General features: G+C 59.7%; 110 protein-coding genes (2 of these 110 running past the window's edge). 58 read left to right on the top strand and 52 right to left on the bottom strand.

What is annotated here, in order from left to right; translation table 11 throughout:
* A protein-coding gene (gene gltS, locus ABD827_RS14440; protein ID WP_344965391.1) for a sodium/glutamate symporter crosses the window boundary here: on the top strand, positions 1 to 801 show its 3' portion. It extends 408 nt beyond the left edge of the window; 801 of the gene's 1209 nt are visible here — the last part of the coding sequence; its start codon lies off the left edge, out of view; it ends in the stop codon at positions 799 to 801.
* A 60-nt stretch (positions 802 to 861) separates the two neighbouring features.
* Here gltS and ftsZ read toward each other — a convergent pair whose 3' ends face one another.
* Both ftsZ and ABD827_RS14430 read right to left on the bottom strand, forming a co-directional pair.
* The gene (gene ftsZ / locus ABD827_RS14435; protein WP_344965389.1) at positions 862 to 1941 is read right to left on the bottom strand and encodes a cell division protein FtsZ; all 1080 of its coding nucleotides are present in this window, start codon (positions 1939 to 1941) and stop codon (positions 862 to 864) included.
* A 68-nt stretch (positions 1942 to 2009) separates the two neighbouring features.
* Positions 2010 to 2969, bottom strand: coding sequence for a helix-turn-helix transcriptional regulator (locus tag ABD827_RS14430; RefSeq protein ID WP_298717136.1), 960 nt, complete (start codon positions 2967 to 2969; stop codon positions 2010 to 2012).
* Positions 2970 to 3168: 199 nt separating this feature from the next.
* Here ABD827_RS14430 and ABD827_RS14425 point away from each other — a divergent pair, with 199 nt between their 5' ends.
* Positions 3169 to 3342: a hypothetical protein gene (locus tag ABD827_RS14425; RefSeq protein ID WP_344965388.1), complete on the top strand. Its 174-nt coding sequence runs from the start codon at positions 3169 to 3171 to the stop codon at positions 3340 to 3342.
* 65 nt (positions 3343 to 3407) lie between these two features.
* On the top strand, positions 3408 to 3587 hold the full coding sequence (locus ABD827_RS14420) for a hypothetical protein (protein ID WP_344965387.1): 180 nt from the start codon (positions 3408 to 3410) through the stop codon (positions 3585 to 3587).
* 445 nt (positions 3588 to 4032) lie between these two features.
* Here ABD827_RS14420 and ABD827_RS14415 read toward each other — a convergent pair whose 3' ends face one another.
* Entirely contained in the window at positions 4033 to 4422 is a 390-nt protein-coding gene (locus ABD827_RS14415; protein WP_298717130.1) for a SirB2 family protein, read from the bottom strand.
* Between the two features lie 146 nt (positions 4423 to 4568).
* Between ABD827_RS14415 and ABD827_RS14410 the strand changes: the two genes are divergently transcribed.
* A complete protein-coding gene (locus tag ABD827_RS14410) occupies positions 4569 to 4994 on the top strand; it encodes a DUF411 domain-containing protein (RefSeq protein ID WP_344965386.1) in 426 nt (141 codons plus the stop codon).
* Here ABD827_RS14410 and ABD827_RS14405 read toward each other — a convergent pair.
* A complete protein-coding gene (locus tag ABD827_RS14405; protein ID WP_298717124.1) occupies positions 4975 to 5331 on the bottom strand; it encodes a DUF2500 domain-containing protein in 357 nt (118 codons plus the stop codon). The genes ABD827_RS14410 and ABD827_RS14405 overlap by 20 nt on opposite strands.
* A gap of 88 nt (positions 5332 to 5419) precedes the next feature.
* Between ABD827_RS14405 and ABD827_RS14400 the strand changes: the two genes are divergently transcribed.
* The 4 genes from ABD827_RS14400 to ABD827_RS14385 all read left to right on the top strand — a co-directional run bounded on the left by ABD827_RS14400 (position 5420) and on the right by ABD827_RS14385 (position 10072).
* Positions 5420 to 7213: an intermembrane phospholipid transport protein YdbH family protein gene (locus ABD827_RS14400; protein ID WP_344965385.1), complete on the top strand. Its 1794-nt coding sequence runs from the start codon at positions 5420 to 5422 to the stop codon at positions 7211 to 7213.
* Positions 7214 to 7420, top strand: coding sequence for a YnbE family lipoprotein (locus tag ABD827_RS14395; RefSeq protein ID WP_298717119.1), 207 nt, complete (start codon positions 7214 to 7216; stop codon positions 7418 to 7420). It abuts the gene before it with no gap.
* A 10-nt stretch (positions 7421 to 7430) separates the two neighbouring features.
* Entirely contained in the window at positions 7431 to 7745 is a 315-nt protein-coding gene (locus ABD827_RS14390) for a YdbL family probable chaperone protein (RefSeq protein WP_344965384.1), read from the top strand.
* Positions 7746 to 7927: 182 nt separating this feature from the next.
* Entirely contained in the window at positions 7928 to 10072 is a 2145-nt protein-coding gene (locus ABD827_RS14385; RefSeq protein ID WP_344965428.1) for a S9 family peptidase, read from the top strand.
* Between the two features lie 479 nt (positions 10073 to 10551).
* On the opposite strand, the gene ABD827_RS14380 is transcribed toward ABD827_RS14385, so the two are convergent.
* Entirely contained in the window at positions 10552 to 11901 is a 1350-nt protein-coding gene (locus ABD827_RS14380; RefSeq protein WP_344965383.1) for a sodium-dependent transporter, read from the bottom strand.
* Positions 11902 to 12099: 198 nt separating this feature from the next.
* Positions 12100 to 13218 (bottom strand): acyl-CoA desaturase, encoded by a 1119-nt coding sequence (locus ABD827_RS14375; RefSeq protein WP_344965382.1) that lies wholly within the window; start codon positions 13216 to 13218, stop codon positions 12100 to 12102.
* A 144-nt stretch (positions 13219 to 13362) separates the two neighbouring features.
* Here ABD827_RS14375 and fabR point away from each other — a divergent pair, with 144 nt between their 5' ends.
* On the top strand, positions 13363 to 13974 hold the full coding sequence (gene fabR, locus ABD827_RS14370) for an HTH-type transcriptional repressor FabR (protein WP_344965381.1): 612 nt from the start codon (positions 13363 to 13365) through the stop codon (positions 13972 to 13974).
* A 23-nt stretch (positions 13975 to 13997) separates the two neighbouring features.
* Positions 13998 to 14360, top strand: a complete 363-nt coding sequence (locus tag ABD827_RS14365; protein ID WP_298717105.1) for a YijD family membrane protein — start codon at positions 13998 to 14000, stop codon at positions 14358 to 14360.
* A 62-nt stretch (positions 14361 to 14422) separates the two neighbouring features.
* Here ABD827_RS14365 and sseA read toward each other — a convergent pair whose 3' ends face one another.
* Positions 14423 to 15280, bottom strand: coding sequence for a 3-mercaptopyruvate sulfurtransferase (gene sseA / locus ABD827_RS14360; protein ID WP_344965380.1), 858 nt, complete (start codon positions 15278 to 15280; stop codon positions 14423 to 14425).
* A gap of 577 nt (positions 15281 to 15857) precedes the next feature.
* Between sseA and ABD827_RS14355 the strand changes: the two genes are divergently transcribed.
* Positions 15858 to 16175 carry a putative signal transducing protein gene (locus ABD827_RS14355; RefSeq protein WP_344965379.1) on the top strand — a complete coding sequence of 106 codons (318 nt, stop codon included), beginning with the start codon at positions 15858 to 15860 and terminating at the stop codon, positions 16173 to 16175.
* A gap of 395 nt (positions 16176 to 16570) precedes the next feature.
* On the opposite strand, the gene ABD827_RS14350 is transcribed toward ABD827_RS14355, so the two are convergent.
* Both ABD827_RS14350 and rsmD read right to left on the bottom strand, forming a co-directional pair.
* Positions 16571 to 16852 (bottom strand): DUF1145 domain-containing protein, encoded by a 282-nt coding sequence (locus ABD827_RS14350; protein WP_344965378.1) that lies wholly within the window; start codon positions 16850 to 16852, stop codon positions 16571 to 16573.
* A complete protein-coding gene (gene rsmD / locus ABD827_RS14345) occupies positions 16849 to 17445 on the bottom strand; it encodes a 16S rRNA (guanine(966)-N(2))-methyltransferase RsmD (protein WP_344965376.1) in 597 nt (198 codons plus the stop codon). The genes ABD827_RS14350 and rsmD overlap by 4 nt, the downstream gene beginning before the upstream one ends.
* Positions 17446 to 17575: 130 nt before the next feature.
* Here rsmD and ftsY point away from each other — a divergent pair, with 130 nt between their 5' ends.
* The 7 genes from ftsY to ABD827_RS14310 all read left to right on the top strand — a co-directional run bounded on the left by ftsY (position 17576) and on the right by ABD827_RS14310 (position 25032).
* Positions 17576 to 19087: a signal recognition particle-docking protein FtsY gene (gene ftsY, locus ABD827_RS14340; protein WP_344965375.1), complete on the top strand. Its 1512-nt coding sequence runs from the start codon at positions 17576 to 17578 to the stop codon at positions 19085 to 19087.
* Positions 19088 to 19753, top strand: coding sequence for a cell division ATP-binding protein FtsE (gene ftsE, locus ABD827_RS14335; RefSeq protein ID WP_344965374.1), 666 nt, complete (start codon positions 19088 to 19090; stop codon positions 19751 to 19753).
* The gene (gene ftsX / locus ABD827_RS14330; protein WP_344965373.1) at positions 19750 to 20697 is read left to right on the top strand and encodes a permease-like cell division protein FtsX; all 948 of its coding nucleotides are present in this window, start codon (positions 19750 to 19752) and stop codon (positions 20695 to 20697) included. Before ftsE ends, ftsX begins: the two co-directional genes overlap by 4 nt.
* A 190-nt stretch (positions 20698 to 20887) precedes the next feature.
* Positions 20888 to 21745 carry an RNA polymerase sigma factor RpoH gene (gene rpoH / locus ABD827_RS14325; RefSeq protein ID WP_298717084.1) on the top strand — a complete coding sequence of 286 codons (858 nt, stop codon included), beginning with the start codon at positions 20888 to 20890 and terminating at the stop codon, positions 21743 to 21745.
* Between the two features lie 88 nt (positions 21746 to 21833).
* A complete protein-coding gene (gene can / locus ABD827_RS14320; RefSeq protein ID WP_298717081.1) occupies positions 21834 to 22484 on the top strand; it encodes a carbonate dehydratase in 651 nt (216 codons plus the stop codon).
* Between the two features lie 28 nt (positions 22485 to 22512).
* Positions 22513 to 23520 carry a class II fructose-bisphosphatase gene (glpX, locus tag ABD827_RS14315; protein WP_344965372.1) on the top strand — a complete coding sequence of 336 codons (1008 nt, stop codon included), beginning with the start codon at positions 22513 to 22515 and terminating at the stop codon, positions 23518 to 23520.
* A gap of 162 nt (positions 23521 to 23682) precedes the next feature.
* Entirely contained in the window at positions 23683 to 25032 is a 1350-nt protein-coding gene (locus tag ABD827_RS14310; protein ID WP_344965371.1) for a DASH family cryptochrome, read from the top strand.
* 4 nt (positions 25033 to 25036) lie between these two features.
* On the opposite strand, the gene ABD827_RS14305 is transcribed toward ABD827_RS14310, so the two are convergent.
* Both ABD827_RS14305 and ABD827_RS14300 read right to left on the bottom strand, forming a co-directional pair.
* Positions 25037 to 26413, bottom strand: a complete 1377-nt coding sequence (locus tag ABD827_RS14305; RefSeq protein ID WP_344965370.1) for a class II fumarate hydratase — start codon at positions 26411 to 26413, stop codon at positions 25037 to 25039.
* Positions 26414 to 26437: 24 nt separating this feature from the next.
* The gene (locus ABD827_RS14300) at positions 26438 to 26815 is read right to left on the bottom strand and encodes an acetyl-CoA sensor PanZ family protein (RefSeq protein WP_344965369.1); all 378 of its coding nucleotides are present in this window, start codon (positions 26813 to 26815) and stop codon (positions 26438 to 26440) included.
* Positions 26816 to 26934: 119 nt separating this feature from the next.
* On the opposite strand from ABD827_RS14300, the gene ABD827_RS14295 reads away from it, so the two are divergent.
* Positions 26935 to 27186 (top strand): YkgJ family cysteine cluster protein, encoded by a 252-nt coding sequence (locus tag ABD827_RS14295; protein WP_344965368.1) that lies wholly within the window; start codon positions 26935 to 26937, stop codon positions 27184 to 27186.
* Positions 27187 to 27204: 18 nt separating this feature from the next.
* Here ABD827_RS14295 and envC read toward each other — a convergent pair whose 3' ends face one another.
* A complete protein-coding gene (envC, locus tag ABD827_RS14290) occupies positions 27205 to 28431 on the bottom strand; it encodes a murein hydrolase activator EnvC (RefSeq protein WP_344965367.1) in 1227 nt (408 codons plus the stop codon).
* A 10-nt stretch (positions 28432 to 28441) separates the two neighbouring features.
* The gene (gene gpmM / locus ABD827_RS14285; RefSeq protein ID WP_344965366.1) at positions 28442 to 29974 is read right to left on the bottom strand and encodes a 2,3-bisphosphoglycerate-independent phosphoglycerate mutase; all 1533 of its coding nucleotides are present in this window, start codon (positions 29972 to 29974) and stop codon (positions 28442 to 28444) included.
* Positions 29975 to 30192: 218 nt separating this feature from the next.
* Between gpmM and ABD827_RS14280 the strand changes: the two genes are divergently transcribed.
* From ABD827_RS14280 to gpsA, 3 genes are read left to right on the top strand one after another with little or no spacing between them, the layout of a single operon-like run.
* Positions 30193 to 30621 (top strand): rhodanese-like domain-containing protein, encoded by a 429-nt coding sequence (locus ABD827_RS14280; protein ID WP_344965365.1) that lies wholly within the window; start codon positions 30193 to 30195, stop codon positions 30619 to 30621.
* 31 nt (positions 30622 to 30652) lie between these two features.
* On the top strand, positions 30653 to 31135 hold the full coding sequence (secB, locus tag ABD827_RS14275; protein ID WP_298717054.1) for a protein-export chaperone SecB: 483 nt from the start codon (positions 30653 to 30655) through the stop codon (positions 31133 to 31135).
* Positions 31135 to 32139, top strand: a complete 1005-nt coding sequence (gene gpsA, locus ABD827_RS14270) for an NAD(P)H-dependent glycerol-3-phosphate dehydrogenase (protein ID WP_344965362.1) — start codon at positions 31135 to 31137, stop codon at positions 32137 to 32139. Before secB ends, gpsA begins: the two co-directional genes overlap by 1 nt.
* 532 nt (positions 32140 to 32671) lie before the next feature.
* Here the strand turns inward: gpsA and nfuA are convergent.
* Both nfuA and ABD827_RS14260 read right to left on the bottom strand, forming a co-directional pair.
* Positions 32672 to 33250 (bottom strand): Fe-S biogenesis protein NfuA, encoded by a 579-nt coding sequence (nfuA, locus tag ABD827_RS14265; protein WP_298717048.1) that lies wholly within the window; start codon positions 33248 to 33250, stop codon positions 32672 to 32674.
* 72 nt (positions 33251 to 33322) lie between these two features.
* Entirely contained in the window at positions 33323 to 34018 is a 696-nt protein-coding gene (locus ABD827_RS14260; RefSeq protein WP_344965361.1) for a ComF family protein, read from the bottom strand.
* Positions 34019 to 34046: 28 nt separating this feature from the next.
* On the opposite strand from ABD827_RS14260, the gene bioH reads away from it, so the two are divergent.
* From bioH to ABD827_RS14240, 4 genes are all read left to right on the top strand, one after another.
* Positions 34047 to 34859: a pimeloyl-ACP methyl ester esterase BioH gene (bioH, locus tag ABD827_RS14255; protein ID WP_344965360.1), complete on the top strand. Its 813-nt coding sequence runs from the start codon at positions 34047 to 34049 to the stop codon at positions 34857 to 34859.
* Positions 34860 to 34939: 80 nt separating this feature from the next.
* Positions 34940 to 35260: a hypothetical protein gene (locus ABD827_RS14250; RefSeq protein ID WP_298717039.1), complete on the top strand. Its 321-nt coding sequence runs from the start codon at positions 34940 to 34942 to the stop codon at positions 35258 to 35260.
* A 24-nt stretch (positions 35261 to 35284) separates the two neighbouring features.
* On the top strand, positions 35285 to 36007 hold the full coding sequence (locus tag ABD827_RS14245) for a ferredoxin--NADP reductase (protein WP_344965359.1): 723 nt from the start codon (positions 35285 to 35287) through the stop codon (positions 36005 to 36007).
* A 103-nt stretch (positions 36008 to 36110) separates the two neighbouring features.
* Positions 36111 to 36827 carry a YebC/PmpR family DNA-binding transcriptional regulator gene (locus ABD827_RS14240; RefSeq protein ID WP_344965358.1) on the top strand — a complete coding sequence of 239 codons (717 nt, stop codon included), beginning with the start codon at positions 36111 to 36113 and terminating at the stop codon, positions 36825 to 36827.
* A 103-nt stretch (positions 36828 to 36930) separates the two neighbouring features.
* Here the strand turns inward: ABD827_RS14240 and ABD827_RS14235 are convergent, their stop codons facing one another.
* From ABD827_RS14235 to ABD827_RS14225, 3 genes are read right to left on the bottom strand one after another with little or no spacing between them, the layout of a single operon-like run.
* The gene (locus ABD827_RS14235) at positions 36931 to 39150 is read right to left on the bottom strand and encodes a PepSY domain-containing protein (RefSeq protein ID WP_344965357.1); all 2220 of its coding nucleotides are present in this window, start codon (positions 39148 to 39150) and stop codon (positions 36931 to 36933) included.
* Positions 39151 to 39172: 22 nt separating this feature from the next.
* On the bottom strand, positions 39173 to 39643 hold the full coding sequence (locus ABD827_RS14230) for a DUF2271 domain-containing protein (RefSeq protein ID WP_344965356.1): 471 nt from the start codon (positions 39641 to 39643) through the stop codon (positions 39173 to 39175).
* A 28-nt stretch (positions 39644 to 39671) separates the two neighbouring features.
* Positions 39672 to 40013 carry a PepSY domain-containing protein gene (locus ABD827_RS14225; protein WP_344965355.1) on the bottom strand — a complete coding sequence of 114 codons (342 nt, stop codon included), beginning with the start codon at positions 40011 to 40013 and terminating at the stop codon, positions 39672 to 39674.
* A 207-nt stretch (positions 40014 to 40220) separates the two neighbouring features.
* On the opposite strand from ABD827_RS14225, the gene ABD827_RS14220 reads away from it, so the two are divergent.
* The 6 genes from ABD827_RS14220 (at position 40221) to ABD827_RS14195 (ending at position 46513) form a co-directional block, all read left to right on the top strand.
* Positions 40221 to 40880, top strand: a complete 660-nt coding sequence (locus tag ABD827_RS14220; RefSeq protein ID WP_344965354.1) for a response regulator — start codon at positions 40221 to 40223, stop codon at positions 40878 to 40880.
* Positions 40877 to 42235, top strand: a complete 1359-nt coding sequence (locus ABD827_RS14215) for a sensor histidine kinase (RefSeq protein ID WP_344965353.1) — start codon at positions 40877 to 40879, stop codon at positions 42233 to 42235. The genes ABD827_RS14220 and ABD827_RS14215 overlap by 4 nt, the downstream gene beginning before the upstream one ends.
* A 360-nt stretch (positions 42236 to 42595) precedes the next feature.
* Positions 42596 to 43330: an aspartate/glutamate racemase family protein gene (locus tag ABD827_RS14210; protein WP_344965352.1), complete on the top strand. Its 735-nt coding sequence runs from the start codon at positions 42596 to 42598 to the stop codon at positions 43328 to 43330.
* A 129-nt stretch (positions 43331 to 43459) separates the two neighbouring features.
* Positions 43460 to 44851, top strand: a complete 1392-nt coding sequence (locus tag ABD827_RS14205) for an NCS1 family transporter (RefSeq protein WP_344965351.1) — start codon at positions 43460 to 43462, stop codon at positions 44849 to 44851.
* A 100-nt stretch (positions 44852 to 44951) separates the two neighbouring features.
* Positions 44952 to 45617: an aspartate/glutamate racemase family protein gene (locus ABD827_RS14200; RefSeq protein WP_344965427.1), complete on the top strand. Its 666-nt coding sequence runs from the start codon at positions 44952 to 44954 to the stop codon at positions 45615 to 45617.
* Positions 45618 to 45811: 194 nt separating this feature from the next.
* Entirely contained in the window at positions 45812 to 46513 is a 702-nt protein-coding gene (locus ABD827_RS14195) for a GntR family transcriptional regulator (RefSeq protein ID WP_344965350.1), read from the top strand.
* Positions 46514 to 46598: 85 nt separating this feature from the next.
* Here ABD827_RS14195 and ABD827_RS14190 read toward each other — a convergent pair whose 3' ends face one another.
* A complete protein-coding gene (locus ABD827_RS14190; protein ID WP_344965349.1) occupies positions 46599 to 47468 on the bottom strand; it encodes a LysR substrate-binding domain-containing protein in 870 nt (289 codons plus the stop codon).
* A gap of 165 nt (positions 47469 to 47633) precedes the next feature.
* Between ABD827_RS14190 and ABD827_RS14185 the strand changes: the two genes are divergently transcribed.
* Positions 47634 to 48485 carry a bifunctional allantoicase/(S)-ureidoglycine aminohydrolase gene (locus ABD827_RS14185; RefSeq protein ID WP_344965347.1) on the top strand — a complete coding sequence of 284 codons (852 nt, stop codon included), beginning with the start codon at positions 47634 to 47636 and terminating at the stop codon, positions 48483 to 48485.
* 456 nt (positions 48486 to 48941) lie between these two features.
* Here the strand turns inward: ABD827_RS14185 and yjjG are convergent, their stop codons facing one another.
* A complete protein-coding gene (gene yjjG / locus ABD827_RS14180) occupies positions 48942 to 49616 on the bottom strand; it encodes a pyrimidine 5'-nucleotidase (RefSeq protein ID WP_344965346.1) in 675 nt (224 codons plus the stop codon).
* A 181-nt stretch (positions 49617 to 49797) separates the two neighbouring features.
* Between yjjG and ABD827_RS14175 the strand changes: the two genes are divergently transcribed.
* From ABD827_RS14175 to cyoE, 7 genes are all read left to right on the top strand, one after another.
* Positions 49798 to 50406, top strand: a complete 609-nt coding sequence (locus ABD827_RS14175; protein WP_344965345.1) for a LysE family translocator — start codon at positions 49798 to 49800, stop codon at positions 50404 to 50406.
* Between the two features lie 128 nt (positions 50407 to 50534).
* Positions 50535 to 50936 carry a hypothetical protein gene (locus ABD827_RS14170; protein WP_344965344.1) on the top strand — a complete coding sequence of 134 codons (402 nt, stop codon included), beginning with the start codon at positions 50535 to 50537 and terminating at the stop codon, positions 50934 to 50936.
* Between the two features lie 218 nt (positions 50937 to 51154).
* On the top strand, positions 51155 to 52045 hold the full coding sequence (cyoA, locus tag ABD827_RS14165; RefSeq protein ID WP_344965341.1) for a ubiquinol oxidase subunit II: 891 nt from the start codon (positions 51155 to 51157) through the stop codon (positions 52043 to 52045).
* Between the two features lies 1 nt (position 52046).
* Positions 52047 to 54032 carry a cytochrome o ubiquinol oxidase subunit I gene (cyoB, locus tag ABD827_RS14160; RefSeq protein ID WP_344965340.1) on the top strand — a complete coding sequence of 662 codons (1986 nt, stop codon included), beginning with the start codon at positions 52047 to 52049 and terminating at the stop codon, positions 54030 to 54032.
* Positions 54032 to 54673, top strand: coding sequence for a cytochrome o ubiquinol oxidase subunit III (cyoC, locus tag ABD827_RS14155; protein ID WP_344965338.1), 642 nt, complete (start codon positions 54032 to 54034; stop codon positions 54671 to 54673). Before cyoB ends, cyoC begins: the two co-directional genes overlap by 1 nt.
* Positions 54670 to 54993 carry a cytochrome o ubiquinol oxidase subunit IV gene (cyoD, locus tag ABD827_RS14150; RefSeq protein WP_344965336.1) on the top strand — a complete coding sequence of 108 codons (324 nt, stop codon included), beginning with the start codon at positions 54670 to 54672 and terminating at the stop codon, positions 54991 to 54993. Before cyoC ends, cyoD begins: the two co-directional genes overlap by 4 nt.
* A 198-nt stretch (positions 54994 to 55191) precedes the next feature.
* Positions 55192 to 56094 carry a heme o synthase gene (cyoE, locus tag ABD827_RS14145; protein ID WP_344965335.1) on the top strand — a complete coding sequence of 301 codons (903 nt, stop codon included), beginning with the start codon at positions 55192 to 55194 and terminating at the stop codon, positions 56092 to 56094.
* A 74-nt stretch (positions 56095 to 56168) separates the two neighbouring features.
* Here the strand turns inward: cyoE and ABD827_RS14140 are convergent, their stop codons facing one another.
* Positions 56169 to 56549 carry a VOC family protein gene (locus tag ABD827_RS14140; RefSeq protein ID WP_298716992.1) on the bottom strand — a complete coding sequence of 127 codons (381 nt, stop codon included), beginning with the start codon at positions 56547 to 56549 and terminating at the stop codon, positions 56169 to 56171.
* A gap of 178 nt (positions 56550 to 56727) precedes the next feature.
* Here ABD827_RS14140 and ABD827_RS14135 point away from each other — a divergent pair, with 178 nt between their 5' ends.
* Positions 56728 to 58083, top strand: a complete 1356-nt coding sequence (locus ABD827_RS14135) for an MBL fold metallo-hydrolase (protein ID WP_344965334.1) — start codon at positions 56728 to 56730, stop codon at positions 58081 to 58083.
* Between the two features lie 337 nt (positions 58084 to 58420).
* On the opposite strand, the gene ABD827_RS14130 is transcribed toward ABD827_RS14135, so the two are convergent.
* From ABD827_RS14130 to ABD827_RS14095, 8 genes are all read right to left on the bottom strand, one after another.
* Entirely contained in the window at positions 58421 to 59587 is a 1167-nt protein-coding gene (locus ABD827_RS14130) for a glutathionylspermidine synthase family protein (RefSeq protein ID WP_344965333.1), read from the bottom strand.
* Entirely contained in the window at positions 59587 to 60201 is a 615-nt protein-coding gene (locus ABD827_RS14125; RefSeq protein WP_298716983.1) for a DUF1190 domain-containing protein, read from the bottom strand. The genes ABD827_RS14130 and ABD827_RS14125 overlap by 1 nt, the downstream gene beginning before the upstream one ends.
* A 9-nt stretch (positions 60202 to 60210) precedes the next feature.
* Positions 60211 to 60627 carry a DUF350 domain-containing protein gene (locus tag ABD827_RS14120; RefSeq protein WP_344965332.1) on the bottom strand — a complete coding sequence of 139 codons (417 nt, stop codon included), beginning with the start codon at positions 60625 to 60627 and terminating at the stop codon, positions 60211 to 60213.
* 171 nt (positions 60628 to 60798) lie between these two features.
* Positions 60799 to 61443: a YjfK family protein gene (locus ABD827_RS14115; protein WP_344965331.1), complete on the bottom strand. Its 645-nt coding sequence runs from the start codon at positions 61441 to 61443 to the stop codon at positions 60799 to 60801.
* A gap of 1 nt (position 61444) precedes the next feature.
* A complete protein-coding gene (locus ABD827_RS14110; protein ID WP_344965330.1) occupies positions 61445 to 62131 on the bottom strand; it encodes a PspA/IM30 family protein in 687 nt (228 codons plus the stop codon).
* Positions 62128 to 62529 carry a DUF2170 family protein gene (locus ABD827_RS14105; protein WP_298716971.1) on the bottom strand — a complete coding sequence of 134 codons (402 nt, stop codon included), beginning with the start codon at positions 62527 to 62529 and terminating at the stop codon, positions 62128 to 62130. The genes ABD827_RS14110 and ABD827_RS14105 overlap by 4 nt, the downstream gene beginning before the upstream one ends.
* 148 nt (positions 62530 to 62677) lie before the next feature.
* Complete coding sequence (locus tag ABD827_RS14100; RefSeq protein WP_344965329.1) at positions 62678 to 63571, bottom strand: ribose-phosphate pyrophosphokinase; 894 nt, start codon at positions 63569 to 63571, stop codon at positions 62678 to 62680.
* Positions 63568 to 65076: a thymidine phosphorylase family protein gene (locus ABD827_RS14095; protein WP_344965328.1), complete on the bottom strand. Its 1509-nt coding sequence runs from the start codon at positions 65074 to 65076 to the stop codon at positions 63568 to 63570. Before ABD827_RS14095 ends, ABD827_RS14100 begins: the two co-directional genes overlap by 4 nt.
* Positions 65077 to 65222: 146 nt before the next feature.
* On the opposite strand from ABD827_RS14095, the gene ABD827_RS14090 reads away from it, so the two are divergent.
* Genes ABD827_RS14090 through ABD827_RS14080 form a run of 3 tightly spaced genes read left to right on the top strand, consistent with a single transcriptional unit; the run spans position 65223 to position 69523 of the window.
* Positions 65223 to 65948: an ABC transporter ATP-binding protein gene (locus ABD827_RS14090; RefSeq protein ID WP_344965327.1), complete on the top strand. Its 726-nt coding sequence runs from the start codon at positions 65223 to 65225 to the stop codon at positions 65946 to 65948.
* Between the two features lie 10 nt (positions 65949 to 65958).
* Positions 65959 to 68313, top strand: coding sequence for an FtsX-like permease family protein (locus ABD827_RS14085; RefSeq protein WP_344965325.1), 2355 nt, complete (start codon positions 65959 to 65961; stop codon positions 68311 to 68313).
* A 4-nt stretch (positions 68314 to 68317) separates the two neighbouring features.
* On the top strand, positions 68318 to 69523 hold the full coding sequence (locus ABD827_RS14080; protein WP_344965323.1) for an efflux RND transporter periplasmic adaptor subunit: 1206 nt from the start codon (positions 68318 to 68320) through the stop codon (positions 69521 to 69523).
* Positions 69524 to 69979: 456 nt separating this feature from the next.
* Here the strand turns inward: ABD827_RS14080 and ABD827_RS14075 are convergent, their stop codons facing one another.
* Positions 69980 to 71557, bottom strand: coding sequence for a BCCT family transporter (locus tag ABD827_RS14075; RefSeq protein WP_344965322.1), 1578 nt, complete (start codon positions 71555 to 71557; stop codon positions 69980 to 69982).
* Positions 71558 to 71734: 177 nt separating this feature from the next.
* On the opposite strand from ABD827_RS14075, the gene ABD827_RS14070 reads away from it, so the two are divergent.
* The gene (locus ABD827_RS14070; protein WP_298716948.1) at positions 71735 to 72469 is read left to right on the top strand and encodes an endonuclease/exonuclease/phosphatase family protein; all 735 of its coding nucleotides are present in this window, start codon (positions 71735 to 71737) and stop codon (positions 72467 to 72469) included.
* Between the two features lie 276 nt (positions 72470 to 72745).
* Positions 72746 to 75076 (top strand): putative bifunctional diguanylate cyclase/phosphodiesterase, encoded by a 2331-nt coding sequence (locus ABD827_RS14065; protein ID WP_344965320.1) that lies wholly within the window; start codon positions 72746 to 72748, stop codon positions 75074 to 75076.
* 39 nt (positions 75077 to 75115) lie between these two features.
* Here the strand turns inward: ABD827_RS14065 and ABD827_RS14060 are convergent, their stop codons facing one another.
* The 3 genes from ABD827_RS14060 to ABD827_RS14050 form a co-directional block, all read right to left on the bottom strand.
* Positions 75116 to 76351, bottom strand: coding sequence for a glycosyltransferase (locus ABD827_RS14060; protein ID WP_344965319.1), 1236 nt, complete (start codon positions 76349 to 76351; stop codon positions 75116 to 75118).
* 368 nt (positions 76352 to 76719) lie between these two features.
* On the bottom strand, positions 76720 to 78213 hold the full coding sequence (locus ABD827_RS14055) for a mannose-1-phosphate guanylyltransferase/mannose-6-phosphate isomerase (protein ID WP_344965317.1): 1494 nt from the start codon (positions 78211 to 78213) through the stop codon (positions 76720 to 76722).
* The gene (locus tag ABD827_RS14050; RefSeq protein ID WP_344965316.1) at positions 78164 to 78907 is read right to left on the bottom strand and encodes a pseudouridine synthase; all 744 of its coding nucleotides are present in this window, start codon (positions 78905 to 78907) and stop codon (positions 78164 to 78166) included. Before ABD827_RS14050 ends, ABD827_RS14055 begins: the two co-directional genes overlap by 50 nt.
* Before the next feature lie 436 nt (positions 78908 to 79343).
* On the opposite strand from ABD827_RS14050, the gene ABD827_RS14045 reads away from it, so the two are divergent.
* Both ABD827_RS14045 and ABD827_RS14040 read left to right on the top strand, forming a co-directional pair.
* Entirely contained in the window at positions 79344 to 79649 is a 306-nt protein-coding gene (locus ABD827_RS14045) for a hypothetical protein (protein ID WP_344965315.1), read from the top strand.
* A gap of 122 nt (positions 79650 to 79771) precedes the next feature.
* On the top strand, positions 79772 to 80722 hold the full coding sequence (locus ABD827_RS14040; RefSeq protein ID WP_344965314.1) for a porin: 951 nt from the start codon (positions 79772 to 79774) through the stop codon (positions 80720 to 80722).
* 75 nt (positions 80723 to 80797) lie between these two features.
* Here the strand turns inward: ABD827_RS14040 and ABD827_RS14035 are convergent, their stop codons facing one another.
* The 6 genes from ABD827_RS14035 to zigA form a co-directional block, all read right to left on the bottom strand.
* Complete coding sequence (locus ABD827_RS14035) at positions 80798 to 81220, bottom strand: GNAT family N-acetyltransferase (protein ID WP_344965313.1); 423 nt, start codon at positions 81218 to 81220, stop codon at positions 80798 to 80800.
* Positions 81221 to 81286: 66 nt separating this feature from the next.
* Positions 81287 to 82372, bottom strand: coding sequence for an ADP-ribosylglycohydrolase family protein (locus ABD827_RS14030; protein ID WP_344965312.1), 1086 nt, complete (start codon positions 82370 to 82372; stop codon positions 81287 to 81289).
* A gap of 292 nt (positions 82373 to 82664) precedes the next feature.
* Positions 82665 to 83723 (bottom strand): ParA family protein, encoded by a 1059-nt coding sequence (locus tag ABD827_RS14025; protein WP_344965311.1) that lies wholly within the window; start codon positions 83721 to 83723, stop codon positions 82665 to 82667.
* Between the two features lie 359 nt (positions 83724 to 84082).
* Entirely contained in the window at positions 84083 to 86431 is a 2349-nt protein-coding gene (locus ABD827_RS14020) for a Tex family protein (protein ID WP_344965310.1), read from the bottom strand.
* 283 nt (positions 86432 to 86714) lie between these two features.
* Positions 86715 to 87194 carry a transcription elongation factor GreB gene (greB, locus tag ABD827_RS14015; protein ID WP_344965309.1) on the bottom strand — a complete coding sequence of 160 codons (480 nt, stop codon included), beginning with the start codon at positions 87192 to 87194 and terminating at the stop codon, positions 86715 to 86717.
* Positions 87195 to 87317: 123 nt separating this feature from the next.
* Positions 87318 to 88526, bottom strand: a complete 1209-nt coding sequence (zigA, locus tag ABD827_RS14010; RefSeq protein WP_344965308.1) for a zinc metallochaperone GTPase ZigA — start codon at positions 88524 to 88526, stop codon at positions 87318 to 87320.
* 97 nt (positions 88527 to 88623) lie between these two features.
* Between zigA and ABD827_RS14005 the strand changes: the two genes are divergently transcribed.
* On the top strand, positions 88624 to 89250 hold the full coding sequence (locus ABD827_RS14005) for a DUF1826 domain-containing protein (RefSeq protein WP_344965307.1): 627 nt from the start codon (positions 88624 to 88626) through the stop codon (positions 89248 to 89250).
* Positions 89251 to 89475: 225 nt separating this feature from the next.
* On the opposite strand, the gene ABD827_RS14000 is transcribed toward ABD827_RS14005, so the two are convergent.
* Complete coding sequence (locus ABD827_RS14000; RefSeq protein WP_344965306.1) at positions 89476 to 89904, bottom strand: hypothetical protein; 429 nt, start codon at positions 89902 to 89904, stop codon at positions 89476 to 89478.
* 390 nt (positions 89905 to 90294) lie between these two features.
* On the opposite strand from ABD827_RS14000, the gene ABD827_RS13995 reads away from it, so the two are divergent.
* Complete coding sequence (locus ABD827_RS13995) at positions 90295 to 91086, top strand: hypothetical protein (RefSeq protein ID WP_344965305.1); 792 nt, start codon at positions 90295 to 90297, stop codon at positions 91084 to 91086.
* Positions 91087 to 91138: 52 nt separating this feature from the next.
* Here the strand turns inward: ABD827_RS13995 and ABD827_RS13990 are convergent, their stop codons facing one another.
* The gene (locus ABD827_RS13990) at positions 91139 to 91384 is read right to left on the bottom strand and encodes a Rho-binding antiterminator (protein WP_344965304.1); all 246 of its coding nucleotides are present in this window, start codon (positions 91382 to 91384) and stop codon (positions 91139 to 91141) included.
* Positions 91385 to 91844: 460 nt separating this feature from the next.
* On the opposite strand from ABD827_RS13990, the gene ABD827_RS13985 reads away from it, so the two are divergent.
* Positions 91845 to 92771 (top strand): LysR substrate-binding domain-containing protein, encoded by a 927-nt coding sequence (locus ABD827_RS13985; RefSeq protein WP_298716892.1) that lies wholly within the window; start codon positions 91845 to 91847, stop codon positions 92769 to 92771.
* A 65-nt stretch (positions 92772 to 92836) separates the two neighbouring features.
* Here ABD827_RS13985 and ABD827_RS13980 read toward each other — a convergent pair whose 3' ends face one another.
* Positions 92837 to 94558 carry a BCCT family transporter gene (locus ABD827_RS13980; RefSeq protein WP_298716889.1) on the bottom strand — a complete coding sequence of 574 codons (1722 nt, stop codon included), beginning with the start codon at positions 94556 to 94558 and terminating at the stop codon, positions 92837 to 92839.
* A 304-nt stretch (positions 94559 to 94862) separates the two neighbouring features.
* Here ABD827_RS13980 and ABD827_RS13975 point away from each other — a divergent pair, with 304 nt between their 5' ends.
* The 5 genes from ABD827_RS13975 to ABD827_RS13950 all read left to right on the top strand — a co-directional run bounded on the left by ABD827_RS13975 (position 94863) and on the right by ABD827_RS13950 (position 100737).
* Positions 94863 to 96065: an aromatic ring-hydroxylating oxygenase subunit alpha gene (locus tag ABD827_RS13975; protein WP_344965302.1), complete on the top strand. Its 1203-nt coding sequence runs from the start codon at positions 94863 to 94865 to the stop codon at positions 96063 to 96065.
* A gap of 3 nt (positions 96066 to 96068) precedes the next feature.
* Complete coding sequence (locus ABD827_RS13970) at positions 96069 to 97496, top strand: aldehyde dehydrogenase family protein (protein ID WP_344965301.1); 1428 nt, start codon at positions 96069 to 96071, stop codon at positions 97494 to 97496.
* A 193-nt stretch (positions 97497 to 97689) separates the two neighbouring features.
* Entirely contained in the window at positions 97690 to 99063 is a 1374-nt protein-coding gene (locus ABD827_RS13960) for an FAD-dependent oxidoreductase (protein WP_425568005.1), read from the top strand.
* Positions 99064 to 99073: 10 nt separating this feature from the next.
* Complete coding sequence (locus tag ABD827_RS13955) at positions 99074 to 100390, top strand: NAD(P)/FAD-dependent oxidoreductase (RefSeq protein ID WP_344965300.1); 1317 nt, start codon at positions 99074 to 99076, stop codon at positions 100388 to 100390.
* The gene (locus ABD827_RS13950; protein WP_344965299.1) at positions 100387 to 100737 is read left to right on the top strand and encodes a cupin domain-containing protein; all 351 of its coding nucleotides are present in this window, start codon (positions 100387 to 100389) and stop codon (positions 100735 to 100737) included. Before ABD827_RS13955 ends, ABD827_RS13950 begins: the two co-directional genes overlap by 4 nt.
* A gap of 77 nt (positions 100738 to 100814) precedes the next feature.
* On the opposite strand, the gene ABD827_RS13945 is transcribed toward ABD827_RS13950, so the two are convergent.
* From ABD827_RS13945 to ABD827_RS13915, 7 genes are all read right to left on the bottom strand, one after another.
* Positions 100815 to 101171 carry a RidA family protein gene (locus tag ABD827_RS13945; protein WP_344965297.1) on the bottom strand — a complete coding sequence of 119 codons (357 nt, stop codon included), beginning with the start codon at positions 101169 to 101171 and terminating at the stop codon, positions 100815 to 100817.
* A 76-nt stretch (positions 101172 to 101247) separates the two neighbouring features.
* Positions 101248 to 102642: an FAD/NAD(P)-dependent oxidoreductase gene (locus ABD827_RS13940; protein WP_344965296.1), complete on the bottom strand. Its 1395-nt coding sequence runs from the start codon at positions 102640 to 102642 to the stop codon at positions 101248 to 101250.
* The gene (locus ABD827_RS13935; RefSeq protein WP_344965295.1) at positions 102629 to 102961 is read right to left on the bottom strand and encodes a (2Fe-2S)-binding protein; all 333 of its coding nucleotides are present in this window, start codon (positions 102959 to 102961) and stop codon (positions 102629 to 102631) included. Before ABD827_RS13935 ends, ABD827_RS13940 begins: the two co-directional genes overlap by 14 nt.
* On the bottom strand, positions 102939 to 104069 hold the full coding sequence (locus ABD827_RS13930; protein WP_344965294.1) for an NAD(P)/FAD-dependent oxidoreductase: 1131 nt from the start codon (positions 104067 to 104069) through the stop codon (positions 102939 to 102941). Before ABD827_RS13930 ends, ABD827_RS13935 begins: the two co-directional genes overlap by 23 nt.
* A 50-nt stretch (positions 104070 to 104119) precedes the next feature.
* Complete coding sequence (dctP, locus tag ABD827_RS13925; RefSeq protein WP_344965293.1) at positions 104120 to 105121, bottom strand: TRAP transporter substrate-binding protein DctP; 1002 nt, start codon at positions 105119 to 105121, stop codon at positions 104120 to 104122.
* A gap of 17 nt (positions 105122 to 105138) precedes the next feature.
* The gene (locus tag ABD827_RS13920; protein WP_344965292.1) at positions 105139 to 106437 is read right to left on the bottom strand and encodes a TRAP transporter large permease; all 1299 of its coding nucleotides are present in this window, start codon (positions 106435 to 106437) and stop codon (positions 105139 to 105141) included.
* Positions 106430 to 106987: a TRAP transporter small permease gene (locus tag ABD827_RS13915; protein ID WP_344965291.1), complete on the bottom strand. Its 558-nt coding sequence runs from the start codon at positions 106985 to 106987 to the stop codon at positions 106430 to 106432. The genes ABD827_RS13920 and ABD827_RS13915 overlap by 8 nt, the downstream gene beginning before the upstream one ends.
* A 162-nt stretch (positions 106988 to 107149) precedes the next feature.
* On the opposite strand from ABD827_RS13915, the gene ABD827_RS13910 reads away from it, so the two are divergent.
* Entirely contained in the window at positions 107150 to 108091 is a 942-nt protein-coding gene (locus ABD827_RS13910; RefSeq protein ID WP_344965290.1) for a LysR family transcriptional regulator, read from the top strand.
* Between the two features lie 36 nt (positions 108092 to 108127).
* Here ABD827_RS13910 and ABD827_RS13905 read toward each other — a convergent pair whose 3' ends face one another.
* From ABD827_RS13905 to fdhD, 3 genes are all read right to left on the bottom strand, one after another.
* On the bottom strand, positions 108128 to 108613 hold the full coding sequence (locus ABD827_RS13905) for an Lrp/AsnC family transcriptional regulator (protein WP_298716852.1): 486 nt from the start codon (positions 108611 to 108613) through the stop codon (positions 108128 to 108130).
* A 648-nt stretch (positions 108614 to 109261) separates the two neighbouring features.
* Positions 109262 to 111562 carry an FdhF/YdeP family oxidoreductase gene (locus tag ABD827_RS13900; RefSeq protein WP_344965289.1) on the bottom strand — a complete coding sequence of 767 codons (2301 nt, stop codon included), beginning with the start codon at positions 111560 to 111562 and terminating at the stop codon, positions 109262 to 109264.
* Entirely contained in the window at positions 111555 to 112358 is an 804-nt protein-coding gene (gene fdhD / locus ABD827_RS13895) for a formate dehydrogenase accessory sulfurtransferase FdhD (protein WP_344965424.1), read from the bottom strand. The genes ABD827_RS13900 and fdhD overlap by 8 nt, the downstream gene beginning before the upstream one ends.
* 147 nt (positions 112359 to 112505) lie before the next feature.
* Between fdhD and ABD827_RS13890 the strand changes: the two genes are divergently transcribed.
* Positions 112506 to 113185: the 5' portion of a LysR family transcriptional regulator gene (locus ABD827_RS13890; RefSeq protein WP_344965288.1), read on the top strand. Its footprint extends 211 nt past the window's final position; the window shows 680 of its 891 coding nt (coding positions 1–680); it begins with the start codon at positions 112506 to 112508; the stop codon falls past the right edge of the window.

Genomic DNA, 113185 nt, shown 5'->3' with positions numbered 1-113185 from the left:
GAAGGCGGCTTTGGGGCGGCAGCGGCCTTTGGCCCCGAAGCCGAAGCGCTGGGCGTGACCGGTGCTACCACCGCCGCCCTGGCGGCAGCCACCTTCGGCATGGTCGCCGGTGGTCTGCTGGGGGCTCCGGTGGCCCGCTTGCTGATCAACCGGCACAAAATCGAAATTCATGCGGAACAGGTACATGATCTGAAGGCACTGGAAGCCTCGGAACGCACTGTACCGGCCACCATTACCGGCACCCTGTTGCTGAAGATTCTGGCGGTGGTGCTGTGCACCATGATTGCCGGCTTGTGGCTGAGTGGTCACCTGCGTGCAGACTTCGACATTATTCTGCCTTCTTATGTGGGCGCCATGTTCATTGCCATCGTGCTGCGCAACCTGAATGAGAAGTTTGCTCTGCTGACGCTGCCCGATAACGCCATCAATGTGGTCAGCGATTTTTGCCTGGGCATCTTTCTGACCATGGCGATGATGTCGCTGCAATTGTGGCAGCTGGCGGATCTGGGCTGGTCGCTGCTGATCATCCTGGTGGTGCAGACCCTGGCCATCATACTGCTGGCGGTATTCCTGATGTTCCGGCTGATGGGGGGCAACTATGATGCGGCGGTATTGTGTGCCGGTTTCGTCGGACACGGGCTGGGCGCAACCCCCAATGCCGTGGCCAACATGGGTGCGGTGTGCGATCGCTACAAGGTGTTTTCGCACAAGGCCTTTATTGTGGCGCCGCTGTGTGGTGCCGTGCTTATCGACATAGTGGCAATTCCTGCCATTACCTGGTGCCTGAACGTCTTTGGTTAAGATGAGCCGGTCGTAAAACGGTGAAGTAAAAAGGCCGGTGCATTGCACCGGCCTTTTTCGTTACTGCTGTCGCTGGCGCAGAAAGGCGGGAATATCCAGCCCTTCCGATGTGGGCTCCGAGGGCGCGGTTTGCGGCTGATGTTGCGGTTGGGACGGCGCTATGGTTTCCTGCGGCGGCTGTATGCCGGTGGCGATCATGGTCACCTGTATGCTGTCGACCAGATTGGGGTCCAGGCTGATGCCGGACACCACGGTAGCGTATTCGCCCACGCACTCGGCGACCTGATCACCGATTTTCTGGAAATCATCGAGGCCGATGTCCATCGAGGCGACCACGTTCAGCAGCACACCCCGGGCGCGCTCCAGCTCGACCTTCTCGAGCAGCGGATTATTCAGCGCCTGCAGGGTGGCGTCGGCCACCTTGTTTTCGCCATTGCCGAGGCCGATGCCCATCACCGCCTTGCCCTGCTGGCTCATGATGGTGCGCACATCGGCAAAGTCGATATTGATAAGGCCGGTCTGGCCGATGATGTCGGCCAGACCCTTGACCGCGTTCTGAATGACCTTGCTGCTTTCGGTAAAGGCTTGCAGCAGCGGTGTTTTGGCGCCCAGTACCTTGAGCAGGTAGTCGTTGGGCAGCACCAGCAGGGCATCGGTGTGTTCGGCCAGGGTCTTGAGCCCTTCGTCGGCGGCTTTGGCGCGTTGCTTGCCTTCAAAGCCGAACGGACGGGTGACGATGGCCACCGTCATCACTCCCAGTTCACGCGCCACCCTGGCGACGATGGGGGCGGCGCCGGTACCGGTACCGCCGCCCATGCCGGCGGTAATAAAGCACAAATCCGCGCCATTCAACTGGGCGCGGATCTCGTCCAGGCTTTCTTCGGCAGCCTGTCGGCCAATCTCGGCCTGGGCGCCGGCGCCCAGGCCCCGGGTCAGTATCTTGCCCAGTTGCAGGGTGTTGACCTGGCTCTGCTGCAGCGCCTTGGCGTCGGTATTCATGGCCACGATATGAACGTGCTCGGGCAGGGCGCCGTCGGCCAGCAGGTTGACGGTGTTGCCACCGCAACCGCCGACGCCGATGACGCCGATATTAATGGCATCACAATCCGGTTCGGCCGGTTCAAAATAGAGGTCGCGCATCCGGTACTCCGTGAAAAAACAAAGGGGCCGAATCAGTCAGCCCCCGAGATCGGTAATGTTATGTTAGCTCAGCTTTTTTTCAGCGATTCTGGCGCCAGTATCTCGACTTTACCCGCCATATCGGTCAACCAGCGACGAAATTCGGGCGAATCCTTGACGTCGGTTTCCACCATCATGCTCTGCTTGTCGTAGCGGGTCAACCTGGGGTTATTGCCTGGAATGGCGTCTTCCATAATGGCCCGGTTCGGGTGGGTGATTCGGCCGACAAAATGGATGGTATCGGCTTCTTCATGGTAGCCCTTTTCGCGGATCAGCTTGTTGACGCTGAACTCTCGCGGCTGTGTCACCGGACGGCTGGTCAGCTCTACATCCTTGATGTGCTCGAAGGGAATGCCGTAAATCTTGGGATCCATGTCCGATACGGTACACAGCAGCATGGTGCTTTCTTTACGACTGACGATGCCGAGCGGATTTACCTGTTCGTAGCGCAGCCAGACGGTACGCCCCTTGATGACCCTTTTGATCTCGGCGCTGAATTTGCGGCCGCGCCACAGGGCGTCACGAATGGTGGTGGCGCGACGAATATCCGGGCTGCCGGCGAATGGCTTGGGCAGGCGTACCACGTTTTCCATCCAGCGACCGGCCAGCTCGCTCTGGCTGTCGTTGATGACCTGGGTGGCCTTGTCGATAATCGGGTTCAATTCACTCAGCACGCTGGCCGGCAGCAGGTCGGCGGCCTGGTCATTCCAGGTTTTCAGTGCCATGGCCAGGCTGAGCGGCATGAAGTTGGCGAAGTCATTCAAGCCATTGCGTTCAAAGCACCAGCCATGAGGCTTGCTGCGATCATCGGAGGTGAGATCGAACAGTCCCATGCCGGACATTTCTTCCAGATCCCGCTGCACGGTGCGCAGGCTGACCTGAATGCCTTCTTCTTCCAGTTTTTCTTGCAGCTGGCGTGCGGTCAGCTTGTACGGACGATAGGGAACACAGCGCGCCAGGGTCAATTGTCTTAATAGCTTCTTACTCATGGTGATGCCCTCTTGCTTGGTATGATTCTATCCTAGGCTCGGGGTGTGACAAGTTTTGTCGCAACCTTTTCGGGGCAGACTGTCGCCATTTTTCTACAAATGCTTATTGATGGTCTGATTCTGACGCTGGTCATCGTTGTATTTTTTTTGTGCTTGTGTGTATAAGTAATTGAAATAAAACCATCTTGCTGGAGTCGACATGAGGGTTTCAGTGGTTTTTCTGTTGCTGTGCAGCAGCCTGGCCTGGGGGAAATCGATACCGCCAACCCCCTTCGAGCTTGAAAATAAGCAGTCGCTACCCGACAGCCGGACCGTTGACACCTATCTGACGACACTGGATACCCTGTCGACCCGGGCGACCGGCTGGAGATAACCGGAATACGGCCCCAGTCCACAGAACGACCGGGGGTGAGGGAAAAGCTGCAGACAGAGGTTGCAGTGACGCGAGCCACGGTGACCTTGCAGCGGGGAGATGTGCTGGTGCCGATGGATCAGCCGTTGGCGCCATTGGCCGCCCTGATGCTGGATTCGCGTTCGGCCAATGCCCTGTATCAGGAAGAGGAGTGGAACTGGCTGCAGCCGGGGGCGTTTCCGGTCTTTCCGGTGGTGGAGCCATGAGCTTTGTTAAACGCCTGGATATCGGACAAAGGGCCCGCTCCGCCGACTCGCTATAGATACATCCTTGTACGCTCTCTGTTTCATCCCTGAAACAGAAGGTCGGCGGAGCAGATCCCTTTGTCCTCCTTGATGCATCGGAGTTAGCTTCTGGTACCGCCGACAGCCAACTCGGGCGTTGAGAGGAGGTAACAGGGATTGTCTCACCCGACCATCACATGCTAAGGCCGGAAAATGCTCCTGCCGTTCCGACATTCCTGCCATCCCTGGCGGTCAGATGGCATGTGTGAACTTAGATGGGGCAAGCTTGTCTTGCCGAGACGAGTTGTTTCAGCTTGACCGAACATCCAGTGAATGTTCGCAGTAAGCTGAAACAACGAATGTCATTTTCCCGTAGCGAGTCGGGTGAGGCAGCCCTATTGCCTCAGAAACCAAGGCTGGTTGGGGCTTACAACGCCAGCCAGGACAGCGGAGACTTGCTGACGGCGGCGCCGTAGATGTAGGCGAAGATGGCGATGGAAGCCAGGAAGGCAGCCAGACGCTGGCCGCGGGTCTTGCCGCGCTTGATGGCGATGGTGCCAATCACGATATACAGCACCAGGCCGATGACCTTGGCGGTGAGCCAGGGGCTGTTGCCGAAGGGGATTTGCTGGCTACTGATGGCCAGCCACACGCCCAGACCCAGCAACAGGGTATCGTTGACATGGGGCAGTATTTTCAGCAGTTTGCTTTTGATATTGGCAGGCGACGGCACGGCCAGCCAGGCGCGCAGCATGAACAGTATGATGCTGAGCAGGGCAAACATCATGTGGGCGTGTTTCACGGCCAGATAAGACATAATAACTCCAGGTAAGACAACAAGATGGCGCAATGATAGCAGGATACCGTTTTGTCGTTGCACTGAATACCGTGCCGAATCAAGACGGCGCCGATCACGGCTGTTAATCTTGTCCGAATGACAATGATAATGTAGAGGTAACCACGATGAAAAACTGGCTTTATGGCCTGGCGGGGGCGCTGTTATCGGGCTCTGTGCTGGCGGCATCGCTCACCGTATATAAATCGGAGACCTGTGGCTGCTGTGAAGACTGGGTGACGCACATGGAGGAATCCGGCTTCGAGGTGGAGGTAGTGAATGGCGACAATCTGGGTCCGGTGAAGGCGATGGCCGGGGTCAAACCGGCGTTGGCTTCCTGCCATACCGGTGTGATCGATGGCTATGTGATTGAAGGGCACGTACCGGCGGCGGATGTGCGGCGACTGCTGAAAGAAAAGCCGGCGGTACGGGGCCTGACCATTCCCGGCATGCCGCAAAGTGCCCCGGGCATGGATATTCCCGGCTCACCCTATGAGGTGCTGAGTTTCGACAAGCAGGGTAACACGGCGGTGTTCAGTCGTTATCCAGGATAGTTTCGTCCGGTTCAAAGGCGATAAATCGGCGGCCTCGAAACACGAGGGTGCCGGTTTCTTCCTGCTCGAGCTGTTCATACAGATGCTGGGCCACCCGAAATTCCCGTTCGTCTCCTCCTTCCAGCGGCCGGAAGGTCACGTAATACTGCATTCTTGGCGGTGGCAGCTCGGTCGGATCTTTACGGGTCCGACCCATGAACTCCCGAGTGCGCTTGTTCGCCACCATTACCTCCAGACTATGCCGGGGCTGGCCGCTATTATAAAAGTAGGTATAGAGCCGTCGGCCAATCACCATGGCGGCGATGGCGATAATGCCCCAGAACACGATCTTGTCCATTGAATCACCCCCTGTTGTGTTCAGCTTAATGCCTGTATGCCGCGGCGCAAGCCGATTTGATGAAGGTGCCCCTTTGAATCGCTTGAAGATGAAAACACGACGATCACTGCTGCTCTGCATCGGGCTGTTGTGGCCGGCCCTGGCGCAGGCACTGCCCTTGCCGGCGTGGCTGCAGGTGCAGGCGACCCTGGCCCGGGCGCAGGTGCCGGCCTGCCCCAAAGAACAGGCCGAAGGCCTGGCGCTGCAACTGAATGAAGGCCGCATCGAAGGGCGACTGCAGCGTTTGAGTCTGGACTTGAGCTGCTCTCGCAGTGGCGGCGGCACCGCCGAAGGAGAAGGCGACGCCTTGTCGCTGTTGCTGACGCTGCCGGCCATCGATTTTCATATCGACCGCCTGACCCTGCACCTGCCCGAGGCCATCGTTACCGGTGTCGCCGAACTGCGCCACACCCGGCAACATCTCGAGATTATCTGGCATACGGATGCCGGCGAGGCACGGCTGGAATTATTGCCGGAGCAGCAGGGCTGGCGCTGGCAGGGGGAGTTGCCGGGAATGCTGATGACTCCCGTCCTGCAGCAGCCACTGTTTTTCAACGGTGGCTGGCAGCCGGGGCAGCCATTGCGGTTGGCGGCCGAGGGCGAGTTGCCGCCGCCCTTGACCGGCACTTGGCAATTGCAGTTGGCGGCCGAGCAGGGCGAGTCCGGCTGGCAGTTACTGCCGGAGTCGCGGCTGAAGGTGGCGCGGCTGCGTTGGAAACAGCTGGAGCTTAATCGACTGGAGCTGGCGCCGGTGGGGAATATGATGCGAAACGGCCCCTGGCGCGCGCGCCTGAGCTGGCAGCCGGGGCGCTGGCAACAGCAAACGCTGCCCGGTGCGGCGTTGCTGCTGAGCGGTGCGGGTGCGGATCGGCGCCAGGGAGCGGTGACGCTGGAGCTGACGCGCGGTCTGCAGCTGAAAGGCGACTGGCATTATGACCGGGGGCTGGCGCTGACAATGCCGAACCAGTCGTTACCGGTTACCGAGGTGTGGCAGTGGCTGAATGGCTGGTTGGCACTGCCGGTGGGGCTGACGTTTGAGAGGGGCAAGCTGCAGTTGTCGCTGATGGCGGCGAACCTGCTCGATACGGGGCAACCGATAACGCTGGAGGCCACGTTGGCTGAGGGGCAGCTGAGCTACCGGGACATGCATGCCGAGCAGCTGGCTGCCAGCCTCCAACTGCAATGGGACAAAGCAAGGCTGCGCAGTATCGGCCCCCAGGCCCTGTCGGCAGCGCAGTTCGACGTGGGGGTGCCCATGACCGATATTCACGCCGCCCTGAACTGGCGAAAAGGCAAGCCCTGGCTGTCCGGCCTGACGGCCCGGGCCTTTGGCGGCCAGCTGGCGTTTGCTCCCATGGCGCTGAGCGCGACGCCGAATGGCGAGGTGCACCTGAGCGACATCGAGCTGGAACAGGTGCTGAGCTATGCCGGCGTCACTGGGCTGACCGGCAGTGGCAAACTACACGGACGGCTGCCGTTTTCATTTGACCCCAGCTTTAGTATCAACGGAGGAAAAGCCTATAGTGATAATGGCTGGGTCTCTTATCAGGCAGGTGAGCCGTTGCTGGCGACAGGAGAGAGCAACCTGTCGCTCGGGCTGACCCTGGGGCTGCTCAGTGACCTGCGTTACCAGCGTCTGGAGGCAGATATTTCGATGGCGGCCACTGGCGAGGCAGTTATCGATAGTCGATTACGGGGGCAGGCGCCGGTGATGGGTAAAATGCACCCGGTCAACTTCAATTATCGCCACCAGGAAAACCTGCTACAGTTGCTGGCCAGCCTGCGTTTCGCTCAGGAGTTGAGTGAGCGATTACCGGCCAGGCTACAGGGGGAGAGCGAGTAAATGCGTAAAGGTACGGCCATGATTGGCCCCTTGTTACAGAGCTTGTCACTGAGTTTGTTACTGAGCGCCTGTACGCCCCGGGTGGAGGTAGTGGTGCCGGACAAGCCCATTACGGTCAACCTGAACGTCAAGGTGGATCATGAAATTCGGGTCCGGGTCGATCGGGAGCTGGAAAAGTTGTTCGAACAGGAACAGGACTTGTTCTAGGGGAGTCTCTATGCGGTGGTTAGCGGTGATATTGGTGGCCAGCCTGAGCTGGTCGGTCTGGGCGCTGGATTTGCAGCAGGCCAAGCAACAGGGCCTGATCGGCGAACAGCTGAATGGCCTGGTAGGGGTGGTACGTGGTAGTGGCGAGGTCAATGTCATCGCCAATGACATCAATCGCAAACGGCTGGAAAATTATCAGGAGATCGCCAGACGAACCGGTACCAGCCTGACGGTGGTGCAGAGTCGCGCCGGTCAGCTGAATATCGAACGTACCGCCGGTGGGCATTATATCCAGCTGGCCGATGGCAGTTGGCGACGTAAGTAAGTAGTGACTTTCACGCAGGAGCCGGTACTTTCTGGCTCCATTCGAGTTTTTATACTGTGTTTATATGGTTTTTTCAGTAAATAATTTGGTAAACGCCTTCTTGTCTGGTTAAAATTCGTCCACTTTTGGATTGTCGAAGATAAAGGAGTGGCGGTATGCGCAATAGGGCGAAGCTTTGCTTGATGTTAGTATGGGTGGCTTGTGCCAAACCCTACGCTAAAGGTACCGATGTGGACGTAAAGCCCCCTGTCGCCAATAAAATTCCTCACATTCTGAACAATCACGACGATATCCGGGTCGACAATTATCACTGGATGCGCGATGACGAGCGTGACGATCCGCAGGTGCTCGCTTATCTTGAACAGGAAAACCAGTACAGTGAGCAGGTACTTACTCCGCTGAATGTCCTGCAGGAAGATCTGTATCAGGAGATGATTGCCCGTATCCGTCAGGACGACAGCTCGGTTCCCTATCTGAAAAACGGTTATCGCTATCAGACCCGTTACCAGAAAGGACTGGAATACGGCATTATCGAACGCCATCCCGAAGATCAGCCCGAACGAATAGAACTGCTGCTGGACGGCAACGAGCGGGCCAGGGATCAGGCCTATTACGGCCTGGGTCAGGTGGCCGTCAGCCCCGATCAGCAGACCCTGGCCTTCGCCGAAGACTTTGTGTCCCGCCGTCAGTATCAGATTCGATTTAAATCGCTGCAAAACGGTGAGCTGTATGATGAGGTGCTGGAGAATACCTCCGGCAATCTGGAATGGGCCAACGACGGCAAGACCCTGTTCTACGTCAAGCAGGACGAAAATACCCTGCTGCCCTATCAGGTTTATCGTCACACCCTGGGGACGCCCCAGAGCGAAGACGTGCTGGTGCATGAAGAGCAGGATGCCAGCTTTTATACCAGCATCTACAAGAGCCGTTCCGAAGACTATATCGTTATTGGTGCCTGGAACACGGTGTCCAGCGAAATCAGCCTGGTATCGGCCAACGATCCCACAACACCGGCACAGGTGTTTTTGCCCCGCAAACGTGGTCACGAATACGATGTCGAACACTATCAGGGCCGGTTTTACGTCCGCTCCAACAAGGATGGTGCCAACTTTGGCCTCTATCTGGCGGAAAACGGCACCACCGAGCAATGGCAGCCGCTGATCCCGGCCCGGGACGAGGTGCTGCTGGAAGGTTTTTCCCTGTTTCGCGACTGGCTGGTGCTGGAAGAGCGCAGCGAAGGCCTGGTGCACCTGCGCCAGATCCACCGCAAGGATGGTCGCGAACACGATATTCGTTTCGATGATCCCGCCTATGTCACCTGGATGGGGGTGAATGCCGAAGACGATACTCCCTGGTTGCGTTACGGTTATTCCTCCATGACCCGGCCGACGACTATCTATGAAGTGAACATGGACACCCAGGAGCGACGCGAACTCAAGCAGCAATACGTGGGCAAGCAGTTCAATGCCGATGATTACCGCAGCGAACGGCTGTGGGTGACCGCGCGGGACGGCGCCAAGGTGCCGGTGTCGCTGGTATACCGGGCCGACAAGTTCAAGAACGATGGCAGCAACCCGCTGCTGGTGTACGCCTATGGTTCTTACGGTGCCAGCATGGATCCGGACTTCAGCAGCTCGCGGCTGAGCCTGCTTGATCGCGGCTTCGTTTATGCCATCGCCCATGTTCGCGGCGGCGAAGAGCTGGGCCGGGACTGGTATGAGCAGGGTCGACTGCTCAGCAAGGAGAACACCTTTCACGATTTTATCGACGTCACCCGCGAGCTGGTAGAGCAGGGCTATGGCGATAAGGAGCGAGTCTTTGCGTCCGGTGGTAGCGCCGGGGGCCTGCTGGTGGCCTCGGTCATCAACATGGCGCCTGAACTGTACAAGGGCGTGGTGGCGGCGGTGCCTTTCGTGGACGTGGTGACCACCATGCTGGATGACTCGATTCCGCTGACCACCGGCGAATACGACGAGTGGGGCAACCCGGCGGATCCCGAGTATTACCATTACATGAAGTCGTACAGCCCTTACGATCAGGTGCAGCAGCAGGCGTATCCGCACATGCTGGTGACCACAGGCCTGCACGACTCCCAGGTGCAGTACTGGGAACCGGCCAAGTGGGTAGCCAAGTTGCGCGAGATGAAAACCGACGACCACCTGTTGCTGCTGCATTGCGACATGGACACCGGCCACGGTGGCAAGTCCGGCCGTTTCGAGGCGTATCACGAGCTGGCGCGGGAATACGCCTTTTTGCTGGCGCTGGCCGGAGAAGAATCCGGCACCAGGGTGGCGGGCTTCAGCGAACGCGCCGGGCTGGTTAACTGAACCGTTTTTTAATTCATGCATTACCCTTGGCCGACTTCCTGAAGTCGGCCAACGTTTTTCAGCCGTTGACTGCTGGTTTTGCCAACAGCCAACTCGGATACCTTTAATACCTACCCCATTAAACAAGCGATTTGTTTGATTGTTACATCACTCCGGATAAAGGGCCCGCTTCACCGACTCGCTCAAGCACCTCCTTGTGACGCTCAGCACATGACTTCCCTGTCATGTGATGGTCGGTGAAGCAGATCCCTTTATCCTCGCTTATATCAGGGAGTTACCTGTTCGTGCCGTCTACAGTTAACTCGGATGCCAAAGAGAGGCAACAGAGATCGACTACCACGACCATGACATGCCAAGGATGGCATGTCTGAGCTTACATGGATGTACTTGTAGCGTGTCGTGGGAGTCGGCTGTGTTGCCTCTGTAGCCGGAGCACACAGTTTTACCTTAACCCAATGTCTGGGCTTTACTCAGGTGACTCAGTTACCTATCGACTGAACAATCACTACCAGCACCAGTACCGGACACACGAAGCGCACATACCAGGGCCAGATCTTCCAGAACAGTCCCTGCTCCAGTTCGGGGCAGCCCGACTTCAGCTCGGCCAGTACCTTGTTGCGCTGCCAGATCCAGCCAGCATAAAGTGTGATGCACAGGCTGACCAGCGGCTGGGCATACTGGGTGGTGAGGGTGATTACCAGCCCGAACAGGGCGCCGAAATTGAACACGATAATCACGCTTACCAGGGTACAGAGGGCGGTCATCAGCCAGGTGGCCTTGATGCGCGACAGCCCGGTGGACTCCATCGCCAGCGACACCGGTGCCTCCAGCATGGAGATGGCGGAGGTCAGCGCCGCCACTATCATCAGCAGGAAGAAGGCGAAGGCGATCGGATACTGGGCCTGGCCCATGGTGTCGAACAGCGCCGGCAAGACCGAGAACACCAAAGTATCCGAGCTGAGCAGGCTGCCGTCTTCGGCAAAAATGGGCACACCGTTGTGCTGGGCCACATACATGGCGGGCAGGATCAGCAGGCCGGCCAGAAAGGCCACGCCGGTGTCGAGCAGGGTTACCTGGGCGGCCAGGGCCGGAATGCTGGCCTGGCGGCTCAGGTAGGAGCCATACAGCATCATCACCGCCGCCCCCAGCGACAGCGAGAAAAAGCTCTGTCCCAGAGCTCCAATCAGCACCTCACCGTTCAGTACCCGCGAAAAGTCCGGTACCAGATAGGCTTCGAGACCTTCACCGGCACCCGGCTGCGACAGCATGTATCCGGTCAGCAGCACCAACATGACCAGTAACAGCGGCATCAGCCGGCTCGACCACTTTTCGATGCCCTGCTCCAGCCCCCGGCTGACCACATAGAGGCTCAACAGGGCGAACAGCAGGGTGAACACCAGGTTGCGGGAAGTGGAAAAGCCGGTCAGCCAGCCGGCGGCATCATGGGCGCCGGCCATGCTGGCCAATGGCTCCAGGGCATAGGCGACAAACCAGCCGGAGACGATGGCGTAAAAGGTGAAGATCAGGCTGACGGTAATCACCGCCGCCAGTCCCACCAGACCGGCGATGACCTTGCCCAGCGGATTGCGGGTCAGGGTTTGCAGGGCCCGGAATGGCGTGGCCTGACCGTGACGGCCGATGGTGATTTCCGCCACCAGCATGGGGTAGCCGAGCAGAAAGATAAACAGCAGATAAACCAGCAGAAAGGCGCCACCGCCGTTACTCGCCGCCTGAGTGGGAAAGCCCCAGATATTACCCACGCCGATGGCCGAACCGGCGGCGGCCATCACGAACCCCAGCTTGCTACTGAACTGCGCCCTTTTTTCCACGTCTTGCTGCTCCTGCTGACTGTAAAGTTAAACGTACATTTGCTGTCGAATTAAAATGGCGAAGACTATGGTGTTTTGCAGAGTTTTTGTCAAAGGGAAGTGTTCAGGGTAGGGGATAACAGTGACCTTGTTCGTATTATCAGCAAAAAATAAATAAGGCGGGATATCCCGCCTTATTCGGTAATGCCATTTGTGCCATCAGGCAAACTGGGTAGTGAGTTTGAGCCAGTTGCGCCGCTGTGTGGTGAAGGCGGCTTTCAGTTCGTCACAATTCAGCTTGAGACGCAGCTCTTCGTATTTGCAGCGGGCGGCCTTTTTCTTCAGGTCCAGCAGGCTCTTGCGCACCTGATAGTAGCTCTTGAGCTGATGCAGCAAGCGGTCGTACTCGCTGTGCAACAGCGCCAGCCACTGCTCGGTATCGGCATTCTGCTGTTGGCGCAGTATCTTCTGGCGGGCCACTTCCAGCCGGCGTTCCAGCTGGGCCTGTTCGATTCGCTCCTGCGGACAGGTGCGTAGCCTGGATGCCAGGCCCAGCCAGCTCATGGTACGGATTAACCACTTGGTGGGATCGTAATGCCACCAGCGGATACCGTTGCGATAATCGAATTCGAACAGATGATGGAAGTTGTGATAGCCCTCGCCGAAGGTCAGTACCGCCAGCAGATCGTTGTCGCGGGCCGAGTTCTTGCTGGTGTAGGGCTGGCGACCCCAGTAATGGGCCAGGGAGTTGATGAAGAAGGTCACATGGTGGCCGAGGAACAGGCGCAACACACCGGCCATCAGCAGCATGCCCCAGACATCGCCGTGCCAGACGCCCAGCAACAAAGGCAAGGCGATATTCATCATCAGGGTCAGCGCCAGATAGTGCTTGTGCTGAAACTGCAGGATGCGGTTGCGCTTGAGGTCGGGGACATTGCTGTCGTCGGGCGTGTGGTAGTGACGCAGCATCCAGCCCATGTGCGAGAACCAGAGTCCACGGCTGGCGGAATAGGGGTCCTTGTCCAGATCGTCCACATGACGATGGTGACGCCGGTGATCGGCACACCAGTGATAGGCGGAATTCTGCAAAGACAGGGCGCCGCCCAGTGCAAACACCCACTGCAACAGGGGGTGAGCGTCGTAGGCCTTGTGCGCCCACAGGCGATGATAACCGGCGGTTATCGACAGGCAGCTGTAACTGAACAGCACCAGCATGGCGAGCCATTGCCAGCCATCATAGCCTTGAGTCAGGCCGTACCAGGGAACCAGTACCATGGTGGCCAGGCCGGTGGCTGAAAACAGCAAAAGGTTGGTCCAGAGCAGAGGAGGTTTACGCATCTTGTTATCCATTGAGCGAACAGCTGTACACTATTTTCATATTTAATACCGGCCAGCGTCAATTACAAATTGACCTCTTGGAGCTGACCGCGTGATGACAAAGGGGTATGATCCTATTACTAACATGTTAGACCCTGGTGTGCAGTGGGCATTCGCGCAGAACAAAAAGAAAAGACTCGACGTACTCTGATTGATGCGGCTTTTCGCCAGTTGAGCGCCGAACGCAGCTTCTCCAGTCTGAGTCTGCGCGAAGTTGCGCGAGAGGCGGGACTGGCACCCACTTCTTTTTACCGTCACTTCAAGGACATGGAAGAGCTGGGGCTGACACTGGTGGATGAGGGTGGTCTGACCCTGCGTCAATTGATGCGTCAGGCTCGTCAACGCATTGCCGATGGTGGTAGTGTTATCCAGATTTCGGTAAAAACCTTTATGGAGTTTATCGAGCGTAGTCCGGATGTGTTCCGGTTGTTGCTGCGGGAGCGTTCCGGTACCTCGGCCGCCTTCCGTCAGGCGGTAGCCCGCGAAATTCAGCATTTTACCGCCGAGCTCACAGATTATCTGGAAGAGAAGCAACAAACTAGCCGAAGCTACGCCGAGACCCAGGCCCAGGCGATGGTTACCATCGTGTTCAGTGCCGGGGCCGAGGCGCTGGACATGAATGAAAAAGAACGTGCGGCTTTGGCCGAACGTATGACCCTGCAACTGCGTATCATTGCCAAGGGCGCAGATGCATATAATAAAGCGAAGAGGCTCTAGGCCCTACATTAGGAAGGATGACCATGTCAGGAAGTAAACAAATCCGTCGTAAACCTATCTTGCTAGCGCTGTTGGTTGGCCTTTGTGGTAACGCCACACTGGCTACCCTGAGCGTCAGCCAGCTGGCATTTTCCGTGTTCCCCATCATTGCGCTGGCTCTGGCCGCGTACATGTTGTATCAGGAATATCTGAGCGTTCCGATGGAGGGTGACACTCCCCTCTGTACTCTGCTCGCTTTCCTGATCGGGGTGTTCGGTTATTCGGCATTCCTGCGTACCCAGTTTCCGGAAATGGGCACCAACTACCTGTCGGTGATGATCAGCCTGGTATTGGTGATCTGGCTGGCGCTGAAGATGGGTGTGGCGGCACGACCTGCTGCCGAATAAGGCAGCCCGGTAAAATAAGCTAATAAAAATGAAAGTGCCCGCCTTATGGCGGGCATTTTTTTTTAGCTGTCGGTGACCACCGGCAGGTCGGGGTTGCCACCCCACTCGGTCCAGGAGCCGTCGTAAACCGCGACTTGCTTGTGGCCGGTCAGATTCGCCGCCAGGGCCAGAATGGCGGCGGTCACACCCGAGCCGCAGCTGCAGATAAGGCCTTGTTCGGGTGCCAGATGTGACGCCAGTTTTTGGGCCAGTTGCTCCGGTGGCAGGAAGTGGCCCTGTTCCAGCAGCTCGCCAAAGGGCAGGCAGTGGGCGCCGGGCATATGACCGGGACGAACGCCGGGGCGCGGATCGGCGGCCTGACCGCTGAACCGCTCCCGACTCCGGGCGTCCAGCACCCGAGTATCAGATTGGGACAGGGCCGTTTGCACCTGAGTCGCATCGGCTATCCAGTCGGCCTGCCGGTGGGCGACAAAGTGACCTGTCGAGACGACGGCCGGCTCGCCGCTTTCCAGTGCATATCCCTGTTGTATCCAGGCCGGCAGGCCGCCATCCAGTACCGCCACTTTTTCGTGCCCCATGGCCCTGAGCATCCACCAGGCTCGCGGTGCGGCAAAGATGCCGCTGCTGTCGTAAATCACGATGTGATGATGATTACTCAGGCCGAGTTCCGAGACCTGCTGCGAGAACTGGGCTTCAGACGGAAGCATATGTGGCAGCGAGCTGTCGTTATCTTTGATTTTACTGTCGAAGTCGAAGAAACGTGCCCCGGGAATGCGTTGCTGGCGCCATTCCTGCTCTCCGGAACGTTTGGCGGCCGGCATGTGCCAGCTGGCGTCCAGTACCACCAGATCCGGATGATGCAGATGTTCGGCCAGCCAGCTTGAGTCCACCAGTGCCGATGGCAACAGTAAGGTTTTCATTAGAATCACTCCTTTATATCAGACGGTTTTATCCTAAGCGGTGAGACTCTTTCGGGCTAATTTTTTGTGGCGCAGTATCTGATGGGGCTATTGCCCTGCAGGCTTGTAAGAGATCTCTCAAGGAAGAAGCGGAGAAGACGTTTTAAGCTGCAGTATTAACGATGTAAAAGAAAATATATTCATTTAAATCAATGAATTGTATCTTCACTGTGTTCTGGGCTGAACTCTTGGTCTGCTTTTCTGTCTTGAGCCTTTGGCAAAGTTATCTATAGTTAGTAGTGCAAGGAGCAAGGAAGTCGGTCAGGAAGACAGGCTGCCAGGAACGGCAAAAGGAACCCCGCAGGATGCGGTCAAGGACACCTCCAGGATGGAGATAGTCAAGCGACTCAGGATGAATCGCAGTCAGGACGACCAGGACACCCCGATGGATCGGGAAGAGGAACACCTTAAGGATAAGGTAATTTTGTCAGGGAATGCAGGGAGCAACTTGGTTTACGGATTAACCATACGACAACCCAAAAGGGGGTGACATGATGTCACCCCCTTTTTCTATCTGTCATTCCGGCGCCGGAGCATAATGAACGAGTGGATTTCGGTTTATCAGGCGGCCAACAGTCTGGAAGCGCATACCCTGAAGGGATCGCTGGAGGTGTCGGGTATCAGGGTGCAGTTACAGGGCGAAGCCTTGTCCGGCGCCCTGGGCGAGCTGCCCGCCAATGCGGTGGAGGTGACTCTGCTGGTACGGGCGCAAGACCTGAAACAGGCACAGCTTATTCTGGAGCCTTATCGGCGCGGCGCCGGCCCGGCCTGGTATTGCCGACGCTGTGGCGAGCACAATGCCGGCAGCTTTGAAATCTGCTGGCAGTGCGGCCATGAGGCCGACCCCACCGAGTAGTAAGGCCGACTGTCTTTTGGTCACAAATCCAGAGTAGGAAAACAGCTTGGTTTTGTAGCTCAATGTTTGCACATCGGCCAAAGGGCTCGCTCCACCGACTCGCTATGAATACCTCCATGTACGCTCTCCGTTTCATCCCTGAAACGAAAGGTCGGCTGAGCAGATCCCTTTGTCCTCCTTGAAGCTCCGGCGTCGCCTGTTAGCTCTGCCTGCGGACCACTCGGTGTTCCAAAAGAGGCAACAGAGAACGGCTCCCTCGACCGTGAAATGCCAGGGACGGCATTTCCGAGCCCCCAGGGATGGGTTTATGGCGTGTCGAGGGAGGCGGCTGTGTTGCCTCTGGTCTAGGGCCTCAATATGACCAGATCATTACTGGGATTGGTATAAGGCCGAGCTTAGTGCTTCTGTTCCGTGATCTCTTTCAGGCGCGCCCTGTGGTGATGCATGGCAAAAGAGCCGAATACCAGCACTGCCAGATAATCCTTCAAGGTGGGGTGCAGCAGGCTCGCGACCTGCTTGAGCATCAACATCTGCAGCAAATGCATGAACAGTACTACGGCACCGAGGATCAGCGGCATGGAGCCGACTTCCTGAAAATCGGGGCCCACCAGCGCGTAAATAATACCGGCCCAGAACACCAGCATGACTATGCGCATCACGAAATTTAATACCTTCATTCCACTTGTTCCCTTGTATAAAGTTGATAACTGACCTGTCCCGCCTGCTTGTCTTTCAGCAATCGCCAGTTGGGCGGTAGCGGCAATGATGCCGAATTCTGTTCCCGCTCGATGTAGATTTTGGCGTTTTCGCTCAGCCAGCCGCCCTGTTCCAGCAACTGACAGACGTTGGGCAGTAATTCCCGGTGAAACGGCGGATCCAGAAACACCAGCTCGAACGGCGTTGCCGTCGTTTGCAGGAAGGCGAGAGCATCGGTATTGATGACCCGACCCGGCGCCTCGGGCAGGCTGGCCAGATTGCGCTGTAGCTGCTGGGCAACCTGGGTATCCTTTTCTACCAATACCACCTTGGCGGCGCCGCGCGACAGGGCTTCAAACCCCAGGCTGCCGCTGCCGGCAAACAGATCCAGACAGTTCCCACCCCGTACGTCGAACATCAGCCAGTTGAACAGGGTTTCTTTTACTCTGTCGGTGGTGGGTCTGAGTCCTTCGCTATTCAGCACCGGCAATTTACGTCCGCGCCATTGACCACCGATCAGGCGGATTTGACCGCCGCCTGCCGAGGTGTTTTTTGCCGGTTTTGCTTTTGCCATCTCGTTTCGCCGTCTTTCAATAAAGTGCTAGTATAAGGCGGTTTTGCACCCATAAGGGGTGAGTATTCTAATGAAGGGGCCGAGTCACGGCCAGCCCTAATCTCCCCCGACACAAGCGAGTAATAGCAGGATGGCGAAAAAAGGTTTTTTCTCCTGGCTGGGCTTTGGCAAAAACAAAGGTCAGCAGGACGTAGCAGAAGAACAAAAACAGGCCGAGCAGCCGGCGATTGAATCGGAAGTTGAATCCGGTACGGCAGAAGTGGAAGAGGCGCTGCAGGAACAGCAAGCTCAGGCAGCAGAGCAGGCCCGGTTGGTGGCAGAAGCCGAGGCGGCCGAGCAGGCCCGTCTGGCGGCAGAAGCCGAAGCGGCCGAGCAGGCCCGATTGGCGGCAGAAGCCGAAGCGGCCGAGCAGGCCCGCCTGGCGGCAGAAGCCGAAGCGGCCGAGCAGGCCCGTCTGGCGGCAGAAGCCGAAGCGGCGGAACAGGCCCGGCTGGCGGCGGAAGCCGAAGCGGCCGAGCAGGCCCGGTTGGCGGCAGAAGCCGAAGCGGCCGAGCAGGCGCGATTGGCGGCAGAAGCCGAAGCCTTGGCTCGTGCGGAAGAGGAAGCACGGCAGGCGGTAGAAGAAGAAGCGCGTCTCGCCGCCGAAGAAGAGGCGGCGGAGCAGGCCCGGTTGGCGGAGGAAGCCGAAGCGGCTGCCAAAAAGGCCGACAAGACGCCCAAAAAGGGCTTTTTCGCTCGCCTCAAGCAGGGCTTGCTGAAAACCAAACAAAACCTGGGCTCCGGTTTCTTCGGTCTGTTCAGCGGCAAGAAGATTGACGACGAGCTGTTCGAAGAGCTGGAAACCCAGCTGCTGACCGCCGATCTGGGCGTGGAAACCACCCTGTCGATCATCGACAACCTGACCCGTCAGGCCAGTCGCCGCCAGTTGAAAGACGGCGAGGCGCTTTATGAGTTACTCAAAGAAGAGATGGCCGCCATCCTGGACAAGGTCGACCAGCCGCTGGTTGTCGACAGCGAGCACAAGCCTTACGTGATCCTGATGGTCGGCGTCAACGGCGTCGGCAAGACCACCACCATCGGCAAGCTGGCGCGTCAGTTCCAGGCCGAGGGCAAGTCGGTGATGCTGGCGGCCGGCGATACCTTCCGCGCCGCGGCGGTAGAGCAGTTGCAGGTGTGGGGCGAGCGTAACGATATTCCGGTGATTGCCCAGCATACCGGCGCCGATGCCGCGTCGGTGATTTTCGATGCGGTCGAGGCCGCCAAGGCGCGCAAGGTCGACGTCTTGATTGCCGATACCGCCGGTCGTCTGCAGAACAAGGCACACCTGATGGACGAGCTGAAGAAAATCGTGCGGGTAATGCAGAAAATCGACGGCGCCGCGCCGCACGAGATCATGCTGACTCTGGATGCCGGTACCGGCCAGAACGCCCTGAGTCAGGCCAAGGTGTTCAACGAGGCGGTGCCCATTACCGGTATCACCCTGAGCAAGCTGGACGGTACCGCCAAGGGTGGGGTTATTTTTGCGGTGGCAGACAAGTTCGGTATTCCCATTCGTTACATCGGCGTGGGTGAAAAAATCGACGATTTGCGGCCTTTCAATTCCCGGGAATTCATCGACGCTCTTTTCAGTCAGGAAGAATAAATGATCCGCTTCGAGCAGGTTAGCAAGGTATACAGCGGCGGCTTTCAGGCCCTGCAAAAGGTCAGTTTTCACCTGGACAAGGGGGAGATGGCGTACCTTACCGGCCATTCGGGGGCCGGCAAGAGCACCCTGCTCAAGCTGATCAGCGTGATGGAAAGACCCACCGATGGTCAGGTATTGTTCAATGGCCAGGATGTCAGTCGTATCGCTCGTGGTCACATTCCCTATGTGCGGCGCCGTATCGGCATGATTTTTCAGGATCATCACCTGATTAACGCCCGTACCGTGTTCGACAATGTGGCGTTGCCGCTGGTGATCGAAGGGTATAGCCATCAGGATATTCGCCGCCGGGTGTCGGCGGCGCTCGACAAGGTCGGCCTGCTCGGCAAGGATCGTTATTTTCCGCCCATGCTGTCGGGTGGTGAGCAGCAGCGGGTAGGCATCGCCCGGGCCATCGTCAACAAGCCGTCATTGCTGCTGGCCGACGAGCCGACCGGCAACCTGGATCCCGAACTGTCGATGGAAATTCTGCGGCTGTTTGAAGCCTTTAACCGGGTGGGCGTCAGCGTGCTGATTGCCACCCACGATACCGGTCTTATCAACTCCCAGCGTTATCGTACCCTGACCCTGGATAGTGGGCGCATGCAGGCGGAGGAGGGCGTATGAGCAGGCATAAGTTGTCCTGGCCGCAGAGACTGGCCATGTATGGTGTCGATCACCTGCGCCAGTTGTTCGCCAGTCTGGGTGAGCTGTGGCGCACGCCGCTGAGCTCGCTGATGACCATTGCCGTGCTGGGAGTCAGTCTGGCATTGCCGGCGAGTTTCTATGTATTGCTGAAAAATGCCGAGTCGGTCAGTGAATTCTGGCAGAGCAAGGCGCAGATCAGCCTGTATCTGCAACAGAATGCCACCGAGGCTCAGGCCACCGAGCTGCAGCAGCGACTGGCGACCCTGGCCGAGATAGAGAACATCACCTACATCAGTGCCGATCAGGGCCTGGCCGACTTCAAGGGCGCCGCCGGCTTCGCCGACGCGCTGGAGCTGCTGGAAGAAAACCCGTTGCCGGCGGTGTTGATTCTCAACCTGTCCGAAAGCGGTCGGGTGCCGGATGCCGCCGAGTTGCTGCTGGCGGACATGAGCGCCGAGCCTGTCGTGGCGACCGCCCGGCTGGACATGGCCTGGCTGGCCCGGCTGTCGGGCATCGTCGATCTGTTACGCCAGGCGGTGGTCGGCATGGCGACCCTGTTGCTGGCCGGCGTGCTGCTGGTGGTCAGCAATACGCTGCGGCTTAACATCCTCAACAGCCGTTACGAGATCGAGGTGATGAAGCTGGTGGGGGCGACCGACAGCTTTATTCAGCGGCCCTTTTTATATGTGGGGCTCTGGTACGGCATTATCGGCGGCCTGCTGGCCTGGTGGTTGACTCTGGTGATGGTGTTCTGGCTCAGCCACAAGGTGAACGCGCTGGCGGCCTTGTATCAGAGTGATTTTGATCTGCTGGGACTGGGAGCGCAGGAAAGCCTGCTGCTTATCCTGACCGGCACCCTGCTCAGCCTGTTGGCGTCCGGATTTTCGGTGCGGCGTCACATTCGCGCCATCGAGCCGAGTTGAACTTGATGGCCGTATTGTGGTCTCATGGGGTCAGAAACGAGCGATCCGCTTGACATTTATTCCCAGATAAATACATTTTCCGTTGCTGCGCCCTCATCTTGCAATGTGTGCACAACCAGACCACCAACGTCATGGCAGGGTGCAAGCCGCAGCTGTTTTGATACGGAGTCATGTAATGAATGCGAGTTTAATGACGACAGATTTTCAGCGCCACTTTGCCCTGGTTCCTCAGGGTAGCCTGGAGGCCTATATCCAGGCAGTCAATACCATTCCCGTGCTGAGCGCGGAAGAAGAAAAATCACTGGCCGAGCGGCTGCAGAACGATGGTGACCTGGCCTCGGCCCGCCAGATGATCATGTCGCATCTGCGCTTCGTGGTGCACATTGCCAAGAGTTACTCGGGGTACGGCCTGCCCCAGGCCGACCTGATCCAGGAAGGCAACATCGGCCTGATGAAGGCGGTCAAACGCTTCGACCCCACGGTGGGCGTGCGTCTGGTGTCCTTCGCGGTACACTGGATCAAGGCTGAAATTCACGAATACGTGCTGCGTAACTGGCGCGTGGTCAAGGTGGCGACCACCAAGGCACAGCGCAAACTGTTCTTCAATCTGCGCAAGTCCAAGAAGCGCCTGGGCTGGTTCAACCAGCAGGAAGTGGAAATGGTGGCCGAGAACCTGGGCGTGCTGCCTGCCGAAGTGCTGGAGATGGAGTCGCGCATGAGTGCGCAGGACCAGGCCTTCGATCTGGCGTCCGATGACGACGACAAGGACACCAGTTTTTCGCCGGTACATTATCTGCAGGATCATGCCTCGGACGTGGCCCACCAGGTGGAAGAGTCCAACTGGGAGCAAACCGCCAATCGTCGCCTGCGCGCAGCGCTGGCCACCCTGGATGAGCGCAGCCAGCATATCATTCAGGCCCGCTGGCTGGATGAAGACGACAAGACCACACTACAGACGCTGGCCGATGAATACGGCGTGTCTGCCGAGCGTATTCGCCAGCTGGAAAAAAGCGCATTGAAAAAGCTGAAAACGGCCATGGATGCCTGAGTAACATCAATATGATGGTGAAAGGCCCCGCTGGGGCCTTTTTTCCGTCAATAACTTATTTTTGACCAGATAAAAGCAGGACAATCCCATGAAAATACTGAAGCAGCTGTTCAACAACAACCAGGAATGGTCGGAGCGGATCAAGGCGGAAGATCCGACCTTTTTTGAAAAGTTGGCGCTGCAGCAGGCACCCGAGTATCTGTGGATTGGCTGCTCCGACAGCCGGGTTCCCGCCAACCAGCTGACCGGCCTGCTGCCCGGTGACGTATTTGTGCATCGTAACGTGGCCAACCTGGTGATGCACACCGACTTCAACTGTTTGTCGGTGGTACAATACGCGGTTGAAGTGCTGAAGGTAAAACACATTATTATTTGCGGCCACTACGGCTGCGGTGGCGTTAAGGCCGCCATGGGTGATGCAGAGCTGGGGCTTATCGATAACTGGCTGTGCAGCCTTAAAGACCTGTATCACCGCTATCGTAAAGACTTGCTCGGCATTGAACCCGAACAGGCAAGAGAAGACGCCCTGTGCGAGCTTAACGTGGTCGAGCAGGTGGCTAACCTGTGTCGTACCACCATAGTGCAGCACGCCTGGCAGCGTGGACAGGAACTGTCGATTCACGGCTGGGTATACGGTATCAAAGATGGCAAATTGCACGATCTGGATGTCTGTGTATCCGAGAAAGCAGAAACGCCCGATGTTTATCGTATTCTGCAACAGCGCATATTGGATAAGTAATAATAACTTGAACGAGTAGGAAATCTTCATGAGACGTGAATTGGCCATTGAATTTTCCCGAGTGACCGAAGCCGCCGCCCTGGCCGGCTACAAGTGGCTGGGACGAGGCGACAAGAATATCGCCGACGGCGCCGCCGTGGCGGCCATGCGTCATGTGCTGAATGAAATTGAAATCAGTGGTGAGGTGGTGATCGGCGAGGGTGAAATTGACGACGCCCCCATGCTCTATATCGGCGAAAAGGTCGGTATGGGTGGTGAAAATGTCGATATTGCCGTCGATCCTATCGAAGGCACCCGCATGACCGCCATGGGCCAGTCAAACGCCCTGGCGGTGATTGCCGTCGGTGAAAAGGGCGCTTTTTTGCGTGCCCCCGACATGTACATGGAAAAGCTGATCGTCGGCGCCCGCGCCAAAGGCGCCATCGATTTGAGCAAGTCGATAGAGCAAAATATCAAGGCCGTTGCCAAGGCATTGAACAAGCCGCTGTCCCGTTTTACCGTGATCACCCTGGCCAAGCCGCGCCACGACAAGGCAATCAAGACCATACAGGCGCTGGGTGTGCGCGTGTTCGCCGTGCCCGACGGCGATGTTGCCGCCTCCATTCTCGCCTGTATTCCCGAGAGTGAAGTCGACATGCTCTATTGCATCGGCGGCGCCCCCGAAGGGGTGATTTCCGCCGCCGCGGTGCGCTCGCTGGACGGCGATATGCAGGCTCGTCTGATGCCACGCTATGAGGTCAAGGGGCCGAGTGAAGAGAACCTGGCTCTGGGGCAGCAAGAGATAGAACGCTGCCGGCAGATGGGCATTGAAGTCGGCAAGGTACTGAAGCTGGAAGACATGGCGCGTACCGACAACGTGCTGTTTGCAGCAACTGGCATCACCAAGGGTGATCTGCTGGAAGGTATCAGCAGCGATGGTTACTACGCCCACACCGAAACTCTGGTGATCCGTGGCAAGTCGCGGACCGTGCGTCGTATTCGTTCGACTCATATTCTGTCTCGCAAGAACAAGGCGTTGCAGGACATCATCCTGTAACGGCTGCCTTGATGTGAAAAAGGGATGCTTCGGCATCCCTTTTTGTTTTACGGCTCTGTTTGCAGCAAGGTAGGCAGGTTCATTCGATACGTGATTGATGCCCATGAACAATAATCACGGAGCTGCCGGTCCTGGTGGTGGCCACTTTTCTGGAGAGCCTGAATGCAACTACTCTGGTTACGCAATGATTTGCGCCTTGATGATCATCGGGGGTTGCGTCGCCTGGCGGAAAGCCAGGGTGCGGCGGCAGCCGTGTTTATTCTGCCTTCTTGCTGGCTGCAACCCGACTGCGAGGGGCTGCACCGGTTGGGCGTGGCCAAGGCGCGCTACCTGCAACAGGCGCTGGCAGATCTGTCCCGCCGGCTGGCTCCTTGCCCGCTTTATGTGCTGAGTGGCGATCCGGCCGAATTACTGCTGCAGTGGTACCGGCACAGTCCCTTTTCGTTGATCACCCATGAAGCTCAGGCGCCGGAAGAAGCCGCCTGGATTGAGCAACTGCGCCATCACGGGGTGGCGATGACGCTGTTTTCGGCCCAGACGCTGTTTGAGGCGGAACAGCTGCAGCCGGTACTGGCGGCATTTCCTGCCAGCTTCAGCGGTTTTCGCAAGCAGGTAGAGTCACGGCTGGCCCTGTCGGTCACCCCACCGGTCGCCGCTACCGGGCTCGAGCACCTGACGCCGGCACTCTGTCCATTGCCAACCGGCATTGACTGGCCGCAATATTCGGAGAGCGAGCAGCCTCATCCGGCTCAGGTTGGTGGAGAGTCCGCAGCCACGGGCTGGTTGCGGCATTACCTGTTTGAACGGCAAGCCATTGCTCATTACAAGGCCAGTCGCAATCAGCTGCATGGGCATTATTACGCCAGCCGGCTCAGTGCCGCCCTGGCCTGGGGCTGCCTGTCGGCGCGCCGGGTATGGCAGCAAATCGATGCCTACGAGCATCAGCATGGTGCCGACGAGCACAGTTACTGGCTCAAATTCGAGCTGCTCTGGCGCGAGTATTTTCACTGGTCGTTACGGCTGCATGGTCGCCGGGTGTTCGCCGCGCAGGGGCTAACGGGGCGAGCGCCTTCCGGACGGCATCATCCTGGTTACTGGCAGGCCTGGTGTCGCGCGCAGACCGGCTGGCCGATGATTGATGCCGGACTGCGTGAATTGATGACGACCGGCTTTTGTTCCAACCGGTTGCGGCAGAATCTGGCCAGTTGCTTTATTCACGAGCTGGGACTGGACTGGCGACTGGGGGCCCGTTTTTTCGAGCAGTATCTGGTCGACTTCGATGTGGCCAGCAACTGGGGGAACTGGGCATATATCGCCGGTACCGGCCATGATCCGCGCCATGGGCGCCGTTTCAATCCACATCGTCAATGGCGTCAGTATGATCCGCAACTCGAGCATCTGCATTACTGGCTACCGGAGCTGGGGCCGGTCAGCCTGGCGCAGGTAGAATCGCATCAGCAGGGGCGCGAATTGCTGAACTATCCCGCGCCCCTGCTGCCGCTGGAGTCATGAGGGCTTAATGGCTCTGGCTGCCTCGCGTCAATGCCGCCGGATCCAGCAGCTGGCGTAATTCCTGTTCCGACAGCTCGGTTTCTTCCAGTGCCACGTCCAGTATCGGCCTGTTTTCTGCATAGGCCTTTTTGGCGATCTTGGCCGCCTTGTCGTAGCCGATCACCGGATTGAGCGCGGTCACCAGAATCGGATTTTTGGCCAGGCTCTGATCGATATGAGCCTGATTGACGGTAAAGCCGGCGATGGCTTCGGCCAGCAGCGGGGCGCTGTTGGCCAGTAGTCGAGTCATGGTCAGCAGGTTGTTGGCCACCAGCGGCAGCATCACGTTGAGCTGAAAGTTGCCGGACTGACCGGCCACCGTGATGGCCGTGTCCAGGCCAATGACCTGAGCCGCCACCATGGCCACCGCCTCGGGGATCACCGGATTGACCTTGCCGGGCATGATGGACGACCCCGGCTGCAGGGCGGTCAGCTGAATTTCCGCCAGGCCGGTGAGTGGGCCCGAGTTCATCCAGCGCAGATCGTTGGCGATTTTCATCAGCGCCACCGCCAGGGTCTTGAGTTGTCCCGACAGCTCGACCGCGGTGTCCTGACTGCTCAGGCTGTAGAAATGGTCTTCGGCCGGGCAGAAGTCGAGCCCGGTGTGATCATTGAGATAGTCGCAGGCCAGTTGAGCCTGACGCGGGTCGGCATTGATGCCGGTGCCGATGGCGGTACCGCCCAGTGCCAGTTGCTGCAGCCGGCTTTGCAGCCCTTCCAGCCGTTCGTGGCCGTAACGGATTTGGGTGGCCCAGCCACCCAGCTCCTGATCGAAGCGCAACGGCATGGCATCCATCAGGTGGGTGCGACCGGTTTTTACCTGACTCTGCAACTGCTCGGCCTTGGTGAGAATGGCCTGCTCCAGGTGAAGCAAGGCCGGCAGAAGCTCGCGGCTGAGGCTCAGGGCGGTGCTGACATGAATGGCGGAAGGAATGACATCGTTGGAACTCTGGCCCATGTTGACGTCGTCATTGGCGCCCACCGCCTTGCCCAGGCGAGCGGCGGCCAGGTGCGCCAGTACCTCGTTGACGTTCATGTTGGTGCTGGTGCCGGAACCGGTCTGGTAGACATCGATGGGAAAGGCTTCCGGGTGCCGGCCTTCGACTATTTCGCCCGCGGCCTGAATGATGGCATCGGCCTTGTTCTGCTCCAGCCGCTTGAGCTGGCCGTTGGCATGGGCGCAGGCGGCTTTGATGCGGGCGATGGCCTGGATAAAGGCCGAAGGCAGCGGCTGACCGGAGATCGGAAAATTGTTGATGGCTCGCTGGGTCTGGGCACCGTAGAGGGCCTGGTCCGGTACCTGCACCTCGCCCATAGAGTCCCGTTCGGTTCTCGTCTTCATCACCGCCTCCTTTGCTGTTGACCTTTATTTGTCTAGGCAACAGCTTAGCAGTCCCGCCTGGGTGCTGAAGCCCTGGCTGGTTAAAAAGGCGGCCAGTCCGGCTCTTTGTTCTTCCGGCGCCTGGGCCGGGTTGCAGTCGAGTCGGGTCAGGCCGGCGGCCTGGGCTTCCTGTCGGATCTGGCGCAACAGCTCCCGGCCTATGCCCCGGCGGCGGGTAATGTCGCGTACCGCGATAAAGTCGATTCGCTCCTGCTGACGCCAGGCCAGAGCCACAGCCTTGTCGTTAAAGGTGGCGAGATAAAATACCGCCTGCTCGGGCAGGGCTCTGCCCTGCAGTATGATGTCGGCGTGGTGACGATGAATGGCCGGCAGTTGCTCCAGGCAGTGAACGGTCAGGCGCATGGTAAACATCCAGTGTGATGAAAAAACGCCATTTTATACCAATCCGCCGGCCTTGACTCCCCACTACTGTGGGCGGCCGCGAGCCGTTATACTGCTCGGCCAAGTCGAGAGGTCGTGTAATGGAATGTCGAAGTAATTGCGGTGCCTGCTGTATCGCCCCCAGTATCAGCGGCCCGTTGCCGGGTATGCCCGATGGCAAGGCCGCCGGCGAGCCCTGCCTGCATCTGCTGGAGGATATGCGCTGTGCGCTGTTTGGCAAGCCGGAGCGGCCGGCGGTGTGCGGTACCTTCAAGGCCATGGCCGACGTGTGCGGTACCAGTCAGGCCGAGGCGCTGTGGCTGATTGACGAACTGGAAGCGGCGACCGGCTAGTGGCCGGTGGGATTCAGGTCAGCCTCGTGCCAGCCAGGGCTGGGGATCGATGGCCTTGCCCTGATAACGAATTTCAAAGTAGAGGCCGGCCTTGTCCTGGCCGCCGCTTTCGCCACTCAGCGCGATGGGCTGACCGGCCTTGACCTCGTCACCGGGGTTGCGCAGCAGCGATTGGTTATGGCCATAGAGGCTCATGAAGCCTTTGCCGTGATCGATCACCATCACCATGCCGAAACCGCTGAGCCAGTCGGCGTACACCACCTGGCCATTAGCGATGGCGCTGACTTCCTTGCCGACCGGAGCGCCGATCAGCAGGCCTTTCCAGTGCATCTGGCTGGTGCGGGCAGCGCCGAAGCGATGGATAAGCGCCCCCTTGAGCGGCCAGGGCAGGGTGCCCTTGGCCAGACCGGCGAAGTTGCCACTGGTTTTGGCGACCACCGGCGTTCTGCCGGAGCCACCCTGTTGTTGGGCGAGCCGGTTGCGTTCGGCCTGTTCCCGGGCCTCTCGCTCGCGCGCCGCCTGTTCCCGGGCGGCTCTTTCCCGAGCGGCCTTGATCTGGCGTTCCAGATGACCGGCCGCCTGTAGCAGATTGCTCAGGCGTTGATTGCTCCGATCCAGCGCCGCATTGAGTTGTTTGGCAGTCTGGCTGCGTTTGGCCTGCTGCTCGCTCAGTTTTTGTCGTTCGGTCTGCTGCCGGGCCAATAGCTGGTTGAGCTGGTTGCGGCTCTGCTCGGCACGACGGCGGTTGTCGGCCAGTTGCTCGCGGGTACGAGCCAGCTGTTGCAGGGCGTCGGCCCGTGCCTGATTAATGTGGGCATAGTAGTGCAGCAGCCGGTCTATCTCGGTGCTGTCCTGACCATTGAGCAGCAATTTCAGGTAGTCGTGCCGGCCATTCTGATAGGCGGCCCTGAGTTGTTCCGCCAGCAACTGCTGTTGTTGCTCGGCCTGTTTGCCCAGGGCCCGGTGTTCCTGGTCCAGCCGGGCGAGGGCGGCCTCGTTGTCTTTCAGCTGGTGCCGAGTCTGATTCAGCTTCCGGGCCACCGCGGAAATGGCCTTTTCATCCCGGGCGAGCTGCTGCTGCAGCTGGCTCAACTGTTTTTTCTGTTGCTGTACGTCCTGTTTCTGACTGGCAATCTGACCCTGAACGTTCTTGAGATCCTTACTGTCATCCGCCCAAGCAAAAGCACCGGCCATCAGGCCGGTGCTTAGCAGTAATAATGAAACGATCAGTCGTTGTTTGCCCATATGGGCTAGATTATTTCAGAACCATCAGAGGCTTGCCAGTCATTTGCGTCGGTGTTTCCATCCCCATCAGGCTCAGCATGGTCGGTGCCAGATCCGACAGCCGGCCCTTGGCGGCCGGAACCGCATCGCGGCCGACGTAAATCAGCGGCACCGGCAGGTTGGTGTGCGCGGTTTGTACCTGACCGGTGACCGGGTTGACCATCTGCTCGGCATTGCCGTGATCGGCGGTGATCAGCGCCTCGCCGCCCACTTGTTCCAGCGCTTCCACTACCCGGCCGATAGAGCGGTCGACCGCCTCACAGGCCTTGACCGCCGCCTCGAACACCCCGGTGTGGCCGACCATGTCGCCGTTGGGATAGTTGCAGATGATGACGTCATAGGCCTGGCTCTCGATGGCGGCCACCAGTTTGTCGGTGAGCAATTCGGCGTTCATTTCCGGCTGCAGATCGTAGGTGGCCACCTGGGGGCTTGGGATCAGCTCGCGCTGTTCGCCCTCGAAGCAGGCTTCCCGGCCACCGTTGAAGAAGAAGGTGACGTGCGCGTATTTTTCGGTCTCGGAGATACGCAACTGGGTCTTGTTGTGTTTGGCCAGCCATTCACCCAGGGTGTTGGGCAGAGCTTCGGGCGGATAGGCACAGGACGTGTCGATGTCGGCCGCATATTCGGTCAGCATCACGAAGTGGCTCAGGGCCGGTCGCTGGGTGCGCTGAAAGCCGGTGAAATCATCCTGCACGAAGGCGCGGGTCAGCTCCCGGGCCCGATCGGCACGAAAGTTCATGAAGATGACTGCATCGCCGTCCTGCATGGAAACCGGCTCACCGACGGTGGTGGTCTGGACGAATTCGTCATTTTCTTCACGGGCATAGGCGGCCTGCAGCGCCTCGACACCGGTGGCACTGTGATACTCGGCCCGGCCCTGGGTCAGCAGATCATAGGCTTTTTCTACTCGATCCCAGCGGTTGTCTCTGTCCATGGCGAAGTAACGCCCCACCACCGAGGCCAGACGACCCTTGCCCAGCTCGGCAAACAGGGTGTCGACACGTGTGATGGACGCCTCGGCGGAACGGGGGGCGACATCCCGGCCATCGAGAAAGGCATGCAGATAGATGTGCTCGGCACCGCGCTCGGCGGCCATCTTGATCATGGTGGCTATCTGGTCTTCATGGCTGTGTACGCCACCGGTGGATAGCAGGCCCATGATATGCACCGCTTTGCCCTGATCGGCGGCGCCGTCAATGGCGGCGGTCAGCACCGGATTGGAGAAGAAATCCCCGTTTTCGATGGCTTTGTCGATGCGGGTCAGATCCTGATAAACGATGCGGCCGGCACCGATGTTGACGTGGCCAACCTCGGAGTTGCCCATCTGGCCTTCGGGCAGGCCCACGTCGTGACCGGAGGTGGAAATCAGCATCGAGGGGCGGTGTTGCATCAGGTCGTCGAGCACCGGAGTATGCGCGGTGTGAATGGCGTTATGTTCCGTTTTTTCACTATAACCCCATCCATCCATAATGATGAGAACCAGGGGCTTTTTGGTCGAGTTCATAGTGTAAACCTATGTTGTTATTTGTTGTATAAAGACGGGTCGAGGCGGCTTAACCGGCTTTATCTTACTACAGTTGCCGATTTGGTCTCCAGCCGAACACCGGCGGCAATTCCGGCCACGAAGGTGGAAAAGGGTGATTGGACTCGGGCTGCTGTTATTTACCGATGCCCCATGTATACTCGGGCTTTTCCGTATTTTGACTCGAAAGAAGTAACATTATGCAAGAGTACCTCGATTTTGCCGCCAGTCATCCCATGCTGAGCATGGTCTGGTTGGGCCTGGTTGCCGTAATCATCTACATGACCCTGATGTCCAAACTGACCAAGGTGCAGATAGTACCCAGCCAGCAGGCGGTATTGCTGATCAACAAGCAAAACGCCGTGGTGGTGGATGTTCGCGCCGCCGAGGAATTTCGCAAGGGCCACATTGCCGGCGCCATCAACGTGCCTGCCGCTCAGCTCAAGGCCAACAACCTGAACCTGATCGAAAAATACCAAGACAAGCCGGTAGTACTGGTGTGCGAAACCGGCATGACCACCAGCGGTATCGGCCGTCTGTTGACCAAGGCCGGCTTCAACCAGGTTCACGCCCTGCGTGGCGGCATGGCCGACTGGCGTACCCAGAACCTGCCGGTAACCAAACGTTAATCTTTCAACGCATAAAAATAAGGATATCTTCATGGCTGAAACAGAAAACGGCGCCGCCAACACCGAGGCCCAGCAACAGGTTGAATTTCAGATCCAGCGTGTCTATCTGAAGGATGTGTCCTTCGAAGCGCCGTCCACGCCGCTGGTATTCCAGAAAGAATGGAAGCCCGAAGTAAAGCTGGATCTGGATACCAAGAGCGCCCGTCTGGGTGACAACGTATTCGAAGTGGTACTGACCCTGACCGTGACCTGCCACATGGGCGAAGGCGAAACCGTGTACCTGTGCGAAATTCAGCAGGCCGGTATCTTCACCATCGGCAACATGGCCGAGCCGCAACTGGCGCACTGCCTGGGTGCCTTCTGCCCCAACATCCTGTTCCCCTATGCCCGTGAAACCGTGGGCAGCCTGGTGGGTCGCGGTTCCTTCCCGCAACTGAACCTGGCACCGGTGAACTTCGATGCCCTGTTTGCCGCGCACGTACAGCGTGCCCAGCAACAGCAGGCGGATGCCTGATGCATAAGGATGCCGCCATCTCGGTTCTGGGTGCCGGCTCCTATGGTACGGCACTGGCCATTGCCATCGCGCGTAATGGCCACCGAACCCTGCTGTGGAGTCACAGGGCCGAGCAGGTGGCGACCCTGGCCACTGATCGCTGCAACAAGGTTTTTCTGCCCGATGCCACCTTTCCCGACAGCCTGATTCCCGAAGCCGGCCTGAAGCAGGTGGTGCAGGCCAGTCGCGATCTGCTGGTGGTGGTGCCGAGTCATGTGTTTGCCGATGTGCTGAAGCAGATAAAGCCGTTTTTGCGCAAAGACAGCCGCGTTGCCTGGGCCACCAAGGGGCTGGACCCGACTTCCGGCAGCCTGTTGCAGGATGTGGCCCGAGAGATTCTGGGTGACCGGATCCCGCTGGCGGTCTTGTCGGGGCCGACCTTTGCCAAAGAGCTGGCCATGGGGCTACCCACCGCTATTTCTCTTGCGTCTTCCGACGATGATTTTGCCGGCGATTTGGCGGATCTGGTGCACTGTGATCGCTCGTTCCGGGTTTATCTCAACGACGACATGGTGGGCTTGCAACTCGGTGGGGCGGTGAAAAACGTCATCGCCATCGGTGCCGGCCTGGCCGACGGCCTGGGTTTCGGTGCCAACGCCCGTACCGCGCTGATTACCCGTGGCATGGTGGAGCTGCAGCGCCTGGGGGTAGCCCTGGGTGCCAGGCAGGAAACCTTCATGGGCATGGCGGGGCTGGGTGATCTGGTGCTGACCTGCACCGACAATCAGTCGCGCAACCGCCGTTTTGGTCTGGCCCTCGGCCGAGGGCAGGACGTGCAGGCGGCCATGACCGACATCGGTCAGGTGGTGGAAGGCTATCGCAATGCCGCCGAAGTACATCAGCTGGCGGCCCGTTACAGCGTGGAAATGCCCATCTGCGAGCAGGTCTATCAGGTGCTGTATCAGGGCAAGAATGCCAAAGAAGCGGCCATTGCCCTGCTGAGCCGGGATCGCAAGGCGGAATAATACCAAACAGATTAAATAACTGATCTATTTGGCTGCTCGGTAAAGGTCGAACGAAGGGTCTACTCCACCGACACGCTGCAAGCACCTCCATGTGGCGCTCAGCACATGACGTCCTGTCATGTGATGGTCGCTGGAGTAGAACCCTTCATCCGCCCCTCTGCTGCGGAGTCTCCTGTGGGGGCGCTCTGCAGACGACTCGGTGCTTAAGAAGAGGCAACAGAGATCGACTACCACGACCGTGAAATGTCAGGGACGGCATTTCCCGAGCCCTCAGGGGGCGAACTTGTCTCGCCGTGACGAACGGTTGCAGCCTGACCGAACATCCAGTGAATGTTCGCAGCAGGCTGAAACGGTGAGTGTCATTTATCAGTGGTGTGTCGTGGGAGGCGGCTGTGTTGCCTCTGAGCTCAGATTTAAAATGATGCTCAGATCTTCCTTCAAATGGGTATAACTCGCCGAAACTGCGCACAAAAAAAGGAGCCAGAATGGCTCCCTTTTTACTATTCTCCTTTTACTACACCGAGTGGTGAACTCAGTAGTAGGAGTGCTCGCCGCGCTCGTGATCGGTGGCATCGCGCACACCGGTAATTTCGCCGGCAAACAGTTCAAGCAGCTGCTTTTCGATACCATCTTTCAGCGTGACATCAATCATGGAGCAACCGTTACAGCCACCGCCAAACTGCAGAATGGCCAGGCCATCCGGCGTGATTTCGGTCAGTACCACCTTGCCGCCGTGGCTGGCCAGCCCCGGGTTGATCTGGGACTGCAGCACATATTCGACTCGGTCCGCCAGCGGCGCATCATCCGGTACCTTGGCCATTTTGGCATTGGGGGCTTTCAGGGTGAGCTGAGAGCCCATCTGATCGCTGACAAAATCGATTTCGGCGGCGTCCAGGAAAGAGACGCTCTGCTGATCCACGACCGCCTCAAAACCTTCGAACGGCAAATGCATATCGTCATGATCGACGGCATCGGGCGGGCAGTAAGAGACGCCGCATTCGGCGTTGGGGGTGCCCGGGTTAACCACAAACACCCGGATGTTGGTGCCTTCCGGCTGTTGCGACAACAGTTTGCGGAAATGTTCCTGGGCGGTTTCGGAAATCGTAATCATCGCTATCCTCGTAAACCTGACTAAACAACTCAACTTTAAATCATACTCCTGTTGCCGCCGCTTGAATAGTCGTCAGTGATCAAGAGTCCGGCATGCGGCCCACACCTCTACCCGGCTTACCCCCTGACGGTGTAGCAGCCGGGTCAGCTCGGTCATGGTGGTGCCGGTGGTGATCACATCATCCAGCAATGCCACGTGATGATATGCCATGGGGCGAGCAGCAAAGGCGCCGTGCAGGTTTCGCTTGCGCTGGCGGCGATTGAGGTGGGTCTGAGAGGCGGTGGCACGCAGTCGGCGCAAGGCGTGAGTATCCACCGGAATGTTCAGCACATCCTGCAGGCCGCAGGCGATTTCGGTAGCCTGGTTATAGCCCCGGCAGAGCTGTCGCCACCAGTGCAATGGCACCGGCAGTATGGCCTCCGGATAGGGCGGTTGCAGTCGTTGGGCCAGCAGCTGGCCGAGCAGGCGACCGTTCAGCGCCCGTTGATGATATTTGAGGTCGTGGATCAGCCGAGGGTAGGGCGACTCAAAGTCGGCCAGTACCCGCATTCGTTGCCAGGGTGGCGGTTGGCGCTGACATTGGCCGCAGTGAGCGTCTGCCACCGCCAGCGGAAAGGCGCATTGCGGACAGGGGTGTTCCAGCTGTGGCAGTTCGTCCCGGCACTGACGGCAGATCAGCGCCTGTTGTTCGCAGTCGTGCCGGCACAGCAGGCATTGGCCCCACCAGAGCGGGCCGGATTGTAAGCGGGCGGTCAGCCGTCTTATCATGGCGGTATCAAGATAACGGGATTTGCTGATGAGTGTATATGTAGAACGGCGCGGCCGGGGGCCGGATCTGGTGTTGTTGCACGGCTGGGGCATGAACGGTGCCGTCTGGCAGGGGCTGGCCCCACGGCTGGAAGCGGACTTTCGGCTGCATCTGGTCGACTTGCCCGGCTTTGGCCACAGCCCGGCGCTGCCTGCGCATGCCCGCCTGGATGACTGGGCCGCCGCCGTGTTGGGAGCCGTGCCCGATGAGGCGGCCTGGCTGGGCTGGTCGCTGGGCGGGCTGGTCGCCACCCATGCCGCCCTGCAGGCGCCAATGCGAGTACGTAGCCTGATCACCCTGGCCAGCTCACCCCGGTTTGTGGCCGAGGACGACTGGCCCGGCATCAAGCCTGCGGTGCTGGCAGCCTTTGAGCAGCAGTTGGCCGAAGATCACCACCAGGTGGTCAATCGCTTTCTGGCGCTGCAGGCGATGGGCAGCGAGCACGCCCGGGAAGACATTCGCCAGCTGCGTGACAGTCTGGCTCAAAAACCCGGGCCCGATCCGGCCGCGCTGGCCGCCGGCCTGGCGCTGCTGGGGGGCGTGGATTTGCGCACTGGCTTGAGTCGGCTGCAATTACCCATGTTGCGCCTGTATGGCCGGCTCGACGGCCTGGTGCCGAGAAAGGCCGTCGCCCTGGTCGATGCCCTGGCACCGCACAGCCAAAGCCACGTTGAGCCCAGGGCGTCGCACGCTTCCTTTATTTCGCATCCGGAGGCCACCGCCGAGCAAATACGCGCTTTTTTGCTCAATGTGGCCGGCAGGCAAGACCCGGACACCGGGCTGTCAATCTCGGTGAGCTGACCTATAGTAAGGGCTCGGTGATTATGTACCGATCGAAGGCACGGCAGCCATAATCAGGTAATTCATGCAGGGAGGTTGCGATGACAATACCGGTAATCTTGCCCACCATGTTGCCCAATCTGGTTCAGCCCGGCACCGAGTCGGCTCATGCCGATCAGGTGCGTCGCCCGGTAATACCGGTGATTACGGCGGTGCAGCCTTATGTTGCCATTCGGCCGCGCCATCAGGATCGAGAACGGGATCGGCGCCAGGCCGCTTTTGAAGCCTGGCTGGGCTTGCACCGGGGTGCCTTCTGTCTGATTGGTGCCAACACCGCCATGAGCCGTCGGCTCGATATCATCAACCGGCGTTATCACAGCTCGAATGAGGACGCCGGCATCGAGCTGGATATTGAAGTCTGATTCGAGTCAGAGGAGCCATCGGTCATGGCCAGTTATCAACTCACACTCAAGCGCAAGCAACGGGTTGCCGAAGACACCCTGGCGTTGTATTTCGACAAGCCCGATGATTTCGGCTTCAAGGCCGGTCAGTGTGCCCGCCTGTTGCTGGTCGATCCGCCCGAAACCGACGAAGAGGGTAACGGGCGTATTCTCTCTCTGGCGTCCACCCCTGCCGAGTCCGAGCTGATGGTCGCCACTCGTATCAGAGACAGCGCCTTCAAGCGGGTGATCAGTGCTCTGGAGCCGGGGGCCGATGTTACCCTCAAGGGCCCCTATGGCGATTTTACCCTGCCTGTCGATGTGACTCGGGAGCTGGTGTTTATTACCGGCGGCATCGGCATCACGCCGGTCAGAAGCATGCTGCTGCAGGCCGTTGCCGAGCATAAGGGGCGCAAAATGACGCTGTTTTATGCCAACCGGCGGCCGGAAGATGCCGCTTTTCTCGACGAGCTGACACAGGTTTGTGCCGATGATCCTGGCTGCACCCTGGTGGCCACCATGAGTCAGGCCGAGCAGTCGGCACAACACTGGCAAGGCGAGCGCGGCTATGTGGACAGAGCCATGCTGGCGCGTTATCTGACCGACCTGACCCGACCCGTTTATTATCTGGACGGGCCGCCCGGGCTGGTGGTGGCGATGAAAACCATGCTGGTTGATGCCGGGGTCGCCGAAGATCAGTTGCGTACCGAGGAATTTGCCGGTTATTGACGATGACGGGCAGAAAAACAGGGCGGCAGGGAACATGAAAATAGATCTGCTGCTTTTCTGTGTGTAAAATTCGGCCTCTTCCGATGAACAACGAGACCATCCCATGGGCAGAGCCTATCAAAACCGCAAAGAATCCATCGCCAAAACGGCGAATGCCAAGAGCAAGGTCTACAGCAAATACGGCCGTGAAATCTACGTTGTTGCCAAGTCCGGTGGTGCCGACCCGGACGGCAACCTGGCGCTGCGCGGCCTGATCGAGCGCGCCAAGAAAGACCAGGTGCCTGCCCATGTCGTCGAAAAAGCACTGCAAAAAGCCACCAGTGGCGCCGGTGAAGACTTTTCTCCCGCCCGCTACGAAGGTTTTGGCCCCGGCAACTGCATGGTGATCGTGGATTGTCTGACCGACAACCCCAACCGCACCATCGGCGATGTGCGCCAGTGCTTCAACAAGGTCAAGGCCAAGATCGGTACCTCCGGCACCGTCAGCCACATGTTTGATCACTGCGCCATTCTGGTGTTTGCCGGCGACGACGAAGACGCCGTGCTGGAAGCGCTGATGATGGCCGACGTGGATGTGACCGATGTCGAGCAGGAAGACGGCAAGATCACCGTGTTCGCGCCGCACACCGAATACTTCAAGACCAAGCAGGCGTTGACCGAAGCCTTTGGCGATATCGACTTTGACGTCGACAGCATTCAGTTTGTGCCGCAAACCACCGTTGAAGTGACCGGTGACGATGTGGCCCAGCTCGAGCGCTTCCTCGACATGCTGGACGACGTGGACGACGTACAGAACGTGTACCACAACGCCGAATACTAATACCGGCCAGTCTATGCCTTAGAGCAGACAAAAACAGGGGACTGCTTATCGGCTGTCCCCTGTTTTTTTATCACGCTGTCATGTTCGTTATTCGGCGCGGCCCTCAGTAAACATCTTCCCGATAGCGTCCCTGGGCCTTGAGCGTCTGCACATCCATTCCCAACGGGGCCATCACCTGATTCAGGGTGACCATTACGCTGTTGGCCATGTCCCTGCCACCACATACCAGAATTTGAGCGCCTCTTTCAATCAGGGTGCGCAGTTGCGAGCCGTCCGCCATGATCCTGTCCTGCACATAACAGCGTTCGCCGACGCGCGAAAAGGCGGTGTTCAGCTGCGTCAGACGCCGGTCGGCCAGATAATGCTGCAGCTCCGGCTGGTAAAGAAAGTCGGACTTGGGGTCACGTCCGCCCCAGTAAAGATGCACCGGGCGCTTCTGGCGGTTATGACGAATAAACCCGGCCAGTGGCCCTATGCCGGTGCCGGCACCAATCAGCACCACCGGTGCCTGCCCGGCAAGGGGGCGAAATGCCGGATGGGGCTGAATAAAGGCCTCGATGTCGCCACCCGGCTGCAGGGCGTGCAAAAAGCCGGAGCAGACACCGCCTTCGTGTTTGCGTACGCAGATTTCCAGCTGACCATCGGCTGAGGCGCTGGCCAGTGAATAGAGCCTGGGTACGGCGCTGCCCGGCGGATAGATACCGACCAGGTCGCCGGCCTCGAAAGGTGGCAGGCCGCTTTGTCCGATCAGGCGCCGCCAGCCATGGTTGGCACCGGTCGGCACTTTGAAGCGCAATACGCTGGTCGGCGCCTCTGTATCTGCGCCATAGTCCACCCGTTCGGCCAGTTGCAGCCGAGTCGTGGGGGCCCGACGGGGCGTGTGCTCCAATTTCAGTTCACAGCCGAGCGCCTGACCCAGCCGCTGGCCCCAGCGCGAAAAGGTCTGTGTCGACTGCCGATCTATAGTCTCCAGCGGCATGAGTGACGACCAGCCGCCGGCCAGCAGCGCCGTCTCTACCGTGTTTGCAAACCGGCAAAACTGCGGGAACTGCCGGTCGCCAAAGCCGAGCACCGCAAAGCGGGTATCGGGGCGGGGGTTGATGCGGGCTAAACGGGCCAGAAAGCGGTTGCCCGAGGCGGGGGCATCCCCGTCACCGTAGGTGGCGGTCAAAATCAGCAGTTGCCGGGCGCGTCGATAACCGGAGGCCAGCTGGTTCATGGGCGCGGTATGCACGCGGTGGCCCGCCGCGGTCAGCGCATCATGCAGGGTGTTGGCAAAGCCCCAGGTGCTGTTGGCTTCACTGCCGACCAGGATCACCGTATCGGCAACATGGGCCCCGCAGTTGTTGGCCAGTTTTGGCCGGGCCCGGCGGCGTTGCCACCATACCTGTATGCCGGTGACGGTCAGCACCGGCACCACCAACGCACCGAGGCCGAGCAAGAGCCCCAGCCACCAGAGGCCTTCGCCGGTATGCAGCATGGTCAAGAACGCCTGCACGCCCTGTCGGCTGTCATCCCGCTGGTACGACAACAGCTCTCCGCTGTAGGGATTGATATAGCCGGCCCCTGAAGTGGTGTGCAGCGAATACACATCGGTCGGTTCATTCGGATAGGGGTAAACCAGTTCTTTCAGCTCGGTCAGGTCGAGGGTTTGCAGGGCGGCCAGGCTGGCCGCCGGGGCAGGCTGACCGTTGGCGGTAATGGTGGGCCATTCGGGCTCTGCCGGTGTTCCTTCCGCGATCAGGCCGAAGGTGAGCGCCGACATATACAAACCGGTCAGGGCCGATAACAGCAGGCCGGGCAGGGCGGCACGGCTCAGCCGGGCATGCAGTCGTTTGCTGCCGTTGCCGGCCACCGGGCTGAGCAGCCGGCGCCAGCCGCCCTGTTGCCGGGCTAACATCAGGGTGCCGGAGAGCGACAGTATCAGCATGACCAATGCCGTTATACCGGCCAGCGCCCGGCCGGGCGAGTCCAGCAGCAAAGAGCGATGCAGTTGCCGAACCCAGCGAAAAAAGGCAGAAGGCTGATAGGGGGCGATGGCCAGCCCGGTGAGCGGGCTGACCAGATCGGCGCCGCTTTGATCTGACTGGCGGTAGTAGACGACGATGGCGCCCGATGGCCGGCGTTCAATCTGCTCCACGTCGGCATAATGGCGGCCTATTCGCCCGGCCAGCTCGGCCACGCTAAGCTGGCCGGCGGCAGGCACCTGGGCACCGGCCCGTTCCATGGCCGGTTCGATGGACAGCACGGCACCGGTCACCGCCAGGGTCAGAATGAACAGGGCGGCCAGCAATGCCGACAGTGAATGCAGTTTGCGCAGCATGGCGCCTCTCCTCGTTGACCGGTTACAGCTGGTAGGTAAAGGATTTCACGTAGCCGCGGCCGTCTATCGGCTGGCCGGCCCCCGCCGTGGTCAGCGGCGCAATCACATCGGCGCGCTGATCGCGCAGATCTTCCACCGAGGTATCTACCCGCAGCTGGTAACCGGCGTCGAACAGCGAATCGTCCAGCTCCACCGTGGTGGTCAGGGTGTGCCCGCTGGTGAGGCTGGCACCGGTTTTACCGTCATATTCGGCGCGCTTCATGCCGCCGCCGCGAGCCCAGTCTTTCAGGTGCTTGTAGTATTTTGACTTTCTGCCGGCCACCCACAGGGTGTCCTGGTAGCGGCCGTCGGCATCGGTGAGATAGATGGCCATATAGGCGCCGTCACCGTTATAGCCTTTCAGTTCGGTGGTCAGGGTGACTTCCCGCGCCTGGGCCAGGCTCGGCAGGGCGAGTGCCGAGGCCAGAACAAGAATCGCTGCTGTTGTTTTCATGATGATGCTCTCCGTGTTGATGAATCGGTCACTCAACCGTTTCGGATGCGCGGGGCATGGTCGGCAGCGCCGGGTAGTCGGTGGTATCGCCATCGTCGGCAAACTCGACTTCCAGGCTGCGAATGCGCAACGAGGCCGGTGCATACTTGGCTTCGATGCGATTGCCGCTGCGGTCCATGCCCTTGACCTCATAGCAGCCGTCATCGACCTTGATGCGTCGTACCTGCCAGTCTTGCTGTTCCAGCATCTGGCGCAGGGCTTCACGTGGCTGCCAGTCGGCAACCGGATCATGGCAATCGTCGTCGGCATAGGCGGTGCCGGCAGTCAGCGCGAGGGCGAGGGTGGTGGCGGTAAGCAGTATGGGTTTCATGGGCTGTCTCCTGTAAAAGATGTCTCATTGTGCCCCCCTTTCCTGACAACAGCCTGAAGCCCGAAAAAATGCAGGCGGCCCCGGGCCGGCCGACTTCGTATACTGGCGATTGGCGGCCAAAGGGCCGAACAGGCGCGTTTTGTTCAGGCAGCTGTCAGCCAGGGCCGTTACTATCGGTAAAGACAGACCAACACCAAGGAACAGCGCATGCGGATATTACTGATAGAAGATACCGTCGAGCTGGGCACGGCCATACACGAGCAGATTGCCGAGGACGGCCATGCGGTGGACTGGGTGCAGTTGCTGAGCCATGCCGAGTCTAGCGTGCAGAGCACCGCCTACGATCTGATCCTGCTCGACCTGATGCTGCCCGACGGGCGGGGCCTCGATTTTCTGCGTCGGCTGCGAGCGAGCGGCGCCGGTACGCCGGTGATCATCCTCACCGCCCGCGACCAAATCTCCGACCGCATTGCGGGTCTGAACGCCGGTGCCGACGATTACCTGGTGAAGCCGTTCGATCTGTCCGAATTGTCGGCGCGGATGGCCGCCGTGGCGCGGCGTTATCACGGTAACCCCAATCCGTTGCTCAAGGTGGGCGGGCTGGAGGTGGATTTGATCGAACACTCGGTGCGTCGCGATGGCCGGCCGGTGGATCTTACCGCCCGCGAATGGGCGTTGTTCGAGGCATTTGTGCAGCGGCCGGGCACCCTGTTGTCCAAGGCCCAGCTGGAAGACCGGCTGTATGAATTCGGTGCCGAAATAGAAAGCAACACCATCGAAGTCTACGTCAGCCGGTTGCGCAAGCGACTGGGCCGGGAGGTGATTGAAACGGTACGCGGCATGGGCTACCGGCTGGCGCGGTCATGAAGTCGAGCAGCAGCCTGCAGCGCCGGCTTGGCCTAGGGCTGACCCTGGGGGTCACCCTGCTGTGGCTGGTCGCGACTCTGGCTTCGGGGCTGGTGGTGCGCAACGAGCTGGATGAGGCCTTCGACAGCGCGCTGGAAGAAACCGCCCAACGCATACTGCCGTTGGCGGTGACCGAAATCGTGAACCGCGAAGAGCCGTTATTGCCCCAGCAGATTGCGATGCTGCGCCCCCATACCGAACTGCTCAGTTACCTGGTGCGCGATGCCGACGGTAATGTGTTGTTGCAGTCGCACGATGTGGATCCTGCGCTGTTTGATGCGCGGCCCCGTACCGGTTTTCGCACGCTGGATCATCATCGGCTGTACGGTGAGTCGGCGGTGAGTGACACCATCTTCATCGAAGTGGCCGAACCGCTGGCGCATCGGCGGAATGCCACATGGGACGCGGTGATGGCATTGCTGTTGCCGCTGTTGCTGTTGATTCCGGTCAGCCTGTTGGGTATCTGGTTGCTGGTGCGTTTTAGTCTGCAAAGCGTGCTGGCCTACAAGGGTGCCATCGAGGCCCGTGGCGCCGGCGATTTGTCGCCGGTCACGGCGGCCCGTTTGCCGGCGGAAATCGAGCCGGTCGCCCAGGCGGTCAATCAGCTGATGGAGCGGTTGCGGCGCGCCCTGGAATCGGAGCGCAGCTTCACCGCCAACAGCGCCCATGAATTGCGTACCCCGCTGGCCGCAGCACTGGCCCAGGTGCAGCGCCTACGACGTGAAACACCGGGCGGCCCCTTACAGCAACGGGCGGATCAGATTGAAAGCGCATTGCGCAGGCTGGTGCGGCTGTCGGAAAAACTGATGCAACTGGCCAAGGCGGAAGGGGGCGCCCTGGTGTCGGCCGAGCCCCATGATGTGGTTCCGGTCTTGCGGCATGTGGTCGAAGAGTGTCGGCGGGCATTCGACGGCCGGACGCCGGAGTTATCGGTGCCCGGGCAGACGCCGGTATTCACCACCCTCGATGTGGATGCCTTCGCCATTCTGGTGCGTAATCTGCTCGAGAATGCGCTCAAATACGGCGATGAGCAGCAGCCGGTGAGGGTCTGCCTGTCGCAAACCGGCGTGTTGCGGGTAAGCAACGGCGGGCCCGTGGTGCCAGAAGCTGTTTTGGCCGGGCTGACGGCGCGTTTTTCGCGTGCCCCAGGCACTCATTCTGCCACTCATTCAGGTATCAAGGCGGGATCCGGATTGGGGCTGGCGATTGTCGAGGCCATTGCCCGCGGTGCCGGTACCAGCCTGACGCTGCACTCGCCGGCTTCAAACCGACAAGACGGCTTTGAAGCCATGGTGCAGCTGCCGCAACAAGGTTAATCCGCCGCCGGGTTATGCACATTACACCGGGCAAGCCCTCCGTTCAGGAGGGCTTTTTTACGACCCGTTGTTATGACCTGAATCACATTATTGCTAACAAAATGGAAACACGTGAGGTGCTGTAATGGGCCGGAAGAGAATGCGAATGAGGCTCGCCTCCTTCGGTGGTTTTCACTAAATACAATTTAATATCAATCTCTTAAGTTTAAATCATGAGTTGTTATCCATTTCTTGAAGAACGTTTTCGTTACCCGTCACGATGATTAACGATCAGATAAATATGTTTACAGTTTGTTAATCCTTGTTCTATTATCAAATCGTTAACAATAAATTGATTGGTTCGTAAACAAGGAGATCGTCGTGAGAATAAAGATCATCAACCCCAATACTACCCAGTCGTTTACCGATGCATTGCAGCGGCTGGCGGACCAGGTGGCGCGGCCCGACACTCAGGTGCTGGCAGTGAGCCCGGCCAGCGGCCCGGCGTCCATCGAAAGTTTCTACGACGAAGCGCTGTCGGTACCCGGCGTGCTGGAAGAAATTGCCAAAGGCGATCGGGAAGAAAATATCGATGCCTATGTGCTGGCCTGCTTCGGCGACCCCGGGCTCTATGCCGCCCGGGAGCTGACCGACAAGCCGGTGCTGGGCATTGCCGAGGCGGCGTTTCATATGGCGGTGATGAGTGGTGCCTGTTTCAGCGTGGTGACCACGGCGCCCCGGGTACGCTTCATGACCGAGCATCTGGTCAGCCGCTACGGCTTTGGCGAACAGTGCAAAAACATTCGTACCACGCCGATGCGGGTGCTGGATCTGGCGACCTCGCCGGACGCCGCCATCGCCAAGGTGATTGCCGAATGCGAGCGAGCCAAGGCAGAAGATCATGCCGAAGCCATCGTGCTGGGCTGTGCCGGTATGTCCCAGTATCGGGAATATATCGAGCAGGCCATCGGCATTCCGGTGATTGACGGTACAGTAGCGGCAGTCAAATTGTGCGAGGCCATGGTGGACATGAAGCTGGGTACCAGTAAGGTACTGACCTTCAGCTGGCCCCGGCCGGACATGGCTCACCCGGGGCGGCAACTCAATATCGCCTGAGATGATTTACCCACATTGATTGCGACAGACAGGGTAGTTTGACTGTCGCAACGGATGCACGGCTCAGGGCAGCCGGCAGAGGACTGGGGCGGTAACGGCCCCGAGTGACGGAATACCGAGGACTAGACTATGGCTATTCAGAATGTAAACAGCGACGTCGCCATTCCCATGCAAACAGGCAAGGCAGGGCCGGCCAATACCGCCGGCGGCAATGACAAGAAGGCGGGTGAAGAATCACTGGCACCGCAGAAGCACCGAATCATGGGGCGGTTTTCCTACCTGCTGGCCTGGTTCGGTGGCTGCGTCTCCATCGGCACCTTTACCATGGGCTCCAGCATCGTTGGCACCCTCAACCTGTTGCAAACCTGCGTGGCCATTGCCATCGGCTGCTTTGTGATTGGCATTGCGCTGGCATTGAACGGCGCCGCCGGTTACAAATACGGCATCCCCTTCATGGTGCAGGCGCGGGCCGCCTTCGGTTTTTCCGGTACCCGCTTTCCGGGACTGGTGCGAGCGGTACCGGCTATCGTCTGGTACGGTTTTCAGAGCTGGATAGGGGCCGGCGCCATCAATGCGGTGTCCGCCACCCTGTTCGGATACGACAATCTGGTACTGTTCTTCGTGCTGTTCCAGTTTTTGCAGATTGGTCTGTCGATCTTCGGTTTTCAGGGCATCAAGTGGCTGGAAAACGTGGGCAGCGGCTTCATCCTGCTGGCGCTGGTCTACATGTTCTGGAGTGTCATCGACCGTTACGGTGAGGAAATCACCACCAATCTGGTAAACGTTGAAGGCACCTGGGGACTGCCGTTCTGGGGCGCGACCATGCTGTTCCTCGGTATCTACAGCACCATGATGCTGAACGTCAGCGACTATTCCCGCGAGCTGAAAGAAGGCACCAAGCCGGGCCTGCTGACGGTGATTTACGCCATGTCCATTCTGCCCTGTACCCTGTTCATGGGCCTGATTGGCCTGATGGTGTCCGGTGCCACCGGCGTGTCCGATCCGATTCAGGTGTTCTCCAGTGCCGTCGACAATACGCCGCTGCTGGTGATTACCCTGCTGTTCATCGCCTTCGCCCAGGTGACCACCAACGTACTCAATAACGTGGTACCGCCCACCTATATCCTGATGGACGTGTTTAAGCTGAAGTTCCGTACCTCCACCATACTGGTGGGTCTGCTGGCCTTCTGCACCTTCCCCTGGGAACTGGTCAAGGAAGAGTCTTCCGCCGGCCTGCAGATGTTCGTGCAGACCTACTCGGCCTTCCTCGGTCCCATCTTCGCGGTGATGGTGGTGGACTACTTCATTCTGCGTCGTCGCAAGCTGGACCTGGACAAGCTCTATGACGAGCAGGGGCCCTACAAAGGCGTCAACTACGGTGCGGTGATTGCGGCCCTGGCCGGTGCCATGGTGGCCCTGACCTTCTCCTCCGTGTCCTGGTACGCCAGCCTGTTGCCTGCCGGCATCGTCTACTACCTGCTGATGCAGTACTGGCAGCCTTGCCAACGCTTCCGCCATTAATGCAAAAGGCCCTTCGGGGCCTTTTTTAATGACTGTGTATCATCGGCAGTGAACCGGGCAAAATGAAACGGCCAGTAGCCAGCCGCAGCAGGAGAATCCCATCAACACCATAGTACTGATCAATCCCAACTCGAATGCCGAGGCCACTGCCTCGATGACCGAGCTGGCCCAGAGAGAAGCCGGTTCGCAGGCGCGGCTGAAAGGCCTGACCAATACGGCGGCGCCTCCGCTGCTGACCACGGCACAGGCCATGCGGCAAGCGGTGGCGGGCGTGGTGGCGCTGGGAGTGGCAGCGGCGGCCGATGAACGGGTGTCGGCCTTGATCGTATCGGCGTTCAGCGACCCGGGTCTGGAAGAGCTGCGTGCCCGAGTATCGATTCCGGTGTTCGGCATTGGCGAGGCGGTATTTCACGAGGCGGCTCGCGGTGGCCGGCCATTCGGTATCGTGACCGTCACCCCGGACGAGCAGTTGATCGCCTCTTTTGAACGGAAGGCCGCCGAATTGGGCTACGCCGAGCAGCATCGTGGTACTCGGTTGACGCCCGGTAATCCGCTGGAGCTGGTGGCCTCACCCGCGCAGCTCGATGCGGCGCTGGCGACGGCGGTGAGCGCATCCATTGAGCAGGATGCGGCCCAGGCGGTGATCATGGGCGGCGGCCCGCTGTCGGCCGCGGCGCTGAGATTGCAGCCGCAGTTCGAGGTGCCCTTGCTGGTGGCGGTGAACGCGGCGGCGCGGGCCGCCGTAAGAGCCATGACCCAGCCGTAATCGGCTGACCCACTCAGGCACCCCTTGCGATCAGGGTTTTCGGCCCCTTTTTTAACAACATGTTGCGTTATTGTTGACAATAATGCCCTGTGCTACTCTGGGGAAAAAGGTACCGATGCATTGTGCATTCGGTCGCGGGATAGCGGCAGGTCGAACCGAATGTTCACCTTGCCGGACGAAACAGGGCCAAGAGCATGAATAATAAAACCAACGATCTGGATACCGTTTATCAGCGCATCTGGGAAGCGATAGTGGCGCACAAGCTGCTGCCCGGCACCCGCCTGAAAGAAGAGGAATTGAGCGAAACCTTTGGCCTGAGCCGGGGCTTCGTCCGCAAGCTGCTGCTGCAGTTGTCTTATCACAAGCTGGTGAATCTGGTACCCAACAGCGGTGCCTTTGTGGCCGAGCCTTCACCGGAAGAGGCGCGGGAAATTTTTCAGGCCCGGCGCCTGATTGAAGCCGAACTGGTACGTGAGCTGGCCAGTAAATGCACCGCGCGTGAAAAGACCTTGCTGCAGGAACACCTGGAGCGGGAGCACCAGGCGATTGAGCATGGCCAGCAGAGCCTGCGTATTCGTTTGTCCGGCGAGTTTCATCTGTTGATCGGCAAGCTGGCCAACAAGCCGGTGCTGACCTCGTTTCTGCATGAGATCATTCCCCGCTCTTCCCTGATTGTGGCCCTGTATCAGGGCACGGGTGGTCGCAAGGGCAAGGCGCATCATTCGGGGCTGTCGTGCAGCGAGCACAACGAGCTGCTGGATGCCATTGCCGAGCATCAGGTCGAGCGGGCGGTCAGGCTGATGGTGGATCATCTCGACGAGATTGAAACCCAGTTGCAGCTGGAACCGACCGCCGAGGAAGACGTGAACCTGAAGCACATTTTTGCCGAGATCTGAGCCGGGTGAGAGTATGCCCCGGCGAACAGAAGCTTGAACAGACCCTCCTGACGGAGGGTTTTGTCATGGACCGCGGACTGCTCCGTTACTGCCGGCAGATGTCGTTGCAGGCGTCGATCAGCCGATCGGCCAGGATCTTGCTGTGGGCCGAGAGCTTGTCCTGCGCGTGCAGGGTCAGCTCCAGATCCGGTACCGGGGGCAGGCCGTCCCGTTCGTTGAGTATGCGGTGCTGAGCCGTGACCAGCCGGCGGGGCAGCAGTGACACGCCAAAGCCCGCTTCTACCGCACAGCATACGCCAGAGAGGCTGGTGCTGACATAGGCCAGTCGCCAGTTACGGCCCAACCGGTCGAAGGTATGGGCCATTTCGCTGCGGTAGAGGCCACCGATGGGAAAGGTCACCAGCGGCACCGGATGGCTGTCCAGATTGTTGCTGTGCAGGCTGTCTATCCAGCACAGCGGCTCGGGCCAGCACGCCAGGCCGGGCACGCTGCCCTGGCGTTGCTTGACCAGCGCCAGGTCCATATCGCCCCGCTGAAACTCACGCCAGATGTCGCTGCACAGGCCGCTTTTTACCTCCAGCCGAATGCCCGGATACTCGCTGGAAAAGGCCGATAGCGTGGGCATGATGGCGTGGGTGGCAAAGTCTTCCGGTACCCCCAGGCGAATCTTTTGCTGCTCCAGGCTGATGCTGGTCTGGGCCACCGCTTCGTTCATCAGCTGCAGAATGCGGCGGGCATAGCTCAGCACCCGCTCGCCTTCGAGGGTGGCGGTAATGTAGCGGCCCTTGCGGTGCAACAGCTCGCAACCGAGCTGGGCTTCCAGTTTTCGCACCTGCTGGCTAACGGTGGACTGGGTCAGGTGGGTGCTGTCGGCGGCGCGGGTAAAGCTGCCGGTATCCACCACCGCAACAAAGCTGCGCAGCAACACCGGGTCCAGGGTGGCATTAAGATTCATAGTGCTCCATCAGTGGCTAATCCACTAGTAGGCATTGGATTATTTAATTTATAAATCAAACGCCCTTGCTCTACAATGAGGACGTTCATCATTTATATTGTCATGCCGAACGGCGTGGCTTTTGTCGGCGTATCGCCGGCCCTCTCGTATTAAAGGACAGAACTCATGGCCCGTAATACCTATTATGCCCCCAAGGGCGGTCTGCCTCCGCAGACTCAACTGATTCACGATCGCGCGGTATTCACCGAAGCGTACGCCATTATCCCCAAGGGTGTAATGAGCGACATCGTGACCAGCTTTCTGCCGTTCTGGGATGAAACTCGTCTGTGGGTTCTTGCCCGCCCGATGAGCGGTTTCTCCGAAACCTTCTCCCATTACATCATGGAAGTGTCTCCTCAGGGTGGCAGCAACAAGCCCGAGCTGGACTCCGGTGCCGAAGGCGTTATCTTCATCGTTGAAGGTGAAATGACCCTGACTCTGGAAGGCAAAGAGCATCACATGGAGCTGGGTGGCTACGCCTACCTGCCGGCAGGTGCCAACTGGTCCGTCAAGAACAACAGTGGCGAAGCGGTTCGCTTCCACTGGTTGCGCAAGGCTTACGAATTCGTAGAAGGCATCGATGTGCCGGAAGCGTTCGTGACCAACGAAAACGACATCGCGCCGACTCCGATGCCGGACACCAACGATGCCTGGGCAACCACTCGTTTCACCGATCCGACCGATCTGCGCCACGACATGCACGTGAACATCGTGACCTTTCAGTCTGGCGGCGTAATCCCGTTTGACGAAACTCACGTGATGGAACACGGCCTGTACGTTCTGGAAGGCAAGGCGGTTTACCACCTGAACCAGGACTGGGTTGAAGTAGAAGCCGGCGACTATATGTGGTTGCGCGCCTTCTGCCCACAAGCCTGTTACGCCGGTGGCCCGACTCGTTTCCGCTACCTGCTGTACAAAGACGTTAACCGTCACATGGTGCTGAACGCTTCACCTGCCTATCGCGGCAACCGCAAGTAAACAGCAGCACTTAAGCAGTAAGTGATGATAAAAGGGCAGCCCACGGGCTGCCCTTTTTTACGAACGCGATTTGTACCTATATGCCCACAAAGAGCTGTCGCTTGATTATCGGAAGTTGCACATGAACAAAGGGCCCGCTCCGCCGACTCGCCGTAAATCCGTCCATGGAGGCTCAGCCGCGCCATCCGTGGCGCGGATGGTCGGCCGAGCAGATCCCTTTGTCCTCCTTGATGTTGCAGAGTCATCAGTTGGCATTGCCTGCAGGCAACTCGGCGCTCAGGAAGAGGCAACAGAGATGACCTCCCGCGACCGTGAAATGCCATGGACGGCATTTCCGAGCCCTCAAGGATGAGTTTATGGCGTGTCGTGGGAGGTTGCTGTGTTGCCTCTGCGTTCGAGTTTGAAAAAGATAAGATCTTTATTCAAATTGTTTTACTGAGATAGAACAGACACTTTTTAGCGCAGCAGCAGGGTGTGCAGCTGGTCGAGTGAGCTCACTTCATAGCGTGGTGTTATGCCCTGTGGGGCGGCTTTGCCGTCGGTGTTGAGCCAGCAGGTGTGGATGCCGGCGTTGAGGCCGCCGAGAATGTCCGAGTGCGGATTGTCGCCCACCATCAGTATTTGCTCTTTCGGCGGGTGGCCCATCAGCTCTAAGGCGTGCTCGAAAATGCCCGCATCCGGCTTGGCGATGCCGACCTGTTCCGAGATCACCAGAGTGGAAAAAGTGTCCTGCCAGCCGGCCCGTTCCAGCCGGGTATGCTGCATGGCGGTAAAACCGTTGGTGATGATGCCCAGCTTCGCCTTGCCCTGCAGCGCCTGCACCAGCTCGCGCGCGCCCGGCAGCAGGGTGCAGATGTCGGCCATGGCGGCGAGAAAGTCATGGTTCAGCCGCTGTGTGGTGACCGACAGCCGCTCGGCCCAGTGCTGAAAGCGGCGGTGTTGCAGCTGCTCGGCGCTGATGGCGCCGTTCTGATAATCCACCCACAGCGGCTTGCTGAGGGTCTGGTAATGCTGGTAGTCCTGTTCGGTGAAATTGACGCCAAATGCGGCGAACATCCGCGTTAGCCCGGCCAGGGCATCGAAATGAAACAGGGTGTCGTCGGCGTCGAACAGTATCCATTGATATTGCATGCTTTACTTGCTCCAGCGTATATCGCGGTTTTTATGGCAGCAGCCAGCAGAAAAGCGGTCAGTTTAGGGATATTGGGCGAATAAACACAACTGCGCAGTCAAATTATGCTTAAACCTCTGCCGTGTTCTGCCCTAAGATAAGCGCTTTATTTTACTTCACCGTGACAACGAGGCTTCGATAATGGAACTTTCCAGCTGGCTGGCCCTGGCGGCCATTTGCGTGATGGGGGCCATCAGCCCCGGTCCCAGTTTGGCAGTGGTGATGCGCAATACGGTCAAGGGGGGGCGGGGCCACGGTGTGGTAACGGCCCTGGGTCATGGCCTGGGCGTCGGGCTTTATGCCCTGATTACCGCGCTGGGGCTGGCGCTGCTCATTACCCGCAATCCGCTGCTGTTCGACATGATTCGTTACGGTGGCGCCGCCTTTCTGGCCTGGTTGGGTGTCAAGGCGTTGCTGGCCCGGCCGGCGACGGGTGAGGCCACGGTCAGCGATCATCCGGTGCGTGGCCGTCAGGGCGCCTTCGAGGGCTTTATGGTGGCGTTTTTGAACCCTCAGCTGGCCATTTTCTTCGTGGCGCTGTTCAGTCAGTTTGTGCAGGCCGACACCGGCTGGCAGCAGGGCGGCGTGATGATGCTCACCGCCGGTGGCATCGATGCGCTCTGGTATGTGCTGGTGGCGCTGCTGTTGTCGCGCGGACCTGTGCTGGTCTGGCTCAAGGCCAGGTCGGGCATCATCGACAAGCTGAGTGGCCTGGTGTTGCTGGCGCTGGCACTCAAGGTGGTGTTGTAGTCGGTCTCGCCCTAACCCGTAAACGTCGGCGAGGTTGTGCGCTGGATCAAAGTTTGGTAGCCTTCTTCGGCTAAAAAACCGACCCACACCGGGTCCCCATGTGACTGCTGACCAACGGAACCTGGCTGTTGAACCCGATCCTGCACCTTACCCTGGCCGATAGATGGCACGACCTTGCGTCGCTGTCGAAGTCCGGTGTGGGCGGTGTTGGCATGGTGGGTGCCATCATGCTGCTGGAGCTGGTTGGTGACTGGCTGTTGTCCTGGACCGGCCTGTCCGGTGACGTACTGGAATATCAGGCCCAGCTGGCCGATCTGCTGCCGGTTGAAGCGATAAAGTCCATGTTGTTCACCAGCCTGCTGGTATTTGCTCCCTGGTTGCTGCATCTGCTGCATCTGCTGCTGCAAACCCTGAACTGGCCTCGCCTGCGTCAGCGCAAACCCGTTTTTTCCGCTCCCGCACAGCACGACTGTGTACTGCGTGCCGCCAACGGCTGCCGCGCCCCCCCTGTCTCCCTGTTCGGGATCTGAACCCACACATCGCTTTGTTGTTGTCGGTACGCCGTTGCGCGTTGCCGACCAGGGCTGTTCGACGTTCTGATCCCGCTCCCGGGTATCTTAGATACCCGCCATTGAGCCCCGTTTTTCTGTACGCGGGGGTCAATCATGGTCTTGTTGCCCCAGGCGACAAGGTAAGTCCTTAAGGGATAGGGGAAGGGTTCCTTTTGTTTATTCGAAAGCTAATTAACGTGCTTCTGGCCGGAGCGGCGTCAGTCATGCTGGCCGGCTGTGAAGGCGGCGTGCTTGATCCCAAGGGGCAGGTCGGCGCCGATGAAAAATATCTGATCATCGTGGCCACCCTGCTGATGCTGCTGGTGGTGATTCCGGTGATCGTGATGACGCTGTTCTTTGCCTGGAAATACCGGGAAGGACGGGATCACGAAATCTACGCACCCAAGTGGTCGCATTCCACCAAAATCGAGCTGACCGTCTGGCTGGTGCCGATCATCATCATCGTCATTCTGGGGGTCATTACCTGGCGCTCAACGCACGATCTGGATCCGTACAAACCGCTGGTTCACGAGAAAGATCACCTCACCGTTGAAGTGGTATCGCTCAACTGGAAGTGGCTGTTCATCTACCCGGAACAGGGCGTGGCCTCGGTTAACGAGCTGGCGTTCCCGACCGATGTGCCGGTGGAATTCAAGATCACCTCCGACACCACCATGAACTCGTTCTTCATTCCGCAGTTGGGTGGCCAGATCTACTCCATGGCCGGCATGGAAACCCAACTGCACCTGATTGCCAACGAGCCGGGCAGCTACGACGGTTTCTCTGCCAACTACAGCGGTGAAGGCTTTACCGGCATGCAGTTCAAGGCCATTGCCACCGAAGATGAAGCGGGCTTCGACGCCTGGGTCAACAAGCTCAAGCAGCAGCCGCAGACCCTGAATCCGAGCAGCTACCAGGCTCTGGCCGAGCCGAGTGAAAACAACCCGGTGCAATATTTCGGTCGGGTCAAGCCCGGCATGTTCCACCACATCCTGATGCAGTTCATGCACGCCGATGATGCCGGCGAAAAGCACACCGCCGGCACGCATGCCATGAACGCCAAGATGACCATGGAGACTGAGAAATAATATGTCGCTTCTAGGAAAACTCACACTGGACGCCGTGCCGTATCATGAGCCCATTATCATGATTACGCTGGCGGTGGTGGCCATTGCCGCCACGGTTATTGCCATTCTGATTACCCGTTACAACAAGTGGACCGTACTCTGGCGCGACTGGATCACCTCGGTGGACCACAAACGCCTCGGCATCATGTATATCATTCTGGCCTTCGTGATGATGATTCGCGGCTTTGCCGACGCCATCATGATGCGAGCCCAGCTGGCATTGTCGACCAACGGTGCCGACGGCTATCTGCCGCCGGAACACTACGATCAGATCTTCACCGCCCACGGTGTCATCATGATCATCTTCATGGCCATGCCCTTCATGATTGGCCTGATGAACATAGTGCTGCCGCTGCAGATTGGCGCCCGTGATGTGGCCTTTCCCTTCCTCAACAACCTCAGCTTCTGGCTGGCGGTGTCGGGTGCGGTACTGGTCAACATTTCACTGGGTCTGGGCGAATTCGCCAAGACCGGCTGGGTGGCTTATCCGCCGCTGTCAGAGCTGGACTTCAGCCCGGGCGTAGGCGTGGATTACTACATCTGGGCACTGCAGATTTCCGGTATCGGTACCCTGCTTACCGGGGTCAACTTCCTGGTGACCGTGTTCAAGATGCGCACGCCCGGCATGAAGCTGATGCAGATGCCAATCTTCACCTGGACCTGTACCTGGGCCAACATTCTGATTGTGGCCTCGTTCCCCATTCTGACGGCCGTGCTGGCCCTGCTGACCCTGGACCGTTACCTGGACTTCCACTTCTTCACCAATGAAGCCGGTGGTAACGCCATGATGTATATCAACCTGTTCTGGGCCTGGGGTCACCCCGAGGTATATATCCTGATTCTGCCGGCGTTCGGTATTTTCTCCGAAGTTATCTCTACCTTTACCTCCAAGCGGCTGTTCGGCTACAACTCCATGGTGTATGCCAGCGGCGCCATTTCGGTGCTGGGCTTCATCGTCTGGCTGCACCACTTCTTTACCATGGGCTCCAGCGCCAACGTCAACGCCTTCTTCGGGGTGATGACCATGATTATCGCGGTGCCGACGGGGGTGAAGCTGTTCAACTGGCTGTTCACCATCTATCGCGGTCGTCTGCGACTGACGGTGCCGGTGCTGTGGACCCTGGGCTTCATGACCACCTTCACCATCGGCGGCATGACCGGGGTACTGCTGGCCCTGCCGGGCGCCGACTTCGTGCTGCACAACAGCCTGTTCCTGATTGCCCACTTCCACAACACTATCATCGGTGGTGCCGTGTTCGGCTACCTGGCGGGCTTTGCCTTCTGGTTCCCGAAAGCCATGGGTTTCCATCTGGACGAAAAACTGGGCAAGGCCTCGTTCTGGTGCTGGCAGATTGGCTTCTATGTCGCCTTCATGCCGCTGTACGTGCTGGGCTTCCTGGGCATGACCCGTCGCCTCAACAGCACCGACAACCCGGCCTGGAACTTCTGGCTCTATCTGGCGGCCGTGGGTGCCCTGTTCATTCTGGTGGGCATAGCGCTGCAGTTTGTGCAGATCTACAAGGCCTTCCGCGAGCGTGAGCAAAACCGCGATCTGACCGGCGATCCCTGGAATGGTCACACTCTGGAATGGTCCACCTCGTCTCCGCCCCAGTTCTACAACTTTGCCAAGCAGCCGCAGGTCGGCGACATCGATGCCTTCACCGACATGAAGGAGCAGGGCAAGGCGTACAAGGTGCAGGGTGAGTATCAGCCCATTCACATGCCGAAAAACACCGCCTGTGGTGTGCTGATTTCTGCCGCCGTCACGGCTGCGGGTTTTGGTGCCATCTGGCATATCTGGTGGATGGTGATTGCCGGTCTGGTGGCCAGCCTGGTGATTTTCCTGTGCCGTGCCTATGACAACGACACCGACTATTACGTGCAGCCCGACGAAGTCGAGCGCATCGAGCAGGCTCACCTGCGCAACGTGATGATGAAGGAGGCGTAATGGAAGCCGTATCCATAGATCTCGAACTGGCGCAACAGCACCAGATTCATGATGACCCGCTGGCTCATGAAGAGCACCACGACACCGGCGGTAATACCCTGTTCGGTTTCTGGCTGTACCTGATGACCGACTGTCTGTTGTTTGCCTCGGTGTTTGCCACCTACGCGGTGCTCTACATGAACACCGCCGGCGGCCCCGACGGTCGTGAACTGTTCTATCTGAACTTCGTGCTCGGCGAAACCGCGGTGCTGCTGGTCAGCAGCATCACCTACGGCTTTGCCATGCTCGCCGGCCACCAGCACAAACGGGGCCTGACCCTGCTGTGGCTGCTGGTCACCTTCGCGCTGGGCTCGACCTTTATCGCGATGGAAGTGTACGAGTTTCAGCATCTGATCGCCGAAGGCGCCGGCCCGAGCCGCAGTGCCTTTTTGAGCGCCTTCTTCGCCCTGGTGGGCATGCACGGCTTGCACGTGACTGCCGGCCTGGTGTGGATGCTGGTGATGATGGTCGAACTGATGAAGCGGGGCACCGGTCCCCGCACTCTGACCCGTCTGGGTTGCCTGAGCATGTTCTGGCACTTCCTGGATGTGGTATGGATTTGCGTGTTTACCGTGGTGTATCTGATGGGAGTAATGGCATGAGCAATCATCATGACGGCGCCGTACAGGATCACGGCAGCGTAAAATCGTATATCACCGGCTTCGTATTGTCGGTGATCCTCACCGCCATTCCGTTCTGGGCGGTGATGACCGGGCAACTGAGTCCGGGCATGACCCTGGCCACCGTGGTCGGCCTGGCGATCGTGCAGATAGTGGTGCATCTCAAGTACTTCCTGCACCTGAACTTCAGCCCGAGCAGCCGCGAGAACACCGTTGCCTTCATGTTCTCTGCGCTGATCATCGTGATGGTAGTCGGCCTGTCGGTGTGGATCATCCTCAGCGCCAACGAGATGATGATGTAACAGCTGACCAGCTGCTCAGATCCAAAGGAGGGTAAAGGGAACTGCTCCGCCAACCGTGACATGCCAGGGATGGCATGTCCGAGCCCCCAGGGATGGGTTTACGGCGTGTCGGCGGAGTGGGCCCTTTGCCCGACTTCATCTGCACGAACAGTCTACTTTCTGCAAGCATAACGGGATGTTAGATCCCAAGGGGCTTTTATGATTCGGCCTTACCTCAAGGTAGCTTATCTCCAAGTGATTAAGCCGGGCATTATCATGGGCAACCTGATCTCGGTAGCGGGGGGCTTTTTTCTGGCTTCTCGTGGCGACATCGACTGGTCGCTGATGTGGGCCACCGTGCTCGGCCTGTCGCTGGTGGTGGCCTCCGGCTGCGCCATCAACAACTGCATCGACCGTGATATAGACGCGCGCATGCGCCGTACCTGCAACCGGGTAACGGTCACCGGCGAGTTGTCCGGGCGCACGGCGCTGCTCTACGGCCTGTTGCTGGGCCTGCTGGGCTTCGGCCTGCTGGCGGTGCGCACCAATGGTGTGGCGGTGGGCTTTGCCGTCTTCGGTTACCTGGTGTATGTGGGTTTGTACAGCCTCTGGATGAAGCGCAAGTCCGTCTACGGCACCCTGGTCGGCAGCCTGTCCGGTGCCGTGCCGCCGGTGGTGGGTTACTGCGCCGTCTCCGGTCAGTTTGACGCGGGAGCCGCCATTTTGCTGCTGATGTTCAGCCTGTGGCAGATGCCACATTCCTACGCCATCGCCATTTTTCGTTACGACGATTACGCGGCGGCCAATATTCCTGTGCTGCCGGTGGCCGAGGGTATCGCCAAGGCCAAGCGCCAGATAGTGCTTTATATCGCGGTGTTCTGTCTGGTGACCGTGCTGCTGCCACTGGGTGGCTATACCGGGCTGACCTTCATGGCGGTGTCCTGCGCCACCAGCCTGTGGTGGTTGGTGATGGCCTTCAACGGCTATCGCCGTGGCTTGGAGGAGCAAGGTTGGGCTCGGCGAGTGTTTGTGCTGTCCATCATCACCATCACCGCCATCAGCGTGACCATGGCGCTGGACTTTCGGGCGGTGCCCGATGCCTTGCTGGTACTGAATCGCTGAGCCGTCCGTTATCGGATACTACTCTCCCTTTGACCGGAGCAGCAAACACTGCCACTCCGGTCTTTTTTCTGCTTCTACTTCATGGAGTGCAGGCCGATCATGTTGCCTTCGGTATCGACGGCCAGGGCGATAAAGCCGTAGGGGCCGATGGCGAATTTGTCACGTGCCAGCTGGCCGCCGTTGGCAACGACTTTGTGGGCCAGTTCGGCGCAGTCATCGCAGCGAAAATACACCAGGGTACCGCCGCCTCCGGGTGACATGCCGTTCATCTGCACCAGGGCACCGCAGGCGCCATTATTCTTTTCTTCGCCCGGAAACATCCACATTTCCGGCCAGTCTGCCTCCCTTTCTTCTGCCTGTTCCAGCGTTACGCTCAGTACTGCCTCGTAGAATTTACGTGCCCGAGCCATATCCGCTACATAGAGTTCAAACCATATCACGGGATTGCCGTTCATCTTGTTACTCCTTTATCGATGGGGAACTCATCAAGCTTAGTGTGCTTCAACCAGGTATGGCGTTTGGATGGCTGGGCTGTCGGCAAAGGCTGGCAAACTGGTGAATACTGATAGAACAAGGTGGCGACAGGCTGACACTGCCTGCCCGACTCGGCATCAGTAACACGAGGGAACCCGAATGAAGATTACTTTTCTGGGCGCGACCCAAACGGTCACCGGCTCCAAATTTCTGGTTAGCAGCGGCGATACTCAAATCCTGGTGGATTGCGGTCTGTATCAGGGCTACAAATGGCTGCGCGAACGCAACCGGGAGCCGCTGCCGCTGGATATGCGCAAGCTCGATGCCATCGTGCTGACCCACGCCCATCTGGATCATTCCGGCTATATTCCGGTGCTGTACCGGCAAGGTTATCGCGGGCCCGTTTATTGCCATCCTGCTACTCAGGAACTGTGTGGTATTTTGCTGCCGGATAGCGGCCATATTCACGAAGAAGACGCCAAGTTCTACGAGCATCACAAGTTGAGTAAGCATGAACGACCCGAGCCCCTGTATGATCGCAAAACGGCCGAGAAGAGCCTGTCATTGCTCAAACCGCTGGAGTTTGACCACAAGCTGGATATCGGTTCGATACGGGTACATTTGCAGCCTGCCGGTCATATTCTCGGCGCCGGCAGCCTGATCCTAGAAGCCGAAGGCAAGCGGGTCGGCTTTTCCGGTGATGTGGGGCGGCCGAACGATCTGTTCATGCGGCCCCCGCAACCCCTGCCCGAGCTGGATTTACTGTTGCTGGAGTCGACCTACGGTGATCGTCGCCACCATGATGTAAACCCGTTCGACCAGCTGGCCGAACTGGTCAACGACACCGTGGCCGGTGGTGGTGTCATGCTGATCCCCAGCTTCGCCGTAGGCCGGGCGCAGACCATGCAGTATCTGCTGACCCGGTTGATGCTCGAGGAACGGATCCCTAAGATGAAGGTGTTTCTCGACAGCCCCATGGCCATCGATGTCAGCGGTATCTATGCGCGCTTCGCCGACCAGCACAAGCTGAGTCATGGCGATTTTCAGCAGATGAATCAGGCTATTACCTATACCCGCAGCGTCGAGCACTCTCAGGCGCTGGCCGACGAAGCGTCTCCCCACATCATCATCGCCGGCAGCGGCATGGTCACCGGCGGGCGCATTCTTCACCATATGAGGCGGTTGCTGTCCGACCACAGAACCACCCTGTTACTGACCGGTTTTCAGGTAGCGGGAACCCGGGGCGCCAAGCTGTATCAGGGGGCGGAGGCGGTCAAGATACACGGCGACTGGGTGCCCAACCATGTCCGTATCGAGATGCTGCACGGGCTGTCGGGCCACGCCGATTACATGGAGTTGCAGCAATGGCTGGAAGCGTCGGCGCTGGCCGCCGACACACAGATTCAGCTGATTCATGGTGAGCCCGAAGCGCTGGAAGCGATGCGCGATCAGCTGCGGCGCACCACCTCTTATCGAGTCGAAATCGGCGAATATCAGCGTATTTTGACGCTGTAGGCCCCTGTACCCCAGAGGCAACACAGTCGCCTCCCACGACACGCTGCAAGTACATCCATGTAAGCTCGGGCATGCCATCCATGGCATGTCACGGTCGTGGTAGTCGATCTCTGTTGCCTCTTCTGGAGCACCGAGTTGTCTGTAGACGATGCCAACAGGCAACTCCTTGGCATCTTGTAGGATAAAGGGATCTGCTCCGCCGACCCTCCGCGCCAAGGATGGCGCGGCGGAGCCTCCAGGGAAGGATTCACGGCGTGTCGGCGGAGCGGGCCCTTTGTCCGACCTTTACAGAGTAACCGAATAGATCAGTTATTTAAGCTGTTTGGTATGAGCGGTATTAACCGAGAATGATGTGGGGCAGATAGCGGGACAGATCCTGGGTGATCAGGCTGCGGTCTTCGCGCACCGCGATGCCGGCGGGTTGATCATCCACCAGCCAGCTGCCGATCAGGGCATGGTTGTCGCCGAATTTCGGCAGCGGATGCCAGGCCTGCACGATATAGCCTTCCTCGCCGTAGGGGCCGTCCACTTCCGCCACCAGCTCGCCGTGGCGCATCACGCTGATGTTGGCGCCCTCGCGGGAAAACAGCGGCTTTTGCACATATTCCTGCAATGCGCTGCGTTTGGGGTCGTCGCCAAAATAGGCGGGCAACAGGTTGGGATGGTCGGGAAAATGCTGCCACAGCAGGGGCAGCAGTGCCTTGTTGGACAGCACCGACTTCCACAATGGCTCCAGCCAGTTGACCTGGCTGGTCACCAGGTGGTCCGCATACTGTTCCCGGAACATGAACTCCCAGGGATACAGCTTGAACATCCAGTCGATGGTATGGCTGTCGGTATCGGTCAGCCAGCCGCCTTCACCCAGACCGATGTCTTCGATATGCACGAAGGCGGTGTCCAGCCCCGCCTCTTGAGCGCAGTCTTCCAGATACTGCACCGTGCCTCTGTCTTCGATCGATTCCTTGCAGCAGGAAAAATGCAGCCGCTGGCCCGGATAACGGGCTGCCATGCTCGCAAAACGGGCCACCAACCGTTCCTGCAGCAGGTTGAACTGATCCGCGTCCCGGCGCAGCCGGCCGGCATCCACGTTGTCTTCCAGCCACAGCCATTGCCAGAAGGCGGTTTCAAACAGGCTGGTGGGGGTGTCGGCGTTGTTTTCGAGCAGCTTGGCGGGTCCCCGGCCGTTATAGGCCAGATCCAGCCGGGAATAGAGGCTGGGATCGCGCCGCTGCCAGGAGTCATATATTCCCTGCCATTGAGCCTCGGGGATGCAAAAACGCCGTAGCCATTGTTCGTCACGCACCACCTTGTCTACCACTTCCAGGCACATCTGGTGCAGTTCGGCGGTGGGATCTTCGATATCCCGTTCTATTTGCGCCAGGGTGAACTGGTAATAGGCGGTTTCGTCCCAGTAGGGCTCGCCATACATGGTATGAAAACCAAACCCCAGCTGTTCGGCCTGAGTGCGCCAGTGCGGGCGTTCCCGGTGGCTGACTCGCAGCATCAGCCGCCCCAGCCTCGGGAGCGGCTAGTACTTTTGCTACTTTTCCAGCTGCTCTTGGCCTGGGCGGTCGAGCCGAAGCCGCCGCGGGAAATGGTGCGGGTCACCTTGGGCTTGGGCGCCAGCGCCTCTTTGCCGACCGATATTCGCTTGCCGTAGCCGGCCTTGCCCAGTCGGTAGCCGTTGGCGGTGCTCCACTGGCCATAATAGGGCGAGTAGGGGTTGCGGGAGGTATAAACGGGAGTATGAGAGTAGCGGTTGCCGTCCAGCAGGCGGCCGAACATGAAGCCCGCCATCGCCGGCATGAACCAGTTGTTACCCTGATATTGATAGGGGGTGCAACTGCCGCCGCCGAAGTCGGCTTCGCAATCGTTGCGGCTGTCGTACTTGGGCGCGGTTTCTGCCGACTCGGCCAGTGCCTGCTGATAGGCGGCCCGGCATTGTTCGGCCAGTTCGGGGTTGCTGTTGCGGCAATCATCCTGCGACTGATAAACCTGCACTTCGGTTTCGTTCTGGCCGCAGGCGCTGAGCATCACCGAGCCGGCGATGGCGGCACCCACCGGTTTGCCGATGCGATCCGCCATGCGGCTCAGCAGCTGACGTTTGGAGCGTTTCATAAGGCCTCCTCAGTAGGTGATGCAGGCGGCGTTGAGCAGCCCCACGGCGATCGACAGGCCGCCGACCACGGCGCCGGCAGAGACCTGACCGTCGTTGATGCGGGCGGCAATTTTGGGCAAAAACACCAGTCGCACCAGGGCAAAGGCCAGCAGCTGGGCCACCAGGGCGATAAGGCCCCAGACCGCAAAGTCGAGCAAGGATACCGAGTTGGCGGCGGCGCTGGCGACCGCCAGCGAGAAGCCGACAAAGGCACCTACCAGGGCGATGGCGGCGGCCAGGTTCTGGTCTTCCTTGATCAGCTTCCATTCGTCATAGGGGGTGACCAGCACATAGAGCCACTTGAATAGCAGTAGCATCAGAATGGACAGGGAAAAATACAACAAGAAGGGCCCGAGGCCCGAGAGTGAGGTAATTAAGGCTTCCATAGGTTTCCTTACGCTAAGTAACGGTTCTGAGTACACGACCGCCATCAGGCCCGAACACAGACACGCCGTAAACCCATCCCTGGGGGCTCCGCCACATCATCCCTGATGTGGAGGGTCTGTTTATCGGTTCCTGATAGCGGTCTGTCATGTCACGGTATTGGCTTCGGTCAGCTAGCTGATAAATTTGAAATCGGTGGGGCTGAGATCGACCCCGGTGCCGAGTATCAGGCTACGTTCGGCACGGTTATGCAGAATTTTTTCTTCCGCCGCCACCATCAGCACTTCCACGTCATCGGTGTCTGCCAGCGGCCGCTCGTAGATCATCACGAACTGATCGGTCTCGCTGCGGCTGTCATCGTGAAGCCAGGTGGCTTCGGTCATGGCCACCGGCCGGGTATTATCCCAGGCCTTGGTGAAGATCTGACCATCCAGATCCCACTCCGGCTGCACCAGCTCACGGTCGAGCAGCCGGTTCCAGGCCGCATCGCCGTCTACCGGACGAGTCTGGTAGAAATACCAGAGCTTGACCTCGGCCACGCAGTCGTCGGAGGTGCCGCCGTCCAGCAAGACCTGTATAAAGCCGTCGTCGTCGGTGTAGAAGCGCAGCAGTTGATGGCTTTCATCGAGGATGATGCGGCCCACCGCCTGGATGAACTGGGTGCTGGCCGCGCCTTCGAAGGTGACCTGTCCCTCGAGCAGCGACAGCTTGAGTGCATCCAGCTCGAAGCCGCCGCCCAGCCGCAGCCCCAGTATTTCCGGGGCCGGCTCGGCCTGAACGGACGGCGGCTGCATTTTCTTCTTCAGCCAGTCGAACATCTTATTTACCCAGAATGCGGGCCAGTTCATCCTCGGCGCCGGCAGACTGGCTACCGGTAATGCCGGCGGACTTCAACTTCTGCTCCAGGGCATCGCCGCTCTCGCTGGCGGCACGCTCGGCGGCCACGTCCAGCTCGGCCTGGCGCTGGGTTTGCTTCTGCTTGATGCGATCCAGCGATTCCACCGCGGTTTTCATCTTGGTGTTGGCGCCGCTGTGACGGGACGACACCGCCGACTGGGCCTTTTGCACGCTCTCGGTGGCCTGTACCACGTCCAGCTGTTGCTCCAGCTGGCGCAACCGGCTCTTGGCGGTGCTGATGTTGTTTTTCAGGCTCTGCTCGGAAGAAGAAAACTGCTCGACGTAGCTTTGCTCGCCGTCTTGCTCGCCTTTCAGCTCGGCCACCCGCTGGGCACATTCCAGCGCCAGCTCCTTGTTGTCTTTGGTCATCGCGGTGCGGGCGTGGGCTTCGTATTCCTTGATGCTGGTCGCGATGGCATCCACTTTCTGCTGGGCCAGCTTGCGCTTGGCCATGATGCCGGTAAGGGCTTCATCGGAACGGCGCAGCTCCTGTTTGGCTTCACGAATTTCCTGCTCCAGAATGCGCAGCGCCTGGCTGTCGGCCACGGCTTCGGCGGCTTCGGTCGCGCCACCCTTGATGGCGGTCACCAGTTTTTTCCATACGCTCATGCGGTTACTCCTTGCAGGTGATCCTGATACAGGTCGAGAAAGGCTTCGGTGTTGCGGAACAGGGTTTCCACTTCGATCTGCACGCTTTCTTCCTTCGAGCCGGCAGCCAGCGAGCCGAAGGCGATGTAATAGTCGTCACCGTTGATCTTGCTGATGGCGACCGTGGTCAGCGGAAACAGCTGATGGGTACGCAATATGGTGTCGTTCAGTGCGGTGCTGTCGGTCACCTGGGTGGCGGGAAACAGCAGGGTTTCGACGATGATTTGTTCGCCGGCCACTGCCAGATAGGCTTCCAGCCCCTCGGCATTGGTGATCAACAGGGAGTCGTCTTCGAGCTTGCATTGCCAGCCTTCGCGGCCGGAAAGCAGGCCGTGCAGCTGTTCTAAAGTCCAGGACATGCGTGTACTCCAGTTGTATGAGGAAGAGTGTGAATGGGCAATAACTGCAGACAAGATAGAACAGAGTTGGTTGTGAAAGCCACCCTCATTCGCCCATCGAGTGTACAAATGAGTTCTAATTGGCACCACTTGATGAATGAATGAGCGGCTATGAGGCGCTCAGTCGCTCCCGGATGGGCGCCAGCAACAGGGGGCTCAGATCGATGGCGTTGGAAGCATGGGCAATGGCGTTGGTGGTGATCAGCCGGCGCAGCCCGTTTTCGATCAGCTGCTGCTCTATATGATCGGCAAAGAGGCCGTGAATGGCGGCGCAGTCGATCTTGTTCAGCCCCTGGGCGCGCAATGTCTGCAGGCAGCGCAGCACCGTCTGGCCGCTGGAGATCACGTCATCGATGATCACCGCGGTGTGCTGGTGCCAGGCGGACAAGCCAGGCAGCCAGACTGTCACCTCGCGGTCGCCGCTGCGCACCTTGCTGCCCACCACATAATCGTGGCCGCTTCGGGCTGCAATATCGGCCACCCATTGCTCGCTCTCGGCATCCGGCCCCACCAGCAGCAGCGGCTCTTGCCGCCCGGCCAGCCAGTCGGCCAGCAAGGGGGCGGCCTGCACCACGGTACTGGGCACTTCATAGATTTCGTCCAGGCGGTGATAACGATGCAGGTGCGGATCCACCGTGACCAGCCAGTCGACCTGCTGCGACAGCAGCCGGGCGAAGGTGCGCGACGTGATCGCCTCACCGGGATGAAAGCGGCAGTCCTGACGCATGTAACAGAGATAGGGGGCGATCAGGCCAATCTGGCTGGCACCCAGCTCTCTCAGGGTGTCGCACAAAAAGCTCAGGGGCAGGAACTTGTCGTCGGGGTGGGACAGCTCTGCCAGCAGCAACACCGGGCGGTCTTTTACCTCGGCGTGAATGCGCAGGTAGCTTTCGCCATCCGGAAAGCGGCGTCGCTCCAGCCGACCGGGGTCGGCGTGCAGTTCCCGACACAGAGGAGCGCGCAGCGGATGCTGGTCATCCAGAGCAAACAGCAAAGGAGTCATGAGGATTCTCCAATCATGAACATATCGTGATTGTCGGCGTAATAGGCCGCCGCATAGTCCAGCTCGCCCCGGCTGTCGGCATACAGGGTCAGCAAGGGCTGTTCCTGCGCCAGCGCCTGTCCCAGCTTGATATGCAGGCGCAGACCGGCGGCCGGAGATATGGGAGCGCCGGCCAGCTTGGCCAGACGCGACAGGCGCCGGTTATCCATGGCCAGCAGGGTGCCGCTGTGTCGGGCCCCCAGCTCAAGCTGGTGGGCGGCCTGTGGAATTTGCTTCATTCCGCCCTGGGCCTCGCAAATGCGCTTGAACTGTTCCCAGGCCTGACCAGAGGCCAGCAGATCTTGCGCCCGAGCCTGAGCGACCTCCAGGGTGCCGCTGCCCGCCAGATTCAGCAGATTGGCGGCAAGAAACAAGGCTCGCTCGCGCAAATCGGCGGGAGCCTGGGGCTCGTTGTTGAGTACGGCAAGAATGTCTTGCGCTTCCTGGGCTGGCCCTATGCCATAACCGATGGCTTCGGCACCGTCGGTGATCAGGCAACGCATCTTGAGCCCCAGCGCCTGGCCAACGGTGTCGAACAGTCCGGCCAGATGTTTGGCTTCGTGCTGGCTGCGTACCTTGGCGGTGGGCCCCACCGGAATATCGATCAGCGCATGAGTGGAGCCGGCGGCCAGCTTCTTGGACAGCACCGAGGCCACCAGCTGGCCGACACCGTCGATGTCCAGCGCGTGCTCGATGCGGATCAGCATGTCGTCGGCGGGGCTGAGGTTGACGGCACCGCCCCAAGCCAGGCAGGCATTGACCTGGCGCACCGTTTGCTGAATCTGCTCCAGGCTCAGGCGCACCCGGGTCAATACCTCCATGGTATCGGCGGTACCCGAAGGGGAGGTGATGGCCCGGGACGAGGTCTTGGGCATGATCAGCCCGGCGGCGCTGGCAATGGCCACTACTATGGGCGTGGTTCTGTTGCCGGGCACGCCGCCGATGCAGTGTTTGTCGACCAGTTGCAGGGTGTCGGGCCAGCTCAGCCGCTTGCCGCTGGCCACCATGGCCTGGGTCAGGGCGATGATTTCCTGGGTGTTGAGACAGTCGACCCCGGCGGTGATAAAGCTGGCAATCTGCATGTCCGAATAACGGTGGGCGGTAATGTCCGCCACTATGTCGTGAATTTCCCGGGATGACAGGGTATGACCGTAGATTTTCTTGCGTACCGCGCTCATGGAATGGAGCAGGGGCGCATGACTGATCTGCACCCGCTCCCCTCCCTTCAGCGCCATGCGTTGCCAGGCGATGTGAGAGAAGCCGATATGGTCCGGCGGCAGCACCTTTTCGGTGACCACGTTGAGGGTGGCGATGAGGGTGTTGTCTTCAAAGCCGATCTGGATACGGGTATTGGCGTTGAAGCCTTCGGCCCGACACACCTCGCAGTCGGCGCGCATGAACACCACCGGCTCCTGGTGGGTATCGATGCCCATTTCCATGGCAATCAGCGAATGTGAGGCAGACATGGCACAGGTTTCCTGTTGTTGATGGGGCCACCTTTGTCGGGTGGGAACCATTCAAGCTTAGCGCGTTCTGGCGGCACCTTCTGGCGACGTAACGGGATAGCACTTAGGCTTTTGTTACACCGCCGCCGCCACGCACGAGTAGCCCGATGAGCAAACCACTGGATGTTCGACTGCCCGCCTTTCGTACTCGGGATCTCACCCGGGTCTATGGTGAGGGGGCGGCTGTGGTGCATGCACTGCGCGGAGTAAACCTGGAGATTCCGTCCGGTGAGCTGGTGGTGCTGCTGGGGCCGTCCGGCAGCGGCAAGTCGACCCTGCTCAATCTGCTGGGCGGCCTGGATCGGGCCAGCGGCGGCCAGTTGTGGTTTTTCGAGCGAGAGCTGAGCGCCATGAACGAGGCGCAATTGACCCGTTATCGACGCCATCATGTCGGCTTTGTGTTTCAGTCCTACAACCTGATGCCCAGCCTCACCGCCCGCGAGAACGTGGAACTGGTGACCGAGCTGGCCGCCGAGCCGATGGCGGCAGACGAGGCGCTGGCGCTGATGGGGCTGGCCGATCGCGGCCATCATTTTCCCGCCCAGCTGTCCGGCGGCGAGCAGCAGCGAGTGGCCATCGCCCGCGCCATTGCCAAGCGGCCCACCGTGCTGTTCTGCGACGAGCCGACCGGCGCGCTGGACAGCCACACCGGCCGTGGCGTGCTGCGGGCTCTTCAGGACGTCAATCGGCAGTTGGACACCACGGTACTGATCGTCACCCATGCGGCGGCCACCGCCGCCATGGCCCACAGGGTGATCCACTTTGCCGATGGTCGCATTCGCGAGGTGGTGACGCACGACCACCGGCTCGATGCCGAGGCCATCGAATGGTAGGGGGAGCGCCATGACAAGCATGCTGAATCGCAAGCTGGCGCGAGATCTGTGGCGAGTAAAGGGGCAGGCGCTGGCCATAGGTCTGGTCATCGCCCTGGGGGTCATGCTGCTGGTGATGATGGACGGCCTGGTCAATTCGCTGAGTGACACCCGGCACAGTTATTATCAGCGCTACCGGCTGGCGGACATCTTCGTGCCGGTCAAGCGGGCGCCGCGCCGACTGCTGGCCGAGGTGGCGGCCCTGAATGGCGTCGCGGTGGCCGAAGGGCGCATCAATGGCGGCGTCCTGCTCAATCTGCCGGGGGTGGCGGCACCGATACGTGCCCGCATGTTGTCGTTGCCGGTGCGGCTGAATCAGCTGGCGTTATCGGCGGGGCGACTGCCCGATCCAACCCGGGGCGACGAAATTCTGCTGCTGAATGGCTTCGCCCAGGCGCGCGGGCTGGTACCCGGCGATACCATGCCGGCAACCATCAACGGCGGGCGCCAGCGCCTGACCATAGCGGGGCTGGTGCAGGCGCCGGAGTTTCTGTACACCACGGCCCCGGGCGAGCTGGTGCCCGACGATGGCCGCTTCGCGGTGATCTGGATGCAGGAACCGGTGCTGGCGGCGGCCTTCGATCTGGACGGCGCCGTCAACGAGATACTGATCACCCGGAGCCGGGGCGCTCGCGAGGCAGAGCTGATTGCCGCCCTGGATCGGCTGCTGGCGCCCTATGGTGCCCTGGGTGCCTATGGCCTGGCCGATCACCTCTCCAACCGCTTTATCGAGGAGGAAATCGCCGGACTTCGGGTGTCCAGCCGTACCGTACCGCCGGTGTTTCTGGGCGTGGCCGCCTTTCTGCTGTACATGGTGCTGTCGCGCATGGTGCAGGCGGAACGCGAGCAAATAGGCCTGCTCAAGGCCTTCGGGCATACCGGCGCCGAAGTGGCGGCCCACTATCTGAAGTTTGTGCTGGTGATCGCCCTGGGCGGCGCCCTGGTGGGGGTTGGGTTGGGCGTGTTGGCCGGACGCAGCATGAGCGGCCTCTATCAGCTGTATTACAAATTCCCGTATTTGCTGTTTCGGCTCGACCCGGCCGCCCTGATTATCGGGGTGACGATCAGCGTGCTGGCCGCTACCGCCGGTGCCTTGCTGGTGTTACGGCGGGTGCTGGCACTGGCGCCCGCCACCGCCATGCGCCCCCCTGCACCGCCGGACTTCAGCCATGGTCTGCATCTTGGCCCCCGGCTCAACCGCTGGCTGGATCAACCCAGCCGCATGGTGTTGCGTAATCTGGTGCGGCGGCCCGGGCGAGCGTTGCTGACGGTGCTGGGCATCGGTCTGGGCATGGCGCTGCCGGTGGCCATGCTGAGCGTGATGAGCGGTTTCGATCGTGCGCTGGCGCTCAATTTCAACCACATCGACCGCAGCGATGCGACGGTCAGCTTTACCGAGCCCCGGGGAGCCAGGAGTCTGTTCGCCCTGGGGCAGCTGGATGGGGTGCTGGCGCTGGAGCCGTTTCGGTCGGTGCCGGTGATACTGCGCCATGGCCGGTATGACTATCGCGGCGCCATTACCGCCCTGGTGAACGAGCCTCAACTTTACCGGGCGCTGGATCGGCAACGTCAGCCGCTGATCCTGCCGGACGAGGGCATCATTCTGGCGCGGGCACTGGCCGGTAAACTGTCGATCGTGCCGGGCGAGATGCTGCGCGTCGAGGTGCGCGAAGGGCGCCGTCCGGTGCTGGACATTCCGGTGGTGGGGCTGGCGGATACCCTGCTGGGGGCCCCCGCCTTCATGCAATTGGACGCGTTGAACCGCGTGATGGGCGAGCCGGGGCGGGTATCGGGCGTCCATCTGCGTATCGACGCGACCCGTAGCACCGAGCTGTACCAGAAGATGAAACTGATGCCGGTGGTGGCAGGCGTCAGCCTGCGACAGGAGCGCCGTGAAGCCTTTCGCAAGGTGATGGACAGCGGTGCCGGAGCCACCCGTTACCTGATGGCGGCCATTGCCGGGGTCATTACCTTCGGCATCGTCTATAACGGGGCGCGCATCGCCTTTGCCGAGCGGGCGCGGGAACTGGCCGGCCTGCGGATCCTGGGTTTGACCCGAGCCGAGGTGGGCTTTGTGCTGTTGGGCGAGCTGGGGCTGCTTACCCTGCTGGCGCTGCCGCTGGGTTCTTTGCTGGGATACGGGCTGTCACTGGCGGTGGCGGTCGGTTTCAGTACCGACCTGTATCAGGTGCCGGTCGATCTGGTGCCCGCCAGCCATGGTCAGGCAATACTGGCGGTGCTGGCGGCGGCCTTGCTGTCCGGTATCGGGGTGCAGCGCGATATTCAACGGCTGGATCTGGTGGCGGCCCTCAACATTCGAGAATAACGAGATGGCATCGAGACAGTCACGCAAGGGAATCTTGCTCGTCGTTACGCTGTTACTGGCGGGCTTGTTCGGCTATGCCTTCTGGCCCCGGCCTATTCCGGTAGACACAGGCCTGGTGCGGCGGGGCAGCATGATGGTGACCATCGATGAAGAGGCGCGCACCCGGGTGCGTGAGCGCTATATGGTGAGCGCACCGGTGGCCGGGCGCTTGTTGCGGGTGACGCTGGAGGCGGGCGATGCGGTGGCGGCGGGCGAAACCGAGCTGGCCCGACTGGTGCCGGCACCGGTGTCGCTGCTGGATGCCCGCGCCCGGGAAGGGGCGTTGGCGGCGGTAAAGGCGGCGGAGGCGGCGGTGAATGCGGCCCGGGCCGACGTAGGCCGGGCCGAGGCCGCCAGTCAACTGGCCGATGCCGAGTGGCTGCGTAATCAGCAATTGTATCGACGGGGACATGTATCCGCCTCGGTGCGGGATCAGGCTCGGCAGGCGGCCCAAGCGGCCACCGCCACGCTGAAGGCGGCCAACGCCGCCGTGGTGCAGCGCCAGGCCGAGCTGGCCGCCGCCCGGGCGCAGTTGGGGCAGGGAAACCCCGGTAAGATGGCGGCAGGTGTTCCGCTGCTGGCGCCGGTGTCGGGACGGGTGTTGCAGCGGCTGGTGCAGAGCGAAACCGTGGTGGCCGCCGGCACGGCGATCATGGAGATTGGCGATCCCGAACGGGATCTGGAGGTGCTGGTCGAACTGCCTTCTGCCGAGGCGGTGCGGGTGGCGCCCGGCAACCGGGTGTTGATCGACCATTGGGGCGGGCCACAGCCGCTGGCCGGGGTGGTGGCGCGGGTTGAGCCACGCGGTTTCACCAAGTTCTCCGCCCTGGGGGTAGAAGAGCAGCGGGTCAATGTGTTGATCCGCTTCGATGGTGAGCCCGAAGCCCGCCGCGGCCTGGGCCACGGCTATCGGGTGGAAGTGCGGATTATTGTGTGGCAAGACGACAGGGCGCTGATGGCGCCGTCCAGCGCCCTGTTTCGGGAAGGGGAACAATGGGCGGTTCTGGTCGTGCAAGGCAACCGAGCCCGGCTAACTCGGGTGGAGGTGGGGTATGACAACGGCCGGCAGGCGCAGATAGTGGCGGGATTGAGCGAAGGCCAGCAACTGGTGCTGTATCCCGGCCCCGAGCTGGCCGACGGCGCGCGGATAGCACCGAACCCCGTCGACTGATACCAATTAGAACGGAGCTCAGAGGCAACACAGCCGCCTCCCACGACACGCCACTGATAAATGACACTCACCGTTTCAGCCTGCTGCGAACATTCACTGGATGTTCGGTCAGGTTGCAACCGTTCGTCACGGCGAGACAAGCTCGCCCCCTGAGGGCTCGGGAAATGCCGTCTGACCGCCAGGGATGGCGGGAATGCCGGAACGGCAGGAGCATTTTCCGTCCATGGCATTTCACGGTCGTGGCAGTCGATCTCTGTTGCCTCTTCTCGAACACCGAGTTGTCTGTAGACGGCGCAAACAGGCAACTCCCTGGCATCAGGGAGGATAAAGGGATCTGCTCCGCCGACCCTCCGCGCCAGGGATGGCGCGGCGGAGCCCCCAAGGATGGGTTTACGGCGTGTCGGCGGAGCTGGCCCTTTGTCCGACCTTTGCAGAACAGCCAGATAGGTCAGTTATTTAATCTGTTTGGTATGAAGACGCCGGCTTGGTCAGCTCTTCGCTACGCAGTTGGTGGGTAACGATACCCTGCTCGTAGGCCATGGCGTGAGCCATCTTGGGCCCGGTCCATAGCACCGGCAATAGCAGCAGCGACACCGGAGCCGCCGTGATCACGATGAAAGACTGCAGCGCATTGATGCCGCCTTCACCCATTCGCAGCAGCACGGCCGCCACCACACCCATGGTCAGGGCCCAGAAAATGCGATCCCGGGTGCGCGGCGTGTGGTCGCCACTGATGGCCATGGCGATGGAATAGGCCATGGAATCACCGGTAGTGGCCACGAAGATCACCGTCAGTACCAGGAAGGCCGGCACCATCAGCGCCGCCAGGGGCAGTTGCTGGGTGACCGCCAGCAGCGCGGCCGGCAAACCACCGTCCTGCAGCGGGCCGGAAACCACGCCGGACAGGGCCTGCTCATAGAAGATGCCGGCACCGCCGATACTGGCAAACCAGAAGTTGGTGACCAGCGGGGCCATGATGGCGACGGCCATCACCAGCTCGCGCAGGGTGCGGCCGCGGGAGATACGGGCGATAAACAGTGCCATCATGGGGCCGTAACCGATAAACCAGCCCCAGAAGAACACGGTCCACCAACCCAGCCAGGCATCATCCTGCCGGTTCAGCGCCATCGGCATGAAGTCCTGCAGATACACCCCCATGCCGTTGAGGAAGGCGTCGACGACGAAGTTGCCTGGGCCGGCCAGCAGTATGACGGCCAGTAATATCACCGCCAGCACCACGTTGGCGCTGGACAGCCACTGAATGCCTTTTTCAATGCCGGTAGAGGCGGACAGGGTATAAATCGCGACCAGGCCGCCCAGTATGGCTAACTGCAAGGTGTAATTATTTTCCCAGCCCAACAGCGCTTCGAAGCTGAAGCCCAGCTGGGTAGCCAGGAAGCCGATGGGACCTATGGTGCCTGCGGCCACCGCGATAATGGAGACCACGTCGGCCAGGGTGCCCAGCCAGTGGGTTTCGATGCGTTCGCCCATCAGCGGGTAAAGCAGGGTACGCGGCCGCATGGCCAGCCCCTTGTGATAATGGGCATACACCACCACTACCGCCGACAAAGTGCCGAGCGCGGCCCATGCCAGAAAGCCCCAGTGCATGAAGCTCTGGGCCAGCGCCGCCGATACCGCCGATACGCCGGACTCGCTATCCGCGAAGATCGGCGGCGTGGTCACATAGTGATACATGGGTTCGGCTGCCGACCAGAAGACGCCGCCACCGGCCAGCAGGGTACACATGATCACCGCCAGCCAGCGAAAGGTCGAACTGTCGGGGCGTACATTGCCCCCCAGACGAATATCGCCGTAACGGGTGAAGCCCAGCACCAGGGCGATGACCAGGTTGGCCAGCATCCAGACCTGCCACAGAGGACCAAACAGATCGACCACCCAGGCGAAGCTGAGATTGATCCAGTGAGTCATTTGTTGCAGGTCGAAGAGGGCGAGTGCCACGAAGAGGAGCAGAAAGCCGCCGCTGAGGCTGGCGACGAGGCGTCGTTCGGAAGTTCGGGATTCAGGAGGTTTCATCAATTCACTTTGTTCAATGCATGAACGCGCCAATTGTACACAAACAGCACTAAAAAGTGAAGTTGGGCCAAAAATAGGCCAAAAGTGGTGTATTTCCGGCATAAAGCAGAAGGAAGAAGGGCAGCCGCTTCTGCTAAGATGGAATGACATTTTTCCGTCACGGCAGGATGTTCGATTATGCTTCGCCCCCGCGTCACGCCGCATCAACTGGTTCATCAGCATCAGCCGCTGGATGACAAGCTGCTGGGTATCATGTGCTGGAACGCCCAGAAACTGACCCTGAGCCCCGAATTTCAGTTGTGCCTGACCCAGTTGCTGGCGCGGTTTCCGACCCGGTTGCTGCTGTTGCAGGAGGCCAAGCTGGCGCTGAGTCATCGGCTGCAGCTGGATGGCTGGTCTTATGCGGTGTCGCCCAACATTCAGACTCCGCTGCATCTGTTTGGCGTGCTGACCGCCGGTCAGTGCGCCTTCGACGACATCACCACCCTGCTCAGTCACCGCCGTGAGCTGCGCTTTGCCACCCACAAAAGCCAGATCCTCACTCATCATCCCCTGAGTGGCGGCGACAGCCTGCTGGTGGCCAACATTCACGCCATCAACTTCGTGCGCCACGGGCATTTTCATCACGAAATTGCGATGCTCAGGCAGGCTTTGCTGCAGCACCAGGGGCCGCTGATTGTGGCCGGCGACTTCAATGTGTGGAGCCGTTCACGGCGCCTTTATCTGGCCCAGTTTTGCCGGGCCATGGGGTTGAAGCAGGCCATCATGGAAGACGCGCAGCACATCAAGAGTTACCTGCGCCAGCCGCTGGACTTTATTTTCTACCGGGATCTGACCCTGCACTCTGCCACCGCCATCAACACCCCTACGGTGTCGGATCACAACCCCATTTACGCCCGGTTTTCACGCTGACAGGCGTTCGGCCCCGGCACTGATCCGCCAGAATGCCGGTTTTTAGGGGCGAAAGCGGATCTGCGGCAGGCATTACGCGGTGAGTCGGGTCCGGTATTCCCCGGAAGAAAGGGTGATCGCCACCAGATGCTCAAATAAGGATTCAAACGAAATTTTATTTGATTGATCCAGGTCAATGACGGTTTGCTGAAAATGTGCTGTTATGCGCGATCGTGACCTCGTATTAGTACTATCTTCTGCACTCGATATCATCCAGGACCCAGGGGGCCCTTTTTCTTGATTACCCATCTTGTTGAAAATGCCGCCTTGCTGCTGTCGTTGTGCTGGCTGCAGATGCTCAATACCCGCTGCTGGGGCCGGCATGACAATGCCGAAAAATGGGCTTCCGGTCTGTTGTTCGGTGTTATCTGTGTCATGGGCATGATGATAGCGGTCGAGCCGGTGAGTGGATGGGTGTTCGATGGGCGCAGCGTGGTATTGAGCATGGCCGCACTGTTTGGCGGCCCGCTGGTTGCCGGTGTGGCGGGGCTGATCGCCGGTGGCTATCGGCTCTGGCTGGGCGGCGCGGGCATGGGGGGCGGGGTGGCGGTTATTGTCATGTCGGTGTTGCTGGGATTGGCGTGCCGTGCCGTGCTTGCGCGAGGCAAGCGTGAAAAAAGCGTCTGGGCGTTCTTGACCCTCGGATTGCTCGTTCATGCTCTGGTGCTGTTACTGTTTTATCTGATATCCGGCCCTCACATGGTATGGCAAGCCGGGGTGCTGATGCTGCTGGTGATGCCGGTTGCCAGCGTTTTGCTGGGGTTGATGCTCAGAGACATCGAGCTGCGGGTCCGCAACGAGCAGGAACTGCGCATTGCCGCCACCGCCCTGGAAACCCAGCAGGGGCTGTTGATCACCGATGCGAACAGCCGGATTCTGCGCGCCAATCGGGCCTTCAGTGCCATCACCGGCTACCGCCAGGACGAGGTGATCGGCAAAAAAACCAGCTTGCTCAGTTCCGGACGACACGATGCGGCCTTTTATCAGGCGATGTGGCAGCAACTGACGGAGGAGGATCGCTGGCAGGGCGAAATCTGGAACCGGCGCAAGAACGGTGAGATATACCCCGAATGGCTGTCGATCAGCGCGGTACGCACTCCCCAGGGGCAACTCACCCATTATGTGGCCGCGATAGACGACATTACCGAGCGCAAAGCCGCCGAGGCACGTATTCGGCACCTCGCCTTCTTCGATGCACTGACCGGCCTGCCTAATCGCAGCCTGCTGCTCGACCGTATGCAACACGCCATGGAAACGGGTGTCCGCAGCGGCCAACATGTCGCCCTGTTGTTTCTCAATATCGACAGCTTCAAAAGTATCAACGACTTGCATAACCATCACACGGGCGATCAGTTGCTGTGCCTGGTGGCCCAACGCCTGAGCGGGGCGGCACGCGCCAGTGATACGGTGTCGCGGCTCGGCGCCGACGAATTTGTGGTGATGATTGAAAGCCTGGGGAGCAACCGACATCAGGCCGCAACCCAGGCGGAGCAATGCGCCAATGCGCTGCTGGCCATTCTGGATAAGCCCTACCGGCTAAATGATGCGCTGACCCTGCACTGTCATGTCAGCATGGGGGTGACCTTGTTCAATGACACCGCCAATATAGCCAGTGATTTGATACAGCGTGCCGCCCTGGCCATGCACCAGGCCAAGGCGGCGGGCAAGCATGGCATTCGCTTTTTCGACCCCGCCATGCAGGAGGCGGTCAGTACGCGCCTGTTAATGGAAGAAGACATTCGCCGTGGGCTGCAGGCCGAAGAGTTTATTCCCTATCTGCAGCCGCAGCTGGATGAAGCCGGACGCATCATGGGTGCCGAAGCCCTGGCCCGCTGGCAGCATCCTCAACGTGGTCTGCTCGGCCCGGGCGTTTTTATCGAAGTGGCCGAACAGGCCGGTATGGTCGAGCAGGTTGATATGCAGATGCTGCATCAGGCCTGCCATCGGCTGGCATTGTGGCGGCAAGATTCGGTCACCGCCTCGCTCAGCCTGGCGGTGAACCTCAGCGCCCGGCTGCTGTATCAACCCGATTTCGTCGAAAAGCTGCTTCGGCTGCTGGCCCAGAGCGGTGCCGATCCGCACCGGCTCAAACTGGAACTGACCGAAACCATGCTGCTCGACGACATGCCGGAAGCCATCGCCCGCATGCACAAGCTGCGGGACCATGGCATTCGTTTTTCCATCGACGACTTTGGTACCGGCTACTCGTCACTTGCCTATCTGCAGAAGCTGCCGCTGGATCAGTTGAAAATCGATCAGGCCTTCGTACGCGATATGACCGCAGACGGCCACAGCCAGGCGATTATTCGGGCCATTTGCGCCCTGGCCGACAGCCTGCAGCTGGAGGTGATTGCCGAGGGCGTGGAAACCGAGGAGCAGCGCCATCGACTGCGGGACATGGGGTGCCGACACTTTCAGGGCTATCTGTTTGGCCGGCCCATGCCGGTGGACGAGTTTGAACGGCGGCTGGCCACACAGGCGGAACAGCCGGTGAAGTGGTCGTCATGTTCAAATCAACCCGAGCGAAACATGGCCGACGACATGGTGCCCATGCGAGCCAGACGGTAAAGCATGCCGCTGCATGGCGGCAGTTTGTTGATAATCGGCTCAGCTTGAGCCCGGGTTGGCGTTCTTGGCGGCAATCCACTGCGACATGTACTTGGTGCTCATCATGCTGTGATGACGGAGCATGCTGCCGGTGAAGTTGTGCAAGCGGTGCGCTTCCAGACCGACCACCGTGGCGTCGATGCGCTCGATCAGTCGCGAGCCCAGTATTGCTCCGTTATAACGGCGGCGCAGTAGCTCGGTGCCCTGTTGTTGCGCCTGCTGCCAGGCGGTTTCGTCGTGATATAAGGCCACCGCCGCCGCCGCGAACGCCTCGGCATCATCGGCGATCATGCCCGGCCAGGGCAAAGCTCCGTGCATGCCTTCACTGCCGATCGGGGTGGTGATGCTCGGCGTCTGCATCACCATGGCATCCAGCAGCTTGCCCTTGATACCGGCGCCGAAGCGCAGCGGTGCCAGGCAGATGCGCGCCTGCTCCATCACTTCAAAGGCATCATCCGCCCAGCCCTTGATCAGAAACCCGGTTTTGGGATTGTGCAGCGCCGTGGCCTTGGGCGGCGGATAAGAGCCGTAGATGTGCAGCTCGGCCTCGGGCACTTGCTTGCGAATAAGCGGCCAGATCTGCTGCAGGTAGAGCACCGCATCCCAGTTGGGGGCGTGGCGAAAGTTGCCTATGGTCATGAAGTGCCGGCGGTTGGCATAATCGGCGGTGTGTGCCGGCAGCCGCGCCAGATCGACCATGAAGGGCAGATGATGCAACAGGCGCTCGTCCACCTTGAAGTGCTCCTGCAGCAGCGCCATTTCAAAATCCGAGATGATCAGCGACAGGTCGCTGCGCAGTATGGCGGCGATTTCCCGCCGGGCGATGTCGTTGAACAGATCGGCGGTGGTCATCTCGCGATTGGCTTTGTGCGCCTGATGGCGCGCCTGGCGCAGGCATTGCAGATCTTCGGTATCCAGTATTCTGATTGCCTGAGGGCAGTTTTTCTCTACCCGCCAGCCGAACTGCTCTTCCATCATGAAACGATCGAACATGACGATATTCGGGTCATAATCGGTGACATAGGCATCAAAACTGTCGCAATTAAGCGCAATACTTTGGCTGGAAATACCCTCGGCGGCAAGATCGACCATGTGCTCGGTGCGCTGGGCCGGCGTAGCAAACTCCACCTGCCAGCCCTGCTGCTTGTAGAGCCGAAGAATAGACAGCATGTGGCTGCCGGCGGCGGAGGAATTGGGCTCGGGCCAGACATAGCCAATCACCAGTACTTTTTTCATGTCATTTTTCCTGTGGTCACCCGATGAAGGTGTTCGGATTTATCCATAGTATTAAACATTCGATCTTTTTGACGGACATGCCTATCTCGGACAAAGGGCCCGCTCCGCCGACTTGCCGTAAACCCATCCATGGGGGCTCCGCCGCGCCCTCCCTGGCGCGGAGGGTCGGCGGAGCAGATCCCTTTGTCCTGCTTGATGCTGCAGAGTCGCCTGTTGGCGCTGTCTGCAGGCAACTCGGTGCATCAGAAGAGGCAACAGGGATCGCCTCCCGCGACCGTTAAATGCCAGGGACGGCATTTGCCGAGCGCCACATGGATGTGCTCGAAGCGTGTCGGGGGAGGTGACCCTGCTGCCTCTGTGTACACACCTCACTCCCTGCCATAACTGTCTTCAAAGCGGACTATGTCGTCTTCTCCCAGATAGCTGCCGGACTGCACCTCTATCAGCTCCAGCGGTATTCTGCCCGGATTTTCCAGCGCATGCCGCTGGCCCAGCGGAATATACACCGACTGATTTTCGGTAAGCAGTTTTACCTGCTCGCCCTGAGTGACGCGGGCGGTGCCGCTGACGACTACCCAGTGCTCGGCCCTGTGATGATGCATCTGCAACGACAGACTGGCGCCGGGATTCACGGTAATGCGCTTCACCTGATAACGGGGGCCGCTGTCGATGGCATCGAATTTTCCCCAGGGGCGATAGCATTCCCGGTGAATGATGTGCTCCCGGCGACCTTGCGCCTCGAGTTGCTCTACCAGCCGCTTTACGTCCTGCTCCCTGTCTTTATGGGCCACCAGCACCGCATCCTTGGTTTCGACGATGACCAGATTCGCGACCCCCAGGGCGGTGACCAGGCGGCTGTCGGCATGGATCAAACAGTGGTCGACCTGCTCGGTCAGCACGTCGCCGCAAAGAGTATTGCCCCGTTCATCCTGCCCCCGTTGCTCGGCCAGCGCCGACCAGGAGCCTACATCGCTCCAACCGGCCTTCAGTGGCACCATGGCGGCGGCCGAGGTGTGCTCCATTATCCCATAGTCGACCGAAATAGCCGGGCAGGCGGCAAAGGCCTCGGCATCCAGCCGAATAAAGTCGAGATCTCGCGTGCTGCCCGCCAGTGCCGCCCGGCAGGCAGCCAGCACTTCGGGCTGAAAGCGTGCCAGCTCTTGCAGGTAGCGTTTGGCCGAAAACAGGAAGATGCCGCTGTTCCAGTCATGATCGCCGGCGGCCAGATAGGCCTCGGCCCTTTCCCTATCCGGCTTTTCCACAAACTGCGCCACGTCAAAGCCGTCGGTACCTTCAATAGATGAACCCCGGTGCAGATAGCCATAACCGGTTTCTGCCCGGGTAGGCGCAATGCCAAAGGTAACCAGCTTGCCAGCCCGGGCCAGTGGCATGGCCGCTTGCACGGCGGCCTGAAACGCCGGCACATCGCTCATGGCATGATCGGCGGGTAGCGCCAGCAACAGGGCGTCTTCTGCCTGTTCGCAAGTCTGTTCACCGACAACCCGTTCGGCAGCGAACAGCGCCGCCAGCGCAATGGCCGGTGCCGTGTTGCGGCCCACCGGCTCCAGCATGATTTGTGCCTGCAAGCCGGACAGTTGACGCACCTGTTCGGCGGCCAGAAAACGATGCTGCTCGTTGCAAATCAGCAGCGGCGGCGCCGTGTTCAGCTCGTCCAGCCGCATCAGGGTGGCCTGCAGCATGGACAGAGATTCATCCACCAGCGGCAAAAACTGCTTGGGATGTTGTTGGCGAGACAGGGGCCACAGGCGAGAGCCGTGGCCGCCGGCCATGATAACGGGAAACAGCATGGTCTTACCCTTCTGATGGCTGGGCAGCGCCCGGGTCAAGGCGGCGTATTTCATCAAAGGTCAGATGACGCCACTGGCCCGATTCCACATCCAGCTTGAGGCTGCCGATTTGCTCCCGGTGCAGGCTGACCACCCGGTTGCCGACGGCGGCAAACATGCGCTTGACCTGATGAAACCGACCTTCGGTAATGGTGAGCAGCACTTCCCTGGGGCCGACCGGCTCCAGCCCGGCCGGCAGGGTCGGCGCGCTTTCACCCTGCAACCGCAGGCCCTGTGCAAAGCGTGCGGCCACCTCATCCGCCAGCGGATCCCGCAGGCCGACCCGGTACACTTTTTTACATTGCTGCTGTGGCCGAATGATATTGAATGACCAGCGGCCGTCGTCGGTAAGCAGCACCAGCCCGGTGGTGTCGGCATCCAGCCGGCCGACGATGTGCAGGTCATCAATTCGCTCGATATTCAAGCGATGAAACAGCGAAGGATACACACCGTCCACGTTCGAGCTGAGGGTGGCCGGCGGCTTGTTCATCATCAGGTAACGCGAGGGCCGAGCGACCAGCCGCTGCCCGCCAAGGGTAATGTGGTTGTTTTCATGCACCTGGGTCGCCTCTTCGATGATGATCTCATCGTTGACCCTGATCTCGCCGGCATGAATGGCCGCTCTGGCCTGATCCCGGCTCAGCTCGGTACTTTTGCAGATGAATTTATCGAGGCGCATGGCAAACCCGGTGATGACAAAGAGCGCCATTATCGCACAGGCCGACGGCCTGGGTCAGTCGGCGCCATCCCCATTTCGTGGTGAACGGAACGGCGTATTCATTTTCCTATGCGAGAGCAGAGCGTGAAAAGCGGGTTAAAAAAGTTAAAAAATGTATCGAATGGAACCAGATGACAGCTCCTGTCCCAGCACAATTCACTTTTCTGTCTTTTGGGTCAGGATTTTTATTCTGCCGACAGCGAGCTGGTATCGTCTGGAGACTTATGAGCGGCTGAGTGTCGCAGTTTGTGGTCGAATTTACATGTTGTGCACAATATTTAAGTTTATTGTATCCATAATTTCGAGGGAGTAGGCTTTATCTCGTTCGAGGGCATCGGTGAATAACGAACGCCGGCTCGAACCCTCTGGCTGGTGCGCATTAACAAGACACCAGGCCGAGCACGTATAAATAATTAAAAAGGAAAAGATGATGATGAACAAAACCAAATGGGTTATTTCCGCAGCCGCTCTGGTACTTGCCGCTTCCGCCAACGCCGGTTTCGGTGGCAACTACTCCTACAACAACAGCTACAGCAACGACTACGCCGATGTTGAAGTGAACAAGACCGTATCCGAAGACGGCTCCGTGTCTTTCACCAAGACCGTGACCAAGGCCAACGGCGAAACCTACAGCTACACCGTAGACAAGCAGGTCAACGAAGATGGCAGCGTCACCATCAACAAGAACGTTAACGGTCAGGACTACAGCTACAAGAACAACTTTTACCGTTAATCCCGACCGACAGTGAAATGACGGTCCAGGAGGGTGCTGTTTGCAGCACCCTTTTTCATGTTTACCCGGTGTGAGTGATGATGCGCCTAATACTTCCCCTTCTCTTCTTTTCCGGCTCGGCCATGGCGTTGACCTGGAGCACCGACGATCACCGGCAGGTGCTGGAACTTCACGGCAAGCTGCAACAGGAATTCGGTGCCCTGGGTTATCAGCAGAGTAGCCAGCAGGGCTACCGGGCCGAGTCGTTCGGCGGTAACAGCCAGGCTTCGCTGGGGCTGTCCGGCGCCGGCCGGCTGAATGCGGATCTGGTCCTGATCGGTGAAATGAGCTGGGATCTGGTCAATGACTCCCGTTACGGGGATCAAATTTATTCGGACGAGGCCTGGTTGGGAGTACGCATCCGGGATGATCTGGAATTGACGGCCGGGCGCAGCGACAGCCCCTTTAACCAGTTACGGGATATGACCGACGTGTTCAACCTGTTCGGCGGCCATGGCTACATGACGGATGCGGCCCTGGATGATCAGGTTAAGGTCACCTGGGCCCGCGGTGGCCTGGATTTGCGTGCCGGCTATGCCTTTAATGACGCCAACAAACAGGATAACAACAACGGCACCGAGGCCCAGTACGGCGCCTCCGCCGGTTACCAGGCCGATAACGGTCTGGGCGTGGTGCTGGCAGTCGAGAACAAGCAGTTGGGTGCACCCAATGGTGGTATTCGCAATATGGCGGCCGGTGTCAGTTATCGCACGACCGGCGGCTTTTACGCGGCGTTGACCCGGGGACGGGCCGATTATGATGATGTGTGCTGGGTAGGCCCGGAATGCATCGACCGCTTTCGCTTCGACTATTGGGAAGGGGTGGTGTCCTACACCTACAAGCAGGTTGCGTTTGGTCTTGGCTACAATCGCCTCAGCCTGCACGAACCGGCCCGTGAGCGCTGGGAAGACAAGATGGTTTTCGCCACCGAATACTATCTGCTGCCCAAGGCCAAGTTGTATGCCGAATACCTGATGAACCGCGCCGAGAACGAAGACAACCTCTATGGAGTCGGGTTGCAGTACTATTTTTGATGGCGGGTCAGTGGCCTGATATTCATACCTCGGGCAAAGGACCCGCTCCGCCGACTCGCTCAAGCACCTCCGTCTTCAGGTTAATGACTTTTCCATGGCGAGATGCGGGATCCCCGCGTCCATGAACTCGTCACCGTAAGGTGTGAAACCCAGCTTGGCATAGAAGTCGATGGCATGGGTCTGGGCGCCCAGATACACCCGCGGATACTTCAGGCGAGCAGCCTCATCCACCAGCGCCTGCACTACGTGGCCGCCCAGCCCCTGGCCCCGATAGGCCTGCAGAATGGCGATGCGACCGATATGACCATCATCCAGCATGCGCCCGGTGCCGACATAGTTACCGTCTACCGCCACCAGCACCTGCATGGCCGACGCATCCAGGCCGTCAAACTCCAGCTCGGGGGGAACCCCCTGCTCCTGTATGAATACCGCCTCGCGAATGGCGCGGATGTGCGGCTGGTGTTCGTTGTCGTAGGCGACGATTTTCAAATCCGACATCGTAATTCCTTGTGATGAAACAGGTTAAACACTCGACGTGATAGTGCTTACAGGTACGGCGCCATGTCAACCCGATGCATGCCCTGGCTCCAGCTGTAACGCCAGTGCTCTGCTCAGCCGCAACAGTTCGTTCGCATCGGTCACCCCGTCAATAAAGCGTGTGGGAATGCCTGAAAGCCCGACTTGTGCACCGACCAGGGCGCCGGTGAGCATGGCTCTGGCCTGATTCTGGCCGCCACCGTTGATCGCGTGCAGCACGGCAGATTCGAAGTCGCCGGCAAAGCGCGCCGCCAGATAATAAACGGCGGGCAACAGGTGATAGGCGGCGCAGGGCATGCCGTACACCAGCGACACCCTGGATGCCGGCTCGATGCGAACCCCGGCATTGGCCGCCGCCTGCGCCATATAGGATGGGGTGAGCAGGGCATCGGGTGAAGCGAAGCGGCCGGCTCTGGATGGTTCGGCCCCTGCCGCCGGCGGGCGCAGCCCCGGTTGGGTAACCGCATGAAAGGGCAGTTCGCCGCGTTCAACCAGCTGCATCAGTCGGCCCGAGAGTCGAGCATCCAGCGGCTGGCCCTGCACCAGTTGCCCCAGCACGGCGGCAAAGGCCACCGTCATGGCGACCATGCTGTCGTCGTTCTGGGTCAGTACCGTGTTGGCGGCCACGGTCTCCGCCAATCGGGTGGGGTGCGTGGCGTAACGCACCGCCAGCGCCAGGGTGCGCTCTATCGCCTCCGTGGTGTCGGCATGACCGCCGCATTCGTTCCAGGGCCGCTTCTGTTCCACTCTTTTATGCCAGGCGTCGCGAATCGACTGGCTGGTGTAACCACCGGGGCCGGCGGTGGGGCTGCCGTCCAGTAGCGGTAGCAGCGCTTCGTCCATTCGGCGGCAGAAGTCGATGTGGTTGTAGCCGCTGCATTCAACCAGAGAGTTGAGGGTCAGCTTGAGAATAAAGCCGGGCTGGGAGGAGTCTCCGGCCCGCAGTCCCTGGTGATAGCGACCGGTTTTTGGGGTGGTGTAGTCGTTTATCCAATGGCTGTGGTCCCGGTGCAGGGCGTCGAGATCGTAATACCAGTGCGGGCCCACGCCCAGCGCCTCGCCGATAAAGGCCCCCATGATGGCACCGGCGGCTCTGTCTTGCAGGGGAGTCATGACCATGTCCTTGTTCCGAAGCAGGTGCATTCACTATAGCCATGAGTGAAAGACATGTCCGAGCGTTTGTTGGTCTGGTATTTGTTGCCGTTACCATCAGTACCGCAGTTGGTGCCTGAATGCGGGGGGATCTCGGGAAAAGGGTCAACTCCGCCGACTCGCCGTAAATCCTTCCCTGGAGGCTCAGCCGCGCCATCCGTGGCGCGGATGGTCGGCCGAGCAGATCCCTTTCCCCTCCTGTCCACTCCGACATTGTCTGCCTGTAGCCATCCTCTAGACGCGTATTGTGAGCTTAAAAATTGTTGATAATGTGTTGCGCCAACTTATCATACTCATCTGCCATGTCGTTCATGAGGGCAATTTGATTCTGAGCCCACTGCCCTCTACCTCTAAGAGCGTTAGTCGGGCGAAACTCTGACAGATAACGGATAGGTACATTCTGGATAATACTATCAGGAGCCATTACGTTGAGATCTTCAATTCCAGCGATAGGCTCAACATCTACAAAATTTGGTACAGCGTTATAGGCCTTAATTTTTTTTAGTTGAGGTATCATGTCATCGCGAATTGAACGGGTGATTGCCCTATGGTGCTCAGCATCAGCACCGACCTCTCTCTTAATGCCGTCTCGCCTTCTTGTGTCAAAACCATTAAAGACCCATCCACCAAATTTCGGCATACCTTTTTTTCCAATAGTCATATCTCGAGGATTGCCTTCTAAATATCTTTCTTTTCCTTGCTCCCAATCTCTAATGAATGAAGGCAACATCTCTCCGATAAGCCCCACACAGTAAGCCGAAAAAAGGTCTGGCGTGCACGGCACCAAAAAATAATCAGAACAGTAGAGCGCGGACCGCACCAATGTATTGAATGAAGGAGGAAGATCTATCAACACATAATCATATTCTATGCCATTTTTACGGCCGGCCTCTTGAGCAATTAGCGCTGGGAGTATGAAACGATATAAGCCGGAGCCGCTAATGACATCTGTACCAACGTTCAATATATCTGAGAATGTATTCAGCCAAAAATCACCAGGGGCAACATGAAGTACACCATTTTCGGGCTCCGTCTTTGGTAAGAAGGTATAAACTTCACCCATGCGATTTTGCTGAATATATGGCAGCGCAAAAGCCTTGATAGTCTCTCCGAATGGATGCTTATCTGTTGACTCTAAAAGCCCTGAAAATTCGTCATCCCCTAAACAAGCGATTGAGAGGTTACACTGTGGATCGAAATCTATTAACAGGACACTATGGTTTTTGTCTGCGAGAGATACGGCCAAATTCCAAATTATTGAGGTTTTTCCAACACCGCCTTTGTTGTTGAAAACAGAGATTGTTGTTGTCATTAAAACATTCCTTGTGAAGTTGGTGGTGCTTGAAAAAATTAAAATTTAATAGAAGGCATGATGCCCGATTTTTTAACATGCGTCTCGTATTCTATCCAGAAAGAACACAGGGAATAAATTTTGAGGATTAATTGATAAGAATAATCATTTGTTGTTCACTCTTTTCTTAGGCGATGTTGAAGCTAGAAAAAGGCCGAAGGGATCTGCTCCGCCGACCGTGACATGCCATGGATGGCATGTCCGAGCCCCCAGGGATGGGTTTATGGCGAGTCGGCGGAGCGGGCCCTTTGGCCGATTTTACGCCGTACTATTGCGTTAATTGGCCCAGGTATCCCCGGGCTTATCAAATCACGCCGATCTTACTTTTTCTTCTGCAAGGCGGCGGCCAGGGCCGCGCCCATGGCGCCTTGCGGGGCGGCTTGTTCCTTGCGGGCGGGGCGCTGGTTGCTCTGGCTCTTGTTGCCGTTGCCGGTAGCACCACGATTACCAGCCTGATTGCGTTCTTCCCGCCGCTGGCTGCCCTGATTGCCGTTGCCATGATCGGCGGCGTTCTGTTCCAGTCTCATGGTGAGCGCGATGCGCTTGCGCTGCAGGTCCACTTCCATCACCTTCACCTTGACGATATCGCCGGCTTTCACCACTTCGCGCGGATCCTTGATGAAACGATCGGTCAGCGCAGAAATATGCACCAGGCCGTCTTGATGCACGCCGATATCCACGAAGGCGCCGAAGTTGGTGACGTTGGTGACCACCCCTTCCAGCACCATGTCGGGGATCAGATCCGAGGGCTTTTCTACCCCTTCCATGAAGCGGGCGGCCTTGAACTCGGGGCGCGGATCCCGGCCCGGTTTTTCCAGCTCTTTCAGAATGTCCTGCACCGTGGGCAGACCGAAGTGCTCGTCGGTGTAGTCTTTCGGGTTCAGAGTGTTCAGCAGGCTGGCGTTGCCGAACAGGCTTTGTACCGGCTGTTGCAGACCCACAAGAATCCGTTTCACCACCGGATAGGCCTCCGGGTGTACCGACGAGGCATCGAGCGGGTTTTTGCCGTCGCGAATACGCAGAAAGCCGGCGCACTGTTCAAACGCCTTGGGCCCCAGCCGCGGCACCTTGAGCAGTTGCTTGCGGTCGGTAAACACCCCCAGTTCGTCACGATAGGCGACGATATTCTGCGCCAGGGTCGGTGTCAGGCCGGATACTCGGGTCAGCAGCGGGGCCGAGGCCATGTTGACGTCCACGCCCACGGCGTTCACGCAGTCTTCGACCACCGCATCCAGATTGCGGGCCAGTTGGCCCTGGGATACATCGTGCTGATACTGGCCCACTCCAATGCTCTTGGGGTCGATTTTCACCAGCTCGGCCAGTGGATCCTGCAGCCGGCGGGCGATAGATACGGCGCCGCGCAGCGATACGTCCAGATCCGGAAACTCGTTGGCGGCCAGCTCGGAAGCGGAATAGACAGAGGCGCCGGCTTCGCTCACCACCACCTTCTGCAGCTTCAGCTCCGGGCTTTGCTTGATCAGGGTTTCTACCAGCCGTTCGGTCTCGCGCGAGGCGGTGCCGTTGCCGATGCTGACCAGGCTGACATTATAACGACGGCACAACTCATCCAGGGTGCGCAGGCTCTGCTCCACCTTCTTGAAGGGTTCAAACGGATAAACGGTATCCTTGGCCAGCAGCTTGCCGGTGCCATCGACCACCACCACCTTGACCCCGGTGCGAATGCCCGGATCCAGGCCCATGGTGACGCGGGCGCCGGCGGGGGCGGCCATCAGCAGATCTTGCAGGTTGAGGGCGAACACCTTGATGGCTTCGGCCTCGGCCAGCTCGCGGGCCTGACCCAGCAGCTCGGTTTCCATCTGCAGCGACAGCTTGACCCGCCAGGTCCAGCTCACCACGCCGGCCAGCCAGCTATCGGCGGCGCGGCCCTTGTTTTGCCAGCCCACATGGCGGGCGATAATGGCCTCGCACGGGTGGCTGTCGGCCTGTGTTTCTACCACCAGATTCAGGCTCAACACGCCTTCGTTGCGGCCGCGCAGCATGGCCAGCAGCCGGTGTGACGGCACCTTGCCGATGGGCTCTTGATGTTCGAAGTAGTCCTTGAACTTGGCGCCGCTCTGCTCCTGACCGGCCACCACTCTGGCCTGTAGCTGGCCGTGCTGGCTTAGATGACGGCGCACCGCCTCCAGCAAATCTGCCTGTTCGGCAAAGCGTTCCATCAGTATGTATTTGGCGCCGTCCAGCGCGGCTTTCACATCACTGACGCCCTCGTCCGGCTTGATAAAACCGGCGGCCAGCAACTGCGGGTCCTGGTTCGGGTCGTTAAACAGCTGGTCGGCCAGCGGTTGCAGTCCGGCCTCGATGGCCATCTGGCCCTTGGTGCGGCGTTTGGGCTTGTAGGGCAGGTAGAGATCTTCCAGTCGGGTCTTGGTGTCGGCGCTCAGCAGCTCTTTCTTGAGCGCGTTGCTCAGCTTGCCCTGCTCGGAAATGGAGTTGAGGATCACCGCGCGTCTGTCTTCCAGCTCGCGCAAATAACCGAGTCGGCTGTGCAGGTTACGCAGTTGGGTGTCGTCCAGGCCGCCGGTTGCTTCCTTACGGTAGCGGGCAATAAAGGGCACTGTGGCGCCTTCGTCCAGCAGGCGCACGGCGGCGTCTACCTGCTGTTGCAATACGGCCAGCTCGGTGGCCAGGGCGTGATTAATGTTGGTCATATATTCCGGACTCCGGGCAGGAAAACAGAATGCGTCCTGCCAATAACAGAAAATAGGAGAGCGATGAAGAAACAGCAGTCAGGGCCAAACGCAGACACGCCGTTGCTGAAAGCCACCGACGCTTTCAGCCTGCTGCGAACATTCACTGGACGTTCGGTCAGGCATAAAGCGTCGGTGCAGGCAGCGAGCTGCCCCATGGGGGCTCCACTGCGCCGTCCCTGGCGCAGAGGGTCTGCTATTGGCTCCTAGCTACTGTTCGACATGCGACAGCTTTTAAAGCCGGTTAATCAAAGGGTGTGTACTGGATTTTGTTGATGTACCACTCTTTCAGGCCGGACGGCGTTTGTACCTGTATCTCGTCGTCCACCTGCTTGCCAATCAGTGCCCGGGCCACGGGCGAATTGATGGTGATGTAGTGGTTTTTGGTGTCGATTTCGTCGGTGCCGACGATGCGGTAGCGCACTATGTCACCGTCTTCGTTTTCCAGCTCCACCCAGGCGCCGAAGAATACCTTGCCGTCCTGACGCGGGTCGTAATCGACGATTTTCAGGGCCTCCAGCCGCTTCATCAAAAAGCGTACCCGGCGGTCTATTTCACGCAGCCGTTTCTTGCCGTAGATGTATTCGGCGTTCTCGCTGCGGTCGCCGAGGGCGGCGGCTTCCGACACCGACTGGGTCACGGCGGGGCGCTCTACCTTCCACAGCTGCTTGAGTTCTTCGTCCAGCTTGTGCCAGCCGGCACGGGTGATCAGGTTGGTTTTCATACGGATATGTTCAATGGCCTGACAAGTGTCGGCTATTGTGTCTCAGCACCGCAGAAGAAGAAAGCCCCCGAGGATGTCGGGGGCAAAGGCCTGCAGCAGGATAAAGCTTACACTGGTGCGTCTTTATGCCCAGGCGGGGAAGGGGTCGGGCAGTTGCTGCCAGCCGGCCCGACCCAGGTTCATCTCCCGCTCGGTGAGCAGGCAGGCGTCCAGCTGGCGGCGCAATGCGACTTCGTTCAGTCCCTGGCCGATAAACACCAGTTCCTGACGCATGTCGCCATGGGGCTCCTGCCAGCTGGCCAGAATGTGGGCGCGACTCTCTTCGTCGTCCGGCCAGTCTTCGCCGGGAACGGCTTTCCAGAACAGACCGGCCCCGCCGTGATAGGCGATGCCACCGGCCTGATTCCACTGGCCGGCAAAGTCCGGTCGGCTGGCCAGCCAGAAAAAGCCCTTGGAGCGCAGCAGCTTGCCAGCTTGCTCGGGCTGTTGCAGCCAGTCGTAAAAACGTTGGGGATGAAAGGGCGTGCGGGCACGATAGACAACACTGCCGATGCCGTATTCTTCGCTTTCGGGTACTTGTTCACCGCGCAGCGTGTGCATCCAGCCGGGCGCGCGGGCGGCGCGTTCAAAGCAGAAGCGGCCGGTGCCCAGCACCCGCTCTATGTCTACCCGACCCTGATGGATGGGAATGATCTCGGCCCCCGGATTCAGCCGTGCCAGAATGGCGCTCAGCTCGGCCAGTTGCTCGGTGCTAACCAGATCGGTCTTGCCGATCAGCAGCACATCGCAGAACTCCACCTGTTCTATCAGCAGGTCGGTCACGCTGCGACCATCGTCTTCCCCCAGGCTCTCGCCGGTGTCCTGCAGATCCCGGGCGGCATTGAAGTCGGCCAGAAAATTCACCGCATCTACCACCGTTACCATGGTATCCAGCCGTGCGACCTCGCCCAGGCTGGTGCCGTCTTCATCGGCAAAGGTGAAAGTTTCGGCCACCGGCAGCGGCTCCGAGATACCGGTGGACTCAATCAACAGGTAATCGAAACGGCCGGCGTCGGCCAGGCGGCGCACCTCCAGCAGCAGATCTTCGCGCAGGGTGCAGCAGATGCAGCCATTGCTCATTTCCACCAGCTTCTCTTCGCCCCGGCGCAGGGCCACCTGCTGGCCAACGGTAGCGGCGTCGATATTCACCTCGCTCATGTCGTTGACGATCACGGCGACGCGCAGCCCCTGGCGGTTGTTGAGTATGTGATTGAGTACCGTGGTTTTTCCGGCACCGAGAAAGCCGGACAGCACGGTGACCGGCAGGCGGGGCAAGGGGGTATGGCTCGACATGAAAGGGATTCCGCTGTATTGATTTGTTTATTTGTTTGTTGTTATAACATAACAATTGATTTTCTATGAAGCATAATCTCCAGGAGTCCTACTGCCCATGATCATCACAGCTCCACCGCCCGCGGCTCTTACCGACGTGAGCCGACAGGACGATACCGCCGGTGCATTCACCCATATCTATGAGCCGGACTGCCAGCTGGCCGTCTGGCGACGGCCCTTATCCGCGGCTCTGGTCGGTTACGCGGCGTCCCTGAACCGGCAAAATCACCAGATCAACGTGCGTGAGCTGTTACCCGCCGACGCGGTAACGGACACCCTGTGCGGCCGTTTGCCGAATCTGCCCGGGCGGGATGACTTGGTGGCCGATGTGCAGCAGCTGGCAGAGATGTTCGCCTGCCTGTTCGAGCTACGTCGGGTGGGGTTGCGCCTGGCCAGCCTGCAAACCGCCATGTGTCCGCGCTTTCATGTGGACAGGATACCCTGTCGGCTGGTCACCACCTATGCGGGGCCGGGTACCCACTGGCTGAATCAGGCGCAGCGCAATCGGCTGCTGGACGAGGGTGGTCGGGAGCCGGAGCAGTGGCAGCGGCTGGTGACGGGCGAGGTGGCCCTGCTGAAAGGGGATGGCTGGCAAGACAACGAAGGGCAGGGCCTCTGGCATCGTTCGCCGCCGGTACCCACCGGTTACCGGCGCTTGTTCCTGTCGCTGGACTTTGCCGAATAAGGGGGAGCCTGATGTCTGGTGGCCGGATCCGCACCGCGGATCCGGCATGATGAAAGGTCAGTCCTGCCGAGCTGCTTCCTGGCTAGCCGTGCTTGTTTTGCTCGCCGAGCTTTGTAGGCTGTATGAGATGAAAAACAATGGCCGAAGCAATCAGGTATTAACCCAGCTTGCTCCGGCCATTAATTTTATGAATGAGCCATTCAATCAGAACAATAGTCCTGCTTTTTATTCAAAGATATATTTTTTCTCTACTTCACGCTTGGCAAGAATATATTCGTTGTTGTCGATGGTGCCGGTCTCCAACTGTTCATCCAGCTTTGAAATTTCTTTTTCTTTGTCTTTTCGCAGTTTTTGTTTGGTGATTGAGTAGTTGATTTCCTTGGAGCCTTCGTAGCCACTGATGGGATCCCACAATATGGACAGAGGCCAGAAAAGCAGGTTCACGACGCCGAGACCGGGTTCACGGGCATAGAAAGAACCGCCACCGGGGAGGATGCCAAGTACGGCACCGGTAGCCGGATTTTTCTCCTGCACCAGCACATTGTTGTGCTCAAAGGTGCGATATTCCCGCTTTTCGACAGAGTTCAGGCCGGAGGCACATCCGGTGGTGAGTGAGGCGAGTACGGCTGCCATTGCCAATGATTTTATTTTCATTCGTTTTTATCCCAAAGAAAGTGATTGCATAACATTAATTAAGGCGAGCATGCACTTTCCAGAAGTAATGATGAGACAAGAATACATCACATATAAATGCTCATGCCGAATTGGCAGTGCAGGTAAATGGATCTTGTCTGATCGTTTTGCCTTCCGTGTGCGGGGATAATATTACACAAAGGATTCAATATGATCCATGCTGCCTTGTGTCAAAAAATGTCGTCTTTACTTCCCTGTTCGCCGCCTTACAATGCATCGCTTTGTGTCGAAAAAGGAAGCAAAGCGTATGCAGTCCCTTCATTGCGCCCATGCGGGCGGTTTCAGTCTGGCGGCCCGGCCGCTGTTATGTGTTGCCACCGGTGAATACAACGAAAAAGGGTGGTTTACCTGATGACCGCCCAGACCGAACGCCGGCGGGTTGCCGCCCAAACCTATCCCCTGTTCAAGCAGATCAAACATACCTTCATTCGTGAGGCCAGCCACCTCAAACGAGGACACTGGACCCTGAATCACCTGCTGGATTACACCCGGCTGCGCGGTGAATTCACCGACTATCTCTGGCTCGATCCCGACTGGCTGGATCGACTTTCGCTGCATTTAATGGACTGGCATCATCCCGAGCACCAGCCCCTGTTCGAACATTTTCGCCATCAGGCGCTGCACGAACATCAAGATGTGTATGCTCCTCGCCCGCTTTTCTGGGGAGAAACCCGCCCCGCGCGTGCCGACACCGCGCCCCGCATTCATGACTATGGGCTTTCGTACCGCTGCAACCTGGCACTGCTGGAGCACGAGGGTGACGAGGCCACCATGGTCGGCAACTGGGTGCTTCATTTTGCCGCCGATGTTCCTGCCGAGCGGCCGTCTCCGGCGCTGGAAATGACCCTGAACAGCCTGTACCTGCTACCCGAATGGCGCGGTTATGGCGTGGGCTCGGCGGTCAACCGGGTGCTGAGCGAGCTGGTGTGCAAGGTGTTGTCACCGCCGCTGAAAGAGGCCTTGCCCGATGAGCTACCGGCCCCGCCGGCAATACAGTTTGACGCCGACTATACCAGCCGCAACGGCCTGCGCATGGGGCAGCAGATTGCCCGTCGCCTGGCACCGCTGGCCCGGCAGCATGGCCTGCTGTATTACGACAGCAGCGACTTCTGTGCTCAGGGCACGGCCAGAAACCTGGTTTAACCATCAGGGTGTGTTGGTCAGCGCAACAAGTGTGCCGTATGACAACACTCCCTTAGTCGAAGTTAACGGTGGTGAAGTGCGGATTGGACTGTGCTGCGGTCATACGGGTCAGGCTTTCCAGGGGTAACAGCCGCACTTCGTCGCCTGCGCGAATTTTCAGGCATTCGGCACCGTTATCATTACGGGCGGTGTCGAGGGCGATGCCTTCCATCTGCTCGCCCGACACCAGAACCAGACTCACCGGATACTTATACAGACAGGCTATCTCTATATAGTCGTGTTGCTCGCAGTTCATCATCACTGACCTCCCTTGTATCCCATCCTGGCTCTTTGCTTGCAGATGTTTGCGTTAAATCCGCACCGCTACGACAGTACTGTTCTTTATGTTGAGTATAAAGGGTGAGTTATTGCGTAAAAAGACGAATATAACTTGTTATTCGCAACCACTCGCCCCGGCGTAACAGATAAGATGGTTTCACCTTCAGGGAACAGACAGACCGATACCCTCGGAGCCTGTCGCAAACCGGGATACCACACCGGTAAGCACCACAAACGCCACACCTCAACCGGGTGCAGAGCGGGGGCAGGGAGCCACAAGCTCCATGCAGGGCACAAAAAGCCAGCCTTCGGGGCTGGCTTTGGTGTTTTCGGCCCTCGGCGATCGAGCTCAAACTTTTATACTGCAACACTCTGTTTACCTGTGACCGAATGCTAAAGTCGCGGCCTTACAGGATGTCTAAAATCTATCGGGAATGAGTATGAAGATTAAGCCGCTGCCGCCGCTGAACAGTTTGATCGCCTTTGAGGCTGCAGCCCGTCACCTCAGCTTTACGCTGGCCGCCAATGAATTGAGCGTGACCCAGGGTGCCATCAGTCGGCAGATCCGCCAGCTTGAAGAGTACCTCGGCAAGGAGTTGTTTGTGCGGGCCAGTCGCAACATCTCTCTCACCGCCACCGGCCTGCAGTATTATCAAACCATTTACAGTGCTCTGCTCGATGTGGCTCAGGCCACCGGTGAAATCAAGAAGTGGCAGGGTGAACAGCAGATCACGGTGGCGACCACCAGTGCCATGGCGGCGCTGTGGCTGCTGCCAAAGGTGGCGGTGTTTCAGCAACAGCATGACGATATCGATCTGCGTATTCTGGCGTCCGACAATGTGACCGATCTGCGCCGTCTGGATTGCGATATTGCCTTGTTCTACTGCCGGCTGCCCCCTGCCGAGATGAAGGTGACCACCCTGTTTCCGGAGGAGGTGTTCCCGGTCTGCAGCCCGTCCTATCAGGCCCGTATTCAGGATTGCGACACGCCGGAGCAACTGTTTGGCAAGACGCTGCTTTATCTGGATGAATCGCAGCGCGACTGGGTCAGCTGGCAGGAGTGGTTCGAGCAGGTTGGCCTGCCGCCGATTACTCCTCGTAACCGGGTCAATATCAACAATTATCCCATGTTGCTGCAGGCGGCGATCAATGGCCAGGGCATTGCGCTGGCCTGGGGATCGCTGGTGGATGAGTATCTGGAGAGCGGCGCCCTGGTCAGGCCTACGGATACGGTATTGCGCACACCGGCGACCTTCTGCATGCTTGAGCCGCTAAACCGTGGTGTGGTGCCGGCCAGTGTGAAACGGTTTCGCAGCTGGTTGCTGGAACAGTTGCCCGGGCAGGTTGGCGAGAAAGGACTGAGCTGAGCCAGTCGATGGATATGCAGAATAGAAAAAAGCCGGGTGAACCCGGCTTTTTTTGTCAAGAGCAGTTACTTGTCGAGTATGGGCTCGGCTTCCCAGCCGGCAGCCGGTGGCTGAACAGAGGGTGATTCCGTCACGGTTTCGGTTAACGGATTGACCGGGCCGTCCAGCTTGGCCGCTTCCGGCCGCACATGATCCGGCAGCATGGCCCAGGGCTTGGGTTCGCGGCGAATGCTGTGGAACAGGGTCAGCGTCATCACCGCAATAAAGATGGCGATGGGAAAGCCGGCAATGATGGACGCGGTCTGCATGGCCTTGAGACCACCCGCATAGAGCAGCACGCCGGCGATCAAGGCGATCATGACGCCCCACAGTATCCGGATGGAGGTCGGTGGCTCACTGGCCCCGGCCGCATCCAGGGTGCAAAGCACCAGGGTGCCGGAGTCGGCCGAGGTGATGAAATAGGTGCCCAGCAGCAGACACGCCAGCACGCTCAGCAGCTTGCCCATGCCGCCCGTATCGAGGTTCTCGAACAGGGTGAACAGTGCCTTGGTAGTGTCGGCCTTGGTGGCTTCCAGTATGGGGCCGCCGGCAAAGGGGGCTTGCGCCGGTTCACCGGCTTCAGCCAGCACCACCGCCTGCTGTTCATAGGCGATACGGGTATCCTGCTCTATTTTGAGCGCGGCGCCGCCGAACACCGACATCCACAAAAAGGTGATCAGGGTGGGCACGATCAGGGCGCCGCCGATCAGTTCGCGAATGGTGCGTCCCTTGGAAATACGGGCCACAAACATGCCGACAAAGGGTGCCCAGGTCATCCACCAGGGCCAGTAATAGGCCGTCCACCAGTTCTGCCAGCCCGAGTCATTCTGGGCGTCGCTCCAGAAGCTCATGCCAACGATGTTCTGGGCATAGCTGCCGGTACTTTCGAGCAGGGTGTTGAGAATATAGCGGGTGGGGCCCACATACAGCACGATCAACACCAGCAGCAGCGACAGCAGCATGTTCCATTCCGACAGGCGGCGAATGCCCTTGCCTACGCCCGACAGCACCGACGCCACCGCACAGGTACAGAGCACCACTATGATCAACAGCTGTACACCCAGGCTGATACCGGTGCCAAACACCAGGTTCAGGCCGGTATTGATCTGAATCACACCCATCCCCAGGGTCTGGGAAATGCCGAAGGCGGTAATGGCCACGGTCAGAATGTCTACCGCGTGGCCGATGGGGCCATAGATGCGATCACCAATCAGGGGGTAAAGAATGGATCTCAGGGTAAAGGGCAGATTCTTGCGGTAGGAGAAATAAGACAGCGCCAGCGCGACGATGATGAACACCGACCAGGGATGCAGGCCCCAGTGAAAAAAAGCCAGCTTCATGGCGGTGCCCGCGGCTTCTTTGCTGAGCCCCTCGGTAAAGGGGTTGTCGGCGTAATGCCACATCGGCTCGGCCACCGACCAGAAAATCAGCCCGATGCCCATGCCGCCCGAAAACAGCATCGAAATCCATGACAGGTAATGAAACTCGGGCTTTTCATCGTCCTTGCCCAGGCGTATATGGCCATAACGGCTGACCATCAGGTACAGCAGAAAACCGACCACCAGAGACACCAGCCCCAGGTAAAACCACTTCATGTTTTGTAATAAAACACCGGAGATGGTTTCGAAATATTGTCCGGCCTGATTGGCCAGAATTGCACAGAACAACACAAACCCAATGACCAGTACCTTGGAGGCAATGGTCACGGTGGGGTTCAATCCCTTCAGAATCCCGGATGTAGCACGCATAACTCCTCCCTCTGCGTAATACGCTCAATGGTTAACCAATTGTTAACTTGGTGTGGGAGGTTAGGGCGATGTGATATCACGCTCAACTGATTTTTTCTCATCCATCGGTGAGATTTGGTAATGAAAATCCCTGCATTTATAAGGCTTATTAAGGAATTGGAATCAACTGGAGCTCGGATGACAAAAGCTCATCCATACCCGGCTAAAAAGTCGTTTGTTTGTTGCTCATGTGTTAACGAGAATCCTCCCCATCGGCACCCAGAGTGCCCGTTGCCAACTTCAGCGCAGGGAGCACTGCGTTACCATGGGAGAAACCACAATGAGCAATGCCAACCAGACCATCATTCCAATTCGGCAGGTAGAAAGCGTGCTGAATCCGATCACCGAAGCCAGCGGCATGCCGAACACCGCCTACACCAGCCAGGAATATTTCGCCTTCGAGCGGGATCAGGTGATCGGTAAAACCTGGGCCTGTGTCGGCTTTGCCTCCGACCTGGTCAAGAACGGCTACGTCAAACCGGTCAGCTTTATGGATCTGCCGCTGCTGATGATGCGCAACAAGGACGGCGAAGTGCAGGTGTTCCACAACGTCTGCAGCCACCGCGGCATGCAACTGGTGCACGAAGCCGGTGAAGTGCAGGGCATGATCCGCTGCCCCTACCACTCCTGGACCTACGATTTGAACGGCAACCTCAAGGGCACGCCGCACGTGGGCGGCATCGCCAAGCACAAGGACGATCGCTTCAAGTGCGAAAAGCACGGCCTCAAGGCGCTGCGCTCCGCCATCTGGATGGACATGGTATTCGTTAACCTGTCCGGCGATGCGCCTTCGTTTGAAGAACACATAGCGCCGCTGGAATCCCGCTGGAGTGCCTTTTTGGGCAACGACGGCATGGGCCTGCTGCGCCGGGTCAACATGGGTGGCCACCTGGAAATTGAAGTGGCGAGCAACTGGAAGCTGACGGTAGAAAACTACTGTGAAGCCTATCATCTGCCCTGGGTGCACCCCAGCCTGAATACCTATTCCAAGCTGGAAGATCACTACAACATCATGTTTGACGACCGCTTCGCCGGTCAGGGCAGCACCGCCTACAACCTGTCGGACACCGCCGGTACCCACCTGCCCAAGTTCCCGAGCTGGCCGGCCGACAAGCTGCGCCACGCCGAATATGTGGCCTTGTTCCCCAACGTATTGCTCGGCATTCAGGCCGACCACGCCTTCGCCATGATGATTGACCCCATTCATGCGGAAAAGACCGTGGAAAACCTGCGCCTCTACTACGTGGGTGATGAAGCGTTGAAAGATGAATACGCCGCCTGCCGCACCGCCACCCTGGAATCCTGGCGAGTGGTGTTCAGCGAAGACATCGGTGCGGTAGAAGGCATGCAGAAGGGCCGTCATTCCCCCGGTTTCGGCGGCGGCGTCTTCTCTCCCGAAATGGACCTGCCGACCCACTTCTTCCAGAAATGGCTGGCCACCCAAACCAAAGCGGCGCTGGAGGCATAATCAATGCAGCATTATCTCAACTATATCGATGGCGAATGGCGGGATGCGTCCCGCCAACTCACCGTCATGAATCCCGGCACCGGTGAAGTCTATGCCACCGTTGCCCAGGCGAGCATTGAGGATGCGGATTCGGCCATGGCCGCCGCCCGCCGCTGTGCCGACAGCGGCGCCCTGAGCGACGTCCGTCCGGCCCAGCGCACCAGCTGGATGCTGAAGGCTGCCGATGCCATTCGTGCCATCGCCGACGACGGCGGCCTGGTGGCCTGCCGCGAAAACGGCAAGAGCCTGAATGACGCCCGCGACGAGTTTCTGGAAGCGGCCCGTTACTTCGAATATTACGCCGGCATGGCCGACAAGATTGAGGGCATTTCGGTGCCGCTGGGCAAGGACTACATGGATTTCACCCAGTACGTGCCCTTCGGTGTGTCGGTACAAATCGTGCCCTGGAACTTTCCGGTGTCCATCTGCGCCCGTTCGCTGGCCCCGGCGCTGGCGGCCGGCAATGCGGTGGTGATCAAGTCGCCGGAGATTTCTCCGCTGGCAATGACCCTGCTGGTTCAGGCCATCGAACAGGCCGGTTTCCCGAAAGGGGCGGTCAACCTGCTTTGCGGCAAGGGTTCGGAAGTGGGCAGCCACCTGGTCAGGCATCAGGACACCAACCAGATAGTGTTCACCGGCTCTGTGCCTACCGGTCAGCGCATTCTCAAGGATGCGGCCGAGCGCGCCACCCCCTCGGTGATGGAGCTGGGCGGCAAGTCCGCCGCCATTGCGCTCAAGGATGTCAACCTCGACACCCTGCTGGCCAGTGTGAAGGTCGGCATCTTCTTCAACGCCGGTCAGGTGTGCTCGGCCATGTCGCGGCTGCTGGTGCAGCGCGATCGCTATGAAGAAGTGAAAGCCGCCGTGGTGGCGCTGGCCGAGAGCCTGACCATAGGGCAGGGCGAAGCCAACCCGGATCTGACGCCGGTGGTGTCACAGGATCAGCAACAGCGGGTGCTGGCGATGATCGAACAGGCTCGGGCCGAAGGCGCCAACATTCTTGCCGGCGGCGCGGCACCGGACTTGTCCGGCTACTTTGTGGCGCCGACGGTAATCGAGGCGACCCCCGAGATGACCATAGCCCGGGAAGAAGTGTTCGGTCCCGTGCTGGTGATCATGCCCTTCGACAGCGAAGACGACGCCGTGGCGCTGGCCAACGGCACCGACTTCGGTCTGGTGGCCGGAGTGTTTGGTGAAGGCCTGAGCCAGACCCTGCGCATCGCCAACCGGCTGCGCGGCGGCCAGGTGTTCATCAACGAATGGTTTGCCGGCGGCATCGAAACGCCGTTCGGCGGCGTGGGTCTGTCGGGTTTCGGTCGCGAAAAGGGACAGGAAGCCATCTACAGCTATGTTCAGACCCGCAACATCGGCATTCGTCTGAGTCAGGGTTAAGTAATAAATAGCGAGCTTCATCGCACGCCAGAAGTCAGCAGCGAACGCAGACGCGCCATAAACCCATCCATGGGGGCTCCGCCGCGTCGTCCCTGACGCGGAGGGTCTGCTTATCGCAACCTGACCTCTGTTCAATCGAGTGCGGTGTAACAACCGCTATTTAGCAGTAAACAGGGTAGTGGGGAGAAACAAGATGAAAAAGTGGTTATGCATCATCTGCGGACTGATTTACGACGAGGCCAAAGGCTGGCCCGCCGACGGCATTGCCCCGGGTACTGCCTGGGAAGATGTGCCGGATGACTGGCTTTGCCCCGACTGCCTGGTCGGCAAGGCCGATTTCGAGATGCTCGAGATCACCGACGAAGAGCCGGCTCCGCTGGCGGTCGTGGCCGAGATCAGCACGCCGCTGACCGACGCTGCGGTTGAACCGGTGGTGATCATCGGTACCGGTCACGGCGGCTATCAGCTGGCGGCGGCGTTGCGTGCCCAGTCACCGCATCTGCCCATTACCCTGTTTACTGCCGATGACGGCGCCCTGTACAGCAAGCCGGCCCTGTCCAATGCCCTGGCGCTGGGCAAGGATGGCGACAGCCTGGTCAGCGAACCGGCGCTGGCGTGGGAGCAGCGACTCGGCGTGCGGGTTTACCCTCATACCCGGGTCGAAAAAATCGATCGCGACAACAAGCAGCTGCACACCAATATCGGCGTTTATCCCTACGGTCGTCTGGTGCTGGCCACCGGCGCCTCGCCCATCGTGATCCCGGTGAAGGGCGCCCAGGAGGCGATGATCAGCGTCAACGATCTGGTTGATTACCGTCGCTTCCGCCGGCAACTGACCGGCAAGCGTCACGTCACCATTCTGGGCGATGGCCTGATCGGCTGCGAGTTTGCCAACGATCTGGCTGCGCAGGGCGTGGCGGTAACGGTAGTGGGTCTGGGCCAGTGGCCGATGGAGCGACTGATCCCGCAACCGCTGGGTGAGGCGTTGCAACAGGCGCTGACGGGGCTGGGTGTGGACTGGGCGCTGCAAGACAGCATCGGCCGCATCGATCGTGAGGGCGAAGGTTATTGTCTGCAACTGCAAAGCGGCCGGGTGCTGAACACCGATCTGGTGCTGAGTGCCGTGGGCCTGCGACCCAGTGCCGGTCTGGCCCATGCCGCCGGACTGGCCACCGGGCGCGGCATCAGTGTCGACATCTGCCATCAGACCTCGGATCCCGCTATTTTTGCCCTGGGTGACTGTGCCGAGGTTGAGGGCCAGTGGGCGCCCTATATCGCGCCCATCAACCAGGCCATGCCGGCGCTGGTCAACAGCCTGCTCGGTACCCTGACCCCGGCGGTGCTCAAGCCGGCCCCGGTGCTGGTCAAGACGCCGGTGCTGCCCTTGTCGGTGATGCCGGCCGGTGGCGAAGGTGAGTGGCGCATAGAAGGCAGTGGCCAGGAACTGGCGGCCGGTTTCTACAACCCCGCCGGCGAACTGACCGGTTTTGCCCTGTTGGGCAGCAGCTTGCAGGGCCAGCGCAGCCAGTGGCTGGAACACCTGACCACAAATCGCCACGCGGCCTGAGGAACAGAAGATGATCAACTTACCCAAGGATGACCACAGCTGCGGCTGGTATCAGGCTCTGCCTCCGGCCGCGCCGGTCACCCGGCTCAAGGGCGTGCAGAAAGCCGACTATGCGGTGCTGGGCGCCGGCTTTGCCGGCCTGGCGGCGGCTCGCCGGCTTGCCGAACATCACCCACAGGCGCGCATCGTGCTGGTGGATGCCCAGCGGGCGGCCGAAGGCGCCTCCGGCCGTAATTCCGGCTTTGTCATCGATCTGCCGCACAAGTTTGCACTGGAGCATCCGGACCCGGCCCACAAGCAGAAGCTGCTGGGGCTGAACCGCTCTGCCATCGCCCAGCTGGATAGTCTGGTGCAGCGCCACGGCATCGACTGCCAGTGGTCGGCGGTCGGCAAATATCAGGGCGCGGTGGGCGAGCGGGGCGAGGCCTTTCTCGATCACTTCGAGCACCTGATGAAAGATCTGGGCGAACCCTACCGCAAGGTGGATCATAGCGAGCTGAGCGCGGTGCTGGGTACTTCTTATTACCGGCGCGCCATCTATACCCCCGGGGGGTATCTGATGCAGCCGGCGGCGCTGGTGCGTGGCATGGCCGACCATCTGCCGGACAATGTCGAGCTGTTGGAGCAGTCGCCGATCCGCTCTTTGCAGCGAGAGAATGGCCATTGGTGTCTGCGCGGTGACGACGGCGAAATTCAGGCGCCGAAAGTGCTGCTGGGCACCAGTATCTTCACCCGCGAGTTCGGTTACCTCAAAAACCGGCTGTTGCCGGTGATGACCTTTGCCAGCTGGACCCGTCCGCTGACCGACGCCGAACTGGCACGCTATGGCGGCAAGCTGAACTGGGGGCTGACCCCGGCCGATCATGCGGGCACCACGCTGCGTATGACCGCCGACCGGCGCATTCTGATCCGCAACAGCTACAAGCATGTGCCTCAATATGGCGGCAGTACCAATGACGGCATGCGCCAGCGCATTCAGGCCGATCATCGCCAGGCATTTCTGGCCCGTTATCCGGATCTGGCCGAGGTGCCGTTCACCCATACCTGGGGCGGGGTGTATGCCATCTCCCGTAATTTCACCAATTTCTTCGGGCAGTTGGAAGATGGCGTGTATGCCAGCGCCTGTGACAACGGCGTGGGGGCGGCTTGGGGCACCATTTCCGGCACTCTGCTGGCCGATTTGGCGGTGGGGGCAGACTCCGCCCAACTGCATGACATTCAGCAAGTGACCGGCATACCCAGTCTCAACCCGCCCGAACCTTTTCTGGGGCTGGGGGTAAGAAGTCGTATTGCCCTGGCCAAATGGCAAAGTCGGAGCGAATTATGAGTGAAGTCAGAGTTATCGACAGCAAGGAGCTGGATTTCAGTTTTCGTGGCGGTCCGCCGGGTGCCGCCTATGTGGCCCGGGCGCTGAGCCCCGAGATCTCCCCGAACATCGGGGTGGGTTTTGCCCGCTGGGAAGGGGCCGAAGTGGCCTGGACCGTGCTGTATGACGAAGTGGTGTTCGTGATTGAAGGCTGCTTCGAACTGACCGCCAACGGCAGGAAACACGAGGTTCGCCCCGGCCAGATGCTGTGGATTCCCGAAGGTACCGAGCTGGTGTATGGCGGCCATGCCCTGTTCGGTTATGTGGTTCATCCGGGCAACTGGAAGGAGTTGCACGGACTGGCTTGATGGAAGTACGTCTCCAGGCACTACTTTGCCGGCCCACTCGGGCCGGTTTTTTTATATACCGGATCCTGGCAGGGAGATCAGGCTTCGGGAATGGCGGCGATGACCGAGATTTCAACCAGCAGTTCGGGGCTGGCCATGGCGGCTTCCACACAGGCGCGGGCCGGGGCGTGCCCGGCGGGCACCCAGGCGTCCCATACTCGGTTCATGTCGGCGAACAGACTCATGTCCTTCACATAGATGGTGGCACTCAGCAGGTGCTGGTTGCTGCTGCCGACTTCGGCCAGCAGGGCGTCGACCTTGGCCAGCATGGTACGGGTCTGTTCGGCGATGCCTTGAGTACGGTCTTCGGCCACCTGGCCGCAGAGGTAAACGGTGTTGTTGTGAATGACGGTGCGGCTCATGCGCTCGCTGGTGTGATGGCGTACTAGGGTCATGGTGTCTCCAGAAAGGGTTGCAGCCGCCGAACTTGAGGCTCGGCGGCCGGTGTTGCGTTGGGTGGTATTCGTTGGCTTATTTCGAGTCGTTATCGCCCAGGGTGGCCAGTTCCTGCAGGGTCAGCGGCTTGATGGGCGAGCGAATACGGTAATAGCCCACTTCGGCCGGGGTGGTCTGGCGGGTATCGGCGATAATCTGCGCCACCGTCAGGCCGCACATCCGACCCTGGCAGGGGCCCATGCCGACCCGGCTGAAGGCCTTGGTCTGGTTGGGGCCGGTGCAGCCCTGCCGGACAAAGCGACGAATATCACCGGCGGTGACCTCTTCGCAGCGGCACACCAGGGTTTCGTCGGCCGGCGTGAGAAACTCTGCGGCGGGTTGGTAGAGCACATCGAGGAAGGGGCGAATCGCCATGATCGGGGCCAGGGTGCGGCGCACCGGTGTGGCCAACCGATCCCGCTCACTCGGGTTTTGTCTGCCCAGTTGATGAGAAATTTGCCATACGGCCAGGCGACCGGCCTGTTCGGCGGCCACGGCACCACCGATACCGGCGCCGTCACCGGCGATGAAGATACCCGGAATATCGGTTTCTCCCCAGCTATCGGTACGAGGGCGCCAGCATAGCTGTTGTTCGTCCCACTGGTGGTCGATGCCGATGGCCCGGCTCAACTGCACGTTGGGTACCACGCCCTGGTGCACCAGCAGGCTGGTGGCGTTCAGCGTCTGTTCCTTGCCCTTGTGGGTAAAGCGTACTCGAGCCAGCTTGCCGTGCTCTCCGGCTTCGGCCTTTAGTCCGCTCACTCTATTCAGGCAGGGCACGCCGGAGCCCTTGAGTCGGGCCATGTAATCGAGCCCCTTGAGCAGCATCTTCCAGCCACGCAGGGCGCCGCCGACATGACGGCCGGCCTTGAGATAGTTGTCTCTGGGGGTGGTGTCGAGCACGGCTGCAATCTCGACCCCGGCCCGGTGCAGTTGCAGCGCTATCAGCAGCAACAGCGGGCCGCTGCCGGCCAGCACCAGGGGGGCTGGCGGCGTCAGGCCGCTGGTCTTGAGCATGATCTGGGCGGCGCCGCAGCTCATCACGCCGGGCAACTGCCAGCCGGGGAAAGGCACAGGACGCTCCTGGGCGCCGGTGGCCAGCAGTATTTTGCCCGCCTGCAGGGTGCGGGCCTGACCCTGCGCCGATAGCCGGACTTCCCGCTCGCGGGTGATTTCCCACACGGTGGCGGACGGAATGTAGTCTATCCCGGCCTGGTTGAATGGCGCCAGCAGCTGGCGGCCATGGTAGTAGTCCGGCCCCAGTATGCGTTCATCCTGCGGCGCGGGCGCCGAGATGGCGCGGTATATCTGGCCACCGGGAGCGGCTTGTTCGTCCAGTACGGCGACGGTCAGGCCCTGCTCGGCGGCGGCGGTGGCCGCCGCCATGCCCGCCGGGCCGGCACCGACGATCACCAGATCATACTGCTTCATGGAAGTCTCCCTCTGTCAGCTCTCGGGCCCCCGATTGGCGGCGAATTTTCATGCCGTCGGTCACCTGCACCATGCAGCCCTGTACGTTGGCCAGGCCATCGACTTCTACCAGGCATTCGAAACAGACCCCCATCATGCAGTAGGGGGCGCGAGGGCTGGCAGACACCGGCGTGGTGCGCGACGGCACGGCACCGGCGGCCAGCAGGGCGGCGGCGACCGAATCACCCTCGCGGGCGGTAAAGGGCTTGCCGTCGATTTCCAGGGTGACAGACCCGGCGGGTGCCGTGGCCAGTCGGTTAAAGGGGGAATCGGTCTGCACTGAACGCCTCCAGGGGAATGTCTGTGTCTTTGCCCAGCAGCCAGTCGACCAGAGGGCCGGCATGCACGGCACCCAGGGTCACACCGCTGTGGCAGGTCACCACAAAGGCGCCGGGGTATTGGGCCGACTGTTGATAGATGGGGTAGCCGTCCGGGGTCATTACCCGCAGGGCGCCCCAGGAGCGGATCAATCGTACTTTTTCCAGCACCGGATACATGCGGATGGCGCGGGCGGCAATCTTGCCGAGCTCCTCGGCGGTGGTGCCGGTATCCAGGCCCACGTCTTCCTTGGAGTCTCCCAGCTGCACCGTGCCTTCGCCGGTCTGGCGCACATGGCCGGTGGGGTAGCTGATAAAGTGCTTGAGTCGCTCGGTAATCAGCACCTGCCCCCGGTTGGGCTCAACCGGCGCATGCAGGCCCAGTTGCGGCGCCAGCGCCTTGTTGCCGAGGCCGGCGGCCAGTATTACCTTGCCGGCCTGCAGGCGGTGACCATCCAGTATGATGTCGAAACCGCCCTGTTGCCGGGGCTGGATCTGCTGCACCGGCTGGCCGTTGACCAGGTTTCCACCATGCAGTTCAAAGGCCTGATGCAGGGCCCGGAATAACAGCAGCGGATTGAGGTGGCCGTCCATCGGTGACCAGGTGGCACCGGCGATATCGGGCCCCAGCGCCGGTTCTTTTGCCCGCGCCTGTTCGGCGTTCAGCACCTCGAACGGGTAGTCGCCATCGGCGTCCTGCTGCATCTTGGCCAGCATGTCGGCCCGCTGCTGCAGGCTTTGCTGGTCGAGGCAGACATAGAGGCCGCCGCCTTGCTGCAGCTCGATATCGATGCCGGTATCCTGTTGCAGGTTGGCGGCAAGCTCCGGCCAGAGCCTGGCCGACAGCCGGGACAGCCGGGCATACTCGGGGCAGGTGTCGCCCTTGCCCTGTACCCAGACCAGACCGAAGTTGCCGCGAGAGGCCCGCAGCGCCTGATCGCCTTCGTCGAAGACGGTGACCCTTTTGCCCTGGCGCAACAGGCCGTAGGCCAGGGACATGCCCACCAGACCGCCGCCGATGATGGCCACATCGGTCTCGTTGCGGCTGGCATGGTTGCGAACCGACATCATGTTCTCCTTTGGCAAAATGAGGAAATCGGGCCCGAGCGGGCCCGATGGATTTACTTGAATTGCGCCAGAACCTGCTCGGCCCAGTCGGTGCCGATATCTTTCATGATCTCGGGCCAGATTTGCTCACGGGCCACATCGGCATAGGCGTCGATATCGGCATCGGTCACCGCAACGATGTTGGCCCCGGCATCGGCCAGACGCTGCTCGTAGGCGGACTGATCGGCCTGAGCGGAGTCCCAGCGACGCTGTTCAAAGGCCTGGGCGGCCTGATCCAGGGTGGCGCGCTCGGCATCATCCAAATCCGCATAGCGTTCGGCGTTGATCTGCAGGAACCACACTTCGAAGTGGGTGTTGAGCGGCACATAGGACTTGGTGACGTCGCGGAAGGAGGCGTAGTAGCCTTCGGCACCCGAGCCCATAACGCCGTCTACTACCCCGGTCTGTACCGCGGTAAAGGCTTCTGAGAAAGGCAGGGGCGAGCCGATAAAGCCGGTGTTGTCGGCCAGCAGCTGGAACGACTTCATCGGCGGCACCCGCAGCTTCACGCCCTTGTCATGGCTCGGATCGGCGACCTGTTCCACGTCCCGGTTGAGGGCGATACCGCCGAAGTACACCGGCCAGGCGGCCAGTACCTTGATGTCCTGCGCCTGATACAGATCGTTGATGGTGTTGCGCAGCGGTGAGCCCGGGGTGTAGGCCTCGCGGGCATCGGTCCAGTTTTTCACCATGTAAGGCATGTAGATCACCTGAAAGCGCTTGTCGGCACCGGCAGAAGGCGGCTGCACCGCCATATCGATGGCGCCCAGACTGACCCGCTCCTGTACCACCGTATAGTCGCCGAGGGCGTTGGCCGGATAGACCTTGAGCTTGAGATCGCCATCGGTGGCGGCCTTCAGCTCGTCGGACAGCTGACGCACGTCCTGGTCGATGGCGGTACCCTGGGGCCGCACGTGGGAAATCTTGAGGGTGGCCGCCTCGGCGACGGTGCTGGCCAGGGTCAGCGACAACAGCAGGCTCTTGGCCAGGGTGGTGTATTCAATCCGTTTTTTCATGGTGTTCTCCTTGAGGATCAGTAGCCAAACAGGGCTGGTATATATTCAGACAGATCCGGCCATACCGAGACCAGCACCACTACCGGCAGGTAGCCGAACAGCAGCAGTATCATGGCGGGCTTGATCAATTGGGTGAACGGCACCTTGCCGATGCGCGCACCCATGTAAAGGATGCTGGCATAGGGCGGGGTCACGCCCCCCATGGCGGTGTTGACGCCCATGATGGCGGCAAACTGGATGGGGGTGACACCCAGGGCCGACATCAGCGGCAGCAGGAGCGGCGCCGTGAGTATGATGGCGGTGACGTCGTTGACCACCATGCCAATCAGGAACAGGAACAGGTTGACCATGATCAGCAGCAGCACCTTGTCGGTGGTGATGTCGAAGATGGCATCCACCAGCGCCTGGGGAATGTCTTCCATCACATAGATCTGACTCAGCATCAGGCTGAACAGCACCATGATCAGGATGGCGCCAACCGCGGTGGCGGACTCCTTGCCGGACTCGATAAAGGTGCGCCAGGTCAGACCCTTGTAGATCATGAACCCCACCGGAATGGCATAGATAACGGCGATGGCCGCGGCCTCGGTGGGGGTCATGATGCCGCCGTAGATGCCGCCCAGTATTATTACGGGCATCAGCAGCGCCGGCAGGGCGTGTACGGTGCGGGCGGCGCCTTCGCGAATGGCTTCGTTGAAGGGCTTGGGATCGTCCAGCACCAGCGGGAACTTGCGGGCCATGAACAGGTTGACCAGAGCGAAGTTGAACATGATCAGCAGGCCCGGCCCCAGGGTGGCGAGGAAGCTGGCCAGAATCGAGGTTTCGGTAACCCAGCCGTAGACGATCATGGTGACGCTGGGCGGGATAAGCAGGCCCAGAATGGACGAGTTGGCAATCAGTGCGGTGGCGTAGGCGCGGGGATAGCCCTGACGCTCCATCTCCGGGATCAGCAGCGGTCCGATGGCGGCGATGCCGGTGAGGCCACTGCCGGAAATGGCGCCGATAATGGCGCAACTGACCGACGCCACCACGCCCAGACCGCCACGAATGCGGCCGACGAACAGGTTGACGAACTTGAGCAGACTGCCGGCGATGCCGCTGACACTCATCAGGGTACCGGCAAACACGAACAGGGGCACCGCCAGTAGCACCGGGGTGGCCAGCTGATTAAAGCCCCACAGCATGGTGCCTTTCATGGTGGCGTCTCCCACCAGGCTCATCACCATCAGGCCGGCGCCAAAGCAATAGGGCAGCGGCACGCCGATGGTGAGCAAAATCACCAATACGGCAAAGGCCAGAATCGCAATTTCAACCATGGAACTTCTCTCCTTTCTGTTCTTCCGTGAGCAGCTTGAACTCGGTCACCTCGGCCGGTTCGGGAATGGTGTCGACCCGGTGGGCCTCACCGCCCGCCAGCAGGGTGCGCAGGTGTTTCAGCAGGTGCCAACCCACATAGAGGGTCATCACCATCAGGCCCATAAACAGGGCGGCTTCGTAGATGATGGTGGGAATGTAGAGGGTCGGGCTCTCTTTCCAGACCCGCTTGGCATACTTGAAGTAGTCCCAGGCCCACCAGGTCAGCCAGCCGGAGATGGCAAGGCTGATGGTTTCGGAGAACACCGCCAGCCAGTGACGTGCTCTGTCGGTCTTGAGAAAGACGTCCAGCACATTGGCGCGGATCTGGGTGTCTTCGCGAGAAGCGTTGACCGCCCCCAGTATGTAGAGCCACATGGTGGGGATCAGCGCCATTTCTTCCAGCCCCATCATGGGTGTTTCAAACACGTAGCGCGAAATCACCTGTACGGCCTGAAAACCGGCCACCGTGGTGATCAGCAGCGTCAGTGTGTACTTGAATACCGTTTCCATATTCTTGTCCTTGTGCGGTTCACCTGCAGAAATCGGTGCTTGCCACCTTGTCTACCTGTTGTTCATTTTGCATTCACAAGATGATAACAACAAATCGTTTTAAGTGGCCTTTGTATAACATAATGTTATCTTGTTGGCAGGGCAGTATTCAGGGAACAGACCATGGCCAAGTTAAGTTATCGACAGGTAGAAGCCTTTCGGGCGGTAATGATCGCCGGCACCACCACGGGAGCGGCGGAGCTGCTCTATATTTCGCAGCCGGCGGTGAGCCGGCTGCTCAACGACTTCGAGGCGGCGGTAAAGATCAAGCTATTCGAGCGTCATCACAAACGGCTGGCGCCGACGCCCGAAGCCTTGTTGCTGTTCGAAGAGGTGGAACGCTCTTTCATCGGTATCGACCGGCTGGCGAACATGGCGGAAGAGCTGCGCGACTTTCAGCGTGGCAGCCTCAAGGTGGCGGCCATGCCGGCCATTGCGCTGGGTTTTCTGCCCCGGGTGATGCAGCAGTTCAGCCAGCGTCACCAGGGGGTGAATCTGACGCTGCAGGTGCGCAGCTCCCAGCAGGTGGCCGACTGGATTGCGACCCAGCATTTCGATGTCGGTATCGGCGCCATCAATGTGGCCGATCCGGCGCTGGCGGTGGAGGTATTGGGGGAGGCGGCCCTGGTCTGTGCCTTGCCGGCGAGTCACCCGCTGGCAGAAAAGCAGGTCATAGTGCCGGAAGATTTGCGGGATCAGCCGTTTATTTCACTGGGGCCGGAGCAGAGCGTGCGTTACAAGGTGGACGAAGCGTTTGAACAGGCCAGGGTCAGCCGACAGCTGGTGTTCGATACCCAGCTGTCGCACGTGGCCTGCTCCTTTGTTGATGCCGGCTCGGGAGTGGCGCTGGTCGACCCGATTACCGCCCTGCATTTTTCGTCTGCCAACCTTGTGTTTCGCCCCTTCGAGCCCTGGGTGTCGTTTTCCTATCATCTGTTGTATCCGGCCCACCGGGCGCGCTCCCGGGCGACCGAGGAATTCAGCCAGCTGCTGAAGCAGGAACTGGCGTTGCTGGTGAAACGTGCCGATGGCCTGCTGCGGCTGAAGAATGTATCGGCGAGCTGACTATCCGGCTTGGGGCAGATTTCAGACCGCTCTTATTTACCCCAGATGCTCCAGCGGCAGGGCGGTTTCGTGCTTGATACGGCGCAGCACGAAGCTGGATCGTACCCCGGTCACGCCATCCAGCCGGGTCAGCTTGCCCAGCAGAAACTGCTGGTAGTGTTCCATGTCGCGCACTATCACCTTGAGTTGATAATCGGCCTCGGTGCCGGTGATCAGATCGCATTCCAGCACCTCGGAAAAGCCGTTGATGGCCGCATCGAAGCTTTCGAACCGCTCGGGCGTGTGCCGGTCCAGCGAGATATGAATGTAGGCCAGCAGACTCAGGCCCAGCTTGTTGGCGTTAAGCAGGGTGACGTGATCGGCGATAAGGCCGGCTTCTTCCAGCGCCTTGACCCGGCGGGAGCAGGGCGAGGGCGACAGCCCGATCCGTTCGGCCAGCTCCAGGTTGCTGATGCGGCCGTGGCGCTGCATCAGTTCCAGAATCCGTCTGTCGGTACGATCCAGTTGTAGTGGGTTGCTCAAAATATTCACCTGATGAAATAACTGCTCTCCATATAGAGTACACGGGGTGAGTTATTGCTTAAAGAATTGAATTTGACCTTTCATTCGCAACCACTCGCCCCGGATTAGGCGATAAGATGGGTTCACCTTCTGGAAACAGACAGACCGATACCCTCGACCCCTGTCGCAAACCGGGATACCACACCGGTAAGCACCACAAAGGCCACACTCGACGCGAGTGAAAGGCCGGGAGCCAGGGCCAAAAGCCCAAGCAGGACACAGAAAGCCAGCCGCCAGGGCTGGCTTTGGTGTTTCTGGGGGGCGGGAGCAGCTCATACCTATTCCAATAAGTATGTAGCCGGTGCATCAGAGGCAACACAGCCAGCTCCCACGACACGCCATAAACCCATCCGTGGGGGCTCGGAAATGCCATCCATGGCATTTCACGGTCGTGGAAGCCTGTCTCTGTTGCCTCTTTTTGAATGCCGAGTTGCCGGTAGGTGGCGCCAACTAGTGACACCGAGGTAGCAGGAGTACAAAGGGATCTGCTTCGCCGACCCTCCGCGCCAGGGAGGGCGCGGCGGAGCCCCCAGGGATGGGTTTACGGCGAGTCGGTGAAGCGGGCCCTTTGGCCGATGAGTCAAAGGTTGAAAGCACCGGGATGGTAGTTCAAATAATCCGCGGTGCGTCCTGCTTGCGGATCAGTATCGGAATCGACTTGGAGGTGGGCGTGTGGCTGCCGTCGCCCACGCTGTGTAGCGGCACCAGCGGGTTGGTTTCCGGATAATAGGCCGCCACGTCGCCGGGCGGAATATCGTAGGCCACCACCTTGAAGCCACCGACCTTGCGCTCGACATCGTCCAGCCACACGCCGATCAGCTCGACCCAGTCGCCTTCCTGCAGGCCGCGGCGCTTGATCTCGTCCGGGTGCATGAAAATCACCATGCGCTGGCCGTACACGCCGCGGTAGCGGTCGTCCATGCCGTAGATGGTGGTGTTGTACTGATCGTGCGAACGCAGGGTCTGCAGGGTTGAGAGCATGCCCTGGGCCTTGGCGGTCACGGCCTCCGGGATCAGGCTGGCAGGCAGCGGATCGGAACCGAAGTTGGCCTTGCCGTTGCCGGTTTGCCACTGATAACGGGCGGCGCTGTTACCCAGATAGAAGCCACCGGGTTGCTGCAGCCGTTCATTGAACTGCTCGAAGCCGGGCAGGGTGGCGGCGATATGATCCCGGATAAGATCGTAATTGTTGGCCAACGCCTGCCAGTCGACCGATTTATTGCCCAGCACCGCCTGGGCCATGCCGGCGATGATGGCGGTTTCCGAGCGCTGGTGCGGACTCTTGGGTTTGGCCACGCCCTGAGAGGCATGGACCATGCTGAAGGAGTCTTCCACCGTAATGAACTGGGGGCCACTGGCCTGCACATCTTCTTCGGTGCGGCCCAGGCAGGGCAAAATCAGCGCCTCTTTACCGGCCATGACATGGCTGCGGTTGAGCTTGGTGCTGATCTGTACCGTCAGATCACAATTGGCCAGCGCCCGGGCGGTGGCGGGCGTGTCGGGGGCGGCGGCGGCGATGTTGCCGCCCAGCGCAATAAATACCTTGGCTTCGCCATCCAGCATGGCCTGAATGGCCGCTACCGCATTATGACCCGGCCGGCGAGGCATGGGCTGTTTGAAGTGTTGTTGCAGTCGGTCGAGAAAGGCGGCGTCGGGCTGTTCATTTATCCCCACGGTGCGGTTGCCCTGCACGTTGCTGTGGCCTCGCACCGGGCATAAACCGGCACCGGGTCGGCCCAGCTGGCCGCGCAGCAGCTGCAGATTGGTGATCTCCCGAATGGTGGCCACCGAATGCTTGTGCTGGGTAATGCCCATGGCCCAGGTGCAGATCACCCGTTCGGCGCTGGCGTAAACTTCGGCCGCCTGGCGCAGTTCGGCCCGGCTCAGGCCCGATTGTACCTCTATCTGTTGCCAGGAGGTGGCCGCGACCGTTGCCATGTAGTCTTCCAGCCCGTGGGTGTGTTGCGCGATAAAGTCCCGGTCGAGCAGCCCCGGCTTGCCTCGCTTCAGCGCCTCGGCGTCCCATTCCAGTACCAGCTTGGCCATGCCGCGCACCGCCGCCATGTCGCCGCCCAGTCGCGGGCAGAAATAGTGGCTGGAGATACGCGAGTCTTTCGGGGTCAGCATTTCCAGCGGGCTTTGCGGATCGGCAAAGCGTTCCAGCCCGCGTTCCTTGAGGTTGTTGAAGCTGACGATGGCGGTGCCGTTGTGGGCGGCATTGCGCAGGCTGTGCAGCATGCGCGGATGATTGGTGCCCGGGTTCTGGCCGAACACCAGAATGGCATCGGCCCGTTCAAAATCACTCAGAGTCACTGTGCCCTTGCCCACCCCGATAGCCTGGGTCAGGGCGACGCCGCTGGCCTCGTGGCAGAGGTTGGAGCAGTCGGGAAAATTGTTGGTACCAAAGGAACGACCGAACAACTGATACAGATAGGCGGCCTCGTTGCTTGCCCGCCCCGAGGTGTACAGCTCCAGCTGATCCGGGTGATCCAGCCCGTTGAGGTGGCGGGCGATCAGCGCGAAGGCATTCTCCCAGGAGATGGGCTCATAGTGACCACGTTCCCGGTTCAGGTACATCGGCTGTTCGAGTCGGCCCTGATATTCCAGGAAATAGTCGCTCTGGCGCTGCAGCTTGCCGACGCTGTGGGCGCGAAAGAAGGCGGGTGTCACCTGTTTGGTGGTGGCTTCCCAGCTGATGGCCTTGGCGCCGTTTTCGCAGAAGGAGAAATGCTTGCCCTGCTCGTCGCCCCAGGCACAGCCGGGACAGTCGAAGCCTTTGACCTGATTGGCCCTGAGCAGATTGCGGATGTTGGCTGCCGGTTGCTGGCTGCCGAACACGAAACGGGTGGTGGCAGACAGGGCGCCCCAGCCGCCGGCCGGGCCCTGATAGGGTTTGATTTTTCTAGTCATGATGAGGCTCGGTTTCTGAAGTGGAATAAACTCGCGGGCCCTGTTGGCGCGACAGATGCAGCAGGTTGAGGCCGGCTCGCCGGGCCTGGCGCACCGCCAGTTCGGTGGGGGCGGCCAGGGTGACCAGGGTAGACAGCCCGGCGCGGGCCATTTTCTGCACCAGCTCTATGCTGCAGCGGCTGGTCATCAGCACCATGCCGGCGGCGAGCGGTGGTTTCTGATGCAACAGGGTGCCAATGAGTTTGTCGAGGGCGTTGTGCCGGCCCACGTCTTCGCAACCATGCAGAATCTGGCCGTCCAGGCTGGCAAAAAAAGCCCCATGCAGGGCACCACATTCCTGACCCAGTGGCTGCCAGTCCGGCAACTGCCGGCCGAGTTGCAAGAGGGCGGATTCCGGCGGCAGCGGTGCGGCAGGCAGACGGGGCAGCTCGGGCAGCGCCTGAGTCAGCGATTCGATGCCGCACAGGCCACAGCCGGTACGGCCGGCCAGGCTGCGGCGGTGCTCTTTCCAGCGGTAATGGGCGCCATTACCCAGGGTGACGCGGGCTTCCAGCGCCTGATCTTGCCGGTGGAATTCCAGATCGTGGATTTCTCGTGGATGTTTGATGATGCCTTCGCTGACCAGAAAACCGGTGATGAATTCATCCAGTTGGCAGGGGGTGACCATCATCACCGCGTGGCTGATGCCGTTGAGCAAGATAGCCAAGGGCACCTCGCTGGCCAGGGCATGGGCATCCCCGCCGGTGGTGGCCACATACTGATAACCTGGCAGGGCATCGGGCTGGCAAAAGGACATGGTCACAGAACTCGTTAAAGGCAGTTAACGCCAGTGTAGTGAGCGGTCGGGGCGTGATCTAATCGAAAGATTCGATATTGTGAGAGAGTTAATCTATCAATCATCGCTTCATTCATACTTTTTAATAATAAAACAGACAGGTTAATCATGGACATCAAGCAGCTTTACTACCTCTGCGCCCTGGAGCGGGAACGGCACTTCGGCCGGGCGGCCCGGGCCTGCTGCATTACCCAGCCGACGCTGTCGATGCGCATCAAGCAGCTGGAAAGCGAGCTGGGGATGCCACTGGTGCGCCGGGGCAAGCAGTTCGAGGGTTTTACGCCCGAAGGTGAGCGGGTACTGGAGCGGGCCCGCACCCTGCTGAGCCACTATGACAACCTCAAACTGGAGGTGGAGGCGATGAAGGGGCGCCTCACCGGCACGGTGCGACTGGGGCTGGTGCCACTGAGTTGCATGGATCTGAGTCCGGTGCTGGCGCGGTTGCGGCAGCGTTACCCCGGGCTGGGGTTCGAGATTGACGACATGACCGCCGATGCCATAGTGCAGGGGCTGGAAAAGAACCGTCTGGATATTGGCGGTGGTTTTTTTGAACCCGAGGTACTGGCGCAACTGAACAGCCTGGCATTGCCGGAGCAGGGGGTGGTGCTGGCGTGCGGACCTGAATGGCGAGAGCGGCTACCGACGGCGCCCACACCGCAGGAGTTGGCGGCATTGCCGCTGTGCCTGCCCAAGGCGGGCATGTATTTTCGCGGCTATCTGGAGACGGTATTTGCCCGGCAAGGCGTCAGGCTGCAGCCGATGCTGGAGTCCGACTCGGTGTACCGGCT

The sequence above is a fragment of the Oceanisphaera sediminis genome (assembly GCF_039539745.1).
Taxonomy (GTDB): domain Bacteria; phylum Pseudomonadota; class Gammaproteobacteria; order Enterobacterales; family Aeromonadaceae; genus Oceanimonas; species Oceanimonas sediminis.
The sequence above is the reverse complement of the archived record's forward strand: the minus strand, read 5'-3'. Positions and strand labels throughout refer to the sequence as shown.

Coding starts and splice junctions, on each gene's coding strand:
- ABD827_RS14080 (WP_344965323.1), top strand. CDS start 68,318: ATGGCATCGAGACAGTCACGCAAGGGAATCTTGCTCGTCGTTACGCTG.
- bioH (WP_344965360.1), top strand. CDS start 34,047: ATGAGTGTATATGTAGAACGGCGCGGCCGGGGGCCGGATCTGGTGTTG.
- ABD827_RS14025 (WP_344965311.1), bottom strand. CDS start 83,723: ATGACAACAACAATCTCTGTTTTCAACAACAAAGGCGGTGTTGGAAAA.
- ABD827_RS14125 (WP_298716983.1), bottom strand. CDS start 60,201: ATGAAACGCTCCAAACGTCAGCTGCTGAGCCGCATGGCGGATCGCATC.
- ABD827_RS14195 (WP_344965350.1), top strand. CDS start 45,812: ATGAATAATAAAACCAACGATCTGGATACCGTTTATCAGCGCATCTGG.
- fdhD (WP_344965424.1), bottom strand. CDS start 112,358: ATGTCCTTTTGCCAGCCCGATGCCCTGCCAGGTTATCAGTATGTGGCC.
- ABD827_RS14115 (WP_344965331.1), bottom strand. CDS start 61,443: ATGTTCGACTGGCTGAAGAAGAAAATGCAGCCGCCGTCCGTTCAGGCC.
- gpmM (WP_344965366.1), bottom strand. CDS start 29,974: ATGAACTCGACCAAAAAGCCCCTGGTTCTCATCATTATGGATGGATGG.
- cyoC (WP_344965338.1), top strand. CDS start 54,032: ATGGAAGCCGTATCCATAGATCTCGAACTGGCGCAACAGCACCAGATT.
- ABD827_RS14055 (WP_344965317.1), bottom strand. CDS start 78,213: ATGAAATACGCCGCCTTGACCCGGGCGCTGCCCAGCCATCAGAAGGGT.
- ABD827_RS14020 (WP_344965310.1), bottom strand. CDS start 86,431: ATGACCAACATTAATCACGCCCTGGCCACCGAGCTGGCCGTATTGCAA.
- ABD827_RS14070 (WP_298716948.1), top strand. CDS start 71,735: ATGCTTCGCCCCCGCGTCACGCCGCATCAACTGGTTCATCAGCATCAG.
- ABD827_RS14035 (WP_344965313.1), bottom strand. CDS start 81,220: ATGTCGGATTTGAAAATCGTCGCCTACGACAACGAACACCAGCCGCAC.
- ABD827_RS14215 (WP_344965353.1), top strand. CDS start 40,877: ATGAAGTCGAGCAGCAGCCTGCAGCGCCGGCTTGGCCTAGGGCTGACC.
- ABD827_RS14405 (WP_298717124.1), bottom strand. CDS start 5,331: ATGGACAAGATCGTGTTCTGGGGCATTATCGCCATCGCCGCCATGGTG.
- rsmD (WP_344965376.1), bottom strand. CDS start 17,445: ATGGCAAAAGCAAAACCGGCAAAAAACACCTCGGCAGGCGGCGGTCAA.
- cyoD (WP_344965336.1), top strand. CDS start 54,670: ATGAGCAATCATCATGACGGCGCCGTACAGGATCACGGCAGCGTAAAA.
- ABD827_RS14430 (WP_298717136.1), bottom strand. CDS start 2,969: ATGAGTAAGAAGCTATTAAGACAATTGACCCTGGCGCGCTGTGTTCCC.
- ABD827_RS14075 (WP_344965322.1), bottom strand. CDS start 71,557: ATGAAACCTCCTGAATCCCGAACTTCCGAACGACGCCTCGTCGCCAGC.
- cyoE (WP_344965335.1), top strand. CDS start 55,192: ATGATTCGGCCTTACCTCAAGGTAGCTTATCTCCAAGTGATTAAGCCG.
- ABD827_RS14250 (WP_298717039.1), top strand. CDS start 34,940: ATGACAATACCGGTAATCTTGCCCACCATGTTGCCCAATCTGGTTCAG.
- ABD827_RS14185 (WP_344965347.1), top strand. CDS start 47,634: ATGGCCCGTAATACCTATTATGCCCCCAAGGGCGGTCTGCCTCCGCAG.
- ftsZ (WP_344965389.1), bottom strand. CDS start 1,941: ATGCGCGACCTCTATTTTGAACCGGCCGAACCGGATTGTGATGCCATT.
- ABD827_RS13995 (WP_344965305.1), top strand. CDS start 90,295: ATGACCGCCCAGACCGAACGCCGGCGGGTTGCCGCCCAAACCTATCCC.
- envC (WP_344965367.1), bottom strand. CDS start 28,431: ATGGGCAAACAACGACTGATCGTTTCATTATTACTGCTAAGCACCGGC.
- sseA (WP_344965380.1), bottom strand. CDS start 15,280: ATGAAAACCTTACTGTTGCCATCGGCACTGGTGGACTCAAGCTGGCTG.
- ABD827_RS14350 (WP_344965378.1), bottom strand. CDS start 16,852: ATGAAGGTATTAAATTTCGTGATGCGCATAGTCATGCTGGTGTTCTGG.
- ABD827_RS13915 (WP_344965291.1), bottom strand. CDS start 106,987: ATGGAAACGGTATTCAAGTACACACTGACGCTGCTGATCACCACGGTG.
- ABD827_RS14110 (WP_344965330.1), bottom strand. CDS start 62,131: ATGAGCGTATGGAAAAAACTGGTGACCGCCATCAAGGGTGGCGCGACC.
- ABD827_RS13985 (WP_298716892.1), top strand. CDS start 91,845: ATGAAGATTAAGCCGCTGCCGCCGCTGAACAGTTTGATCGCCTTTGAG.
- ABD827_RS14220 (WP_344965354.1), top strand. CDS start 40,221: ATGCGGATATTACTGATAGAAGATACCGTCGAGCTGGGCACGGCCATA.
- ABD827_RS14120 (WP_344965332.1), bottom strand. CDS start 60,627: ATGGAAGCCTTAATTACCTCACTCTCGGGCCTCGGGCCCTTCTTGTTG.
- gpsA (WP_344965362.1), top strand. CDS start 31,135: ATGCATAAGGATGCCGCCATCTCGGTTCTGGGTGCCGGCTCCTATGGT.
- secB (WP_298717054.1), top strand. CDS start 30,653: ATGGCTGAAACAGAAAACGGCGCCGCCAACACCGAGGCCCAGCAACAG.
- ABD827_RS14305 (WP_344965370.1), bottom strand. CDS start 26,413: ATGAAGACGAGAACCGAACGGGACTCTATGGGCGAGGTGCAGGTACCG.
- ABD827_RS14295 (WP_344965368.1), top strand. CDS start 26,935: ATGGAATGTCGAAGTAATTGCGGTGCCTGCTGTATCGCCCCCAGTATC.
- ABD827_RS13920 (WP_344965292.1), bottom strand. CDS start 106,437: ATGGTTGAAATTGCGATTCTGGCCTTTGCCGTATTGGTGATTTTGCTC.
- ABD827_RS14085 (WP_344965325.1), top strand. CDS start 65,959: ATGACAAGCATGCTGAATCGCAAGCTGGCGCGAGATCTGTGGCGAGTA.
- ABD827_RS14050 (WP_344965316.1), bottom strand. CDS start 78,907: ATGGCGCTCTTTGTCATCACCGGGTTTGCCATGCGCCTCGATAAATTC.
- ABD827_RS14395 (WP_298717119.1), top strand. CDS start 7,214: ATGCGTAAAGGTACGGCCATGATTGGCCCCTTGTTACAGAGCTTGTCA.
- ABD827_RS14005 (WP_344965307.1), top strand. CDS start 88,624: ATGATCATCACAGCTCCACCGCCCGCGGCTCTTACCGACGTGAGCCGA.
- ABD827_RS14235 (WP_344965357.1), bottom strand. CDS start 39,150: ATGCTGCGCAAACTGCATTCACTGTCGGCATTGCTGGCCGCCCTGTTC.
- ABD827_RS14190 (WP_344965349.1), bottom strand. CDS start 47,468: ATGAATCTTAATGCCACCCTGGACCCGGTGTTGCTGCGCAGCTTTGTT.
- ABD827_RS14375 (WP_344965382.1), bottom strand. CDS start 13,218: ATGCGTAAACCTCCTCTGCTCTGGACCAACCTTTTGCTGTTTTCAGCC.
- ABD827_RS13960 (WP_425568005.1), top strand. CDS start 97,690: ATGAAAAAGTGGTTATGCATCATCTGCGGACTGATTTACGACGAGGCC.
- ABD827_RS14410 (WP_344965386.1), top strand. CDS start 4,569: ATGAAAAACTGGCTTTATGGCCTGGCGGGGGCGCTGTTATCGGGCTCT.
- rpoH (WP_298717084.1), top strand. CDS start 20,888: ATGACGACAGATTTTCAGCGCCACTTTGCCCTGGTTCCTCAGGGTAGC.
- ftsE (WP_344965374.1), top strand. CDS start 19,088: ATGATCCGCTTCGAGCAGGTTAGCAAGGTATACAGCGGCGGCTTTCAG.
- ABD827_RS14095 (WP_344965328.1), bottom strand. CDS start 65,076: ATGTCTGCCTCACATTCGCTGATTGCCATGGAAATGGGCATCGATACC.
- ABD827_RS13940 (WP_344965296.1), bottom strand. CDS start 102,642: ATGAAGCAGTATGATCTGGTGATCGTCGGTGCCGGCCCGGCGGGCATG.
- dctP (WP_344965293.1), bottom strand. CDS start 105,121: ATGAAAAAACGGATTGAATACACCACCCTGGCCAAGAGCCTGCTGTTG.
- ABD827_RS14400 (WP_344965385.1), top strand. CDS start 5,420: ATGAAAACACGACGATCACTGCTGCTCTGCATCGGGCTGTTGTGGCCG.
- ABD827_RS14045 (WP_344965315.1), top strand. CDS start 79,344: ATGATGATGAACAAAACCAAATGGGTTATTTCCGCAGCCGCTCTGGTA.
- ABD827_RS13910 (WP_344965290.1), top strand. CDS start 107,150: ATGGCCAAGTTAAGTTATCGACAGGTAGAAGCCTTTCGGGCGGTAATG.
- ABD827_RS14415 (WP_298717130.1), bottom strand. CDS start 4,422: ATGTCTTATCTGGCCGTGAAACACGCCCACATGATGTTTGCCCTGCTC.
- ABD827_RS14175 (WP_344965345.1), top strand. CDS start 49,798: ATGGAACTTTCCAGCTGGCTGGCCCTGGCGGCCATTTGCGTGATGGGG.
- ABD827_RS14205 (WP_344965351.1), top strand. CDS start 43,460: ATGGCTATTCAGAATGTAAACAGCGACGTCGCCATTCCCATGCAAACA.
- ABD827_RS13975 (WP_344965302.1), top strand. CDS start 94,863: ATGGGAGAAACCACAATGAGCAATGCCAACCAGACCATCATTCCAATT.
- ABD827_RS14355 (WP_344965379.1), top strand. CDS start 15,858: ATGAACGAGTGGATTTCGGTTTATCAGGCGGCCAACAGTCTGGAAGCG.
- ABD827_RS14030 (WP_344965312.1), bottom strand. CDS start 82,372: ATGACTCCCCTGCAAGACAGAGCCGCCGGTGCCATCATGGGGGCCTTT.
- ABD827_RS14135 (WP_344965334.1), top strand. CDS start 56,728: ATGAAGATTACTTTTCTGGGCGCGACCCAAACGGTCACCGGCTCCAAA.
- ABD827_RS14140 (WP_298716992.1), bottom strand. CDS start 56,549: ATGAACGGCAATCCCGTGATATGGTTTGAACTCTATGTAGCGGATATG.
- zigA (WP_344965308.1), bottom strand. CDS start 88,526: ATGTCGAGCCATACCCCCTTGCCCCGCCTGCCGGTCACCGTGCTGTCC.
- nfuA (WP_298717048.1), bottom strand. CDS start 33,250: ATGATTACGATTTCCGAAACCGCCCAGGAACATTTCCGCAAACTGTTG.
- ABD827_RS13945 (WP_344965297.1), bottom strand. CDS start 101,171: ATGACCCTAGTACGCCATCACACCAGCGAGCGCATGAGCCGCACCGTC.
- ABD827_RS14090 (WP_344965327.1), top strand. CDS start 65,223: ATGAGCAAACCACTGGATGTTCGACTGCCCGCCTTTCGTACTCGGGAT.
- ABD827_RS13980 (WP_298716889.1), bottom strand. CDS start 94,558: ATGCGTGCTACATCCGGGATTCTGAAGGGATTGAACCCCACCGTGACC.
- ABD827_RS13990 (WP_344965304.1), bottom strand. CDS start 91,384: ATGATGAACTGCGAGCAACACGACTATATAGAGATAGCCTGTCTGTAT.
- ABD827_RS14040 (WP_344965314.1), top strand. CDS start 79,772: ATGGCGTTGACCTGGAGCACCGACGATCACCGGCAGGTGCTGGAACTT.
- ABD827_RS14310 (WP_344965371.1), top strand. CDS start 23,683: ATGCAACTACTCTGGTTACGCAATGATTTGCGCCTTGATGATCATCGG.
- ftsY (WP_344965375.1), top strand. CDS start 17,576: ATGGCGAAAAAAGGTTTTTTCTCCTGGCTGGGCTTTGGCAAAAACAAA.
- ABD827_RS14425 (WP_344965388.1), top strand. CDS start 3,169: ATGAGGGTTTCAGTGGTTTTTCTGTTGCTGTGCAGCAGCCTGGCCTGG.
- ABD827_RS14225 (WP_344965355.1), bottom strand. CDS start 40,013: ATGAAACCCATACTGCTTACCGCCACCACCCTCGCCCTCGCGCTGACT.
- glpX (WP_344965372.1), top strand. CDS start 22,513: ATGAGACGTGAATTGGCCATTGAATTTTCCCGAGTGACCGAAGCCGCC.
- greB (WP_344965309.1), bottom strand. CDS start 87,194: ATGAAAACCAACCTGATCACCCGTGCCGGCTGGCACAAGCTGGACGAA.
- cyoB (WP_344965340.1), top strand. CDS start 52,047: ATGTCGCTTCTAGGAAAACTCACACTGGACGCCGTGCCGTATCATGAG.
- ftsX (WP_344965373.1), top strand. CDS start 19,750: ATGAGCAGGCATAAGTTGTCCTGGCCGCAGAGACTGGCCATGTATGGT.
- ABD827_RS13930 (WP_344965294.1), bottom strand. CDS start 104,069: ATGATGTCGGTTCGCAACCATGCCAGCCGCAACGAGACCGATGTGGCC.
- ABD827_RS13955 (WP_344965300.1), top strand. CDS start 99,074: ATGATCAACTTACCCAAGGATGACCACAGCTGCGGCTGGTATCAGGCT.
- ABD827_RS14390 (WP_344965384.1), top strand. CDS start 7,431: ATGCGGTGGTTAGCGGTGATATTGGTGGCCAGCCTGAGCTGGTCGGTC.
- ABD827_RS14240 (WP_344965358.1), top strand. CDS start 36,111: ATGGGCAGAGCCTATCAAAACCGCAAAGAATCCATCGCCAAAACGGCG.
- ABD827_RS14060 (WP_344965319.1), bottom strand. CDS start 76,351: ATGAAAAAAGTACTGGTGATTGGCTATGTCTGGCCCGAGCCCAATTCC.
- ABD827_RS14000 (WP_344965306.1), bottom strand. CDS start 89,904: ATGAAAATAAAATCATTGGCAATGGCAGCCGTACTCGCCTCACTCACC.
- ABD827_RS14260 (WP_344965361.1), bottom strand. CDS start 34,018: ATGATAAGACGGCTGACCGCCCGCTTACAATCCGGCCCGCTCTGGTGG.
- can (WP_298717081.1), top strand. CDS start 21,834: ATGAAAATACTGAAGCAGCTGTTCAACAACAACCAGGAATGGTCGGAG.
- yjjG (WP_344965346.1), bottom strand. CDS start 49,616: ATGCAATATCAATGGATACTGTTCGACGCCGACGACACCCTGTTTCAT.
- ABD827_RS13970 (WP_344965301.1), top strand. CDS start 96,069: ATGCAGCATTATCTCAACTATATCGATGGCGAATGGCGGGATGCGTCC.
- ABD827_RS14245 (WP_344965359.1), top strand. CDS start 35,285: ATGGCCAGTTATCAACTCACACTCAAGCGCAAGCAACGGGTTGCCGAA.
- ABD827_RS14300 (WP_344965369.1), bottom strand. CDS start 26,815: ATGCGCCTGACCGTTCACTGCCTGGAGCAACTGCCGGCCATTCATCGT.
- ABD827_RS14385 (WP_344965428.1), top strand. CDS start 7,928: ATGTTAGTATGGGTGGCTTGTGCCAAACCCTACGCTAAAGGTACCGAT.
- ABD827_RS14105 (WP_298716971.1), bottom strand. CDS start 62,529: ATGTCCTGGACTTTAGAACAGCTGCACGGCCTGCTTTCCGGCCGCGAA.
- ABD827_RS14280 (WP_344965365.1), top strand. CDS start 30,193: ATGCAAGAGTACCTCGATTTTGCCGCCAGTCATCCCATGCTGAGCATG.
- ABD827_RS14130 (WP_344965333.1), bottom strand. CDS start 59,587: ATGCTGCGAGTCAGCCACCGGGAACGCCCGCACTGGCGCACTCAGGCC.
- ABD827_RS13950 (WP_344965299.1), top strand. CDS start 100,387: ATGAGTGAAGTCAGAGTTATCGACAGCAAGGAGCTGGATTTCAGTTTT.
- ABD827_RS14230 (WP_344965356.1), bottom strand. CDS start 39,643: ATGAAAACAACAGCAGCGATTCTTGTTCTGGCCTCGGCACTCGCCCTG.
- ABD827_RS14100 (WP_344965329.1), bottom strand. CDS start 63,571: ATGACTCCTTTGCTGTTTGCTCTGGATGACCAGCATCCGCTGCGCGCT.
- ABD827_RS14365 (WP_298717105.1), top strand. CDS start 13,998: ATGTCAGGAAGTAAACAAATCCGTCGTAAACCTATCTTGCTAGCGCTG.
- ABD827_RS13900 (WP_344965289.1), bottom strand. CDS start 111,562: ATGACTAGAAAAATCAAACCCTATCAGGGCCCGGCCGGCGGCTGGGGC.